Source organism: Burkholderia ubonensis subsp. mesacidophila, from assembly GCF_002097715.1.
In the GTDB taxonomy this organism is placed as follows: Bacteria; Pseudomonadota; Gammaproteobacteria; order Burkholderiales; family Burkholderiaceae; genus Burkholderia; species Burkholderia mesacidophila.
The window spans coordinates 791453-903564 of sequence record NZ_CP020737.1 but is presented as its reverse complement, the minus strand read 5'-3'; the positions used below and the strand labels follow the sequence as shown (position 1 = coordinate 903564).

The 112112-nt window shown below is 68.3% G+C and carries 109 protein-coding genes, 1 tRNA gene and 1 riboswitch (2 of these 111 running past the window's edge); of the genes, 56 read left to right on the top strand and 54 right to left on the bottom strand.

Annotated elements, in window-relative coordinates:
* Together B7P44_RS04335 and B7P44_RS04330 are read left to right on the top strand one after the other, a co-directional pair.
* Nucleotides 1-1540, top strand: partial view of an ABC transporter permease gene (locus tag B7P44_RS04335; RefSeq protein ID WP_084901096.1) — the 3' portion only. 68 nt of this gene lie to the left of the window's left edge; the window shows 1540 of its 1608 coding nt (coding positions 69-1608); the start codon falls outside the window, past its left edge; it ends in the stop codon at nucleotides 1538-1540.
* Nucleotides 1541-1577: 37 nt separating this feature from the next.
* Entirely contained in the window at nucleotides 1578-2627 is a 1050-nt protein-coding gene (locus tag B7P44_RS04330) for an ABC transporter ATP-binding protein (protein WP_084901094.1), read from the top strand.
* 52 nt (nucleotides 2628-2679) lie between these two features.
* Here the strand turns inward: B7P44_RS04330 and flhC are convergent, their stop codons facing one another.
* The 12 genes from flhC to B7P44_RS04270 form a co-directional block, all read right to left on the bottom strand.
* Complete coding sequence (gene flhC / locus B7P44_RS04325) at nucleotides 2680-3207, bottom strand: flagellar transcriptional regulator FlhC (protein ID WP_084901091.1); 528 nt, start codon at nucleotides 3205-3207, stop codon at nucleotides 2680-2682.
* Nucleotides 3208-3218: 11 nt separating this feature from the next.
* Nucleotides 3219-3482 carry a flagellar transcriptional regulator FlhD gene (gene flhD, locus B7P44_RS04320; protein WP_407924010.1) on the bottom strand — a complete coding sequence of 88 codons (264 nt, stop codon included), beginning with the start codon at nucleotides 3480-3482 and terminating at the stop codon, nucleotides 3219-3221.
* 162 nt (nucleotides 3483-3644) lie between these two features.
* On the bottom strand, nucleotides 3645-3785 hold the full coding sequence (locus tag B7P44_RS35885) for a hypothetical protein (protein WP_088511466.1): 141 nt from the start codon (nucleotides 3783-3785) through the stop codon (nucleotides 3645-3647).
* A gap of 355 nt (nucleotides 3786-4140) precedes the next feature.
* Nucleotides 4141-4689 carry an SRPBCC family protein gene (locus B7P44_RS04315; protein WP_084901086.1) on the bottom strand — a complete coding sequence of 183 codons (549 nt, stop codon included), beginning with the start codon at nucleotides 4687-4689 and terminating at the stop codon, nucleotides 4141-4143.
* Between the two features lie 15 nt (nucleotides 4690-4704).
* Entirely contained in the window at nucleotides 4705-5295 is a 591-nt protein-coding gene (locus B7P44_RS04310; RefSeq protein ID WP_407924002.1) for a LolA family protein, read from the bottom strand.
* Nucleotides 5296-5336: 41 nt separating this feature from the next.
* On the bottom strand, nucleotides 5337-5759 hold the full coding sequence (locus B7P44_RS04305) for a cupredoxin domain-containing protein (RefSeq protein WP_084901080.1): 423 nt from the start codon (nucleotides 5757-5759) through the stop codon (nucleotides 5337-5339).
* A 33-nt stretch (nucleotides 5760-5792) separates the two neighbouring features.
* Nucleotides 5793-6572 (bottom strand): anti-sigma factor family protein, encoded by a 780-nt coding sequence (locus B7P44_RS04300; RefSeq protein ID WP_084901078.1) that lies wholly within the window; start codon nucleotides 6570-6572, stop codon nucleotides 5793-5795.
* Nucleotides 6572-7087 (bottom strand): sigma-70 family RNA polymerase sigma factor, encoded by a 516-nt coding sequence (locus B7P44_RS04295; RefSeq protein WP_084901074.1) that lies wholly within the window; start codon nucleotides 7085-7087, stop codon nucleotides 6572-6574. Before B7P44_RS04295 ends, B7P44_RS04300 begins: the two co-directional genes overlap by 1 nt.
* 27 nt (nucleotides 7088-7114) lie before the next feature.
* Nucleotides 7115-7474: a COG4315 family predicted lipoprotein gene (locus tag B7P44_RS04290; protein WP_084901071.1), complete on the bottom strand. Its 360-nt coding sequence runs from the start codon at nucleotides 7472-7474 to the stop codon at nucleotides 7115-7117.
* 332 nt (nucleotides 7475-7806) lie between these two features.
* Nucleotides 7807-10320, bottom strand: a complete 2514-nt coding sequence (locus B7P44_RS04285; RefSeq protein WP_084901070.1) for a beta strand repeat-containing protein — start codon at nucleotides 10318-10320, stop codon at nucleotides 7807-7809.
* A 509-nt stretch (nucleotides 10321-10829) separates the two neighbouring features.
* Entirely contained in the window at nucleotides 10830-12074 is a 1245-nt protein-coding gene (locus B7P44_RS04275; protein ID WP_084901065.1) for an NAD(P)/FAD-dependent oxidoreductase, read from the bottom strand.
* A 66-nt stretch (nucleotides 12075-12140) separates the two neighbouring features.
* Entirely contained in the window at nucleotides 12141-12926 is a 786-nt protein-coding gene (locus B7P44_RS04270) for an ABC transporter substrate-binding protein (RefSeq protein WP_084901062.1), read from the bottom strand.
* A 314-nt stretch (nucleotides 12927-13240) separates the two neighbouring features.
* Here B7P44_RS04270 and B7P44_RS04265 point away from each other — a divergent pair, with 314 nt between their 5' ends.
* The 5 genes from B7P44_RS04265 to B7P44_RS04245 all read left to right on the top strand — a co-directional run bounded on the left by B7P44_RS04265 (nucleotide 13241) and on the right by B7P44_RS04245 (nucleotide 18236).
* Nucleotides 13241-14215 (top strand): ornithine cyclodeaminase family protein, encoded by a 975-nt coding sequence (locus B7P44_RS04265; RefSeq protein WP_084901059.1) that lies wholly within the window; start codon nucleotides 13241-13243, stop codon nucleotides 14213-14215.
* Entirely contained in the window at nucleotides 14212-14958 is a 747-nt protein-coding gene (locus tag B7P44_RS04260) for a helix-turn-helix transcriptional regulator (protein ID WP_084901057.1), read from the top strand. Before B7P44_RS04265 ends, B7P44_RS04260 begins: the two co-directional genes overlap by 4 nt.
* Nucleotides 14959-15014: 56 nt before the next feature.
* Complete coding sequence (locus B7P44_RS04255) at nucleotides 15015-15746, top strand: DsbA family oxidoreductase (protein ID WP_084901054.1); 732 nt, start codon at nucleotides 15015-15017, stop codon at nucleotides 15744-15746.
* A gap of 101 nt (nucleotides 15747-15847) precedes the next feature.
* Nucleotides 15848-17290 (top strand): DHA2 family efflux MFS transporter permease subunit, encoded by a 1443-nt coding sequence (locus B7P44_RS04250; RefSeq protein ID WP_084901052.1) that lies wholly within the window; start codon nucleotides 15848-15850, stop codon nucleotides 17288-17290.
* 157 nt (nucleotides 17291-17447) lie between these two features.
* Complete coding sequence (locus tag B7P44_RS04245; protein WP_084901049.1) at nucleotides 17448-18236, top strand: sulfite exporter TauE/SafE family protein; 789 nt, start codon at nucleotides 17448-17450, stop codon at nucleotides 18234-18236.
* Nucleotides 18237-18342: 106 nt separating this feature from the next.
* On the opposite strand, the gene B7P44_RS04240 is transcribed toward B7P44_RS04245, so the two are convergent.
* Nucleotides 18343-20178, bottom strand: coding sequence for a S10 family peptidase (locus B7P44_RS04240; RefSeq protein ID WP_084901047.1), 1836 nt, complete (start codon nucleotides 20176-20178; stop codon nucleotides 18343-18345).
* A gap of 203 nt (nucleotides 20179-20381) precedes the next feature.
* Complete coding sequence (locus B7P44_RS36155; protein WP_157721045.1) at nucleotides 20382-20882, bottom strand: hypothetical protein; 501 nt, start codon at nucleotides 20880-20882, stop codon at nucleotides 20382-20384.
* 95 nt (nucleotides 20883-20977) lie between these two features.
* On the opposite strand from B7P44_RS36155, the gene B7P44_RS04230 reads away from it, so the two are divergent.
* On the top strand, nucleotides 20978-21940 hold the full coding sequence (locus B7P44_RS04230; protein WP_167389794.1) for an IS110 family transposase: 963 nt from the start codon (nucleotides 20978-20980) through the stop codon (nucleotides 21938-21940).
* A gap of 16 nt (nucleotides 21941-21956) precedes the next feature.
* Here the strand turns inward: B7P44_RS04230 and B7P44_RS04225 are convergent, their stop codons facing one another.
* Nucleotides 21957-24056: a D-(-)-3-hydroxybutyrate oligomer hydrolase gene (locus B7P44_RS04225; protein WP_084901041.1), complete on the bottom strand. Its 2100-nt coding sequence runs from the start codon at nucleotides 24054-24056 to the stop codon at nucleotides 21957-21959.
* 111 nt (nucleotides 24057-24167) lie between these two features.
* Nucleotides 24168-24542, bottom strand: a complete 375-nt coding sequence (locus B7P44_RS04220) for a BON domain-containing protein (RefSeq protein WP_084901039.1) — start codon at nucleotides 24540-24542, stop codon at nucleotides 24168-24170.
* A 419-nt stretch (nucleotides 24543-24961) separates the two neighbouring features.
* On the opposite strand from B7P44_RS04220, the gene B7P44_RS04215 reads away from it, so the two are divergent.
* The 3 genes from B7P44_RS04215 (at nucleotide 24962) to B7P44_RS04205 (ending at nucleotide 28176) form a co-directional block, all read left to right on the top strand.
* Entirely contained in the window at nucleotides 24962-26386 is a 1425-nt protein-coding gene (locus B7P44_RS04215) for a TAXI family TRAP transporter solute-binding subunit (protein WP_084901036.1), read from the top strand.
* A 112-nt stretch (nucleotides 26387-26498) separates the two neighbouring features.
* Nucleotides 26499-27137 carry a DsbA family protein gene (locus tag B7P44_RS04210; protein WP_084901032.1) on the top strand — a complete coding sequence of 213 codons (639 nt, stop codon included), beginning with the start codon at nucleotides 26499-26501 and terminating at the stop codon, nucleotides 27135-27137.
* 88 nt (nucleotides 27138-27225) lie between these two features.
* Entirely contained in the window at nucleotides 27226-28176 is a 951-nt protein-coding gene (locus B7P44_RS04205) for a LysR family transcriptional regulator (RefSeq protein WP_084901029.1), read from the top strand.
* A 22-nt stretch (nucleotides 28177-28198) separates the two neighbouring features.
* Here the strand turns inward: B7P44_RS04205 and B7P44_RS04200 are convergent, their stop codons facing one another.
* The 4 genes from B7P44_RS04200 to xdhA all read right to left on the bottom strand — a co-directional run bounded on the left by B7P44_RS04200 (nucleotide 28199) and on the right by xdhA (nucleotide 33180).
* Entirely contained in the window at nucleotides 28199-28600 is a 402-nt protein-coding gene (locus tag B7P44_RS04200; protein ID WP_084906398.1) for a nuclear transport factor 2 family protein, read from the bottom strand.
* Nucleotides 28601-28687: 87 nt separating this feature from the next.
* Nucleotides 28688-29266, bottom strand: a complete 579-nt coding sequence (xdhC, locus tag B7P44_RS04195; RefSeq protein ID WP_084901025.1) for a xanthine dehydrogenase accessory protein XdhC — start codon at nucleotides 29264-29266, stop codon at nucleotides 28688-28690.
* A 1-nt stretch (nucleotide 29267) separates the two neighbouring features.
* A complete protein-coding gene (gene xdhB, locus B7P44_RS04190) occupies nucleotides 29268-31619 on the bottom strand; it encodes a xanthine dehydrogenase molybdopterin binding subunit (RefSeq protein ID WP_084906396.1) in 2352 nt (783 codons plus the stop codon).
* Nucleotides 31620-31635: 16 nt separating this feature from the next.
* Nucleotides 31636-33180, bottom strand: coding sequence for a xanthine dehydrogenase small subunit (xdhA, locus tag B7P44_RS04185; protein ID WP_084901022.1), 1545 nt, complete (start codon nucleotides 33178-33180; stop codon nucleotides 31636-31638).
* Between the two features lie 549 nt (nucleotides 33181-33729).
* Between xdhA and B7P44_RS04175 the strand changes: the two genes are divergently transcribed.
* A complete protein-coding gene (locus B7P44_RS04175; RefSeq protein ID WP_084901020.1) occupies nucleotides 33730-34944 on the top strand; it encodes an MFS transporter in 1215 nt (404 codons plus the stop codon).
* Between the two features lie 130 nt (nucleotides 34945-35074).
* Here the strand turns inward: B7P44_RS04175 and B7P44_RS04170 are convergent, their stop codons facing one another.
* Nucleotides 35075-35965 carry a DMT family transporter gene (locus tag B7P44_RS04170; RefSeq protein ID WP_084901017.1) on the bottom strand — a complete coding sequence of 297 codons (891 nt, stop codon included), beginning with the start codon at nucleotides 35963-35965 and terminating at the stop codon, nucleotides 35075-35077.
* 138 nt (nucleotides 35966-36103) lie between these two features.
* Between B7P44_RS04170 and B7P44_RS04165 the strand changes: the two genes are divergently transcribed.
* Nucleotides 36104-37051 carry a helix-turn-helix domain-containing protein gene (locus tag B7P44_RS04165; RefSeq protein WP_407924001.1) on the top strand — a complete coding sequence of 316 codons (948 nt, stop codon included), beginning with the start codon at nucleotides 36104-36106 and terminating at the stop codon, nucleotides 37049-37051.
* A 26-nt stretch (nucleotides 37052-37077) separates the two neighbouring features.
* On the opposite strand, the gene B7P44_RS04160 is transcribed toward B7P44_RS04165, so the two are convergent.
* Nucleotides 37078-38289, bottom strand: a complete 1212-nt coding sequence (locus B7P44_RS04160; RefSeq protein WP_084901013.1) for a pyridoxal-phosphate-dependent aminotransferase family protein — start codon at nucleotides 38287-38289, stop codon at nucleotides 37078-37080.
* 774 nt (nucleotides 38290-39063) lie between these two features.
* Here B7P44_RS04160 and B7P44_RS04155 point away from each other — a divergent pair.
* The 5 genes from B7P44_RS04155 (at nucleotide 39064) to B7P44_RS04135 (ending at nucleotide 44657) form a co-directional block, all read left to right on the top strand.
* Entirely contained in the window at nucleotides 39064-40047 is a 984-nt protein-coding gene (locus B7P44_RS04155) for a LysR family transcriptional regulator (protein ID WP_084901010.1), read from the top strand.
* A gap of 35 nt (nucleotides 40048-40082) precedes the next feature.
* Nucleotides 40083-41081, top strand: a complete 999-nt coding sequence (locus B7P44_RS04150) for a 2-hydroxyacid dehydrogenase (RefSeq protein ID WP_084901007.1) — start codon at nucleotides 40083-40085, stop codon at nucleotides 41079-41081.
* 214 nt (nucleotides 41082-41295) lie between these two features.
* Nucleotides 41296-41997, top strand: coding sequence for a 5,6-dimethylbenzimidazole synthase (gene bluB, locus B7P44_RS04145; RefSeq protein ID WP_084901005.1), 702 nt, complete (start codon nucleotides 41296-41298; stop codon nucleotides 41995-41997).
* Between the two features lie 229 nt (nucleotides 41998-42226).
* Nucleotides 42227-43396, top strand: a complete 1170-nt coding sequence (locus B7P44_RS04140; protein WP_084901002.1) for an MFS transporter — start codon at nucleotides 42227-42229, stop codon at nucleotides 43394-43396.
* Nucleotides 43397-43490: 94 nt separating this feature from the next.
* Entirely contained in the window at nucleotides 43491-44657 is a 1167-nt protein-coding gene (locus B7P44_RS04135) for an MFS transporter (RefSeq protein WP_084900999.1), read from the top strand.
* A 65-nt stretch (nucleotides 44658-44722) separates the two neighbouring features.
* Here B7P44_RS04135 and fahA read toward each other — a convergent pair whose 3' ends face one another.
* From fahA to B7P44_RS04110, 5 genes are read right to left on the bottom strand one after another with little or no spacing between them, the layout of a single operon-like run.
* The gene (gene fahA / locus B7P44_RS04130; protein ID WP_084900995.1) at nucleotides 44723-46030 is read right to left on the bottom strand and encodes a fumarylacetoacetase; all 1308 of its coding nucleotides are present in this window, start codon (nucleotides 46028-46030) and stop codon (nucleotides 44723-44725) included.
* Entirely contained in the window at nucleotides 46027-47361 is a 1335-nt protein-coding gene (hmgA, locus tag B7P44_RS04125; RefSeq protein WP_084900992.1) for a homogentisate 1,2-dioxygenase, read from the bottom strand. The genes fahA and hmgA overlap by 4 nt, the downstream gene beginning before the upstream one ends.
* A 23-nt stretch (nucleotides 47362-47384) precedes the next feature.
* Nucleotides 47385-48740, bottom strand: a complete 1356-nt coding sequence (locus tag B7P44_RS04120) for an MFS transporter (protein ID WP_084900989.1) — start codon at nucleotides 48738-48740, stop codon at nucleotides 47385-47387.
* Nucleotides 48737-48970, bottom strand: a complete 234-nt coding sequence (locus B7P44_RS04115) for a DUF2783 domain-containing protein (RefSeq protein WP_084900986.1) — start codon at nucleotides 48968-48970, stop codon at nucleotides 48737-48739. Before B7P44_RS04115 ends, B7P44_RS04120 begins: the two co-directional genes overlap by 4 nt.
* A 29-nt stretch (nucleotides 48971-48999) precedes the next feature.
* Nucleotides 49000-50667: an FAD-dependent oxidoreductase gene (locus B7P44_RS04110; protein WP_193834350.1), complete on the bottom strand. Its 1668-nt coding sequence runs from the start codon at nucleotides 50665-50667 to the stop codon at nucleotides 49000-49002.
* A 396-nt stretch (nucleotides 50668-51063) separates the two neighbouring features.
* Between B7P44_RS04110 and B7P44_RS04105 the strand changes: the two genes are divergently transcribed.
* A complete protein-coding gene (locus tag B7P44_RS04105) occupies nucleotides 51064-51867 on the top strand; it encodes an EAL domain-containing protein (RefSeq protein WP_084900981.1) in 804 nt (267 codons plus the stop codon).
* A gap of 39 nt (nucleotides 51868-51906) precedes the next feature.
* Here the strand turns inward: B7P44_RS04105 and B7P44_RS04100 are convergent, their stop codons facing one another.
* Entirely contained in the window at nucleotides 51907-52317 is a 411-nt protein-coding gene (locus B7P44_RS04100; RefSeq protein ID WP_084900979.1) for a GFA family protein, read from the bottom strand.
* Nucleotides 52318-52420: 103 nt separating this feature from the next.
* Nucleotides 52421-53212, bottom strand: a complete 792-nt coding sequence (locus B7P44_RS04095; protein ID WP_084900977.1) for an IclR family transcriptional regulator — start codon at nucleotides 53210-53212, stop codon at nucleotides 52421-52423.
* 94 nt (nucleotides 53213-53306) lie between these two features.
* Here B7P44_RS04095 and B7P44_RS04090 point away from each other — a divergent pair, with 94 nt between their 5' ends.
* On the top strand, nucleotides 53307-54494 hold the full coding sequence (locus tag B7P44_RS04090) for an acyl-CoA dehydrogenase (protein WP_084900975.1): 1188 nt from the start codon (nucleotides 53307-53309) through the stop codon (nucleotides 54492-54494).
* Between the two features lie 142 nt (nucleotides 54495-54636).
* Here the strand turns inward: B7P44_RS04090 and B7P44_RS04085 are convergent, their stop codons facing one another.
* Nucleotides 54637-55275, bottom strand: coding sequence for a peroxiredoxin (locus tag B7P44_RS04085; protein ID WP_010091503.1), 639 nt, complete (start codon nucleotides 55273-55275; stop codon nucleotides 54637-54639).
* A 304-nt stretch (nucleotides 55276-55579) separates the two neighbouring features.
* Between B7P44_RS04085 and B7P44_RS04080 the strand changes: the two genes are divergently transcribed.
* The 3 genes from B7P44_RS04080 to B7P44_RS04070 all read left to right on the top strand — a co-directional run bounded on the left by B7P44_RS04080 (nucleotide 55580) and on the right by B7P44_RS04070 (nucleotide 56888).
* A complete protein-coding gene (locus tag B7P44_RS04080; RefSeq protein ID WP_010091502.1) occupies nucleotides 55580-55882 on the top strand; it encodes an ElaB/YgaM/YqjD family protein in 303 nt (100 codons plus the stop codon).
* Nucleotides 55883-56008: 126 nt separating this feature from the next.
* Nucleotides 56009-56398, top strand: coding sequence for a phage holin family protein (locus B7P44_RS04075; protein WP_084900972.1), 390 nt, complete (start codon nucleotides 56009-56011; stop codon nucleotides 56396-56398).
* A 43-nt stretch (nucleotides 56399-56441) separates the two neighbouring features.
* On the top strand, nucleotides 56442-56888 hold the full coding sequence (locus B7P44_RS04070; RefSeq protein ID WP_084900969.1) for a DUF3318 domain-containing protein: 447 nt from the start codon (nucleotides 56442-56444) through the stop codon (nucleotides 56886-56888).
* Between the two features lie 62 nt (nucleotides 56889-56950).
* Here B7P44_RS04070 and B7P44_RS04065 read toward each other — a convergent pair whose 3' ends face one another.
* From B7P44_RS04065 to glyA, 7 genes are all read right to left on the bottom strand, one after another.
* Nucleotides 56951-57376 carry a type IV pilin protein gene (locus tag B7P44_RS04065; protein ID WP_084906388.1) on the bottom strand — a complete coding sequence of 142 codons (426 nt, stop codon included), beginning with the start codon at nucleotides 57374-57376 and terminating at the stop codon, nucleotides 56951-56953.
* A gap of 14 nt (nucleotides 57377-57390) precedes the next feature.
* Nucleotides 57391-57894, bottom strand: a complete 504-nt coding sequence (locus B7P44_RS04060; protein WP_084906392.1) for a hypothetical protein — start codon at nucleotides 57892-57894, stop codon at nucleotides 57391-57393.
* 38 nt (nucleotides 57895-57932) lie between these two features.
* On the bottom strand, nucleotides 57933-58763 hold the full coding sequence (locus tag B7P44_RS04055; protein WP_084900966.1) for a PilW family protein: 831 nt from the start codon (nucleotides 58761-58763) through the stop codon (nucleotides 57933-57935).
* Entirely contained in the window at nucleotides 58753-59151 is a 399-nt protein-coding gene (locus B7P44_RS04050; protein ID WP_084906390.1) for a type IV pilus modification PilV family protein, read from the bottom strand. Before B7P44_RS04050 ends, B7P44_RS04055 begins: the two co-directional genes overlap by 11 nt.
* The gene (locus tag B7P44_RS04045) at nucleotides 59151-59711 is read right to left on the bottom strand and encodes a GspH/FimT family pseudopilin (protein ID WP_084900964.1); all 561 of its coding nucleotides are present in this window, start codon (nucleotides 59709-59711) and stop codon (nucleotides 59151-59153) included. The genes B7P44_RS04050 and B7P44_RS04045 overlap by 1 nt, the downstream gene beginning before the upstream one ends.
* Nucleotides 59712-59865: 154 nt before the next feature.
* Nucleotides 59866-60348, bottom strand: coding sequence for a transcriptional regulator NrdR (gene nrdR, locus B7P44_RS04040; protein WP_084900961.1), 483 nt, complete (start codon nucleotides 60346-60348; stop codon nucleotides 59866-59868).
* 6 nt (nucleotides 60349-60354) lie between these two features.
* Nucleotides 60355-61602, bottom strand: a complete 1248-nt coding sequence (glyA, locus tag B7P44_RS04035; RefSeq protein WP_084900960.1) for a serine hydroxymethyltransferase — start codon at nucleotides 61600-61602, stop codon at nucleotides 60355-60357.
* A 138-nt stretch (nucleotides 61603-61740) separates the two neighbouring features.
* Nucleotides 61741-61840, bottom strand: a riboswitch (ZMP/ZTP riboswitch).
* 177 nt (nucleotides 61841-62017) lie between these two features.
* Here glyA and B7P44_RS04025 point away from each other — a divergent pair.
* The 13 genes from B7P44_RS04025 (at nucleotide 62018) to B7P44_RS03965 (ending at nucleotide 73360) form a co-directional block, all read left to right on the top strand.
* Nucleotides 62018-62764, top strand: coding sequence for an SDR family NAD(P)-dependent oxidoreductase (locus B7P44_RS04025; protein WP_084900957.1), 747 nt, complete (start codon nucleotides 62018-62020; stop codon nucleotides 62762-62764).
* Nucleotides 62765-62856: 92 nt separating this feature from the next.
* On the top strand, nucleotides 62857-63342 hold the full coding sequence (gene ybgC, locus B7P44_RS04020; protein WP_084900954.1) for a tol-pal system-associated acyl-CoA thioesterase: 486 nt from the start codon (nucleotides 62857-62859) through the stop codon (nucleotides 63340-63342).
* 164 nt (nucleotides 63343-63506) lie between these two features.
* Nucleotides 63507-64184 (top strand): protein TolQ, encoded by a 678-nt coding sequence (gene tolQ, locus B7P44_RS04015; protein WP_084900951.1) that lies wholly within the window; start codon nucleotides 63507-63509, stop codon nucleotides 64182-64184.
* Nucleotides 64185-64194: 10 nt separating this feature from the next.
* Nucleotides 64195-64644 carry a protein TolR gene (gene tolR / locus B7P44_RS04010; protein ID WP_084900949.1) on the top strand — a complete coding sequence of 150 codons (450 nt, stop codon included), beginning with the start codon at nucleotides 64195-64197 and terminating at the stop codon, nucleotides 64642-64644.
* Nucleotides 64644-65669, top strand: coding sequence for a cell envelope integrity protein TolA (tolA, locus tag B7P44_RS04005; protein ID WP_084900946.1), 1026 nt, complete (start codon nucleotides 64644-64646; stop codon nucleotides 65667-65669). Before tolR ends, tolA begins: the two co-directional genes overlap by 1 nt.
* Nucleotides 65670-65778: 109 nt before the next feature.
* Entirely contained in the window at nucleotides 65779-67074 is a 1296-nt protein-coding gene (tolB, locus tag B7P44_RS04000) for a Tol-Pal system beta propeller repeat protein TolB (protein WP_084900943.1), read from the top strand.
* 17 nt (nucleotides 67075-67091) lie between these two features.
* The gene (gene pal / locus B7P44_RS03995; RefSeq protein ID WP_084900940.1) at nucleotides 67092-67601 is read left to right on the top strand and encodes a peptidoglycan-associated lipoprotein Pal; all 510 of its coding nucleotides are present in this window, start codon (nucleotides 67092-67094) and stop codon (nucleotides 67599-67601) included.
* 19 nt (nucleotides 67602-67620) lie between these two features.
* A complete protein-coding gene (gene ybgF, locus B7P44_RS03990) occupies nucleotides 67621-68370 on the top strand; it encodes a tol-pal system protein YbgF (RefSeq protein ID WP_084900937.1) in 750 nt (249 codons plus the stop codon).
* Between the two features lie 55 nt (nucleotides 68371-68425).
* A tRNA-Lys gene (locus B7P44_RS03985) sits at nucleotides 68426-68501 on the top strand.
* Between the two features lie 504 nt (nucleotides 68502-69005).
* A complete protein-coding gene (locus B7P44_RS03980) occupies nucleotides 69006-70169 on the top strand; it encodes a hypothetical protein (RefSeq protein ID WP_084900935.1) in 1164 nt (387 codons plus the stop codon).
* A complete protein-coding gene (locus B7P44_RS37440) occupies nucleotides 70166-70684 on the top strand; it encodes a hypothetical protein (protein ID WP_231716650.1) in 519 nt (172 codons plus the stop codon). The genes B7P44_RS03980 and B7P44_RS37440 overlap by 4 nt, the downstream gene beginning before the upstream one ends.
* Before the next feature lie 11 nt (nucleotides 70685-70695).
* Nucleotides 70696-72531 (top strand): type VI secretion system baseplate subunit TssF, encoded by a 1836-nt coding sequence (gene tssF / locus B7P44_RS03970; protein ID WP_084900932.1) that lies wholly within the window; start codon nucleotides 70696-70698, stop codon nucleotides 72529-72531.
* 223 nt (nucleotides 72532-72754) lie between these two features.
* Nucleotides 72755-73360 carry a LexA family protein gene (locus B7P44_RS03965; RefSeq protein WP_084900928.1) on the top strand — a complete coding sequence of 202 codons (606 nt, stop codon included), beginning with the start codon at nucleotides 72755-72757 and terminating at the stop codon, nucleotides 73358-73360.
* On the opposite strand, the gene B7P44_RS03960 is transcribed toward B7P44_RS03965, so the two are convergent.
* Both B7P44_RS03960 and queF read right to left on the bottom strand, forming a co-directional pair.
* The gene (locus B7P44_RS03960; protein WP_231716649.1) at nucleotides 73350-74288 is read right to left on the bottom strand and encodes a queuosine precursor transporter; all 939 of its coding nucleotides are present in this window, start codon (nucleotides 74286-74288) and stop codon (nucleotides 73350-73352) included. The genes B7P44_RS03965 and B7P44_RS03960 overlap by 11 nt on opposite strands.
* 20 nt (nucleotides 74289-74308) lie before the next feature.
* Nucleotides 74309-75139: an NADPH-dependent 7-cyano-7-deazaguanine reductase QueF gene (gene queF / locus B7P44_RS03955; protein WP_084900922.1), complete on the bottom strand. Its 831-nt coding sequence runs from the start codon at nucleotides 75137-75139 to the stop codon at nucleotides 74309-74311.
* A 788-nt stretch (nucleotides 75140-75927) separates the two neighbouring features.
* Here queF and B7P44_RS03950 point away from each other — a divergent pair.
* Nucleotides 75928-76233, top strand: coding sequence for an H-NS histone family protein (locus B7P44_RS03950; RefSeq protein ID WP_084900919.1), 306 nt, complete (start codon nucleotides 75928-75930; stop codon nucleotides 76231-76233).
* A gap of 150 nt (nucleotides 76234-76383) precedes the next feature.
* Nucleotides 76384-76893 (top strand): cation:proton antiporter, encoded by a 510-nt coding sequence (locus tag B7P44_RS03945; protein WP_084906384.1) that lies wholly within the window; start codon nucleotides 76384-76386, stop codon nucleotides 76891-76893.
* Between the two features lie 204 nt (nucleotides 76894-77097).
* On the opposite strand, the gene yiaA is transcribed toward B7P44_RS03945, so the two are convergent.
* Nucleotides 77098-77541: an inner membrane protein YiaA gene (gene yiaA / locus B7P44_RS03940; RefSeq protein WP_084900916.1), complete on the bottom strand. Its 444-nt coding sequence runs from the start codon at nucleotides 77539-77541 to the stop codon at nucleotides 77098-77100.
* Between the two features lie 130 nt (nucleotides 77542-77671).
* Nucleotides 77672-78610: an AraC family transcriptional regulator gene (locus B7P44_RS03935; RefSeq protein ID WP_084900913.1), complete on the bottom strand. Its 939-nt coding sequence runs from the start codon at nucleotides 78608-78610 to the stop codon at nucleotides 77672-77674.
* A gap of 129 nt (nucleotides 78611-78739) precedes the next feature.
* On the opposite strand from B7P44_RS03935, the gene B7P44_RS03930 reads away from it, so the two are divergent.
* The 3 genes from B7P44_RS03930 (at nucleotide 78740) to B7P44_RS03920 (ending at nucleotide 81012) form a co-directional block, all read left to right on the top strand.
* On the top strand, nucleotides 78740-79069 hold the full coding sequence (locus B7P44_RS03930) for a carboxymuconolactone decarboxylase family protein (RefSeq protein WP_084900911.1): 330 nt from the start codon (nucleotides 78740-78742) through the stop codon (nucleotides 79067-79069).
* A 151-nt stretch (nucleotides 79070-79220) separates the two neighbouring features.
* The gene (locus tag B7P44_RS03925; RefSeq protein ID WP_084900908.1) at nucleotides 79221-80057 is read left to right on the top strand and encodes a class II glutamine amidotransferase; all 837 of its coding nucleotides are present in this window, start codon (nucleotides 79221-79223) and stop codon (nucleotides 80055-80057) included.
* Between the two features lie 175 nt (nucleotides 80058-80232).
* Entirely contained in the window at nucleotides 80233-81012 is a 780-nt protein-coding gene (locus B7P44_RS03920; protein WP_084900906.1) for a mechanosensitive ion channel family protein, read from the top strand.
* 89 nt (nucleotides 81013-81101) lie between these two features.
* Here B7P44_RS03920 and B7P44_RS03915 read toward each other — a convergent pair whose 3' ends face one another.
* Complete coding sequence (locus tag B7P44_RS03915) at nucleotides 81102-81782, bottom strand: DedA family protein (protein ID WP_084900903.1); 681 nt, start codon at nucleotides 81780-81782, stop codon at nucleotides 81102-81104.
* Between the two features lie 174 nt (nucleotides 81783-81956).
* Between B7P44_RS03915 and mutL the strand changes: the two genes are divergently transcribed.
* Complete coding sequence (mutL, locus tag B7P44_RS03910; protein ID WP_084900900.1) at nucleotides 81957-83948, top strand: DNA mismatch repair endonuclease MutL; 1992 nt, start codon at nucleotides 81957-81959, stop codon at nucleotides 83946-83948.
* Nucleotides 83945-84919, top strand: a complete 975-nt coding sequence (gene miaA, locus B7P44_RS03905; protein ID WP_084900897.1) for a tRNA (adenosine(37)-N6)-dimethylallyltransferase MiaA — start codon at nucleotides 83945-83947, stop codon at nucleotides 84917-84919. The genes mutL and miaA overlap by 4 nt, the downstream gene beginning before the upstream one ends.
* Before the next feature lie 33 nt (nucleotides 84920-84952).
* Here miaA and tetR read toward each other — a convergent pair whose 3' ends face one another.
* Nucleotides 84953-85585, bottom strand: coding sequence for a tetracycline resistance transcriptional repressor TetR (gene tetR, locus B7P44_RS03900; protein ID WP_084900894.1), 633 nt, complete (start codon nucleotides 85583-85585; stop codon nucleotides 84953-84955).
* 61 nt (nucleotides 85586-85646) lie between these two features.
* On the opposite strand from tetR, the gene tet(64) reads away from it, so the two are divergent.
* Complete coding sequence (gene tet(64) / locus B7P44_RS03895) at nucleotides 85647-86837, top strand: tetracycline efflux MFS transporter Tet(64) (RefSeq protein ID WP_133118089.1); 1191 nt, start codon at nucleotides 85647-85649, stop codon at nucleotides 86835-86837.
* Between the two features lie 98 nt (nucleotides 86838-86935).
* Here tet(64) and purM read toward each other — a convergent pair whose 3' ends face one another.
* On the bottom strand, nucleotides 86936-87991 hold the full coding sequence (gene purM / locus B7P44_RS03890; protein WP_084900887.1) for a phosphoribosylformylglycinamidine cyclo-ligase: 1056 nt from the start codon (nucleotides 87989-87991) through the stop codon (nucleotides 86936-86938).
* Between the two features lie 223 nt (nucleotides 87992-88214).
* Between purM and hda the strand changes: the two genes are divergently transcribed.
* From hda to B7P44_RS03850, 8 genes are all read left to right on the top strand, one after another.
* The gene (gene hda, locus B7P44_RS03885; protein ID WP_321970429.1) at nucleotides 88215-88955 is read left to right on the top strand and encodes a DnaA regulatory inactivator Hda; all 741 of its coding nucleotides are present in this window, start codon (nucleotides 88215-88217) and stop codon (nucleotides 88953-88955) included.
* 11 nt (nucleotides 88956-88966) lie between these two features.
* A complete protein-coding gene (locus B7P44_RS03880) occupies nucleotides 88967-89644 on the top strand; it encodes a histidinol-phosphatase (RefSeq protein ID WP_084900881.1) in 678 nt (225 codons plus the stop codon).
* A 5-nt stretch (nucleotides 89645-89649) separates the two neighbouring features.
* On the top strand, nucleotides 89650-91170 hold the full coding sequence (gene pcnB / locus B7P44_RS03875; RefSeq protein WP_084900878.1) for a polynucleotide adenylyltransferase PcnB: 1521 nt from the start codon (nucleotides 89650-89652) through the stop codon (nucleotides 91168-91170).
* A gap of 33 nt (nucleotides 91171-91203) precedes the next feature.
* Complete coding sequence (folK, locus tag B7P44_RS03870) at nucleotides 91204-91749, top strand: 2-amino-4-hydroxy-6-hydroxymethyldihydropteridine diphosphokinase (RefSeq protein WP_084900875.1); 546 nt, start codon at nucleotides 91204-91206, stop codon at nucleotides 91747-91749.
* Nucleotides 91746-92432: a deoxynucleoside kinase gene (locus B7P44_RS03865; protein ID WP_084900872.1), complete on the top strand. Its 687-nt coding sequence runs from the start codon at nucleotides 91746-91748 to the stop codon at nucleotides 92430-92432. The genes folK and B7P44_RS03865 overlap by 4 nt, the downstream gene beginning before the upstream one ends.
* Nucleotides 92433-92473: 41 nt before the next feature.
* Nucleotides 92474-93289, top strand: coding sequence for a 3-methyl-2-oxobutanoate hydroxymethyltransferase (panB, locus tag B7P44_RS03860; protein ID WP_084900870.1), 816 nt, complete (start codon nucleotides 92474-92476; stop codon nucleotides 93287-93289).
* A gap of 159 nt (nucleotides 93290-93448) precedes the next feature.
* A complete protein-coding gene (locus tag B7P44_RS03855; RefSeq protein ID WP_084900867.1) occupies nucleotides 93449-93829 on the top strand; it encodes a BPSL0067 family protein in 381 nt (126 codons plus the stop codon).
* Nucleotides 93830-93831: 2 nt separating this feature from the next.
* Nucleotides 93832-94284 carry an STY0301 family protein gene (locus B7P44_RS03850; protein ID WP_084900865.1) on the top strand — a complete coding sequence of 151 codons (453 nt, stop codon included), beginning with the start codon at nucleotides 93832-93834 and terminating at the stop codon, nucleotides 94282-94284.
* A 7-nt stretch (nucleotides 94285-94291) separates the two neighbouring features.
* Here B7P44_RS03850 and pabB read toward each other — a convergent pair whose 3' ends face one another.
* From pabB to grpE, 5 genes are all read right to left on the bottom strand, one after another.
* A complete protein-coding gene (gene pabB, locus B7P44_RS03845) occupies nucleotides 94292-96172 on the bottom strand; it encodes an aminodeoxychorismate synthase component I (protein WP_084900862.1) in 1881 nt (626 codons plus the stop codon).
* Nucleotides 96173-96176: 4 nt separating this feature from the next.
* Nucleotides 96177-97310 carry a molecular chaperone DnaJ gene (dnaJ, locus tag B7P44_RS03840; protein ID WP_084900858.1) on the bottom strand — a complete coding sequence of 378 codons (1134 nt, stop codon included), beginning with the start codon at nucleotides 97308-97310 and terminating at the stop codon, nucleotides 96177-96179.
* 257 nt (nucleotides 97311-97567) lie between these two features.
* The gene (gene dnaK, locus B7P44_RS03835) at nucleotides 97568-99520 is read right to left on the bottom strand and encodes a molecular chaperone DnaK (protein WP_084900854.1); all 1953 of its coding nucleotides are present in this window, start codon (nucleotides 99518-99520) and stop codon (nucleotides 97568-97570) included.
* Nucleotides 99521-99666: 146 nt separating this feature from the next.
* Nucleotides 99667-100089 (bottom strand): thioredoxin family protein, encoded by a 423-nt coding sequence (locus B7P44_RS03830; protein WP_084900850.1) that lies wholly within the window; start codon nucleotides 100087-100089, stop codon nucleotides 99667-99669.
* Between the two features lie 10 nt (nucleotides 100090-100099).
* Entirely contained in the window at nucleotides 100100-100645 is a 546-nt protein-coding gene (gene grpE, locus B7P44_RS03825; protein ID WP_084900847.1) for a nucleotide exchange factor GrpE, read from the bottom strand.
* A gap of 341 nt (nucleotides 100646-100986) precedes the next feature.
* On the opposite strand from grpE, the gene B7P44_RS37070 reads away from it, so the two are divergent.
* On the top strand, nucleotides 100987-101148 hold the full coding sequence (locus tag B7P44_RS37070; RefSeq protein WP_167389793.1) for a hypothetical protein: 162 nt from the start codon (nucleotides 100987-100989) through the stop codon (nucleotides 101146-101148).
* On the opposite strand, the gene B7P44_RS03820 is transcribed toward B7P44_RS37070, so the two are convergent.
* The 3 genes from B7P44_RS03820 to hrcA form a co-directional block, all read right to left on the bottom strand.
* Nucleotides 101120-101527: an RNA-binding S4 domain-containing protein gene (locus tag B7P44_RS03820; RefSeq protein ID WP_084900845.1), complete on the bottom strand. Its 408-nt coding sequence runs from the start codon at nucleotides 101525-101527 to the stop codon at nucleotides 101120-101122. The two genes, B7P44_RS37070 and B7P44_RS03820, sit on opposite strands and share 29 nt — an antisense overlap.
* 105 nt (nucleotides 101528-101632) lie before the next feature.
* Entirely contained in the window at nucleotides 101633-102697 is a 1065-nt protein-coding gene (gene hemH, locus B7P44_RS03815) for a ferrochelatase (protein ID WP_084900843.1), read from the bottom strand.
* Nucleotides 102698-102822: 125 nt separating this feature from the next.
* The gene (gene hrcA, locus B7P44_RS03810; RefSeq protein WP_042583163.1) at nucleotides 102823-103845 is read right to left on the bottom strand and encodes a heat-inducible transcriptional repressor HrcA; all 1023 of its coding nucleotides are present in this window, start codon (nucleotides 103843-103845) and stop codon (nucleotides 102823-102825) included.
* Between the two features lie 126 nt (nucleotides 103846-103971).
* On the opposite strand from hrcA, the gene B7P44_RS03805 reads away from it, so the two are divergent.
* Together B7P44_RS03805 and recN are read left to right on the top strand one after the other, a co-directional pair.
* On the top strand, nucleotides 103972-104877 hold the full coding sequence (locus B7P44_RS03805; RefSeq protein ID WP_084900840.1) for an NAD kinase: 906 nt from the start codon (nucleotides 103972-103974) through the stop codon (nucleotides 104875-104877).
* Between the two features lie 19 nt (nucleotides 104878-104896).
* Nucleotides 104897-106546 carry a DNA repair protein RecN gene (gene recN, locus B7P44_RS03800; protein WP_084900837.1) on the top strand — a complete coding sequence of 550 codons (1650 nt, stop codon included), beginning with the start codon at nucleotides 104897-104899 and terminating at the stop codon, nucleotides 106544-106546.
* A 154-nt stretch (nucleotides 106547-106700) separates the two neighbouring features.
* Here the strand turns inward: recN and B7P44_RS03795 are convergent, their stop codons facing one another.
* Together B7P44_RS03795 and glnE are read right to left on the bottom strand one after the other, a co-directional pair.
* Entirely contained in the window at nucleotides 106701-108941 is a 2241-nt protein-coding gene (locus B7P44_RS03795) for a carbohydrate-binding protein (protein ID WP_231716647.1), read from the bottom strand.
* 151 nt (nucleotides 108942-109092) lie between these two features.
* Complete coding sequence (glnE, locus tag B7P44_RS03790) at nucleotides 109093-111882, bottom strand: bifunctional [glutamate--ammonia ligase]-adenylyl-L-tyrosine phosphorylase/[glutamate--ammonia-ligase] adenylyltransferase (protein WP_084906382.1); 2790 nt, start codon at nucleotides 111880-111882, stop codon at nucleotides 109093-109095.
* 188 nt (nucleotides 111883-112070) lie between these two features.
* Between glnE and B7P44_RS03785 the strand changes: the two genes are divergently transcribed.
* Nucleotides 112071-112112: the beginning of a YhdP family phospholipid transporter gene (locus tag B7P44_RS03785; RefSeq protein WP_084900831.1), read on the top strand. 4158 nt of this gene lie beyond the right edge of the window; 42 of the gene's 4200 nt are visible here — the first part of the coding sequence; it begins with the start codon at nucleotides 112071-112073; the stop codon falls past the right edge of the window.

The window sequence follows — 112112 nt, the reverse complement described above, 5'->3', positions numbered from 1 at the left end:
ACGGCGGCGCGCGCCGCGCGCGCTCGTCGCGGCCGCGCTGCTCGGGCCGCTCGCGATCCTGCTGCCGATCGGCTTCACGCTGTATCGCGCGGCGACGCTCGGCGCGCAGGATGCGCTCGACCTGCTGTGGCGGCCGCTCGTCGGCGAACTGCTCGTCAATACGCTGCTGATCACGCTCGCGGCAACGCTCGCCTGCGCGGTGCTCGGCACGGCCGTCGCGTGGTGCGTCGAGCGCACGACGCTGCCGCTGCGGCCGCTGTGGGCCGCGCTCGCCGCCGCGCCGCTCGCGGTGCCGCCGTTCGTCACGAGCTATGCGTGGGTGTCGATCAGCCTCGACCTGCAGGACTTCGTCGGCGCGCTGATCGTGCTGAGCTCCGCGTACTTTCCGCTCGTCTACCTGCCGGTCGCCGCCGCGCTGCGCGAACTCGATCCCGCGCTCGAGGAAAGCGCGCGCACGCTCGGCTGCTCGCCGCGGCAGATCTTCGTGCGGGTCGTGCTGCCGCAACTGCGCCCGGCGCTCTACGGCGGCATGCTGCTCGTCGCGCTCGGCGTGCTGTCCGAATTCGGCGCGTTCATGCTGCTGCGCTTTCGCACGTTCACGACCGAGATCTACGCCGAATACCGCACGTCGTTCGACGGCGGCGGCGCATCGCTGTTCGGCTGCGTGCTGATCGCGCTGTGCCTCGTCTGCGTGGTGATCGAAGCGCGCGTGCGCGGCCGCGCGCGCTACGGGCTCACGCATCGCGCGGCGCGCCGCGCCGCGCTGCGCTACGAGCTCGGCGCGTGGCGCGGCGTCGCCGTCGCGGGCTTCGTCGCGCTCACGGCCGCGACGCTCGGCGTGCCGCTCGCGACGATCGGCTACTGGCTCACGCAGCAAGGCGCCGCCGCGGTGACGCCGGCCGACGTGTCGCCCGCGCTGCTGTGGCACGCGTCGCTCGCCTCCGCCGGCTACGGTCTCGCGGGCGCCGCGCTGACGACGCTGCTGGCGCTGCCGATCGCGTTCCTGCTGGCGCGCTTTCCGGGCCGCGTCGCCACGGCGTTCGAACGCATCGCGATGACCGCGCAGGGCGTGCCGGGCATCGTGATCGCGCTCGCGCTGGTCTCGCTGACGGTGCGGCTCGCCGAGCCGCTGTACCAGAGCGCGCCGATGCTGGTCGGCGCGTACGCGATCCTGTTCCTGCCGCTCGCCGTCGTCAGCGTGCGCGCGGCGTTCCTGCACGTGCAGCAGCAGCTCGAGGAAACCGCGCGCGCGCTCGGCCTCGGCTGGCGGCAGACCTTCTCGCGCGTCGTGCTGCCGCTCGTCGCGCCGGGGCTCGGCGCGGCCGCGACGATGGTGTTCATCTCGATCGTCACCGAACTGAACGCGACGCTGCTGCTGTCGCCGACCGGCACGCGCACGCTCGCGACGCAGGTGTGGAGCGACACGTCGCAGCTCGCGTTCGCGGCCGCCGCGCCGTATGCCGCGCTGCTCGTCGCGCTGTCGCTCGGCGCGTCCGTCGTCCTGTTCCTGCTGCTCGGCCGGGCCTCCGTGCGCGCGTGAGCCGCCGCCCGCCCGACTTTCCCTACCCGATCCCGTCATGAGCGAACTCCGAATCCGCGGCCTCTCCAAGTCCTTCGGCACGCACGCGGTGCTGCACGACATCGACCTGACGGTGCGGCGCGGCACACTCGTCGCGCTGCTCGGCCCGTCCGGCAGCGGCAAGACCACGCTGCTGCGCATCCTGTGCGGGTTCGAGCGCGCGGACCGCGGCACGGTCGACATCGACGGCCGCTGCGTCGCGGCGGCCGATACGCACGTCGCGCCCGAGCGGCGGCGCATCGGCTACGTGCCGCAGGAAGGCGCGCTGTTTCCGCACCTGACGGTCGCCGACAACATCGCCTTCGGGCTGCCGCGCGCGGCGCGACGCGCGCAGCGGCGGGTCGGCGAACTGCTCGAGATGGTCGGCCTGCCGGCGTCGTATGCGAGCCGCGCGCCGCAGCAGCTGTCCGGCGGCCAGCAGCAGCGCGTCGCGCTCGCGCGCGCGCTGGCGCCCGAGCCATCGCTCGTGATCCTCGACGAGCCGTTCTCCGCGCTCGACACGTCGCTGCGGCACGAGACGCGCAGCGCGGTTGCCGCAGCGCTCGCCGCGGCCGGCGCGACGTCGGTGCTGGTCACGCACGACCAGCCCGAGGCGATGACGCTCGGCGACGAAGTCGCGGTGCTGTGGCAAGGGCGCCTCGTGCAGACGGCCGCCCCGCAGACGCTCTACCGGCAGCCCGTCACGCGCGACGTCGCGTCGTTCGTCGGCCAGGCCGTGCTGCTGGCGGGACAGGTGCGCGACGGCCGCATCGCATGCGCGCTCGGCGATCTGCCGCTCGTCGCGCCGCTGCCGGACGGCCCGGCCGATGCGATGCTGCGCCCCGAGCAGATCCACGTCGTGCCCGCGGCGCTTGCCGACGCCGCGCGCAGCCATCCGGCGCAGGTCGAATCCGCGCAGTTCGCGGGGCAGGACGCCGACGTGTTCGCGCGCCTCGCGGCCGCGCCCGGCACACTCGTGCGCGCGCGCGTGCCGGGTCATCGCTGTCCGGCCGTCGGCGAGCGCGTCGCGCTTGCGGTCGACGGCGCGGTGATGGCGTACGCGCGCTGAAATTCTCGGCGCCGGGCGCCGCACGTCACATGCACACCCGCGTGCGGATCATTCAGTGCATTGCCTGCTGCGCCTTCTTGCCCGCCCGCGGCGGCGGCTGGCAGATCGCGCACGCCTTGCGTCCGTGCAGCTCGAACTTGTGCCCGATGAACCTGCCGCCGCAGCGCGGGCACGGCGTCATCTGCAGGATCCCGCCGTTGAAGAAGCGCACGAGCGTCCACGCGCGCGTCAGGTCGAGCTGCACGTCCATGCCCGCATGCGTGCAGTGCTCGCGATACAGCCGGTAGCCCTTCGTCAGCGCGTCGAGGTGCGAGCAGCACGCCTCGTCCTTGAGAAACAGGTAGGTGTTGTAGAACAGCGATGCGTGGATGTTCGCCTGCCACGTCATGTACCAGTCGGCCGACGAAGGCAGCATGCCCTTCGGCGGCGACGCCCCTTTCACTTCGCGGTAGAGCCGGATCAGGCGCTCGCGCGACAGCGTGAGCTCGGATTCGAGCAGCTGCATGCGCGCGCCGAGCGCGATCAGGTCGACCGCGCGCGACACTTCGCGCGCGTATTCGATGAGGCTCGCCTTCGACATGACTGCCCCCGTTACACGAACTGCGCGGCCGGCTGGCCCGCCAGCAGGATCGCCGCATGCGTGTGCGCGACGTCGGCATGCATCGGCGAGCCCGCGAGCGCGGACAGCATTGCGTGATCGCCGAACCGGAAGCCGCACAGCAGCTGGTCGCAGGCCGCGAGGCGCGTCGTCTGCGCGAGCGTCAGCGTCGACAGCAGGTCGGCGAGCGGCGCCGACAGGCCGAGCCGGAACATGCCCGCCTCGCGATCGTCGTGCAGCAGGCGTTGCGCGAGCATCAGGTAAGACAGGTTGATGTCCCGAATCGAATTCAGCGTCTCGTTGTTATGGTTCACGTCTCTCTCCGTTGCGGCGGGGCCGCCGCATGTGGCCGGCACACGTCCCCGGCCGGCTGTTTTTTTCTTCGCCTCCATCGGCGCGCCGCCTGGCGCGCCCGGCGTTCAGCATCCGCCGCGCACGTCCGGCACGCCCTCGGCGATGAGGCTCTTCGCCAGTTCGCGTAAAAGGTGCTCGGTCAACGCGCCGGCGCCGCTCTGGGCGAGGCGTTGCAATTCGATCAGGTCCTGGGCTGCGCGGCTCATGATGGTCTCCGTGTGGTTTTGTATACGGAATGTCAAGCTGCTGGTTCGACAAGAAGGAAACCAGCCACTCAAGCCTCATGCAGCGTTCGATCGCTAAACCGGGCACGGAGGCGTCCATCGTGGGGGTATCGGCACCCGCCTCGGAGCGGGTTCGGTCACGTCGGACGAAAAACGGAATGCGTTTGTTGTGAGGAGAGTATCGGCAACGGCAGGCGGGAATCAAATCATCTGATGCTGATCTTCACGTCATATTTTCGCGGGCCTGCACGTCATATTTTTGCCGGCCATCGTGTAGGGATTCGCCGACACGGCCGGCGCGCCGCCGACAGACGCGCGCGCCGCTGCCGGCCCCGCGTCAGCCGCGGCCCGCGGGCCCGCCCTGCAGGTCCGCACAGCACGCGCGGCACGCGTCGGCGACCGGCGCGAACGACCGGCCGTCCGCCTCGACGCAGGCGCCGAGCAGCCGCGCGAGCCCGCGCGCGCCTTCGCGCATCACGACGTCGTGATTCCATCTGAACAGCGGACGGGCCAGCGGCGCGAGCCAGTTCATCCAGCGCACGCGCGTGCGGATATGCCAGTCATAGCGAACGACCGTGCGCTCGGCGTCGCCGACGAACGACCAGCGGCCGTCGCCCTCGACCGCGCCGCTCGCGCGGCCCTCGAGCACGCGCATCGGCTCGACGCGCAGCACGCGCATGTCGAAGCTCAGCCGGTACGGCAGCGCGCCCTTCCACGTGTACCGGTGCAGCGCGCCGACGCCGTGCGGGTCGCCGCGCTCGACCTCGACGGTGCGCTCCGATCCCTTCCACCAGTCCGGCCACATGTCGGCCTGGTAGATCGCGTTCCAGACCGCCGCCAACGGCGCGTCCACCCGCCACGTCGTCGAGAACCGGTACTCAGCCATGCCGCCTCCGGCATATCAGGGTTCGAAGAAGTGATCGGGGAATGCAACGTCGATCTCGACGTCGTCGAGCGTAACGGTCTCGAGCGGGCGGTCGTCGTCGTCCGCGAAGCTGACCACCTTCAGCGGAAAACCGTCCTCGGTGTCGAGCCACAGCTGGTAGCGATGCACGCCCGCCACCGCATGCGCGGGTGCGCCGGTGACGCTGACGCGCAACGCGGTCCGGCCGCCGACCGGCTCTTCGCCCTGCACCACGGTCAGGCCGCCTTCCTGCAGCGCGCGCACGTTGCGCAACAGCTCGCCGACATCGGACTGGTCGACCCGGTGGCCGCTCGGGTCGCGCACGAGCGGATTGGTCGGCGCCAGCGACAGCGCCGGCGGCAGGTGCGCGCCGAACGGCCGCACCCGCACCTTGCGGCTGACCGGATCGTAGACCAGCACCGCGCCATGATGCGGCGCAACGAAATCCATCCGGATGTAGCCGGGCTTCCGGTACGCGTAGTGGATCTCGGTGTGCTCGCCCTGCCGCGGCCACGAACGGATCGTCGCCCGGTACGAGCTCGCCTGCTCGAAGTGCGTCTGCGCGACGGTCACGGGATCTGCGGTCATGCTCGCTCCAAGCAACGCGGCGGCGGCCAGCCATTCGGCAATCACGGCGCCCCCTCGACCTCCAGCACGCCCTCCATGCCGCGGTCGCGATGGCTCTTGAAGAACAGCAGCCGATGCGTGCAATAGTAGGCGAAGCGGCCCGCCTGCGTCGGCGTGAAGCGGAAGGTTCTCGGCGTGGTCGACAACTCGGTGCGCAGCGCGATGCCGGCCTGCGGCGCATCGATCGCGAAGCTGTGCGGCGTCAGCCCGGCCTCCTTCGACACCGTCAGCTCGACCGGGACGCGGGCCTTCACGATCACGTGGCTCGGGCGAAAGAAGTAGCTGCCGCCGACGATCGCGACCCGCTGCACCCCGTCGGCGTCCACCGGCACGCGCACCGGCGCATCGTCAGCGGCGCGCGCGGCGCCCATGCTGGCGGCACCGGCCGCCAGCGCGAACAACAGAATCCGGGCCGTTCGCCACATCGCATCCTCCGTTTCCGCGCGGGTCGCGGCTCGTCAACCCTTCCACGCGTCGGTCGAGCCGCCGAGCGCGCCGCACGCTTCCATCGCGATCTCGCGCAGGCGGCGCTCGTCGCCGCGGCCGGACAGCGCATAGCCCATCCCGCGATCCGACCAGAAGTAGGTGCGGCGGCCGTCTTCGACGAGCGCACGCGGCGCCACGCTGCGCCCGCCGAAGACGGTCGCGTACAGCGTCACGCGCTCGCCGTCCGCGCGCTGGTACATGAACTGCGCGGCCGGCCCCGATACGCCCGGCAGCAGCCGCCCGCCGATCAGCGTGTAACCGTATTCGACGAGCGACGGCGCGCGAACCGGCTGGCCGACGCGTTCCGACAGCCACGCCGCGAGCCGCTCCGGCTCGCTCGCGCCGATTTCGACCGGGTGCTGGAGATCGATCGCGTACACCGCGTACGCGACGTCCGCGCGCGCGGCAAACGCCGGCGTTCCGCCGAACGCCGTCCATCCGGCATGCAGCGCGAGGCCGAGCAGCAGCCCGGCCGCGAGCCCGCCGAGACCGGCCGCGACACCGCGCCGCCACGAGGCGCGGCGCTGCACGAACAGCACCGGCGCGGCGCCGGGCAGCGGGAACAGCGCCTGCAGCGCGGCGCGCTGCGCGCGGTAATGCGCGAATCGTTCGGCATCCTCGTGATTCGCCTGCAGGCGTTCGAGCACCTCGCGCCGCTCCGGCCCGGACAGCTCGCCGTCCAGCAGCGCGGACAGCAGCCGGGCCGACGCATCCGCGTCGCGTTCGTTCGAGGGCTTTTGCGAATCGTCCATCATGCCTTCCTGATCACCCGTAGCGCGGCGGGCTGGCTCGCCGACGCGTCATCCGACAGCAGCGCGCGCATGTGCTCGCGCGCCCGCGCGAGCCGCGACATCACGGTGCCCACCGGCACCGCCAGCACCTGCGCGGCCTCCTGGTAGCTCAACTCCTCGAGCGCCACCAGCAGCAGCACCTCGCGCTGCTCGACGGGCAGCCGGTACAGTGCGCGCTGCACGTCGCGCAGCAAGAGCCCGCTGATCTCGCCCGCGGGCGCGGCCATCGTCTGCCACGGCGCGGTCGCGTCATCGACCGCGATCTCGCGCCGCGCGCGCAGCTGGTCGATGAAGCGGTGACGCAGCAGCGTCAGCAGCCACGCGCACAGGTTGCCGTCGACGCGCGGCGGCTTGTTCAGCGCGCGCTCGAGCGTGTCCTGCACGAGGTCGTCGGCCCAGGCCGGGTCGCCGGTCAGCGCACGCGCGTACCGCGTCAGGCGCGGCAGCCACACCAGCAGGTCCGATTCGTAGCTCATGCGGACGCCTCGCGCAGGGTCGCGCCGTCACGGCCGCGCAACGTGCCACATGCCGCCCATCCCGTCGCCGCCCGCGTCGCCCGGCTTGCCGTCCATCTTCCAGCGATACAGCGGGTGTCCCTTGTACGCCCATTGGCTCTTGCCGTCGTCGCGCTTGACGAGGCTCCATGCGCCCGACGCCTTGTCGTAGGCATCGGCGAGCGCCGGCGGCCAGTTGGCCGTGCATGCGCTGTCGCACCGGCTCTTGCCCGGCGCGTCGTGATCGAACGTGTACAGCGTCATCCGATCCTCGTCGACCAGCTTCCCGCCGCTGACCTGCGGCAGCTCTGCGGCGGCGGGCAACGCCGCCCCGATCGTCAGCGCGGCGACGAGCAGCATCCGTTTCATTCCCGTTCTCCTTCGCATGGCATCGCGACGCACGCGGCGGCGCCGGGCGCGGACGCGGCCGTCTCGAAACGGGAGAATCGACGCCATCGTGAAAATTATCCCGCTATGCGGCCGCGCCGTGAGTCAGTAGATAAACGGACGAGCGCGGGCGGTTATTCCATCCAGAACCGATAAATGCGTGGAAACGGCGACTGACGGGAGGGTTCGCGGGGGGCTCGGACGGGGTCGAATGAAAAAGGCGGCATGACAGCGATGTCATGCCGCCCTGCGCGGTCATCGACGACCGTCGTCGGGCAGCAGCGACGCGCGCCGCTGCCCGGGGTCCGGCCGCGTTACCTCGGCAGCGCGCCCGTCAGCGTCGTCAGCAGCGACGACACCGGTCCGAGCGGGTTGTTCGCCGAGCCGCCGCCCGTGTGCGGCGTGACCGACACGCCCGGCGTCGAGCCGAGCGCCGTGCCCACGGCGGTGCCGACCGAGTTGACGACCGTGGCCGTCGCGGTCGCGCCGGTCGTCAGCGCCGAGCCGGCCGCGCCCGCCGTGCTGCCGGCCGCGCCTGCGCCCGCGCCCATCAGGCTGCCGCCCGCCGCTGCCGTCGAACCCGCCGCGCCCGCGAGCGCGCCGCCCGCCTGCGACAGTGCCGCCGGACCGTTCGCGAGTGCGCCCGTCAGCGTGCCCGCCGCTTGCGACAGCGGTGCGCCCGCGTTGCCCAGCGCGCCCGTTACCGTGCCGAGCCCACCGGTCAGCGCGCCGGCCGGATTGCTGCCGCCGGTCAGGCCGTTCACGAGATTCGTGATCGGCGCGATCGGGCTGCCGCCGGCCGCGCCGGACAGCGTGTTGACGACCTGGGTCACCGCGGCCTGAACCGGGGCCAGCGGGTTCGCGCCGCCGCCGACGTTGCCCAGCGCGCCGGTCAGCGAGTTCGCTGCACCCGTCAGCGCCGCAGCCGGGTTGCCGCCGCCGAACGTGCCCACGACCTGGTTCAGCACGCCCTGCACCGACGCCAGCGGGTTGGCGCCGCCGCCGACGTTGCCCAGCGCGCCGGTCAGCGAATTCACCGCGTTGCCGAGTGCGCCCGTCGCCGTGCTGACGGCGTTGCTCAGCGCGCCGGCCGGGTTGCCGCCGGTCGGCAGCGCGTTCTGCAGCCCGTTGACGAGGTTCGTGATCGGCGCGATCGGGCTGCCGCCGGCCGCGCCGGACAGCGTGTTGACGACCTGCGTCACCGCGCCTTGCACCGGTGCCAGGGGATTGGAGCCGCCGAGGTTGCCGAGCGCGCCGGTCAGCGAGTTCACGGCGTTGCCGAGCGCGGCTGCCGGATCGTTGCCGCCGAGCGTGCCGGCCAGCTGCGTCACCGCACCCTGGACCGGCGCCAGCGGGTTGGCGCCGCCGCCGGCGTTGCCCAGCGCGCCGGTGATCGTGTTCACCGCGTTGCTGAGCGCACCGGCCGGGTTGCCGCTGCCGAGCGTGCCGGCGACCTGGTTCACCGCGCCTTGCACCGGGGCGAGCGGATTCGCGCCGCCACCGGTCTGGCCCGCGATCGCGTTCACCGCGTTGACGAGTGCGTCCGCCGGGTTGCCGTTGCCGAGCGTGCCGACGACCTGATTCACTGCGCCCTGTACCGGCGCCAGCGGGTTCGTGCCGCCGCCCACGTTGCCCAGTGCGCCCGTGATCGTACCGACCGCGTTGCTCAGCGCGCCCGCCGGGTTGTTGCTGCCCAGCGTGCCCACGACCTGATTCACCGCCCCTTGCACCGGCGCCAGCGGGTTCGCGCCTCCGCCTACGTTACCCAGTGCGCCCGTGATCGTGCCGACCGCGTTGCTCAGCGCGCCCGCCGGGTTGTTGCTGCCCAGCATGCTCACGACCTGATTCACTGCGCCTTGCACCGGAGCCAACGGGTTCGCGCCACCGCCTACGTTACCCAGTGCGCCCGTGATCGTGCCGACCGCGTTGCTCAGCGCGCCGGGCGGGTTGTTGCTGCCCAGCATGCTCACGACCTGATTCACTGCGCCTTGCACCGGAGCCAACAGGTTCGCGCCACCGCCTACGTTACCCAGTGCGCCCGTGATCGTGCCGACCGCGTTGCTCAGCGCGCCCGCCGGGTTGTTGCTGCCCAGCGTGCTCACGACCTGATTCACCGTGCCTTGACCCGGCGCCAGCAGGTTCGAACCGCCACCAACGTTGCCCAGCGCGCCCGTGATCGTGTCGACCGCGCCACTCAGCGCGCCAGCCGGGTTGTTGCTGCCCAGCGTACCCACGACCTGATTCACCGCGCCCTGCACCGGAGCCAACGGATTCGAACCACCGCCGACATTACCCAGTGCGCCCGTGATCGTGCCAACCGCGCCGCTCAACGCGCCGGTCGGGTTGTTGCTGCCCAGCGTGCTCACGGCCTGATTCACTGCGCCCTGTACCGGCACCAGCGGGTTCGAACCACCGCCAACGGTGCCCAGCGCACCCGTGACCGTACCAACCGCTCCGCTCAGCGCACCAGCCGGATTGTTGCTCCCCAGCGTGCCCACGACCTGATTCACCGCGCCCTGCACCGGCGCAAGCGGATTCATCGCACCGCCACCACCGAGCGCTCCCGTCACGGTATTCACCGCGCCGGCGGGATCACCGAGCGACGTCTGAATGGCGCCCGACCCGGACGCGGTCACGCTGATCGATCCCAGCGGCGTCGTACCCGCCGCGGTGATGCTCGCCGACACGCCGTTCGACGGCGGATTGACGATCACCTGCGGAATCGACAGCACATCGAGCGACCCGGCTGCCGCGGACCCCGATGCCAGTACCCCGAACGCCGTCGCAACCGACAGCGCCGCACCCGTCAATTTAAAGTTTTTTCCCATCGTAACCTCGTCTCGGTTGGCACTACGTTGATGAAGCACCGGGACGGGTTGCACGAAGCATGCCATCGGGAAAATCAGGTTTTCATTTCTCGCTTACTGCATTTCAATCACGATCCGCCAATTGATTTCATTACGGAAAATTCCATACGCCCGTTTAATAATATGAAGAAACAGACGCCGTGGATTCGGATGTAACGTAACGTTTGCGAGGCTTGGGGTAACGTGTTCCGGTACATGCCGAATGTCTCCGGAACATCGCCGCTCATGGCGTCGGCATGTCAATCGGATTGACTGGCCATCGCCCATTTCGCACATATGAAAATGCCTTGAAAAATCGCCGGTCATGCCGAATCGTTTATTACTATTACGCGGCATCTTTCCGGCGAATTACGCAGACCATTGAAAATCGCGCAAGTATCGATATCGACGACAGCCGAATGAAAAACTGTGTCGGCGCAAGCGCGAGCGCCGACCGCCAAGGCCGGCGGCCGGCCGCGCATCCGGCCCGCTCAGCCGAAGCGCGCCGGGCGATACGGATCGGGATCGATGTAGGTCGGCGCGCCCGTCATCATCTCGGCGAGCAGGCGGCCGGTCGCGGGGCCGAGCGTCAGCCCGTGGTGGCAATGGCCGAACGCGAACCACAGGCCCGGGTGCCGCGGCGCCGGCCCGATCACCGGGCGCATGTCGGGCGTGCAAGGCCGCATCCCGAGCCACGGCGCGGGATCGAGCCGCTCGCCGATGCCGAACGCGTCGCGCGCAAGCGGCTCGGCGCGCGCGAGCTGGATGCCGGTCGGCGGCGCGCCGCGCAGCGCGATCTCGACGCCGGTCGTGAGCCGCAGGCGGCCGCCGTCCATCGGCGCGACGACGAAGCCTTCCTCGGTGTCGCAGACGGGCACGGCGAGCGGCACGCGCGTCGGCCGGTAATGCATGTGATAGCCGCGCTTCGCGCGCAGCGGAATCCGGTAGCCGAGCGGCGCAAACACCTGGTCGGACCACGGGCCGAGCGCGAGCACCACCGAGCGGGCCGCGATCCGCCCATGCGCGGTGTCGACGCTCCAGCCGTCGCGTTCCTGCGCAAGCGTGGTCGCGTCGCCGAGCACGAACGCGCCGCCTTCGCGCTCGAACAGCCGCGCATACGCCTTCGTCAATCCGCCCGGATTCGACACGGTCTTCGGGTCCTGCCAGTGGAACGCGCCGCAAAACGCATCGCCGACACCCGGCTCCCGGTCGCGCAACGCGCGGGCGTCGAGCACGGTCATCCGCAGGCCGTGTTCGTCCGCGATGCGCCGTTGCGCGCGCACCTCCGCGTCGAACAGCGCGGGCGAACGGAACGCCTCGATCCAGCCGCCGTCGTGCACGAGCGGCTGCGCGTCGGTGCGCGCGAGCAGCGCGTCGTGCTCGGCGACGCTCGCGGCGACGAGCGGCAGCATGTCGCGCGCGGCGGCCGCGAGCCGATCGGGCGACGACTCCCGCCAGAAGCGTGCGAGCCAGCCCGCATACGCGGGCAGCGCCTTGTAGTCCCAGTAGAGATCGACCGAGCGGTTGCGCAGGTAGCGCAGCAACGTGCCGAGCTTGCGCGGGAACGCATACGGCACGACCGACGAACGTTCGATCAGCCCCGCGTTGCCGTGGCTCGTTTCCTCGCCCGGCGCGCGCCGGTCGACGAGCGCGACGCGCAGGCCGCGATCCTGCAGGTGCAGCGCCGACGACACGCCGACGATGCCGGCCCCCAGGACGATGACGTCGAAATCCATGCTTCCTCGCACTGCGTCGAGATTCGGTGCGACGCGCGCCGGGTCATGCGCCCGGCACGGCCGTGCTTACTTCGCGATGATGTCGCGCTTGAAGTACTTCTGCGACAGCGCGCTCAGCGTGCCGTCCTTCTTCAGCGCATCGAGCGCGCCGGCGACTTTCGCCTGCAACGCCTTGTCGCCCTTGCGCATCCCGAAGCCCGTGCCTTCGCCGAGCGTCGCCGGGTCCTTCAGCGGCTCGCCGACGATCTGGTAATCATGGCCGGCCGGCTTGTCGAGGAAGCCGTCCTGCGCGGTCTGCGCTTCCTGCACCGCGGCGTCGAGGCGGCCCGCGACGAGATCCGCGTAGATCTGGTCCTGATCCTGGTACGACACGACCGATACGCCCGCGCCGGCCCAGTGCGCCTTCAGGAAATCCTCCTGCGACGAGCCCTGCAGCACGCCGACGCGCTTGCCGCGCAGGCTCGCCGCGTCCGGCTGCAGCGGCGAGCCGCGCTTCGCGACCATCACGATCGGCACGACGTAGATCGCCGGCGTGAAATCGATGCTCTGCCTGCGCTTCGCGGTGATGTTCATCGCCGAGTTGATCGCGTCGAACTTGCGCGCCTGCAACGCGGGAATCAGCCCGTCGAACGCGTTCTCGACCCACACGCACTTCATCTTCAGCTTCGCGCACACGGCGTTGCCGACGTCGACGTCGAAGCCCTGCAACTGCCCGGACGGCGTCTTGCTCTCGAACGGGGGATAAGCGGCTTCGATCCCGAAGCGCAACGTATTGGCGGATGGTTCCGCATGGGCCGTGACGGCCGCGCTCGCGAAGGCCGCGGCGGCGCAAAGGGCAAGCTTCCAGTTCATGACGGGTCCTGTCTGGGTTGACGCAATGAGGATCGGCAGCGCCAATCCGTGCAGGCGAAATATAGACTGAAAGTCTACTATAGACTATAGGGGATACGATAATCGTGCCCCGGTTTCGCTTCGTCCGAATCGACGCCAATCCTTCCAACGCATTGATTCCAGGAGATTTTTTAAAGCCTCCTCAAGCGGCAGACCACCTGAAAAGAAAAGCTCACCCAACATATCGAGTCTATATTAGACTTTTCGTCCATCATGAACATCGCCGGGCGCCGCTTTGCGAGACGGCTCGTCCGGCCCGAACTGGAGACGCATCCATGACGCAAGCCGCCCCGACCCTGCCGCTGACCGTCGACGACGCGACGGTGCGCGCCGCCCTGCCGTCGCTCGACGTGCTCGGCACGCTGCGCCGCATGTTCGCCGCGCTCGGCGAAGCACGCGCGGTGCAGCCGCCGCAAACGCTCACGCTGTTCCCCGACCAGGCCGGCGACTTCATCACCTACCTCGGCGCGTTCGCCGACGCGCAGGTGTTCGGCGCGAAGCTGTCGCCGTACATCGTGACGGGCGGCAAACCCGACGGGAGACCCATCGTCACCGCATGGACCGCGCTGATGTCGATGCGGACCGGCCAGCCGCTGATGTGGTGCGACGCGCAGCGCCTGACGATCGAGCGCACCGCCGGCACGACCGCGCTCGCGGTCGACTGCCTCGCGCCCGGCGATGCGAAGCATCTCGCGGTGATCGGCACGGGCGCGGTCGGCCTCGCGCACCTGCGGCACACGGCGGCGCTGCGCGATTGGGAGACGATCCGCGTCCATTCGCCGGCGCTGGCCGGCAACGCGGCGTTGCAGGCCGAACTCGCGCGGCTGGACCCGCGTGCGCGGCCGGCCGACAGTGTCGACGCGTGCGTGCGCGACGCGGACGTCGTGATGCTGTGCACGTCGTCGGGCGTGCCGGTGCTCGGCGACGGCATGCTCACGCGCCCCGCGCTCGTCACGTCGATCAGCACGAACGTCGCGCAGGCTCACGAGATCCCGCCCGCGTGGCTGCCCGACATGGACGTGTACTGCGACTACCGGCACACGACGCCCGCGAGCGCGGGCGAGATGCAGCGCGCCGTCGCCGAGCACGGCTGGCGCGTCGAACGCATCGCGGGCGACCTGCCGGCGCTCGTGCATGGCACGTGCCCGCCGCCGTCGCGCACGCGCCATGCGTTCTTCCGCTCGATCGGCCTCGGTCTCGAGGACGTCGCGATCGCGCATGCGCTCTACACGCACCTGACGCACGCATGAGCAGCGCGCGCACGCGAGCCCGATACAATGGCGCAACCGCCGCGGCGGCCGCGCCTCGGCGTGCCCAAGGCGGCTCACCCGAGAGTGCGATCCCGATGCGCAAGAAGAAATCCCCCGTCAAAGACCTGCTGCTGTCCCGCTACGCGCCGCTTGCCGACGGCATCGCGACGCTGTTCTTCCCCTACGCGGAAGTCGTGATTCACGACCTGCACGACCAGACCGTGCTGTATCTCGCGAACAACCTGTCGAAGCGCGAGGTCGGCGACGACTCCGCGCTCGAGGAAATCGACCACTCGGCGCGCGAGCGCGTGATCGGCCCATACGAGAAGCTCAACTGGGACGGCCGGCGGATGCGCTGCGTCAGCAACATCCTGTTCGACGACGAAGGGCATCCGGCCGGGATGATGTGCATCAACTTCAACATCGCGGTGTTCGACGAAGTGCGTGCGACGCTCGACCTGTTCATCAAGGGCGCGGGCGTCGTCGCGCAACCGGACGAGCTGTTCCGCGACGACTGGCAGGAGCGCATCAACACGTTCCTGCACGGCTGGCTGCGCGAGCGGCAGGTCGGCCTGAACGGACTCACGCGCGTGCATCGGCGCGAGCTCGTCGAGGCGCTCTACGCGGAAGGCGCGTTCCGCGGCAAGAGCGCGGCGAACTACGTCGCGAACGTGCTCGGGATGGGACGCGCGACGGTCTACAAGCATCTCAAGCACCTGAAGGACACGCAGGGCGACGCCTAGGCGTCGAAGCAAAAGTGATATAGTCGCGGTTACATTTTTTTCCGAACCCCCATCCCATGCCGACCGCCGCCTCCCCCGCGCTCCACCCGACGCTGACCGTCGAAATCTGGTCCGACCTGATCTGCCCGTGGTGCTGGATCGGCAAGCGCCGTTTCGACGAGGCGCTCGCCGCGTTCGCGCACGCGGACCGCGTCGACGTCGCGCTGCGCGCGTACCGCCTGTTCCCCGGCCAGCCGGTCGAGCCGGTCGAGGCGATGCTCGGCAGCAAGTACCGGCTTGCGCCCCCGCAGGTCGACCAGATGCTGCGGCAGGTGACCGACGCGGCCGCAAGCGTCGGGCTCGGCTACGACCTGCCCGGCACGCTCGTCGGCGACACGCTCGACGGCCACCGGCTCGTGAAGCTCGCGGAAACCACCGGCCGCGCGCATGCGCTGACCGAGCGGCTGTATCGCGCGTATTTCAGCGAGCACGGCTCGCTGTTCGATCACGGCTCGCTGACCGATCTCGCGGTCGACGCGGGGCTCGAGCGCGCGGCGGTCGACGCCGTGCTGCGCAGCGACGCGTACCGGAGCGAAGTCGACGCCGACATCGCGCGGGCCGAGCAGATCGGCGGCCGCGGCGTGCCGCTGTTCGTGTTCGGCGGCCGCTACGCGGTGTCCGGCGCGCAGGCGGCCGACGTGTTCGCGCAGGCGCTCGAGCAGGCGTGGCAGGACGGCATCGTCGCCATCGGCGACGACGACGCGGCCGCATGCGGCCCCGACGGCTGCGCGCTGCCGCCGAACGCGTAACAATCCGCCCCGCTGCTGCCAGAAACCGGCAGGAAGCCGCGCCGTGCGGCGCCTACAATGTTGCCTTTCATTCAAATAACTATCAGAGAGGCCACATCCCCATGACCCACGGCATCCACGGCGAGAAGCGCTGGTACACGCTGATCGTCCTCTGCCTCGGCGTGCTGATGATCGTGCTGGACAACACGATCGTGAACGTCGCCCTTCCATCGATCAGCGCCGACCTGCGCTTCAGCGAGACGGCGCTCGTCTGGGTCGTCAACGCATACATGCTGACCTTCGGCGGCTGCCTGCTGCTCGGCGGCCGGCTCGGCGACCTGTACGGACACCGGCGCATGTTCCTCGCCGGACTCACGGTGTTCACGCTCGCGTCGCTCGCCTGCGGCATCGCGCAGTCGCAGGCGATGCTGATCGCCGCGCGCGCGGTGCAGGGGTTCGGCGGCGCGATCGTGTCGGCGGTGGCGCTGTCGCTGATCATGAACCTGTTCACCGAGACCGGCGAACGGGCGCGCGCGATGGGCGTCTACGGCTTCGTCTGCGCGGGCGGCGGCAGCATCGGCGTGCTGCTCGGCGGGCTGCTGACGAGCGCGCTGTCGTGGCACTGGATCTTCCTCGTCAACCTGCCGATCGGCGTCGCCGTCTACGCGCTGTGCACCGCGCTGCTGCCGCGCACGCGCGCGCCGGCCGCCGATGCGCGGCTCGACGTCGCGGGGGCCGTCACCGTGACCGCGTCGCTGATGCTCGCCGTCTACGGGATCGTCAACGGCAACGAGGCCGGCTGGCTGTCGACGCAGACCGTCGCGCTCGTCGGCGCGGCCGCCGCGCTGCTCGTGCTGTTCATCGCGATCGAGGCGCGTGTCGCGCACCCGCTGATGCCGCTCACGCTGTTCGCCAAGCGCAACGTCGCGCTCGCGAACGTGATCGGCGTGTTGTGGGCGGCCGCGATGTTCGCGTGGTTCTTCCTGTCCGCGCTGTACATGCAGCGCGTGCTCGGCTACCGCCCGCTCCAGGTCGGCCTCGCGTTCCTGCCGGCCAACCTGATCATGGCCGCGTTCTCGCTCGGGCTGTCGGCGCGGATCGTGATGCGCTTCGGGATCCGCGGCCCGATCGCCGCCGGCCTGCTGATCGCCGCGTGCGGCCTCGCGCTGTTCGCGCGCGCGCCCGTCGACGGCGGCTTCGTGTGGCACGTGCTGCCCGGCATGACGCTGCTCGGCGTCGGCGCGGGCGTCGCGTTCAATCCGGTGCTGCTCGCCGCGATGGGCGATGTCGATCCCGCGGATTCGGGCCTCGCGTCCGGCATCGTCAACACCGCGTTCATGATGGGCGGCGCGCTCGGGCTCGCCGTGCTCGCGAGCCTCGCGGCCGCGCGCACCGATGCGCTCGCCGCAAGCCAGGCCGCGCCGCTCGACGCGCTGAACGGCGGCTATCACGTCGCGTTCGCGTTCGGCGCGGTGTTCGCGGCCGCGGCCGCGCTGATCGGCCTCGCGCTGCGCATCCGGCGGCCGCACCCGGCAGGCGGCGGGGTCGGCAGCGCGATGCACTGATTTGGGGCATTGACCGCAGGCGGCCGGGTGGCCGATTTTTAACGCAGTCGTACACCGCCTCGCCAGTTTTGCGACAATGACGGACTTTGACGCGCGCGCGCCGCTGCCGCGTGCAGCCGCCGAACACCGCCGAACACCACCCAATCGCCAGATTCCGATGTCGCTCCCTCATATCGATCTGCTGTACTCCCTGTCCGGCCTGTTCGTCGGCATCCTCGTCGGCCTGACCGGCGTCGGCGGCGGCTCGCTGATGACGCCGATCCTCGTGCTGCTGTTCGGCGTCCACCCGGCGACCGCGGTCGGCACCGACCTGCTGTATGCGGCCGCGACCAAGGCGACCGGCACGCTGGTGCACGGCCTCAAGGGCTCGGTCGACTGGCGCATCACGGGCCGGCTCGCCGCGGGCAGCGTCCCGGCGTCGGCCATCACGCTGTGGTTCCTGCACACGTACGGGATGCACACGCCCGGCACCGCGCGGCTGATCCAGCTCGTGCTCGGCGGCGCGCTGCTGCTCACGTCGCTCGCGCTGATCTTCCGCCCGCAGCTCGCGGCGCTCGCCGCGCGCAACCCGCTCGCGCCGAACCCGGCGCGCACGCTGTGGTCGACCGTGCTGACGGGCGTCGTGCTCGGCGTGCTGGTGTCGATGACGTCGGTGGGCGCCGGCGCGATCGGCGTGACCGTGCTCCTGCTGCTGTACCCGGCGCTCGCGACGACCCGCATCGTCGGCTCCGACATCGCGCACGCGGTCCCGCTCACGCTCGTCGCCGGCATGGGCCACTGGCTGCTCGGCTCGGTCGACTGGTCGATGCTGCTGTCGCTGCTGATCGGCTCGCTGCCCGGCATCGTGATCGGCAGCGTGCTGTCGACGCGCGCGCCCGAGCGCCTGCTGCGCAACCTGCTCGCGTCGACGCTCGTCGCGGTCGGCCTGCGGCTCGTGCTCGCGTGACGGCAGGCGCGCCGCGCGCGCGCCGCTCAAAGCAAAACGCCGCCCGGCTTGTGACCGGGCGGCGTTTTTTTTACGTCGCGTCAGGCGGCGCGTGCGCCGCCCGCGCTCAGTGGAGCTGCTGCTGTTGCTCCAGCTTCTGCTGGCGCAGCTGCTGCGCGCGCATCTGCAGCTTCTGCACACGCTGCAACGCCGCGCGGTTCGCGAGGATGCCGTCGTAGAAGTTGCCGAGATCGCCCTTCATCGTGGTCCGCGACGCGTCGTTCAGGTAGATCATGTGGCCCGACGGGTAGTACTTCATCGTCAGGTTCTGCGCCTTCAACGTCGGATCGAGCGCCATCTGCTGCAGCGTCAGCTCGGTCTGGTGGAACGGCGTCACCGCGTCGAAATAGCCGTTCGCGGACAGCACCTTCAGGTCCGGGTTCAGGCTCATCGACGACGCAAGGTCGCCCGCCGTGTACAGCGTGTTGCCGCCGCCGCGGTTCGCACCCGTCGGGTCCGTATGGCTGAAGTCCCAGTTGTTGAACACCTGGTCGTTCAGGTCGACGAACGACGACGTCGACGTGTACTTCAGGTCGGTGTTCAGGTAGCTGTTCCACAGCACGGTGTACGCGCCGCCGACGTTGGAGATCGACGGATCGTTGCTGCCCGAGTTCGGCAGGATGAACGGCGCGATGCCCTGGCCCGTGTAGTTCGCGCGGCCGTCATACTGGCCGATCTGGATGCCCGGCACGAGCGTCAGGAAGAACGTGTACGGCGGGTTGTTGTTCGACGACGGCACGTTGCCGAGCCCGGCCGGGTTGCCGAAGGTCTGGATCAGCGAGACCGGATCGGTGCCGATGTACGCGCCCATCTGCTGCGCGCTCTGCAGGTTCAGGTTCAGCCGCACGTTGACGAAGCCGCCGTCCTGCGGATTCGGCGCCTGCGCGAGCGGCGCGAGCACGTTGTCCGCGTAGTTGCGCGCCTGGACCATGTACGCGTCGAGGTCGGTCGGCGTCGGCGTGAGCGTCGTCTTCTTCCAGTAGAACGCGTCGGCGGCGAGCGTCGGGAAGATGCCGACCGCGGACAGCGCGTTCGAGTAGTCGAGGATCGACGACTGCAGCGTGATCCCGTTCAGCTCGATGCCGTCCTCATGCAGCGCCCACGACACGACCGCGCTGCGCGCGGTGCCGTACGACTCGCCGAACAGGAACTTCGGCGAGTTCCAGCGCGAGTACTTGGTCAGGTAGCGCTGGATGAAGCGGTCGATCGAGCGCGCGTCCTGGTCGACGCCCCAGAAGTCCTTGTTCTTCGCCGGGGCGATCGCGGCCGAGTAGCCGGTGCCGACCGGGTTGATGAACACGAGGTCCGAGCGGTCGAGCAGGCTGTCCGGGTTGTCGAGCAGCTTGTACGGCGCGGGCGGCGTGAAGTTCGGGAACGACGACTGCAGGCGCTTCGGGCCGAACGAGCCGAGCAGCAGGTAGACCGACGACGAGCCCGGGCCGCCGTTGTAGAAGAACGTGACCGGGCGCGGCTTCGACGGGTCGGGATTGTCCTGCGTGTACGCGACATAGAACATCTTCGCGTTCGGCTTCGACGTGACCGGATCGATCGTCGTCAGGTGGCCGGCGGTGGCCGTGTACTTGATGACCTTGCCGCCGATCGACACCTGCCGGTGCACGACCGCCGCGCCTTCGGTGGCGTCGGTCACCGCGTCGGTGGGGCCGGTGCCGTAGACGTCGGTGTCGACGAACGGCTGGTCGGCCTGCGCGGCGCTCGTCGCCGCGCCGGACGCCGGCGCATTCGCGGCCGTGGCTGCAGCGGCGGCCGCGGCGGACGGGTTCGCCCCGTCGTCGCCGCCGCACCCCGTGACGAGCAGCGCAGCGGCCGTCGCCGCGACGAGCGGGCCGCTCAGTGTCGTTCCAAATAGCGCGAAACCGTCTTTCAAGGACTTCAGTGTCGTCATTATTGCCTCTCGAACAGAACGATAAATATCGCCGGACGCAAAGGATGATTTGCTCCGGCGTTCCGCACCGGGAGCGCATTCGTTATGCGACGCACTCCGAGTTTTTTACCGGATCGACGCAAATCGACCGGCATGATTTACCCCACCCGATATTCAGCAACCACCCAATGGAATCAATTCCATTGAAAACGGCAATTCAAAAATCACCCGCGATTCCCGGCCATTGCGAACCGCACGCGGATCGAAGGCAAAGCAACGCCCCACAAAGCCAGGCCGGACAAGGCCGCTTCGCTTCGAAAGGGCGAACAATCCCGTTCGGCGGAGCGCCGATTAATCGCAAAATTGCGTTCAATCGCGGCTTCAGCCGAATTAATAAAATCGAAAGGATTATCTAATCGAAAGGAAAGGAATATGTGTCCCGGATAATTTATTAAATTAAGTGAAAACACCGGCGCATAATAGATTCCGGGTTTTCTGCCGTAAAGTAACAATTTGTTACGGCGCCGTTTTTCGCCGGGAATCGAATCCGGAAGCAATTCCCGCGAACGGCCGAAAAAAGCCGGACGCTGGCGTCCGGCTTCGGGCGGGCGGCGGCGCGCGCTTGTATGTTTAAGCCTGACCAGTACGGTAAAGTCTGAGCGCAGCCAGACATGACCGTGCAGTTTGATCCGCGCTTGGGCGTGAGAGCCCGTTTCTGAGTACAAAACGCACGGTTGCCGTGCTGGTCTTCCTGAAACCCGAACGGTTACCCGCCCCGATTTGATCGAGAGCGCATGCACAAGCAAGGGATCTGAAGATCATGTCTGTTTCCTCAGTGGTGGTCGGCATCGACGTGGCCAAAGAACACGTCGATATTGAAGTCTTGGGCGCTGAACTGGCTTCTCAGCGATGGGCTAACGATGCCGAGGCGCACTCGGCACTGGCAGCGGCTTTGCAACCGCTGAACATTAGCCTGATCGTCATGGAGGCCACTGGCGGCTACGAAGCAGCGCTTGCCTGCGCGCTGCAAGCGGTTGGTCTGCCGGTTGCCGTGGTTAATCCGCGTCAGGCGCGCGACTTTGCTAAATCGATGGGACGTCTGGCCAAGACTGACACGATCGATGCCCATATGCTGGCCGAGTTCGCATCGGTACTGGTTCGCCGCCAGGATCTGGCCAGCTTCATTCGACCGCTGGCGGACGCCCAGCAACAAGCCCTGGCCGCCATGGTCACGCGTCGTCGTCAGTTGCTCGGCATGCTGCTCTCGGAGCGACAGCGTCTGCAACTGGCGATTCCAGTCGTTCGCCCGAGCATCGAGACCATGATCGACGCCATTCGCAAGCAACTCGATGATGTCGATGCCCAAATGGTCGCTCACGTTCGCGAGCACTACAGTGCGCTCGACGTGTTGCTTCGCTCCGCAAGCGGTATCGGTCCGGTAGCCAGCGCCACATTGATCGCGGAATTGCCTGAGCTCGGTCGGCTTAATCGGCGCCAGATTGCAGCCTTGGTCGGTGTCGCCCCGATGGCTTGGGACTCTGGAACCGTCCGCGGACGCAGGCGAATCCAAGGCGGACGCTTTGATATCCGCCGCGTTCTGTACATGGCTGCGCTCACCGCTTCGCGACGCAACCCCGCCATTACCGCCTTCTACCAACGGCTCATTGCTTCCGGCAAACCGCCCAAGGTTGCACTGGTTGCCTGCATGCGCAAGCTCTTGACCGTGCTCAACGCCATGGTCAGAACCAGCACTCCTTGGGACAGTTCGCTTCATTCCGCTTGACTCGCTAGACGGTTACTCAGAACGGCACGTCGAGCGCCCCGGCGCCGACCGTGATCGCATTGCCGCCCGGCGCAGCCGAGATCGGCGGCAGGTTCGCGGTCGTCAGCGCCGGCGCCGCGCCCGGCGTGCCGCCGCGCGGCACGGTGCGGATCACTTGCGACGGCGGCAGCGGCGCGCCGTTCTTCAGGTGCCGCCACATCAGGTTCAGCGCCTGCAGGTCATAGTAATGCACGGGCACGAAGCGCGTATCGAAGCCCGCGACCGGCAGGAATGCATCGAAGTGCTGACCGTTCGTCACCTCGTAGAACGCCAGCTGGCTGCGGCCGCCTTCGCTGAGACTGTTCTGCGCGACGTACGCGCGCGACGCGTGGTTGACCGGCACGAGCGCATCGCTGCGGCCGTGCACGATGATCGCGGGCTTGCCCTGCAGGTTCGCGTTCACGCGCACCGCGTCGACGTTCGCGGGCATGTTCAGCTGCCCGTTCGTCCACAGCTGGCGCAGGCACAGCGCGCCCGCGAAGCTCGCGTCGGGCGTCGCGAGGCGATGGTCGACGCCGCTCGCGGGGCCCGTATTGAACACGAGGTTGATGCCGTTGGTCGGCGGCACGCCGTTGCCCGCGCCGAACACGCTCGGCATCGGCGACGCGGCGGGCGGCGCCACCGCACCGGTGGCCGCGTTCGTGGTCGCGAAGCTGAAATTGCACAGGTTGTCGACGACGCGCGAGCGCGTGTACGCGTTCGCGTAGGTCACCGCGATCGCCGGGGTCGCCTGCGAATCCCACATCGGCGCCTGCAGCATGTCGGAGTCGGCGAGATAGCCGGCCGCGTGCAGCTGCGCGAGCGCATCGGCGGCCTGGCTCTGCAGGTCGGCGCCCGCGACGAGCCCGGCCGCGGCCAGCGTCGCGCAGCGCTGCGCGCGGATCGACTGCGTGACGGCCGACGGCAGCGCGGTGAGATACGGCGCGCCCGCGAGCGCGGACGCCGCCGCCGCGCACGGCTGCATCAGGTTCGCGAAGGTCGCGTAGTCGGCCAGCGGCCGTCCGAACGACGGCACCGGCGCGCCGCCCTGTCGCACCACCGCATTCGGCGCCATCCGCACGTTGATCTGCGGCTCGCCGACCACGACCGCGGTGATCCAGTTGCGCGTGTCCTGCTCGGCCGCCGCGAGCGCCGCGCCGCCGCCGTTGCTGACCGACGCGGCGATCGTCGTGATGTCGCCGGGGCGATAGCGCACGCCGTGGCGCGTGCCGTCGATCAGCGGTCCGAACTGCTCGTTGAGCGCCCAGTACGCGAACTCGACCGCCTGCAGCGTCACGCGCCCCCAGTCCTGCTCCGGATTCTGCTGCGAATGCGCGTGCTTGAACGCATAGCGGTTCGGGAACTGCGCGTTGAACGTCGCCAGCTCGCCGCTCGACACGTTCGCGGTGAAGAGGCTCGCGTTGCCGGCGAGCACCGCGTTCGCGAGCGTGCCGTCGATCAGCGTGACGGTGTCCGAGCCGAGCTCGTGCGCGCCGTTGCCGCCGCCCTTGTCGTTGTAGGCGACCGCGCAGCCGCGCTTCAGGCCCCACTCGCCGGCGGCCGAGATCGCGCCGTACACGCCGCGCGAGCCGGACGACGTCGCGGTGACGATGCACGGCTGCGCCGGGTCGAAGCTGGTCGGCACCTGCACGAGCAGCGTGACGTTCCTGCGGCCGCTGCCGTCGTCGGAGTACGCGAGGTATTCGGTGCCGGCGATCCGGCCTTCGCCGAGCGTGTCGTTGCCGTCGAGATCGACGTTCGGCCCCCAGAAGCGGCCGTAGCCGCCGTTGGCGCTCATGTCGACGATCGCGCGATAGTTCGACCAGATCGCGAGGCGGCGCAGTTCGGCCGCCGTCGGCCGGGCCGGGTTCGCGAACGCGGGCGGCGCGGCGCTCGCGAGGCCGCTCTTGCCGAGGCCGGCCGTCAGCAGATCGTCGCTCGTGCCGTCATAGGCCGTCGTGCGCACGCTGCCCGCGATGAAACCGGGCAACGCGTTGCCGTCGCGCGTGTCGTTGCCGTTGCAGGCCCCGAACAGCGTCACGACGGCGGCCAGCGCCGCTCCGAACCCGACCCGCCTGCCCCACCGTAGCCTCGTCATTGTCGCCCTCTCTCTCTGGTTATGTCGGATGGACTCCAAGCGAAAACGGGCCCCGGATTCCCGAGGCCCGCCTGGATGCGAGCGCGAGCGGCGCGAACGCGCCGCCCCGCGTCATTGCGGCTGGACGTGCAGCTTGTTGCTGACGGACGTGACGCCCGGCACGCCCTTGGCCGCGGCCTCGGCCTTTTCGATCTGTGCGGCGTCGGGCACCGAGCCCTCGAGCGTGACCGCCCCGCCCTTCGAACGCACGACGATGCTCGACACGTCGACGCCGTTCTCCTTCGAAAGCGCCTTGCGCACCGCGTAGCCGAGCTTGCGGTTCGCCTGCTTCGCGGATTTCGCCGCGGCCTTCGATGCGCTCTTCGCGGCGGCGGGCGCTTCGGACGCCGCCGGCTCGCTCGACTGCGCGTAGACGCTGCCGGACAGACTCACGGCCACCGCGGCCACTCCCAACGCCCCCAACGCTCTCGACACGATCGACTTCATGCTATCTCCTTGTGAATCGGAACGGCCGCGCACAGTGCGGCCGACTACCCCCAAAAGCGGCCGGCCTGCACGCGCGAGCGCGGCGGGACAGCCGGTGATTTCCACGGCGATGCGAGAGAGGCGAGACGGACCGGCGGCCGGCGCACGCGAAAGCGGGCCGGCCGGGCCGGGCAGCCGCCGGCCGGGCGCGCCCGGTCTGGTCGGGTGCCGGGTCGCGCAAGTCGGGCGTGGCTGCGTCGCACAATGTAATCCAGCGCCCGCGGAAGCGCAAAGCTTTTGACGCGGCGCCGGCGCCGGCCGGGCCCGCCGGATTCGCGCACGTGCGGCGAAACCGGTTACCATCGCCGCGAATGCATGCGATCCGTGGCCCGTCCGCGTCATCGATCCGTCATGCGTGCGCCATTCGCCGATCGCCTCTCATGAAGCCACTCCTGCGCCCTCGCCGGCCGCCCCGCATCCTCGCCCGCTTCGTCGCGGTATCGTGGCGCGACCTCGCGCTGTCGGTCGGGCCGACCGTGCTGCTCGCGATCGCCGCCGTCTGGCTCGCGATCAAGATGATCCAGCCCGCACCGCCGTCCACGCTCGTGATCTCGGCCGGCCCGCCCGGCAGCACCTACTGGAACGCCGCGCAGAAGTACAAGGCGATCCTCGCGAAGAACGGCGTGACGCTCGACGTGGAGTCGTCCGAAGGATCCGCGCAGAACCTCGAGCGGCTGTCCAACGCGAACGCGTCGGTGGACGTCGGCTTCGTGCAGAGCGGCATCGGCCCGAAGACGCGCGACGAGCACCTCGTCGCGCTCGGCAGCATCGGCTACGTGCCGCTCGCGATCATGTACCGCGGCCCGATCGTCGCGCGGCTGTCGGACTTCAACGGCAAGCGGCTCGCGCTCGGCCCGGAAGGCAGCGGCGCGCGCGAGCTGAGCCTCGCGCTGCTGAAGATGAACGGCATCGCGCCGGGCGGGACGACCGCGCTGCTGCCGATCTCCGGCGAGGACGCCGCCGAGGCGCTGCTCGCCGGCAAGCTCGACGCGGCGTTCCTGTCCGGCGATTCGACGCAGATCCCGGTGATGGCGAAGCTGTTCCGCGCGCCGGGCGTGCACGTGTACTCGTTCACGCAGGCGGAAGCCTATGCGCGCCGCTTCCCGTACCTGACCGCGATCACGCTGCCCGAAGGGGTCTACGATCTCGGTCGGGACCTGCCGCCCGCCGACATCCACACGGTCGCGCCGACGATCGAGCTGGTCGCGCGCGACTCGCTGCACCCTGCGCTGTCCGACCTGCTGATCGAGGCCGCGCGCGAGGTGCACGGCCACGCGACGATCCTGCAGCACGCGGGCGAATTCCCGTCGGCGGTGACGCGCAGCTTCCCGCTGTCGGACGACGCGGCGCGCTACTACAAGTCGGGCAAGACCTTCCTGTACCGGCGGCTGCCGTTCTGGGTCGCGAGCCTCGTCGACCGGCTGCTCGTGATCGTCGTGCCGCTCATCGTCGTGCTGATTCCGGGGGTGCGGGTCGTGCCGGCGCTGTACGGCTGGCGCGTGCGCTCGCGGATCTACCGCTGGTACGGCGCGCTGATCGCGCTCGAGCGCAACGCGCTCGGCGAGCACACCGCCGCCGAGCGCATCGAGTTGCTCGATCGGCTCGACGACATCGAGGAATCGGTGAACCGGATGAAGATGCCGCTCGCGTATGCCGGGCAGTTCTACGTGCTGCGCGAGCACATCGGCTTCGTGCGCGAGCGGCTGACCGCGCACGACCCCGATCCGCACGGCCGCCCGCACGACGCGCCGCTCGCGTCCGGCGGCGACGGCGCGCCCCCCCGGGCGACACCGGGTTCCGCCTGAGCGCGCGATCCGCGATCATTGCCGCATCGGCCGGCCGCCGCGTAACATGGAGGCCGCCGCCAGGCGCCGCGCGCGGGACGGCCGGCCCCGGCCCCATCCTCTGGAGATCGTCATGACAACCGGCCTCGACACCGCCCAGCCCGCCTGGTTCTTCGATTTCGTCTCGCCGTTCTCCTACCTGCTGCTCGAACAGTATGAAAGATGGCCGGACGTGCCGTTCGCGCCGGTCGCGGTGTCGCTCGTCGACCTGCAGCGCCACTGGGGCCAGCGCCCGAGCGCGGACGTGCCGGCCAAGCGCATCTTCACGTATCGGCATGCGCTGTTTCGCGCGGAGCAGCTCGGCATCCACTTCAGGATGCCGCCCGCGCACCCGTTCGACTCCGACAAGGCGCTGCGCCTCGCGATCGCGCTGCGAGCCGACCTCGCGACGGTGCGCGAGATGTTCCGCTTCATCTGGCGCGACGGCAACGACCCGTCGACGCCGGACGGCTTCGCGGCGCTGTGCGAGCGGGTCGGCGTCGGGCATGGCGACCAGCTGATCGAATTCGAGGAAACGGTCGCGCAGCTGCGCCGCCATACCGACGATGCGATCGCGCTCGGCGTGTTCGGCGTGCCGACGTTCTGGATGAGCAAGCAGCTGTTCTGGGGCGAGGACGCGCTGCCGATGGTGCTGTATTGCGCACGCACGCCGACCTGGCTCGAGACGCGCGAAGTGAAGCGCATCAGCGCGCTGCCGAAGGGGCGCGCGTAAGCGCGTAATAGCGGTCATCAACCGGCCACGATGCACGGGGGCGCGCGCCTGCGGTAAGGTTACGCCTCGCCCGCCTCATCCCCCATCCATGCAAGACGACGACCGTACCGCCTCGCTCGACATCTGGCTCGTGCGCGTGCTGCGCACGCTGCTGCTCGAGCGCAGCGTCACGCAGGCCGCGCTGCGGCTCAACCAGACCCAGCCCGCGATCAGCACCGCGCTGCGCAAGCTGCGCGAGACGCTGAACGACCCGATCCTCGTGCGCGGCAAGTCCGGGATGGTGCCGACCGAATACGGCGCGTCGCTGCTCGACGCCGCGCAGCGCGCGCTGCGCGAGGTCGACTTCATCGCGACGCCGCACGGCGAGTTCGCGCCCGAGTCCGCGCGTCGCACGTTCCGCATCGCCGCACCCGACTACCTGAACGACTTCTTCATGCCCACGCTGATCGCGCGCTTTCGCGACGCGGCGCCGCAGGCGCATCTGGAAATCGATTCGCTGAACCCGACGCTCGATCACGCGGGCGCGCTCGAATCCGGCGCGCTCGATCTCGTGATCGGCAACTGGCCGAAGCCGGACCCGCGCTTCGCGCGCGACGACCTGTTCTCCGACACCGTCGTCTGCCTGATGCGGGACTCCCATCCGCTCGCGCAGGCGCCGCTCACGCGCGACGCCTACGCGGGGGCCGCGCATCTCGCGCCGACGCCCTACACCGGCGACAAACGCAACGCGATCGAGATCGGCCTCGCGCGCGCGGGCCTCACGCGGCGGATCGTGACGACGCTGCCGTACTTCGGGCTCGTGCCGCAGGTGCTGCTGCAATCGGACCTGATCTTCACGACGACGCGGCGCTTCGCGACGCACTACGCGCAGCTGCTGCCGCTCGTCGTCGTCGCGCCGCCGGTGCCGTTTCCGCGCATCCGCAGCTATCTGCTCACGCATCCGCAGCCGGATCGCCCGACCGACATCGCGTGGCTGCGCGCGCTGATGCAAAGCGTGTCGGACGAGCTGACCGCCGCGCGCGGCGGGCGCAAGCGCTGACGCGGCACGCCTGCGAGCCGGCTCACGCGGTGCAGAACGTTTCCTGAAGATGGGTCCAGCGCACCGCGCCCGCCGCGTCGCGCTCGAACACCGCGGTCGCGCGCCGCGCGGGCAGCTCGCCCGACGCCGCGTGCTGCGCTTCGAGATAGGTGACCACCGCGTGTGCGTCGTCCGACGCGAGCACGCGAACCTCCGACAACGTGATGCGCAGCCCCGGCCGCGCGCCGGCCAGCTTCGCGAACACTTCGCGCGTGCCGTCGCGGTCGAACGCGCGGCCGTTGGTCGCGATCATCGTGAAAGCGGGCGCAAACGGCGCGATCAGCGCGTCGAGCGCCGCGGGCGTGGTATCGGCGCCGGACAGCCAGCGCTCGATGACGGCGAGGCTCGTGTCGAGCACGTCGAGAAAGACTTGGGAATCGGACATGGTCACCTGAACGGAAAGGCGCGGCCCCATGCCGCGCGATTCGTCAGTGTAGACAAAAACGCACGGCGGCGACGTGACGCCGCGCCGTCACCGCGCGCAGGACAGGTCGTCCGCCACGCGCCCCGACGCCGCGGCCTTCACGTCCGCCACGGGCACGCCCGCGCGCGCTTGCAGCAGCTCCGCGCAGACGGCCACCGCGATCGAGCCGGGCGCCTTGTCGACGATCCCGGCGATCCCGATCGGGCACACCATCTCGCGCATCCGCGCCGGATCGACGCCGCGCGCGACGAGCCGCCGCTCGAACTTCACCCGCTTCGTGCGCGAGCCGATCATCCCGAAGTACGCGAAGTCGCGCCGCCGCATGATCCGCTCCGCCAGCGCGAAATCGAGCGCATGGTTGTGCGTCATCACGAGGAAGTACGCGCCCGGCGGCGCTTCGTCGACGATCGCCTCGGGCGTGTCGGTCGGCTCGGGCTGCACGTTCGGCGGACATTCGTCCGGGAACAGCTCGTCGCGCGTGTCGACCCACTGCACGACGCACGGCAGCGCGCCGAGCAGCGTCGCGAGCGCGTGGCCGACGTGTCCCGCGCCGAACAGCACGACGTGCATCGGCGGGGGCGTGCCCGTTGCGCGGTTGCGCCGGCCGGTGCCCTTGGCGAACGTCATGTCAGCCTCGCGCCGCGCGCACGGCCTGCACCGCGCGCAGGATCGACTCGCCCGTCGCCGGCGCGTCGAGCGGCGGATTCACGCGATAGTCGCCGACCGCCGCGACCGCGTCGCGCACCGCGAAGAACACCGAGAACGGCAGCAGCAGCGGCGGTTCGCCGACCGCCTTCGAGCGGTGGATGCTGTCCTCGACGTTGCGGTTCTCGAACAGGCGCACGTTGAACTCGGGCGGCGTGTCGTTGACGGTCGGGATCTTGTACGTCGACGGCGCGTGCGTCATCAGCTTGCCGCCCGCGTTCCACCACAGCTCCTCGGTCGTCAGCCAGCCCATCCCCTGGATGAACGCGCCCTCGACCTGGCCGATGTCGAGCGCCGGGTTCAGCGACGCGCCGACGTCGTGCAGCGCGTCGACGCGCAGCGTGCGCATCTCGCCCGTCAGCGTGTCGATCACGACTTCCGACACGGCCGCGCCGTACGCGTAGTAGAAGAACGGCCGGCCCTGCAGCTTCGCCTGGTCCCAGTGCAGCTTCGGCGTCGTGTAGAACCCGTCGGACCACAGCTGCACGCGCGCCAGATACGCCTTCGCGATCACCTCGCCGAACGGCACGCCGGTCTCGCCGATCCATACGCGGTCGTTGCCGAACCTGACGGCCGCCGCGTCGACCGCGCCGCCGCCGTAGTGCTTCGCCGCGAACGTCGCGAGCCGCTCGCGCAGCTGCCGCGCGGCATCCTGCGCGGCCTTGCCGTTCAGGTCCGAGCCGGTGGAGGCGGCGGTCGCCGACGTGTTCGCGACCTTGCTCGTGTCGGTCGCCGTCACGCGGATCCGCTCGAAGCGGATGCCGAGCTCGTGCGCGACGACCTGCGCGACCTTCGTGTTGAGCCCCTGCCCCATCTCCGTGCCGCCGTGGTTCACGAGCACCGAGCCGTCGGTGTAGATGTGGACGAGCGCGCCCGCCTGGTTGAAGTGCGTGACGTTGAACGCGATGCCGAACTTCACCGGCGTGAGCGCGATGCCTTTCTTCAGCACCGCGTTGCGCGCGTTGAACTCGCGCACGCCGGCGCGCCGCGCGCGGTAGCCGCTCGTCGCCTCGAGCTCGGCGAGCAGCTCGGGCAGCACGTTGTCCTCGATCGTCTGCCCGTAAGGCGTCACGTTGCACTCGGTCTTGCCGTACAGGTTCGCGTAGCGGACGTCGAGCGGATCGCGGCCGAGCGCGCGCGCGACGTCGTCGAGGATGTATTCGATCGCGAACGCGCCCTGCGGGCCGCCGAAGCCGCGGAACGCAGTGTTCGACTGCGTGTTGGTCTTGCCGCAGTAGCCGGCGATCGACACGTCGGGCAGCCAGTACGCGTTGTCGAAGTGGCACACCGCGCGCGTCATCACCGGCCCGGACAGGTCGGCCGAGAAGCCGCAGCGCGACGTCATGTCGACCGCCACGCCGTCGAGGCGGCCGTGGTCGTCGTAGCCGACGTCGAAGCGGTAGTGGAAGTCGTGCCGCTTGCCGGTGATCAGCATGTCGTCGTCGCGGTCCGGACGCAGCTTCACCGGGCACAGCAGCTTCCACGCGGCGAGCGCCGCGCAGCACGCGAACAGGCCCGACTGCGATTCCTTGCCGCCGAACCCGCCGCCCATCCGGCGGCATTCGACGAGCACGTTGTGCGACGCGACGCCGAGCACGTGCGACACCAGATGCTGCATCTCGCTCGGGTGCTGCGTCGAGCAGTACACATGCATGCCGTCATCGTCCTTCGGCACCGCGTAGGCGATCTGCCCTTCGAGATAGAACTGCTCCTGACCGCCGAGATTCATCCCGCCCGCATGGCGATGCGGCGCGGCGGCGAGGTGCGCGGCCGCGTCGCCGCGCGCGAGCTTCATCGGCGGAATCACGTAGGACTCCGCGTGACGCGCGTCCTGCGCGGTGAGGATCGCGGGCAGCTCCTCGTAGTCGACCTTCGCGCGGCGCGCGGCGAGCCGCGCGGTTTCGTGCGACGTCGCGACGACGATGAACATCGGCTGGCCGACGAACTGCACGACGTCCTTCGCGAGCACCGGGTCGTCGTGGATGATCGGGCCGCAGTCGTTGACGCCGGGAATGTCGTCGGCGGTGAACACGGCGACGACGCCGGGCGTCGCGCGCACCGCGTCGAAGTTCATCGACACGAGCCTCGCGTGCGCTTTCGCGGAGAGGCCGAGCGCCGCGTGCAGCGTGCCGGCGACGATCGGGATGTCGTCGGTGTAGGTCGCGCGCCCGCTCACGTGCAGATGCGCGGATTCGTGCGGACGCGAGATGTGGACCTGCGCGGCGTCGGCCTGCGGATCGAGGGTAGTCAGGAATGCTTCGGCTTGCTGGTTCATCGTATGCCCTCCCTCGTCAGGCGCGCGCCGCTTCAGCGGCCACTTCACGCACGTTCAACGCCTGCGGCGACAGCGGGTCTTGCGCGCGCGTCTCCAGCCAGAAGCGGTACATCAAATTCTTCGCGGTCTCGAGACGATACGCGCTCGTCGCGCGCATGTCGGTGAGCGGCTGATAGTCGCGCTCGAGCGCCTGCATCGCGGCCTGCGCGGTCGCCTCGTGCCACGGCGCGCCGTCGAGCACGCCTTCCGCGTGCGTCGCGCGCTTCGGCGTCGCGGCCATCCCGCCGAACGCGATGCGCGGCTCGCGGATCGTGTCGCCGTCCGCGATGAACGCGAACGCCGCGCACACGGCCGAGATGTCCGAATCGAAGCGCTTCGCCAGCTTGTACGTGCGGAACCGCAGGTTCGCGCGCGCGCCGCTGCGGGTCGGCACCTTCACGCCGACGACGAATTCGTGCGGCGCCATGTCCTTCTGCTGGTAGCCCGTATAGAGCGCCTCGAGCGGCAGCTCGCGCACGACGTCGCCGCCGCGCAGCACGACGCGCGCGCCGAGCGCAATCAGACCCGGCATCGAGTCGCCGATCGGCGAGCCGTTCGCGACGTTGCCGCCGAGCGTGCCCGCGTTGCGGATCGGCAGCGACGCGAAGCGCTTCCACATCTCGGTCAGTTCCGGATAGGTGCCGGCGAGCGCCGCGTAGCCGTCCTCGACGGTGACGCCCGCGCCGATCTCGATCCAGTCTTCGCCGTGCACGATCCGCTGCAGTTCGGCGACCTGGCCGACGTAGATCAGGTCGTCGAGCCGGCGCATCTGCTTCGTGACCCACAGGCCGATGTCGGTGCTGCCCGCGAGAATCCGCGCGTCGGGGCGCTCGACCTTCAGCGCGGCGAGCGCGTCGAGCGTGCGCGGCGCGGCAAAGCGCGCGCCGTCGATCTCGTAGTCGAACGTGCCGTCGCGCTTCAGCGACGCGAGCGTGCGCGCGAGCGCGGCGCTATCGACCGGCGCGGACGGCGGGGCCGCACCTTCGCCGGTTGCATCGAACATTTGCACCGCGGCATCGACGATCGGCCGGTACCCGGTGCAGCGGCACAGGTTGCCGGTCAGCGCGTCGGCGATCTCGGTGCGCGTCGGAATGTCCTTCGCCTTCGCGCAGGCGTTGCCGCAGCCCTCGTGGCCGTGCTTCTCGTACAGCGCCCACATCGACATCACGAAGCCGGGCGTGCAGAAGCCGCATTGCGAGCCGTGACAATCGACCATCGCCTGCTGCACCGGATGCAGCGAGCCGTCCGGCTGGCGCAGGTCCTCGACCGTCAAGAGCGCACGGCCGTCGAGCGTCGGCAGGAACTGGATGCATGCGTTGACGGCCTTGAACGCGACCGTGCCCGCGTCGGTCAGCTCGCCGACGACGACCGTGCACGCGCCGCAGTCGCCTTCCGCGCAGCCTTCCTTCGTACCGGTGCAATGCGCGTCCTCGCGCAGGTATTGCAGCACCGTGCGGGTGACGTCCGCGCCGCCGACTTCGCGGATCGCGTGACGATGATAGAAACGGATCGGCTCACTCATGTCTCGTAACGTTCTTCAAGTTGGGCAAGGCGGCCCGCGCCGATGCGGTGGACCGTCGTCTTCTCTGACAGTTTGAACGCTAACACCGTCAAATTCCGCAACCCATAGCCCATCACGCATGCGGCCCATATAACTGAGGCGATATGCCGCGTGGGGACGGATGAAGGGCCTGTTCACGCTAATAACGGGCTTGCGAACGTGCCTTGCCGGCCGTAGTGCAAGGAGGAAGGAGCGCCGTTTGGCCGAGCCAAACAAGCGACGCCCGACGCCGCAATACGGCCGGCAAGGCACGTTCCCCTGATTTCAAGAAATTCGTTCGTGGGGCTGGCCGCCAGAAGGGCCGAGCGCCGCGTCATGCTCCTTGCGAATACGCTCGGTATTCGCTTCGTCGCATTCCTTCCGCTCGGCCCTTCTGGCGGCCAGCGCAAGCCCGTTATTAGCGTGAACAGGCCCTAAATGGTACCTGCGGGAAAACCGGTTCCATGGGAAAATCCCGATTTCGTTTTCGGCCGACTTCCGCGCCGTTTCGCTCATCAGTTCCGACCCCACATGTCTACCGATTCCGCCTCCACGCCGCGCAGCGGGTTCGCCGTCACGCTGCAAATCGTCTCCGTCGTCTGCTTCACGTTCATCTGCTACCTGACCATCGGCCTGCCGCTCGCGGTGCTGCCGGGCTTCGTCCACGACGACCTGGGCTTCTCGGCGATCGTCGCGGGCGCGGCGATCAGCGTCCAGTATTTCGCGACGCTCGCGTCGCGGCCGCTCGCCGGGCGCTTCGCCGACACGCTCGGCCCGAAGCAGACGGTGCTGCGCGGGCTGATCGGCTGCGGCGTGTCCGGCGTGCTGCTGCTCGTCGCGCTGCTGCTCGCGCACTGGCCCGCCGCGAGCCTCGTGCTGCTGGTCGCGAGCCGGCTCGTGCTGGGCGTCGGCGAGAGCCTGTGCGGCACCGGCGCGATCCTGTGGGGGATCGGCCGCGTCGGCATCGCGCACAACGCGAAGGTGATCTCGTGGAACGGCATCGCGACCTACGGCGCGCTCGCGCTCGGCGCGCCGGTCGGCGTCGCGATCGCGCATGCGCTGAACCCGGCGCTGATCGGCGTGATCGTGATCGCGCTTGCGGCGCTCGGCTACTACCTCGCGCGCCTGATCGACGCGGTGCCGCTCGTGCACGGCGAACGGATGTCGTATGCGAGCGTGTTCACCCGCGTGCTGCCGCACGGCCTCGGCCTCGCGCTCGGCTCGGCCGGCTTCGGCTCGATCGCGACGTTCGTCACGCTGTACTACGCGGCGCGCCACTGGCCGAACGCCGCGCTGTCGCTGACCGTGTTCGGCACGCTGTTCATCGGCGCGCGCCTGCTGTTCGCGAACACGATCAAGACCTACGGCGGCTTCCGCGTCGCGATCGTGTCGTTCGCGTTCGAAGCAGCAGGGCTGCTGCTGCTGTGGCTCGCGCCGGTGCCGCACGTCGCGCTGGTCGGCGCGGCGCTGACCGGCTTCGGCTTCGCGCTGATCTTCCCCGCGCTCGGCGTCGAGGCGGTCGCGCTCGTGCCGCCTGCGAGCCGCGGCGCGGCGCTGTCCGCGTATTCGGTGTTCCTCGACCTGTCGCTCGGCATCACCGGGCCGCTCGCGGGCTACATCGCCGGCGCGTTCGGCTATCCGCAGGTATTTCTGTTCGCCGCGGTGGCATCGGCGGCCGGCGTCGCGCTGTCGGCGCTGCTGTACCAGCGACAGGCGCGCGTCGCGGGGAGCGGCGCGGCGGCCTGACCGCGCCGGCAGCGCGCAGACGGCGCGCATGAATGACAAAACCCCGCGCTCTCCGGAACGCGGGGTTTTTTATGTCGGATGCAAGCGCAAAGCGGGCGACCGAGCCGGCCCGCGCGCCGCACAGCGGCCGTTACGCCATGCGCGGGAACAGCCGCCGTGCCAGGTCGAACGCGACCAGGTTGCCGGCCAGCACCAGCAGCAGGCCCACCACCGCCAGCGGCGACCACTGGTAGCCCTCGAACACCGTCGACACGGCCAGCGCGACGATCGGGAACAGCACCGTGCAATAGGCGGCGCGCTCCGGCCCGATGCGGCCGACGAGGGTCAGGTACGCGGTGAAGCCGATCACCGAGCCGGGTACGGCCAGGTAGACGAGCGCGCCGAGATAGCGCGGGCTCGGGTCGAGCGCGAACGGCAGCCCGGCAGCGGCGCTGCCGACGGTCAGGATCGACGCGCCGATCAGCATCGCCCAGCCGTTGGTCGCGAACGGATGGAGCCCCATCGACTGCATCCGGCTCGACAGCAGGTTGCCCGCCGAGAAGCACAGCGTGCCGGCGAATGCGATCACGAGCCCGATCCAGGTCGCGTGGTCGTCCAGGTGGCCCGCCATCTGCTGCCAGAACAGGCACGCGATGCCGGTCAGGCCGAGCAGCGCGCCGGCCACCGCGGACGGCCGCAGCGCTCGGCCCATGAACAGCCGGCCGTTGATCGAATTCAGGAGCGGCGCGGTCGAGAAGATCACCGCGACGAGCCCGCTCGGCACGACCCGCTCCGCGTAGTAGAAGCACAGGAAGTTCAGGCAGAACAGCGCGAAGCCCTGCGCGGCGAGGTAGCGCCACGCGTCGCGCGGCGGCAGGATCGGCCGGCGCATCGCGCGCAGCAGCATGAACATGACCGCCGCCGCAATCCAGAAGCGCCACGCGATCGACACGGGCGGCGGCACGCTGCCGAGCTGCCACTTGATTGCGATCCAGGTCGTGCCCCAGATCAGGACGGTAAGGAGGTAGAGCGACAGGTTCATGGCGGAAACCGGGACAAAGACGGAGCAAAAACGGGATCTCCGACTATGCCGCCGCGCGGCGCGCGCCGATTGTCCGGAATTGCGGTCTTTTCCGGCATGCGGATCTAGCCGGCGCAGGCGCGCTTATACTCCGTCATCATGCGCGCTCCGCCCTTCGCCCCGCCCCCCGTGCCGTCACCGGCCGCCGCTGCTGCCGCTGCCGGCGGCGAGATGCCGTTCGGCCTGCAGTCGGTGTGCCGCACGCTCGCGGAGGCGAACGCGACGCTCGAGCGCTTCGCGTGGCTCGGCGACCATCTCGCGATCGCCGAATGGACGCGGATCACCGAAGAGGCCGAAACGATCTACGACCAGCCCGGGCATCACACGCTGTCGTGCTATCTCGACGGCGGCTACCGGACCGAGCGGCAGAAGGTGCCGCGCTACGGCGCGCCGAGCCTGCTGTGCGCGCTGCCGGGCGACCATGAATCGCGCTGGTGGGTGCGCGGCGAGATGCACTTCGTCCACCTGTATTTCCTGCCCGAGCACTTCGCGCAGCGGGCGATCCGCGAACTCGACCGCGAGCCGCGCGAGCTGAAGCTCGCCGACCGCACCTACTTCGAGGATGCGCGCGTCGCGGCACTGTGCCGTTCGCTCGCGCTGGAGCGCTGGGACGACGTCGACGGCCGGCTGCGCGCGAACGAAACCGCACACGACGTGCTGAGCCTGCTGCTGCGCGGGCAAAGCGCGATGCGCACCGACGTGCCGTTCAAGGGCGGCCTCGCGCCCGCCGTGCGCCGCCGCGTGCGCGATTACATCGACAGCGGCCTGACGCAGCCGCTGACGCTCGGCGAGCTGGCCGAGGTCGCCGCGCTGTCCGAATACCACTTCTCGCGGATGTTCCGGCTGTCGTTCGGCCGCGCGCCGCATGCGTGGATCGCCGAGCAGCGGCTCGCGCGGGCGCGCCTGCTGCTGCGCACGACATCGCTGCCGCTCGCGCAGGTCGCCGCGGCATGCGGCTACGCGAACGCCGGGCACTTCAGCCACCGCTTCCGCGACGCGCACGGCACGACGCCGAATACGTACCGGCGGGCGATGCGGGGCGGCTGAGGCCGCCCCGGCGCCGCCCCTGTGCGTTACTCGCCGCGCCGCGACAATTCCTGCTCGAGCGCCGCGACGCCGGCCGGCAGATCGACCGGCACCTTCAGATCGACCATCGTGCGGCCGAACGCGTGCAGCGTGCGGAACAGGTTGTGCTCGCGGCACTGCTCGCCCATCTGGCCGATCCGCACGATCGGCAGGCCGAACGAGCCGGAGATCTCGACCTGGTACTGCTTCGAGATGTGCCCGCAGATCATGCCCGGCGTGAGGCCTTCCGGCGTCTCGATCCCGACCACCGAATTGAGCCGGCACGACTTCGGCGCATAGAGCTTGAGCCCCATCGACTCGATGCCCGCCTGCAGCGCGAGCGAGCAGCGCTGGTGACGCGCGAAGCGGCTTTCGAGCGTCTCCGCGCAGACGAGCCGCAGCGCCTCGTGCAGCGCGAGCACGCCCGACACCGGCGCGGTGTAGTGGTAGCCGGCGTTGTGCCAGAAATTCTCCGCAAGCGCCATGTCGAGGCACCAGTGCGCGTTCGGCTCGGGCCGGCTCTTCATCCGGTCCCACGCGGCGTCGGAAAACGCGATCAGCGACACGCCGGGGATCGACGACAGGCCCTTCTGCCCGCCGGTGATCACCGCGTCGATGCCCCACGCGTCCATCTCGAGCGGCATCGTCGACAGCGTGCAGACCGCGTCGACGACGACGAGCGCGCCCGCCGCCTTCGCGAGCGCCGCGATGTCGCGCAGCTCGCGGTTCCACACGGTGTTGGACGTTTCGCCGTGGACGATCGTGACGATCTCCGGGCGCTCGCGCGCGATCGCGTCGGCGATCTCGTCAAGGCTCGCGACGGCCCGGTCGGGCACCTCGAGCACCGCGACGTCGGCGCCGACGCGCGTGGCCATCTCGGCCATCCGCGCGCTGAAGAAACCGTTCCGGATCGACAGCACGCGCGTGCCGCGCCACGCGAGGTTGGACATCGCCATTTCCATCGCGGCCGAGCCCGGGCCGGCGACGCCGAGCACCCACTTCGTGCGGGTCTGGAACACGTAGCGCGCCATCTCCTTCACTTGCTCGATGATCTTCGCCATCGTCGCGCCGAGGTGGTTGATCACGATCGTGTTCGCCTTCGCGACGGCGGCCGGGATCGGAACCGGGCCGGCCCCCATCATCAGCAGCGGTTCTTCGGGGAGGATCGCGTCGAGCGGCACGACGACGGGACAAGGAATCGGCGAGTAATCGATGGACATGACTGGAGCAGGATGAAGGACGAAAAGGCGCGAGGCGTCGCCGCACACCGCGGCGAATCCATCGATCATTCCGCGTTCCGCTGCAATGCGCAAGAGGCGCGTGCGCCAAATAAGCAAAATACGCGCCGCCGACGCCGGATAAGGAAGTCATCCGCACGGCGGGCGCGCAATTCGCCCGCCCCGATTCGCCCAATGACTCGCCCAACGATTCGCGCTCGCCCGAATCCGGCGTGAATCGGTTCCATCCGCCAGTGCCGCGCGCGCGATATTTTTCGCGCGCGCCGATGCGTTTGCCAAACACGCGCCGCCCATGCATGTTCCGCGCCATTCGAAAAAATGCGCTGCATCAAAAATTGCAGCCATCCTTTTTCGGGGCATTTAGACGATCCAGCCCAAAAAACCACTATTTCCGCGCACTTTTGCCTGACATTCTTGCAATGTCGTATTCCGCCCGCGCATGCGAAAAGCAACGCATTGATTATTAAAGAACTTTCAATCAAAGCCGGTTCCCGGGATCAAGAAAAGACCTGCGCATCATGAGCCGAACTTTGTCGCGCCGGCCGCTTTCCAGATACGCCCGATACCGATTTTCTGCAACCCGCCCCTTCTCACAGGTTGACGGATATTGCCGCTGTAATGAACAATCAGTGGCGCAATCGAAAACCGTTCTTTTCGACGCGAAGTCGAAATAGGGGTTGCTCAACGATTTTCAGACTTGCGCAACGCAAAAACACAACCATAATCAATCAACCGGGCCGATAAAATACACAAGCTATGAACCAGATTCAGACCATGCGTGTATTCGTCTGCGTCGCCGAACAGCAAAGCTTCAGGCGCGCAGCACACCAACTGGGCGTATCGAATGCGCTTGTCACACGTTCGATCGCGATGCTCGAAGGTCATCTGAATACGCGGCTGATCCACCGCACCACGCGCAACCTGTCGCTCACCGAGGCCGGCGTACGCTACCTCGACGGGTGCCGGGCACTGCTCGAGGAATTCGATCACCTCGAAGCGTCGGTCGTGCATGCGGTGCGCGAGCCGGTCGGCACGCTGCGCATCGTCGCGTCCGGCATGCTGTCGCCGCTCGCGCTCACGCCGCTCGTCAACGGTTTCCAGCGCCGCTACCCGCAGGTGCGCGTGCAGCTCACCGTCGCCGAAGGCCCGCTCGACGTGCTCGACGCGGGCTACGACGTCGGCATCGTCACCGGCAACCGGTTCGACGGCAATCCGGCACTGATCGGCCACGCACTGTCGCCGAACACGCTCATCGCGTGCGCGGCGCCGGCGTATCTGCAACGGCGCGGCGAACCGCTCGTGCCCGACGACCTGCCGCGCCACGACTGGGCCGCGCTCGCGCTGCACCAGCACGCGCCCGCGTGGCGGTTCGTCGGCCCGGACGATGCGGTCCATCCGGTGACCGTGCGCCCCATCTACACGGTCAACCAGCTGTCGCTCGTGCAGGCGGCGGCCGTCGCGGGCTCGGGCATCGCCGTGCTGCCGGAAAACGTCGTCGCCGACGCGCTCGACAACGGCACGCTCGTGCGGCTCTTGCCCGGCTACCGGATCGACGATCCGGACGCGCAGCTGTCGCTCGTCTACCCGAACCGCCAGTTCGTGCCCGCCCGCACCCGCAGCTTCGTCGAGCACGCGCTCGACCATTTCAGCACGCAGGCGGCGCGCACGCACGCAAGCTATGTGTTCCTGCGCGACCCGCGCGCTCAGGAGCGCCCCGACATCGTCACGGGCCTCCAGTAAAGTAAACTGCGCACCTCAGCCTTCGGAGGTGCAGCGTGCGCGTGATCCTGTTCAGCAGCCGGCAGTACGATGACGATTCGTTTACTGCCGCCAACCGGCAGTTCGGCTACCGGCTGCATTTCCAGTCGTCGCATCTCGACGCCGAGACAGCGATCCTCGCGCACGGCTACGAAGCGGTCTGTCCGTTCGTCAACGACACCGTCGACGCGGCGGTGCTCGAACGGCTCGCGGACGGCGGCACGCGGCTCATCGCGCTACGCTCGGCGGGCTTCAACCATGTCGACCTCGCCGCCGCCGAACGCCTCGGCATCACGGTGGTGCGGGTTCCCGCCTATTCGCCGCATGCGGTCGCCGAACACGCGGTCGCGCTGATCCTCGCGCTCAACCGCCGCCTGCCGCGCGCCGTCGCGCGCACGCGCGAAGGCGACTTCTCGCTGAACGGCCTGCTCGGCTTCGACTTGCACGGCAAGACCGTCGGCGTGATCGGCACCGGCATCATCGGCAGCGTGTTCGCGAAGATCATGATGGGCTTCGGAATGCACGTGCTCGCGCATTCGGTGCCGCCCTACAACGACGAGCTGATCGCGTTCGGCGCCCGCTACGTCGGGCTCGACGAGCTGCTGCGTCACGCCGACATCGTCAGCCTGCACTGCCCGCTGCTGCCGTCGACGCATCACCTGATCAACGCGCGCACGCTCGCGCAGATGAAGCACGGCGCGATGCTGATCAACACCGGCCGCGGCGGACTCGTCGACGCGCAGGCGCTGGTCGACGCGCTCAAGAGCGGCCAGCTCGGGCACCTCGGGCTCGACGTGTACGAAGAGGAAGGCGGGCTGTTCTTCGAGGATCACTCGGACCTGCCGCTGCAGGACGACGTGCTCGCGCGGCTGCTGACGTTCCCGAACGTGATCGTCACGTCGCACCAGGCGTTCTTCACGCGCGAGGCGCTCGCGGAGATCGCGCATACGACGCTGGTCAACATCGAGGCGTGGTACGCGGGGACCCCACGGAACGTGGTGACGTCGAATCGCTGACGGCAGGCGGCCGGATGCGCGAGCCGCTTCGTCGGACAGCGGCCTCGAACCCGGCCGCGTCGTTCAGCCATGGCGTTTCACTGTGCCGATTTCGCCGTTCGCCGCGCATTGTTTCTAAATCGGCACCTATTCATCATTTTGATTCTTTTCTCGTAACGCCGGCCGCACGCAGTCTGCTATCGTTGCGCCGACCTCATCCCTGCCCCCGCCGCCCATGCGTTTCGACGAAACCGCCATCGCCGCTGTCTACCGCGCCATTTTCGAGCGGCGCGACATGCGCCATTTCACGTCGGCGCCCGTCGATCCGGCCGTGCTCGCCCGGCTGCTGCGCGCGGCCCACCACGCGCCGAGCGTCGGTTTCATGCAGCCATGGCGCTTCATCCGCATCACCGATCCTGAGTTGCGCACGCGCATCCATGCGCTCGTCGAAGCCGAGCGCCGCGCGACCGCCGACGCGCTCGGCGAGCGTCAGGACGAATTCATGCGGCTCAAGGTCGAAGGCGTGCGCGAATGCGGGGAACTGCTGGTCGTCGCGCTCGCCGACGGCCGCGAACGTCACGTGTTCGGCCGCCGCACGCTGCCGGAGATGGACCTCGCGTCCGCCGCGTGCGCGATCCAGAACATGTGGCTCGCGGCCCGCGCGGAAGGGCTCGGGATGGGCTGGGTGTCGCTGTTCGACGTCGACGCGCTGCGCGCGCTGCTCGGGATGCCCGACGGCGCGAAACCGATCGCGGTGCTATGTCTCGGGCACGTCGATGCGTTCTATGCGAAGCCGATGCTCGAGGAAGAGCGCTGGGCCGCGCGGATGCCGATCGAAGCGTGCCTGTACGAGAACGGCTGGAACGGAGCGGCAGGTGAAACCGGCGAATCAGGAGAGGCCGGCAAAGCCGCCACGCCGGCGCGAAAGGCCGTCTGAGCGCCGGCCCACAGCGTTGACGCTGCTGTTGCAACCCCGTTATCCACATCCCCGCCGCCCCCGCGCCATCCCACCATGTGGACACGCGCACGGTACGCCGTCGCAAGCCGGCAACAGCCGTTCGGCCCCCAAACATAGGGGTTTTCACTGAAGTAAAATCGCGGCTGACGTCCTCCCTCCGCCTGCCCCGCGCCTCCCGCGCGCGGCGGCTTTTCCCGGGCCCACCGCGATGCCTTTACCTCTCTTCGCCCTCGCCGTTGCCGCTTTTGGAATCGGTACCACCGAATTCGTGATCATGGGGCTCCTGCCCAACGTCGCGCGCGATCTCGGCGTGTCGATCCCGGCCGCCGGGATGCTGGTGTCGGGCTATGCGCTCGGCGTGACGATCGGCGCGCCGATCCTCGCGGTCGTCACCGCGAAGATGCCGCGCAAGCGCGCGCTGATGGGGCTGATCGGCCTGTTCATCGCCGGCAACCTGTTCTGCGCGATCGCGCCCGGCTACGCGGTGCTGATGGCCGCGCGCGTCGTCACCGCGTTCTGCCACGGCGCGTTCTTCGGCATCGGCTCGGTGGTCGCGAGCAACCTCGTCGCGCCGAACCGGCGTGCGCAGGCGATCGCGCTGATGTTCACCGGCCTCACGCTCGCGAACGTGCTCGGCGTGCCGCTCGGCACCGCGCTCGGCCAGGCGTTCGGCTGGCGCGCGACGTTCTGGGCGGTGACCGGCATCGGCCTCGCCGCGGCCGCCGCGCTCGCGGTCTGCCTGCCGAAGAACCTGGCCATGCCCGACACCAGCATCACCCGCGAATTCAGCGTGCTGAAGCACCCGCAGGTGCTGATGGTGCTCGGCATCAGCGTGCTCGCGTCCGCGAGCCTGTTCAGCGTGTTCACCTACATCACGCCGATCCTCGAGGACGTCACCGGCTTCTCGCCGCGCCAGGTCACCTACGTGCTGCTGCTGTTCGGCCTCGGCCTGACGGTCGGCGGCACGCTCGGCGGCAAGCTCGCCGACTGGCGCCGCATGCCGTCGCTGATCGCGTCGCTCGCGCTGATCGGCGTCGTGCTCGCGCTGTTCGCCGGCACGATGCACCTGCCGTTCGCCGCGCTCGCGACGATCTTCGTGTGGGGGATGCTCGCGTTCGCGATCGTGCCGCCGCTGCAGATCCTGATCGTCGATCGCGCGAGCGACGCGCCGAATCTCGCGTCGACGCTCAACCAGGGCGCGTTCAATCTCGGCAACGCGACGGGCGCGTGGCTCGGCGGGATGGCGATCGGCGCCGGCATTCCGCTCGTCAACCTGCCGTGGGTCGGCGTCGCGATGGCGGTCGCGGCGCTCGCGCTCACGCTGTGGTCGGCGTCGCTCGAACGCCGCCCGGTCGCCGCGCCGACCGAATACGTGTAACGCAAAGGTGGTTTCGCCGCGCGGGAACCGAACACCCCGCGCGCATGACGGCCTTCATGGACCGTTGCGAACCGCCGGTGTAGCATCTCGGCCGATGAAAGCCATTCTTAATCGAGATTTCCTGGCGCTCATTCTGAGCGTCGCGGTCGTCGGCCTGGGCACCGGCGCCACCCTACCCCTCACCGCACTCGCGCTGACCGAAGCCGGACACGGCACCAACGTCGTCGGCATGCTGACGGCCGCGCAGGCCGGCGGCGGCCTCGCGATCGTGCCGTTCGTCACCGCGCTCGCGCGCCGCTTCGGCGCACGCCGCGCGATCGTCGCATCAGTGCTGCTGCTCGCCGCGGCGACCGCCTTGATGCAGTTCACGTCGAACCTCGTCGTCTGGGGCGTGCTGCGCGTGCTGTGCGGCGCGGCGCTGATGCTGCTGTTCACGATCGGCGAGGCCTGGGTCAACCAGCTCGCCAACGATTCGACGCGCGGCCGCGTCGTCGCGATCTACGCGACCAACTTCACGCTGTTCCAGATGGCGGGCCCGGTGCTCGTCAGCCAGATCTCGGGCTTCACCGGCATCCGCTTCGCGCTGTGCGGCGCGCTGTTCCTGCTCGCGCTGCCGTCGCTCGCGTCGATCCGCCGCGCGCCGCTCGCCGGCGACGACGCGCATCACGCGGACCACGCTCACTGGCGCAGCGTGCTGCCGCGCATGCCCGCGCTCATCATCGGCACCGGCTTCTTCGCGCTGTTCGACACGCTCGCGCTGTCGCTGCTGCCGCTCTATGCGATGGATCGCGGCGTCGCGAGCGGGACCGCGGTGCTGCTCGCGTCGATCATGCTGTTCGGCGATACCGCGATGCAGTTCCCGATCGGCTGGCTCGCGGACAAGCTCGGCCGCGAACGCGTGCATCTCGGCGCCGGCTGGATCGTGCTCGCCGGCCTGCCGCTGCTGCCGTTCGTCATCACGAATCCGTGGCTGTGCTGGCCGCTGCTGTTCGTGCTCGGCGCGGCGGCGGGCAGCATCTATACGCTGTCGCTCGTCGCCTGCGGCGAGCGCTTCCGGGGCGCCGCGCTCGTCACCGCGAGCTCGCTCGTGTCCGCGTCATGGAGCGCGGCGAGCTTCGGCGGCCCGCTCGTGGCCGGCGCGCTGATGGAGCAGCTCGGCGGCCACGCACTGGTCGGCGTGCTGGTCGCGAGCGTGCTCGCGTTCGTCGTCGCGGCGCTGTGGGAGCGGCGCGCGCTGGCGCGCGTCGCGCCGTCCGCGTAGCGCGCGGCAGTCCATCCGATCACGCGGCGCGCGAACCACCGGTCCGGCGCGCCGCCGTGTGCGCTTCAGCGCGCGAGCGCCGGCAGGATCTTCCCGACGCACGTGCCGAAGCCGACGCGATAGCCGTCGCCCTGGCACCAGCCCGCGAGCGCGAGCTCGTCGCCGTCCTCGATGAACGTGCGGCTGCCGCCGCCCGTCAGCGCGACCGGCTCCTTGCCGTTCCACGTCAGTTCGAGCAGGCTGCCGAACGAATCCTTCGTCGGCCCGCTGATCGTGCCGGAACCCATCAGGTCGCCGACGCGCGTATTGCAGCCCGCGACCGTGTGATGCGCGAGCTGCTGCGCCATCGTCCAGTACATGTACCTGAAGTTGGTGCGGCAGATCGTCGTGGCTTCGGCCGCGCCCTCGGCGCGCAACGTCACCGCGAGCTCGACATCGAATGCATGATCGCCGCGATGCCGCAGGTACTCGAGCGGCTCGGGCGCCTGCGCCGGCTGCACGGTGCGGAACGGCTCGAGCGCGTCGAGCGTGACGATCCACGGCGAGATCGTCGTCGCGAAGCCCTTCGAATTGAACGGTCCGAGCGGCACGTATTCCCACTGCTGGATGTCGCGCGCGCTCCAGTCGTTCAGCAGCACCATCCCGAAGATGTGCGCTTCGGCGTCCTCGCACGCGATCGGCTCGCCGAGCGGATTGCCCTTGCCGACGATGAAGCCGGTCTCCAGCTCGATGTCGAGCTTGCGGCATGCGCCGAACACCGGACGCTCCTGGTCGGGCAGCTTCAGTTGCCCGTTCGGGCGCCGCACCGGCGTGCCGCTGACGATCACCGACGACGCGCGGCCGTTGTAGCCGATCGGCATCTCCGACCAGTTCGGCAGCAGCGCATTCTTCGGATCGCGGAACATCGAGCCGACGTTGGTTGCATGCTCCTTCGACGAGTAGAAATCGGTGTAGCCCGGGATGTCGACCGGCAGATGCAGCGTCGCGTCGCGCTGCGGCACGAGCGCCTGCGCGCGCAGCGATGCGTCGTCGCGCAGCCGCGCGGCGCCGCGCGCGAACAGGTCGCTCAACTGCACGCGCACGCTGCGCCATGCGTCGCGGCCGAGCGCGATGAATGCGTTCAGCGTCGGCTGCGCGAACACGTCGCCGGCGCCGGCCGGCAGCGTCACGAGGCCCGCGCGCGCGAGCGCCGCGAGATCGACGACCTGGTCGCCGAGCGCGACGCCCGCGCGCCGCGCCGTTTGCTTCGCATCGCTGAAGATGCCGAACGGCAGGTTCTGGATCGGGAAGTCGCACGCGGGATCGTTCGCCGCGTCGATCCAGCTCTTGCGCGCCGGGTCGAGCGTCGCGCGCAGTTCAGGGGACATGCTCATCGTTGCTCCGGATTGAAGTGTTTCTGGATGCCTTGCCAGCATTCGAAGTAGTTCGCCTGCAGCTGCGCGGTGTCGAGCGCGAAGCGCGTCGGCCGGATCAGCGTGCGGGTCTCGAACATGAACGCCATCGTGTCGTCGACCTTGTGCGGCTTCGACGTGTCGCTCGCGGACGCCTTCTCGAACGTCTCCGCGTCCGGGCCGTGGCCCGACATGCAGTTGTGCAGGCTCGCGCCGCCCGGCACGAAGCCTTCTGCCTTCGCGTCGTAAGCGCCGTGCACGAGGCCCATGAACTCGCTCGCGACGTTGCGGTGGAACCAGGGCGGGCGGAACGTGTCCTCGGCCGCGAGCCAGCGCGGCGGGAAGATCACGAAGTCGATCGTGTCGACGCCCGGCGTGTCGCTCGGCGATTGCAGCACGAGGAAGATCGACGGATCGGGATGGTCGTAGCTGATCGAGCCGATCGTGTTGAACAGGCGCAGGTCGTATTTGTACGGCGCGTAGTTGCCGTGCCACGCGACGACGTCGAGCGGCGAATGGCCGATGTCCGCGCGCCAGAGGCGCCCGTTCAGCTTCGTGATCAGCTCGAACGCGCCTTCGCGATCCTCGTACGCAGCCTGCGGCGTGACGAAGTCGCGCGGGTTCGCGAGACCGTTCGAGCCGATCGGCCCGAGGTCCGGCAGGCGCAGCTGCGCGCCGAAGTTCTCGCAGATGTAGCCGCGCGCGTCGCCGTCCGGCAGCGCGACCGTGAAGCGCACGCCGCGCGGGATCACCGCGATCTCGAACGGCTCGACGTCGAGCCGGCCGAACTCGGTCGCGATGAACAGGCGCCCCTGCTGCGGGACGATCAGCAACTCGCCGTCGGTGTTGTAGAAGAAGCGGTCCTGCATCGAGCGGTTCGCCGCGTACAGGTGGATCGCGCAGCCGTTCATCGCGGCGGCCGAGCCGTTGCCGGCCATCGTCACCCAGCCTTCGATGAAATCGACCGGCTCGGCCGGCATCGGCAGCGGGTCCCAGCGCAGCTGGTTCGGCGGCGTCGGCGGCACGTCGGGCGAATCGCCGAATTCCGCGACGAGCCGCTGCGGGCCCGCGAACGGCTCGAACGGCCGGTGCACGGCCGCCGGCCGGATCCGGTACAGCCACGAGCGGCGGTTGTGGCTGCGCGGCGCGGTGAACGCGGTGCCGGACAGCTGCTCCGCGTACAGCCCGTACGGTGCGCGCTGCGGCGAATTGCGGCCGTGCGGCAACGCGCCCGGCAGCGCTTCGGTCGCGAATTCGTTCGCGAATCCGCTCAGGTAGCCGGCGGTCGCCGGTTTCGACAGGTCAAGCGTCATCGTTCGATTTCTCCATCATTCGTTCAGGCGGCGCGCGGTGCTTGCGCACCGCGCCGCCGCGTCACATTGGCAAGGCCGAGCACAAACAGCGCCGAGCACAGCACCGGCACCGCCGCGGCATGAAACAGCGCGCCGTTCGACCAGTTGAGCGCAATCAGGTGTCCGCCGACGAGCGGCCCGAGCACCGAGCCGATCCGGCCGATGCCGAGGCTCCAGCCGATGCCCGTCGAGCGCAGCGACGTCGGGTAGTACTGGCCCGCGAGCGCATTCACGGCCGGCTGGCCGCCGACCACGCAGAAGCCGCCCGCGAACACGACGAGCAGCAGCCACGGCAGCGCATGCGCGACCGAGCCGATCAGCCCGACCGACACCGCCGCGCACGCGAAGCACGCGAACAGCACGCGCACGAAGCCGTAGCGCTCGATGAACCAGCCGAGCGACAGCGTGCCGACCACGCCGCCCGTCTGCAGCACGGTGCCGACGATCACCGCGGTGCCGGGCGTGTAGCCGGCGTCGCGCATCACGGTCGGCAGCCAGTTCGACAGGAAATACAGGTCGATCAGGTTCATGAAGCTGATCGACCACAACAGCAGCGTGACCGGCAGCCGGCCGTCGCGGAACAGCTCGGCGACGGGCGCGCCGCTCGCCGCCTGCTCGCGCACGACGAGACGCGTGCCGGCGTCGATGCCGGCCGCGGGCGCGAAGCGCGCGAGCCAGTCGCGCGCCTGCGCATCGCGGCCCTTCAGCACGAGGAATTGCAGCGACTCCGGCAGCCGCGCGGCCATCGCGACCGCGAGCGCGAGCGGCACCGCGCCGCCGACGAAGAACACCGCGCGCCAGCCGAGCGCCGGGATCAGCGCGGTGCTGATGAAGCCGCCGAGCGCCGCGCCGAGCGTGAAGCCGCACGACACGATCATCATCCGCTTCACGCGATGCGCGGCCGGGCTGAACTCGCCGACGAGCGCCATCGCGTTCGGCATGATGCAGCCGAGGCCGAGGCCCGTGACGAAACGCAGCGCCATCAGCACCGGAATCGAACCCGCGAACGGCGTCGCGAGCATCGTCAGCGCGAAGAACAGCGTCGCGCCGATCAGCACCGGCCGCCGCCCGATCCGGTCGGCCAGCACCGACAGGCCGAGCGCGCCGAGCAGCATCCCGAACAGGCTCGCGCTGAACACCGGCCCGAGCGCCTGCTTCGGCACGCCCCACTCGGCGATCACGCTCGGCGCGACGTAGCCCATCGCCTGCGCGTCGAAGCCGTCGATCACGAGGCACAGCCCGCACAGCGCGAGCAGCATCCAGTGAAACGCCGGACGGTGGGTGTCGTCGATCAGGCACTCGACTTCGAGCGTGCGTGCCGCGCCCGGCGCGGCGCTCATTGCGCGGCCTCCGCGGCCGGATGCGCGGGCGGCGTCACGCCCTGGCGCGCGAGCGCCATCGCTTCGCGCAGCAGGCCGAGATCGCCGATCTGGTTCGCGAGCAGCAGGATCAGCTTCGCATTGACGAGCTGGCTGTCGCTGTCGCTCAGGTCGCGATGCATGTCGATCAGCGCTTCGTAGAACGCGTCCGGATCGGCCAGGCGCAGACGGGTGTCGAGATGGTGATGCATGACGGGTGTCTCCGAGGTCTTGTTGTCGGTCAGGCCGCGCAGGTCGCGCGCGCGAGCGCGTCGCCCACCGCCTGCCGGTCGAGCGCGCGCAGCCGCGCGCACACGTGCTGGTCGGGCCGCAGCAGGTAGAACGTGCCGGGCTGCGCGTCGTAGCGCTCGGCGGCCAGCCCGTCGACGTCCTCCACCACGTCGACGCCCTGCACGTCGCGCGCCTGGCCCTTCGGCACGACGAGCACCGGCTTCACCGGCAGCGCATGGCCGGCGAGCGCCTGCGCGAGCGCGGCGGCGTCGCCGGGCAGGCCGAACAGCACGCCCGTGAAGCCGTCGCACAGATGCCGCAGCAGCCAGCCGGCCGCGCCGTGCGCATGCACCGGCGCGTCGGCCGCCGCCGCGCCCGGGCGCATCGCGCACGCGAACGCGTCGCCCTTGCGGTCGGGCGTGTTCAGCGGCGAATCGGCAAGCACCGCGGGCACCGACAGGCGCCCGCTGTTGACGAGCTTGCGCGCGAATTCGCAGTCGCGCGCGAGCTTCAACGTTGCGTCGCGGAACACGCGGGACACGGGGCTCTTCGGCGTGATGAAGTCGGTCGAGCGCGTCGAGTTGCGGATGTTCTCGTCGGCCGCGAACTCGCGTTCGCTCGCATACGTGTCGAGCAGGCGCTCGGGTGCGTGACCGTCGAGCACGAGCTTCAGCTTCCACGCGAGGTTGTCGGCGTCCTGCACGCCGCTGTTCGCGCCGCGCGCGCCGAACGGCGACACGCCATGCGCCGCGTCGCCGGCGAACAGCACGCGGTCGTGGCGGAACGCATCCATCCGCTGGCAGCGGAACGTGTACACGCTCACCCACTCCAGCTCGAATTCGACGTCAGCGCCGAGCAGCGCGCGCACGCGCGGGATCACGCGCTCCGGTTGCTTCTCCGCGACCGGATCGGCGTCCCAGCCGAGCTGGAAGTCGATGCGCCACACGTTGTCCGGCTGGCGGTGCAGCAGCACCGACTGGTTGCGATGGAACGGCGGATCGAACCAGAACCAGCGCTCGGTCGGAAACTCCGCCTTCATCTTCACGTCGGCGATCAGGAAGCGGTCCTTGAACGTGCGGCCGTGGCTCTCGAGCCCCATCATCGTGCGCACCGGGCTGCGCGAGCCGTCCGCCGCGATCACGTACCGCGCGCGCAGCGTCTCGACGCCTTCCGGCGTCTCGACCGTCAGTTCCGCGCACGCGTCCGACTGCGCGAGGCCCGTCACCTTGTGCTTCCAGCGGATGTCGAGATTCGGCAGCGCGAACGCGCGCTCGGCCAGATAGCCTTCCACGTAGTACTGCTGCAGATTGATGAACGCCGGACGCGCATGCCCCGCCTCGGGCAGCAGGTCGAACGCATAGAGCTGCTCGTCCTGCAGGAACACCTTGCCGACGTGCCAGCTCACGCCCTTGTCGACGAAGCGCTCGCCGCAGCCGAGCCGGTCGAAGATCTCGAGCGTGCGCTTCGCGAAACAGATCGCGCGCGAGCCGGTGGACAGCGTGTCGTCGTCGTCGAGCAGCACGACGGGCACGCCCTGCTGCGCGAGGTCGATCGCGGCGGACAAGCCGACCGGGCCCGCGCCGACGACGATCACCGGATGGATCGCAGCGTCGCTGTCGGCGCCGCGCTCCGCGCGCGGCCGGTACGCAAACTTCAGGGTCTGGTAATCGATGCTCATGGTCGCCATCCGTCCGTTCAACCCTGTCCCTGTCGCGCGCGCGACGCCGCGCTCGCCTGCCCGTCCCACCGCCCGCCGACGGCGCGCCGGCATACCGGCCCCGCCTGCGACGTCCATTTCGTCTCACCCGCCACGTCTCGCTCCTTGCTTCCTGTTGAATCGGGGACAGGGCATCGTCCGGCGACGCCCGAATGCTGTCTTTCTTGATCGACGACAAACTCAGGATTTACGAATAGTAAAACCAATTACGGATAGTGAAATCAACGTAAACCCTAAGCATCGGCTGCCGGCGGGATAACCATATGAGCGAATCGCCAAGCCGAGCGCGGCGCGCACTGCTACTATCGAGTGCAGAAGCGGCCGGTTCGGCCGCCGTTTTTCCATGCCGACTTCCCCATGATTCCGCCTACCATTCCCGAGCTGGTCACCCGCGCCGGGCAGTTGCCGTTCCTGCGGGATCACGTTGCGCTCGCCGAGGGCGGCACCGCGTGCGCGCACCTGCCCGAGCTGACGCTGAACAGCGCCTACGAGCCGATCTACGACGTGACGATGCCGGGCGCGCCGCAATCGACGTCGTTCGCCGACACGATCGAGCGCTACGGCGACGAACTGGGCTTCCAGGCGGTGACGCTGGCGACGGGCACCGCGCCCGATCCGTTCGATTCGGCCACCGACGACCAGGCGCTGGTCGCGGTCGACCGCCTGTCGCGCGCGCTGCACGCGATCAACTTCTTCGGCGCGCAGCGCCACGGGCTGCTGTTCCTGCGCGTGCACGAGCGGCTGCTGAAGAGCGTGAAGTACGACCACGGCAAGCACTTCTCGTCGGTGCTGCAGCGCTTCGGGCTGCCGCCCGAGCGGGTCGTGATCGAGCTGCCGGCCGCCGCGGTCGCGCACAAGACGTTCCTCGGCTACCTGACGCGCAGCTACCAGCATCACGGCTTCCGGGTCGCGGACAAGCTGCCCGACCCGGGCCGCATCCTCGCGGTCGAATCGGACATGGCGCGGCCGGACTACATCAAGATGGATGCGGGCATCGCGTTGCGCGACGGGATGGTCAAGGCGCTCGTCGGGTATGCGCAGCGCGTGCGGATTCCGCTGATCTTCGACGGCGTCGTCGATGAAACGCAGTGCGAACTGCTGCGCCAGCATGACGTGCGGTTCATGCAGGGTCCGGTGTTTGCGAAGATGGTGTCGGCCTGAGGCGACGAATGGCGGGTTGCGGCCGGCAGCCGGCGCGCGTCAGTCCTCGCCGCTGTCGTCGTGCTTCGGCAAGTCGTCGCCGATCTCGATGCCAGGAAACCGGTTGGCGTACCAGATATGCCACGCAGGGCGAATCCGCGACGGATCGTCGAGCGTCGCGTAGTTGAGCTCGACCGTCTGCGGCGCGTGGCGCAACCGGTATTCGAGCTGCGCGCCGCACCGCCCGCAAAAGCGCCGCTCGCCCCACGCGCTCGACGCATAGACGACCGGCTCGCCGCTCAGGTAGTCGAACGCGTCGAGCGGCAGCGACGCGGACGCGACCACCGCCGCTCCGGTCGTCTTCTGGCATAGCCGACAATGGCAGAAGCCGGCGTCGGTCGGGACGTGCCTGATCCGGTAGCGGATCGCGCCGCAGGCGCAGCCGCCTTCGAGCGTTTCCGGGTGCGACATGGCGAACCTCGTCGTATTCGGGTGTCAGGCGACCGATGATGAGCGCCGAGCGCCGGATTCGCAACCGGAGTCTGCCGGCGACGCACGACTCGATACCGCGCGATCAGGCAAGCTGCCCCAGCCGCTGCGCCAGCGCCTTCAGGCGCGGCCCCACCTGCGACCGGAACACCTCCTCCCCCATCGACGACGCGGGCCCGCTGCAGCTCAGGATCAGCCAGCGCCCCTCGCGCGGCTCCCGAAACGGCACGGCCGCCGCGTTGACGTCCGCGTGCCACGCGCGGAACGAATAGCAGCAGCCGCCCGACGCGAACTCGGCCACCGCCTGCTGCGCGGCGCCGACGAGCGCATCGGCGTCCGGCCCGGCGCCGGCCGCCCGATGCAGCTCCGCGACCAGCGCGCGCCGCACGTCGTCGGGCTGCACCGCCAGGTACGCGCGCCCCATCGAGCTCGTCAGCATCGACAGCCGCGAACCGGGCGCGAGCCCGAGCGTCAGCGCGGTCTCGCTGCGGATCGTCTCCAGATAGATCATGTCGAGCCCGTCGCGGCAGCCGAGCGACACCGCCGCGCCGATCTCGCGCGCGAGCGCCTGCATGTGCGGCCGCGCGAGGTCGAGCGTGCCCGCGCCGGACAGCAGCGCGAAGCCGAGCGACAGCACGCCCGCGTCGAGCGCATATTTGCCGAGCGTGTCGTCGTAGCGCAGGTAGCCGAGCACCGTCAGCGTGTACGCGAGCCGGTTCACCGTCGCCTTCGGCAGGCCGGTGCGCTCCGCGAAATCGCGGTTGCCGAGCATCGTCTCGCCGGGGCGGAATGCGCGCAGCAGGTCCAGGCCGCGCGCGAGCGCGACGACGAACTTGCGCTCGTCGATCGGTTGGTCGTCGATGGTTGAAAGCGTCATCCGGTGCTACACTGGGATCGAATTGCAAAACATTGTTCCGCACAGCGGAACGCAAGTCAAGTGAACCATAGGCATGGGATCAGGAGATGACACGATGAGCGCTGCAACATTCCATTGGGACGATCCGCTGCTGCTCGACCAGCAGCTCACCGAGGACGAGCGGATGGTGCGCGACGCCGCGCACGCGTATGCGCAGGACAAGCTCGCGCCGCGCGTGACCGAGGCGTTCCGCCACGAACGCACGGACGTCGGAATCTTCCGTGAAATGGGCGAGCTCGGCCTGCTCGGGCCGACGATCCCCGAGCAGTACGGCGGCCCCGGCCTCAATTACGTCAGCTACGGCCTCATCGCGCGCGAGGTCGAGCGCGTCGATTCCGGCTACCGGTCGATGATGTCGGTGCAATCGTCGCTCGTGATGGTGCCGATTTTCGAGTTCGGCTCCGATGCGCAGAAGGAGAAGTACCTGCCGAAGCTCGCGACCGGCGAATGGATCGGCTGCTTCGGCCTCACCGAGCCGAACCACGGCTCCGATCCGGGCGGCATGATCACGCGCGCGAAGAAGGTGTCCGGCGGCTATTCGCTGTCCGGCTCGAAGATGTGGATCACGAACTCGCCGATCGCCGACGTGTTCGTCGTCTGGGCGAAGCTCGAGGAAGACGGCCACGACACGATCCGCGGCTTCATCCTCGAGAAGGGCTGGAAGGGCCTGTCCGCGCCGGTGATCCACGGCAAGGTCGGGCTGCGCGCGTCGATCACCGGCGAAATCGTCCTCGACGACGTGTTCGTCCCCGAGGAAAACCGGCTGCCGCACGTCGGCGGCCTGCGCGGCCCGTTCACGTGCCTGAACTCGGCGCGCTACGGGATCGCCTGGGGCGCGCTCGGCGCCGCCGAGGCCTGCTGGCACACCGCGCGCCAGTACGTGCTCGACCGCAAGCAGTTCGGCCGGCCGCTCGCCGCGAACCAGCTGATCCAGAAGAAGCTCGCCGATATGCAGACCGAAATCACGCTCGGCCTGCAAGGCGTGCTGCGGCTCGGCCGCATGAAGGACGAAGGCACCGCGGCCGTCGAGATCACGTCGATCATGAAGCGCAACTCGTGCGGCAAGGCGCTCGACATCGCGCGGCTCGCGCGCGACATGCTCGGCGGCAACGGCATCTCGGACGAGTTCTGCGTCGCGCGCCATCTCATGAACCTCGAAGTGGTCAACACGTACGAAGGCACGCACGACATCCACGCGCTGATCCTCGGCCGCGCGCAGACGGGCATCCAGGCGTTCTTCTGAACCCGCCCGCCTGACGCATGGCCGGCGCGCGCATCACGGCGCGCCGCAAACGAAACGGCCCGCCCGGCATCGATGCCGGGCGGGCCGTTTGTCCGTCTGCCTGCAGCCGCGAGCACGCGCCGCGCGAGGCGGCGCGCCGTGCTCACTTGTTCGGTTGCGGCGTGAGACGCAGATACGGACGCACCGCGTTGAAGCCCTTCGGGAAGCGCTGCTTCAGCTCTTCCGGATCCTGCAGCGACGGGACGATCACCACGTCGTCGCCGTCCTTCCAGTTGCCGGGCGTCGCGACCTTGTAGTTGTCGGTCAGCTGCAGCGAGTCGATCACGCGCAGCACTTCGTCGAAGTTGCGCCCGGTGCTCGCCGGATAGGTGATGATGAGCCGCACCTTCTTGTTCGGATCGATCACGAACAGCGAGCGCACGGTGAGCGTCTCGTTCGCGTTCGGGTGAATCATGTCGTACAGCTCGGAGACCTTGCGATCCGCGTCCGCGATGATCGGGAAGCCGACGACCGTCGCCTGCGTGTCGTTGATGTCGTTGATCCAGCCCTGGTGCGACTCGACGCTGTCGACCGACAGCGCGATCACCTTCACGTTGCGCTTCTCGAATTCACCCTTCAGCTTCGAGGTCAGCCCGAGTTCCGTCGTGCACACCGGCGTGTAATCCGCCGGATGGGAAAACAGCACGCCCCAGCCGTTACCCAGCCACTCGTGGAACTTGATGCGGCCGAGGCTCGAATCCTGTTCGAAATCCGGCGCGATGTCGCCAAGACGCAGACCCATGTTGTTCTCTCCTTGAACGATGCGTGGTGAACCCCGCGCACCCGCGCGGGACAGTCGGGTAGCTTACGGGAAGCGGACAGCCATGCGAACGATTATTCCGTTCGATATTCATACATTTTTGTCATTTTTGTCCGGCGCGCGCCCGTGTCGGGAAACTTTTCCGCCCGTTTGCCGCTCTCTCCATAAATTACAAGTCGTTTACCATGCAGTCTTGCGCCACCGCGCCGCATCATCCCGGCTCGCCAGCGGGCAGGCGTTTCGCTACGATGTGAACCTGCAGCATGACAGCATGAAGGGAGTTGCAATGTCGGAAATCAACAAGGAGAAACTGATGTCGGATATCAAAACCGTTCTCGCGGACGCCGAAGACCTGCTCAAGCAAGCCGCGAGCAGCACGGGCGACCGTGCGGCCGAGCTGCGCGAGAAAGCAATGTCGCGCCTGAAGCAGGCCAAGGAAAAGGCAACCGACGTCCAGGTCGTCGTGGTCGAGAAAGGCAAGAAAGCCGCGCGCGCGACCGACGACTATGTGCATGAGCACCCGTGGACGTCGATCGGCATCGCGGCCGGCGTCGGCGTGCTGATCGGCCTGCTGGTCAACCGCAAGTAACGCGCGGCCAGCGCCACACCGCCCAGCGGGCCGCCTGACGCGGCTCGCGGGCGCCAAAGCCGAGACTGGCGACACGCCGGTCGGCTTTGCCTTAGCCGCTTTCTGCACGCGCCAAGCACATCATTCATGACGACAGACACCACCTCGCAGTCATCCGGCCAGGGCCCGTTGCGCCGCCTCATCGGCTCCGTGATCGGACTGCTGCAAACGCGCCTCGAACTCGCGGGCATCGAGCTCGCCGAGGAGAAGGAGCGCCTGATGGGCGTGCTGTTCCTCGGGCTCGCCGCGATGATGCTGGCGACGATGGCCCTCATCAGCCTGACCGTGCTCGTCGCGATCGCGTTCTGGGATACCTATCGCTGGCAATCGCTCGCGGTGATCACCGCGCTGTACGCGATCGCGGGCGCCGCCTGCGCGCTGAAGGCGCGCGCGAGCCTGCGCGACGCGCCGATCGTGTTCGAAGCCACGCTGGCCGAACTCGAGAAAGACCGCGAACTGTTCCGCGGCAAGTCGTGAGCGCGCACGCGTTCGTTTCTTTCATCCACTTCGCCGACGCGCCATGAGCTATCCCGCCACAGGCAACCGACACCGCCCTGCTTCGTCGCAATCGCGCCTGAATGCCGCCCAGAACCGCGCGATCCGCAAGGAGTTGCTGATCCTGCGCTCCGAAGTCGAGCGCTTGGAGCTCGCGGAGGCCGGCGCGGAAATACGGCAGGCCGTCACCCGCTTCCGCTGGCTCAAGCTGCTGGTCCCCGGACTCACGGGTGGCTCGCTCGGGCAGTCCGCAAAGAACCTCAACACGAGCATCGGCAACCTCGTCAACCAGTATCCGATGCTGAGTTCGCTGGCGTCGCTGGTGCTCGCGAAACCCGTGCGCTCGCTGCTGCGCGCAAGCGCGAGCCCGGTGCTGAAGTGGGGTTCGCTCGGCTTTGCCGCCTGGGAAATCTACCGGTTCTTCAAACAATCGCGCAGCGAGAACAACGGCGAGACGGCCGACAACGATTGACGCACGGCTTGCAGCATCGCGAGCCGATGCATGGCGTCATGCGTAACGACATGCGTGTTACGTCATCGCACGCCCCAGCACACCGGCTCCCATTCGTGCGCGCCGTCCGGCAGCACATTGCCTTTCGTCCCGTCCGAGCGCAACGTGAACGACCCGCAGCGGTCGTCACGCATCGGCCCCTCGTCGAGCGGACGCGCGTCGAGTTCATAGGACACGAATGCGCCATCGTCCGGGCGCCGGATCGCCAGCCGATAGACGGCCCGCCCGTCCGGCGGCGCATGCGCGAGTGCGTCCGGCAATGTGGGCGGCGGGGCGCCGTCGAGCGTCTCGAGATACTGCGCCGCGCGGTAAAGCGCGGTCACCGCCGACGTGCGATGCGCTTGCGCAGACTGTCGACGGTATGACGGAACCGCCACGCCCGCCAGCACCGCGATGATCGCCAGCACAATCATCAATTCGAGCAACGTGAATCCGGCCGAACGGCGCATGTGTGCCTCCATGCTCATCGAGGCTGCGCCGCGACGCGACGCCAACGCTGCGCAACGATCCGTCCGTCGCGCATCACGACCTGCATCTGCAGCCAGACGGCGCTGGACGCATGCGTCCCGACGCCACGCGCGGTGACGAGGTACGCAAGACCGTCGGCGGGCCGCGCGATGTGCCACGCCTCGATCAGGCATCGCGGCGGCTGCACGGCCACCGGCCATCCAGCGAACGGCGCGAACGCTTCGGGGATGTCCAGCGCGGGCATTCGCTGCCATGCGTCAGGCTCGGCATGCGACAAGCCCGCGCTCAGGTACGGCGCCGAGCCCTGCCGCAAACGCTCGACACACGCGGCAAGCGCGGCATCGGCCGCGTGAAACGCGATCAGGCGGTCCGACAGCGTGCGCGTGCGGCGGGCCTCCGTCAATGCGGATTCGAACCACGTGCCCGTCAGCGCCGCAATGGCCGCACCGACCGCGACCACCGCCGGCAGTGCGATCCCTGCCTCGCGGCGAACGCGCACGGGGGACGTGTGCGCCGTCGCTTCTTGCCCGGCCCGGCTCAACGCGATGTTCCGGATGCGCGCCTCGTGCCGCGCTGGCCCTCGTCGCGCTCGGCCGCCGCATTCCTCAACGCCACGACGCGATGCAGCGTCAGCCGCGCGCGGCGATCCGGCGCGAAGGCGGCATGGCCGTCGCAATCGACATGACTGACGCGCTCCCGCATCGGTTCGCCCCGCGCCCGCACGCAGACATGCACGGCAATCACGTCGCGCCAGTCGTCCGCGCGCATCGCGCGGGCATCGACGAACCGCGTCTCGCCACGTCGCAGGTAACGCAGGCGCAACTGGTCGATTTCCGATACGACCGGCTGCGCGGTCCCCAGGCGTCCATTCCCTTCGCAATACAGTTCGGACTCGCCCGTCGTCGGGCTGACGTGGGCGTCGAAGCGGTTCGACACGAGCGGACGGTCCGCCGGCACGCCGACGCCCTGCCCCAGGCAATCCGATACCTGGCCATTCGCCGTCGGCCATGTCGACACTGCGTCGCCGACATATCGAACCAGCACCGCATCGGACGACGCGGGGGTCGGGTCGCAGCGCACCTGTGCATCATCGCCGCGCACGCGCGCCGATGCGCACCCGAACAGCGGCGGCAGCGGCGACGTCGAGAGGTCGAGCGGCTGAAAGCCCGCCATCTGGATCTGCTGGCCGATCAGCGTCAATGCGGTGCTTGCGGCGTCGCGCATGCGAAACGCGTCTTCAGCCCGGCGTTGCCCGACACGCTGCGCGTGATACAGCACGCCGACTGCCGCGAGCACAAGCATGCCGACCGACATCGCAATGAGCAATTCGAGGAGCGTATGCGCACGAGCGCGGCGATCAATGCGCATCGGCCGGCACCTCTCGGAACGGGATCCGCACGCATGACGGCGGACGCGCCGATCGGCCGACCGCTTCGCATCCCGCAGCATCGCCGTCGCGCCAGCCGGCGGTCGCGAGCCGCGCGCCACCCGGCCCGCCATCGATCGTCATCGCGCCATCCGGCAACGACGCGACGGCCAGCGCCGCGAGGCCCGCGTCCGCGCCGGGTGCCGCGCGCGCGCTTTCGATGCGTGCATCGGCCAGCCACAGTGCGCGTTCGCGCCAGATCGTCGTGCGCTGCGCATGCGCCATCGCGAATTGGCCGCCGGCCACCGCGAGCATCATGACGGCGAGCAGCGCAACCGCCACCGTCGCCTCGATCAGCGACGCGCCGCGCATCGTGCGCCGCGGGCTCATCAGGCCGCCTCGCAACGACCGGCGACGACGCGCGCCCGGCCGCCTGCCGCGATCCGCACGCAACGCGACGCGCGTGACGCATCGACCTCGGGCGCGTCCCGGCGCGGGCGCAGCTCGAACCGCCGGATGCCGCCGATCGCCTGACCGGCCGGCGGCGCAAAGGCCAGCTCGTGCGCGACGCCCGCGACGATCACGTCAGGATCGCGCGGATACCGCCGCAGCACCTGCGAGCGCTCGTCGAAATGTCCGCTCACGAGCCAGCCGCATGACCATTCGCCGCCATCGCAGCGCTCGCCGGGACGCACGCAGGCGCCGTCATTCCCGGCCCGGCACAGCGTGACGCGCACGCCGAGGCGCGCCGCTTCGGCCCGCGCGAACGACAGCGCGCCGAGCAACGCACGCGAGCGGGCGTCGACCCGCTCGCGCATCCGCCACTGCTCGAACGAAGGCGCCGCAAACAGGCCGAGCCCGGCCAGCACCGCGACCACGACCATCAGTTCGACGAGCGTGAATCCTCCCGCCCGCCGGTTCATCCTCCACACTGCTCCGCTGCGCCACATCGCCGTCCTCCGCCAACGTCATGCGACGACTGTAGCGGCGCGCACGCATGCGCACCATCTGCCGAACGGCCAGCTGGCGGCGCGCGGCCACGCCGCGCCACAATCGGCGCAGCATGAACGACCCGGAGGAAATGCGATGAAACGGAGCAGCGCGTCAGCGCTTACGCGGGGGCTTGGCAGCCGGAGAGGCGCGACGGAACTCTTCGATCACGTCGGCAAATTCAGACACGTCTTCGAACCGGCGATACACCGATGCGAAACGTACATAGGCAATCGTATCGAGGCCACGCAACTCGTTCATCACGAGTTCGCCGAGCTTCTCGCTACGCACTTCGCGCTCGCCTGTCGCGAGCAGCTGATATTCGATGCGGGCGACCGCCGCGTCGATCGCGTCAGCCGCAACCGGCCGCTTGCGCAGCGCGAGTTGCATGCTGGCGACGATCTTGCGACGGTCGAATTCCGTGCGGCTGCCGTCCTTCTTCACGACGGACGGCAGGGCCAGCTCGACCCGCTCGTATGTCGTGAAGCGCTTGTCGCAGGCCGAGCAGCGGCGGCGCCGGCGAATCGCGGCGCCGTCTTCGGACACGCGCGAATCTACCACCTGCGTGTCGTCGCTCCGGCAGAACGGGCAGCGCATGAGCGATCAGCGATAGACCGGGAAACGCTTGGTCAGCTCGGCCACTTGCGCGCGCACGCGCTCGATCGTCGCTGCATCTTCCGGGGTGTCGAGCACGTCGGCGATCAGGTTGCCGACCAGCTCAGCTTCGGCCGTGCCGAAACCGCGCGTCGTCATCGCCGGCGAGCCGAGACGCACGCCGCTCGTCACGAACGGCTTTTCCGGATCGTTCGGGATGGCGTTCTTGTTGACCGTGATGTGCGCGGCGCCGAGCGCGGCTTCCGCTGCCTTGCCGGTGATGTTCTTCGCACGCAGGTCGACCAGCATCACGTGGCTTTCGGTGCGGCCCGACACGATGCGCAGGCCGCGCTTGACCAGCGTCTCGGCCAGCACGCGCGCGTTCTCGACCACCTTCTGCTGGTATGCCTTGAAGTCCGGCGACAGCGCTTCCTTGAACGCGACCGCCTTCGCGGCGATCACGTGCATCAGCGGGCCACCCTGGATGCCCGGGAAGATCGCCGAGTTGATCTGCTTCTCGTACTCGGCCTTCATCAGGATCACGCCGCCGCGCGGGCCGCGCAGGCTCTTGTGGGTCGTGGTCGTGACGAAATCGGCGTGCGGCACCGGGTTCGGGTAGACGCCCGCGGCAATCAGGCCCGCGTAGTGCGCCATGTCGACCATCAGGTACGCGCCGACCGACTTCGCGATCTTCGCGAGACGCTCGAAGTCGATTTTCAGCGCGAACGCCGACGCGCCCGCGACGATCAGCTTCGGCTTGTGCTCCTGCGCAAGCTGCTCGGCCGCTTCGTAGTCGATGTCTTCGCTTTCGTTCAGGCCGTAGCTGACGACGTTGAACCACTTGCCCGACATGTTCACGGGCGAGCCGTGCGTCAGGTGGCCGCCGTGCGCGAGGCTCATGCCCATGATCGTGTCGCCCGGCTTGAGCATCGCGAAGAACACGCCCTGGTTCGCCTGCGAACCCGAGTTCGGCTGCACGTTCGCGGCTTCGGCGCCGAACAGTTCCTTCACGCGGTCGATCGCGAGCTGCTCGACGATGTCGACGTATTCGCAGCCGCCGTAGTAGCGCTTGCCCGGATACCCTTCGGCGTACTTGTTCGTGAGTTGCGAGCCCTGCGCGGCCATCACGGCCGGGCTCGTGTAGTTTTCCGACGCGATCAGCTCGATGTGATCTTCCTGGCGGCGGTTTTCCTGCTCGATCGCTGCAAAGACTTCGGGATCGACGTTCGCAATGGTGCTTTGGGCTCTGTCAAACATACGGTTTCCGTTAAGTGTGTACAGGTTGACCGGGGTGGCCGAGTACATTGCGCTGCTGGCGGCACCAGCTCGACGTGGCGGAAGAATCCGTATGACGCGAGGCAGGGACAGCCACCGGCGATGCACGCGACGGCGCACAACGGCTGCCCAGGCGAACGGCAAAAACGGCGCCCTGCGCTTCACGGTGGGATGCTCCACCTTGAACCCGAGGGTTCTATCGCCAGTCACGCAGGGGTGATGAGCGCGTTAGTTTATTGGATGCGTCATGAATAGGCAACCGCGCGGCGACCGCCGCAAACAAACGGGGACAGAGTTCCGCCGCCCGCGCCGACTGAGCTTTGCGCCTTGCCGCGGTGCGGCAATCTCAGTACGCTTGCAGGTTCCCCACCCGCTACCCTACCGACCAGGAGCAGCAATGATCGTGTTCGTCACAGGCGCGTCCGCCGGCTTCGGCGCCGCCATCGCCCGTGCCTTCGTCACGGGCGGCCACCGCGTCGTCGCGACCGCGCGCCGCAAGGATCGTCTCGACGCGCTCGCGGCCGAGCTCGGCGACGCACTGCTGCCGCTCGAGCTCGACGTGCGCGACCGCGCCGCCGTCGAAGCCGTGCCGGCATCGCTTCCCGCCGAGTTCGCCGCGCTCGACGTGCTCGTCAACAACGCCGGCCTCGCACTCGGCGTCGAGCCTGCCCACAAGGCGAGCCTCGACGAGTGGCAGACGATGATCGACACCAACTGCTCGGGCCTCGTGACGGTCACGCACGCGCTGCTGCCGGGCATGATCGCGCGCGGCCGCGGCCATATCTTCAACCTCGGCTCGGTGGCCGGCACCTACCCGTACCCGGGCGGCAACGTGTACGGCGCCACCAAGGCGTTCGTCAGACAATTCAGCCTGAACCTGCGCGCCGACCTGATCGGCACGCCGCTGCGCGTCACCGACATCGAGCCGGGGCTGTGCGGCGGCACCGAATTCTCGAACGTCCGCTTCCGCGGCGACGACGCGAAGGCGGCCGGCGTGTACGCGAACGTCCAGCCGCTCACGGCGGAGGACATCGCCGACACGATCTACTGGATCGCGACGCGTCCCGCGCACGTGAACATCAACACGATCGAGATGATGCCGGTCGCCCAGGCGCCGGCCGGCCTGACCGTCCATCGCGGCTGACGGCCCGCCGCGAGCCGCCCCGGCGGCCGGCTCGCGGCCCGGAACATTCCGTTACGAATCGGTTGCGAAGCGGCCTCCCCGCTTCCGGTAAAATGCGCGCCATGACTCAGCCTACCCGCCCCCCGGAAGCGCCTTCCGGCTTCACCTGGCCGGTTCGCGTGTATTACGAGGATACCGACGCAGGCGGCATCGTCTTCTATGCCAACTACCTGAAATTCTTCGAGCGCGCGCGCACCGAGTGGCTGCGCGCCTGCGGCATAGACCAGCGGCGCCTCGCCGACGAAACCGGCGCGATCTTCATCGTCCGCAGCACGGCGCTCGACTATCGCGCGCCGGCGCGGCTCGACGATATGCTCGCGATCACGAGCCGGCCCGGACGGATCGGCCGCGCGTCGGTGGAATTCATGCAGGAAGCGTGGCGTGGCGACACGCTGCTGGTCGCCGGGCAGATCCGCATCGGTTGCGTCGACCGCACCGGCATCCGCCCCGCGGCAATCCCGCCGGCGGTGCTCGACACGCTGCAACGCGGGCCCGTCATCGACGCCGGGCACACTGTGTTGTCAACGCGGCTCGCGTGAGCCCCGTTTAGACAAAGCCTATGAACTTGCCTTCCTGAATCGATACTAAGCAAGGTTCGGCATCCCGGCGCGCTGCGCCGCGCCCACGCCGGGCAATCTCGGCCGGGCACGCCTAGCCGGGCTCCTTAGCCGGGCGCCCCCGAAGGGACGTTACTCAAACCTCTATGAACACTTCTCAAGACCTGTCGATCATTTCCCTCGTCCTCAATGCGAGCGTGCTGGCCCAGGCCGTGATGGGGCTGCTGCTGCTGCTGTCGCTGATGTCGTGGACCTTCATCTTCCGCAAGTGGTTCGCGATCCGCCGCGCACGCGCGCAGACTGAGCGTTTCGAACGGGATTTCTGGTCGGGCGGCGACCTGCAGGCCTTGTATCAGAGCGCGGCGAACAACCGCCACACGATCGGCGCGCTCGAGCGGATCTTCGAATCGGGGATGCGCGAGTTCCTGAAGGCAAAGGAAAAGCGCATCAGCGACCCGGGTCTCGTCCTCGACGGCGCGCGGCGCGCGATGCGCGCGTCGTTCCAGCGCGAGATGGACGTGCTCGAAGCGAACCTGGCGTTCCTCGCGTCGGTCGGCTCGGTCAGCCCGTACATCGGTCTGTTCGGCACGGTCTGGGGGATCATGAACTCGTTCCGCGGCCTCGCGAACGTCCAGCAGGCGACGCTCGCGAACGTCGCACCGGGCATCGCCGAAGCGCTCGTCGCCACCGCGATCGGCCTGTTCGCCGCGATTCCGGCCGTCGTCGCCTACAACCGCTACGCGCACGACATCGACCGCATCGCGATCCGCTTCGAGACCTTCATCGAAGAGTTCTCGAACATCCTGCAGCGTCAGGCCCAGTAAGGAGCGCGACATGGCCGGAACTCCCATCCGATCCAGCATGCGCGGCGGCCGCTCGCGCCGCGCGATGGCCGACATCAACGTCGTGCCGTACATCGACGTGATGCTCGTGCTGCTCGTGATCTTCATGGTCACCGCGCCGCTCGTCGCGCCGTCGATCATCAACCTGCCGACCGTCGGCAACGCCGCCCCGCAGGAGCAGACGCCCCCGGTCGTTGTCAACATCAAGGCCGACCGCACGATGAGCGTCAAGTACAAGGGCGCATCCGGCGCGACGCAGGAAGACACGATGACGAAGGCCGAGCTCGACAGCTTCATCGCCGCCCGTCAGGCGGATCATCCTGACCAGCCGGTCGTGATCGCGGCCGACAAGACCGTGCAGTACGATGCAGTGATGACCGTGATGTCGGATCTGAAGGCGCGCGGCGTCAAGCGCGTCGGCCTCCTCGTCAAATCGCAATAATGAAACGGCACCCCCCGCGCAGCACCGCCTACCCGCCGATGCCGCCGCGCGAGCGCGGCACGTGGCGCGCATTCGCGCTCGCGGCGTTGATGCACGTGCTGCTCGCGCTGTTCCTGTATCACGGCGTGCAATGGCAGAACAGCACGCCGGCCGGCGCCGAGGCCGAGCTGTGGACAACGGTGCCCGACATGCAGGCGCCGCAGCCGGTCCCGACGCCGCCCGTCCGCCTCGCGCCGCCCCCTCCCCCGGTGAAGAACGAGGAAGCGGACATCGCGCTGCAGCACAAAAAGCGTCAGCAGGAAGCCGCCGCACGCGAAGCGCTGCTCGAACAGCAGCGCCGCGCGCAGCAGCTCAAGGCGGAACAGGAAGAGCAGGCCAAACGCGCGCAGCTTGCGGCCCGGCAGGCCGCCGCGCTCGCCGAGCAGAAGGCCGCCGAGCAGGAAAAGCAGAAGCAGGCTGAAAAGCTCAAGCAGAAGCAGCTCGCCGAGCAGCAGAAACTGGAACAGCAGAAGCTCGAGCAGCAGAAGCAGGCGAAGCTCGAAGCGCAGCAGCAGGCCGCGAAGGCGAAAGCCGAAGCCGCGGCCAAGGCGAAGGCTGAAGCGTCGGCCCGCGCGAAAGCCGACGCGGCGTCGAAGGCGAAGCTCGACCAGGAGCGGCGTGTGCGCCTCGCGCAGATGCAAGGGCTGGCGGGCGGCGGCGAAGGCGGTGGCGAAGGTCTCGCGAAGAGCGGCACCGGCACGGGCTCCGGCGGCAACGCCGCCACCCCGGGCTATCCGGACAAGGTGCGGCGCCGCGTCAAGCCGCACATCGTCTGGGGCGGCGAGCGCGACAGCCTGACGACCGTCGTCGCGATCCGTTGCACGCCGTCGGGCGACGTATTGAGCGTATCGATCCGCCGTTCGAGCGGAAATTCGGGGTGGGATCAGGCCGTGGTCAGTGCGATCCAGGCGTCGGTCCCGTTGCCGCCCGATTCTAACGGTCGTACTCCATCGGACATTACGATTACCTTCAAGGCGGCGGAGTGAACGGAAATGCGCTTACACTCCCGCCGTCGCTGTAAGACGGGAACGAATCGGGTATTTTTACAGTCTGTGCGGTTGCGCAGCGATACAAGTCATACGGGAAGCAAGAAGCATGAGTTTGATGACGAACCTAGGTTTCAGGGCACTCGTGGCCTCGTGTCTGATTGCGGCGGGCAGCGCCGCTAACGCGCAGGTCAACGTGCTGATCACCGGCGTCGGTTCGACCCAGTTCCCCATCGCCACCGCGAATTTCGCGAATGAGGCGGGCCTGCCGCAGCAGGTCACGTCGATCGTCCGCGCGGACCTCGCCCGCAGCGGCAAATTCACCAATATCGACGCCGGCAGCACGCCGGTGCCCGAGACCGCCTCGGTCGACCTCGGCGCATGGAAGGCCAAGGGCGCGAATGCGTTCGTCGCCGGCAGCGTGAACCGCGAGGCGAACGGTCAGTACAAGGTCAACTTCGTCCTGTACGACACCGTCAAGCAGCAAAGCCTCGGCGGCCTGTCGCTGACGGCGAACGACGGCACGCTGCGCACGGCCGGCCACAAGATCGCCGACTACATCTACCAGAAGCTGCTCGGCACGCGCGGCGTGTTCGCGACGCGCCTGTCGTACGTGATCAAGTCCGGCAACCGCTACCAGCTGCAGATCTCCGACTCGGACGGCCAGAACCCGCGCATCGCACTGTCGAGCACCGAGCCGATCATCTCGCCGTCGTGGTCCCCGAGCGGCACCAAGGTCGCGTACGTGTCGTTCGAGCGCAAGAAGCCGATCGTCTACATCCACGACCTGCCGACCGGCCGCCGCTACATCGTTTCCGACCAGAAGGGCAACAACAGCGCGCCGGCGTGGTCGCCGGACAGCCAGACGCTGTCGGTCGCGCTGTCGCTGACGGGCAACACGCAGATTTACTCGGTCAACGCGAACGGCGGCGGCCTGCGCCGGCTGACCCAGAGCAACTCGATCGACACCGAGCCGTTCTACTCTCCGGACGGCCGCTGGATCTATTTCACGAGCGACCGCGGCGGCGCGCCGCAAATCTACCGGATGCCCGCCCAGGGCGAAAGCGCCGGTGCGGCCCAGCGCGTGACCTTCACCGGCAGCTACAACACGAGTCCGCGCATCAGCCCGGACGGCAAGCTGCTTGCTTACATCTCCCGCACGGGCGGGGGCTTCAAGCTGTACGTTCAGGATCTGCAGACGGGCGCGGCGAACGCGATCACGAATACCAGTCATGACGAGTCGCCGAGCTTCGCGGCGAACGGCCAGTACCTCCTGTACGCCACCCAGTCGGGTGGCCGCAATGTGCTGGCCGCTGTCCCATCCGACGGCAGTGCGCCGCCGCAGATTCTGTCCGTCCAGGGCGGCTCCGTACGCGAGCCGTCGTGGGGACCCTTCATGCAATGACCCAAAGGAGAGTAACCATGATGTCGAAAAAAGTTCGTCTGGCCCTGGCCGTGATGATGGTCGGCGCGCTGGCAGCATGTAAGTCGGGCGTGAAGCTCGACGACAAGGCCAACGCCGGTGCGATAAGCACCCAGCCGAACCCCGAGAACGTCGCGCAAGTGACGGTCGATCCGCTGAACGACCCGAACAGCCCGCTCGCGAAGCGCAGCATCTACTTCGATTTCGACAGCTACTCGGTGAAGGATGAGTATCAGCCGCTGATGCAGCAGCACGCGCAGTACCTGAAGAGCCATCCGCAGCGTCACGTGCTGATCCAGGGCAATACCGACGAACGCGGCACGAGCGAGTACAACCTCGCGCTGGGCCAGAAGCGTGCGGAAGCCGTCCGCCGCGCGATGGCCCTGCTCGGCGTCGCCGATTCGCAAATGGAAGCCGTGAGCCTTGGCAAGGAAAAGCCGCAGGCGACGGGTCACGACGAGGCATCGTGGGCGCAGAACCGCCGCTCGGACCTCGTCTACCAACAGTAAGTAACGGAAGGTTCGCTGTATGACGCACCGTGAATCCTGGCTGCGCGTGGCCGCAGCCCTCTGCGTCGTCGGCGCGGCGTGGTCGGCCGCGCCGGCGCACGCCGGCATGTTCGACGACAACGAGGCGCGTCGCGCCGTGCTCGATCTGCGCAGCAAGAGCGACAATCTTGCGAGCCAGCTCGCGGCCGCGCAACGCACGATCCTCGATCAGACCGCCCGCCTCGACCAGCTGAACCAGCAGGTCGCGACGCTGCGCGGCGAGAACGAGGATCTGACGAACCGCCTCACGACGCTGGAACGTCAGCAGAAGGAGTACTACACCGATCTCGATACGCGGCTCAAGAAGTTCGAGCCCGAGCAAAAGACGGTCGACGGCGTCGAAGGCACCGTGCAGCCGGGCGAGACGGATGCGTTCAATGCGGCGCAGCAGCAGTTCCGCGACGGCAACTTCAAGGCTGCCTCCGCGTCGTTCCGCAGCTTCATCGCGAAGTATCCGCAGAGCCCCTACCAGCCGAGCGCGCAGTACTGGCTCGGCAATGCGCAGTACGCGCTGCGCGACTATCGCGGCTCGACGGCGACGTGGCAGGGCATCGTGAGCAAGTTCCCGCAGCATCCGCGTGCGGCCGACGCGCTCGTCGCGATCGGCACGAACCAGCTCGAGCAAGGCCAGAAGGCGGCGGCGAAGAAAACCTTCGAACAGGTCGTTTCGCAGTACAACGGGACGAGCGCGGCGCAGACGGCACAAGGCAAGCTGCAGACCATCAAATAATGATGCCCGGGGGTTGTTGACAGGTTCGCAACCCACAGCTATAATTTTCTTCTTTGGGTCGTTAGCTCAGTTGGTAGAGCAGCGGACTTTTAATCCGTTGGTCGCGTGTTCGAGTCACGCACGGCCTACCAAGATGTACGGAAAGGGCTTAGCAGCAATGCTAAGCCCTTTTTCTTTTCAGCATCCCCCTCCTACGCAGCGTTTGCTCGTGCCCCTCCGTCAGCGGGTTGAGCCAGCGCGCCATCTTCGTTGACGGCTGCTTTGCAGGTTCAGAAACCCCGCAATCTCCGACAGTTGCATTTTTGCCTGCTCGGAACACCTTGCTCGCTCATTTTTCACGGCGTTCGGATGGAAAATAATAGCCAATCGACACCGTCGACAAGGGAATCCATCATATATTCGACTGCTTTAAATTCGATCCGAAACCGCAACGCAATCAATACTGGAATTCTTCCTGCCGGCTGACAAGAAAATAACGATTCCCTTCCCTTCCAGCATGCCGTTTCGTCATCCTGCATTCGACATGTCTAGCCATTGCCATGCAGGCGGATTATATTGACGTCGACCAATGAATTACGTCAAAAGATCGGGCCCGATTTTCCAGATTATCCATTCAGGATTATCAATTCGCCGCCATGTCGAAATCCGTCGCGTTATGGGAGCCGTACTGCCACCGGTCCGACGCCGAGTTTCATCTATCGAAATTCGCCGACCGGGTACTCGGCCCCAAGGCCGGCGTGATTTTCTTCGACGGCCTGGCCGCGATCCGATTGAAACCGTCCGTTCCGGATGCCGACGGCGACGCGATCAACCTCATCGTTTCCTCGTCGCGCCTGCCTGTCGCCGCCGCCGATCCGCTCAGCAACGCCAGTCCACAGACGATCAACCAGTTGGCGCAGGCATGGACACAGCGACTCGATGCGCCATCGAACCGGAGCGCAGCGCTCGGCCAGGGATTGGCAAAGGCCCGTGCAAGAGCCGGTGACTTCATCAGCGCCCACCAGACCGCATTTGACGCGGCAGCCGTGGTGGGCGACACCTTCGGCGTGCTCGCCGGCGTGGTCTCGGTGGCCGCCATCATGGCGGGCGGTGTCGCACTCGCCCCCGTACTGGGCATCGTGGCGGGTGCGGCCGCGGTTCTCCTGCTGATCGAAGACGGCAGGATGCTGCGGTACGACCTCCGGGGCGACGAGGTGCGCAAGAAACAACTCAAGGAAACGTGGCACTACAAACTGGTGGAGACGGTCGGCCCGATCATGGCCCTGCCGGATTTCGCGGTCAGCGGAGCACGCACCCTTGCCTCCTTGCCCAAGGCTTCGCGCGAAGTTGGCGAGGCCGCCGAAGAAGTGATGCAAGCGACCAACCGCCTTGTCGACAAGCGCAACGCGATCGACAAGCTCAGTCGCGCCAGTGCCGACAATCCCGATCGGCTGCTGACGCGCCAGCAAGCCAACCAGATGCGAGAACAAGCGCGTGGCCTCGCCGGCAACGTCCGTACGGCGCAACAGAAGCTCGCCGCGGCCAGCCGCGAATTGATGCTGCTGCGAACCATCGAGGCGCCCGCCTATTTGGCGACGATATACGGCACCAGCGTGTACGGCATCTCCCCGCCGGATCCGTTCACGCACGGCGTCGAATGGCTGACCGACCGGATGACCGAATCGACGCAGCGCAATTCCGACCACCCGGCGCACGCGCTTGCCCCTCAACACGTTGGCCGTTCGAATCAGGTCGGCAATCCGTCGACCGTGCTGCAATTTCAAGTCGGCGTCAGCCATCACCCGGAGTACGCGCAATGACGCCCCCCGATCACAACGCCGCTACATCGGTCGACGGGCAGTCCGCACCGGCGGAGCGCCCCGGTAACCGCCCGCCCGGCGCACCGCGACTCGCGGTAATCGCGGGGGGCGCCTTCTTTCTCGGCGTCGGCCTGACCTTTGCGGAACTCGTCGAAGGCACCGCGTCGTTGAAGGGCATCCATTACGACGACATGATCGTGCCGGCGTGGGCCGTGTTGACGATCATCATGCTGACCGTCAGCATCGGCATCGGTAGCGGCAAACTCTGGGCCGTACGCCTGTTTCGCCGGCTGTCCTTTGCCGCCATGGCGCTTTACCTGCCGCTGCTGGCTCTGGCGTTCTACCTGAACGCCGGGCGGACGCCCATCGACCAGGACCTGGCCTTCGTGATGTTCGTGTTTGCGGTCGTCAAGGTGCCGTGCCTGATCATCATCTACCGGGCGATCCGGCAACTGCGCTGGCTCGATCCGGACTCGTTGCCCCATGAATGGGAGCCGCCGCTCCGCCAGCGTTGACCTGATAGCGGATGGACGAGCTGCTACCCCATTACGAACGCGAGCTGGCACTGTTACGCCGCTCCGCGCACGATTTTGCCGCGCGTTTTCCGAAGATTGCCGCTCGCCTGGGCCTCACGGACGGCGAGATCGACGATCCTCACCTGGGACGGCTGCTGCAGTCCTTCGCATTGCTCGGCGCCCGGATCGGCAAGAGACTCGGCGACGACTATCCCGAGCTCGCCGAGGCGCTGATCGACACCCTCTTTCCGGAACAGCTTCGCGTCATTCCATCCTGTTCGATCGCGCAATTCGACGCCGCCGCCACCGCCGGTCAAATGACCGTGCCGGTCACGGTGCCGCACGGCACCGAACTCGAGGACCGGGCCGGCACCTGCCGATTTCGAACCAGCTATGACGTCACGCTCGCGCCGATCATCGTCGAAGCGGTCGACGTTACGCCTGCGGCAGCGACCTCGCCGCAGGCGACGCTGCCGCGAAACACCTCGGCGCTGGTGTCGATCACGTTTGCGTCGCTGACGGACGAAGCAGACTTTCGCACCATCGTGCCCGATCGGCTCCGAATCCATCTCCACGGCGCGCCGGCGATGGTCGCGGCCGTGACGGATGCGCTCCTGTTGCATGCGCCCAAGGCTTTCGTCCAAGGCGAGCACAGCCGACGCTGGAAGGCGCTCGCGCGAATCCCGCTGACGGCTGCCGGTTACGACACACACGAGGCGCTCGTGCCAGGCTTCGACAACCTGGCCAACCCGTCCTGGCGTCTGCTGCGCGAATATTTCGCATTCCCGGATAAATTTTCCTTCGTCGATCTCGACATGGCGGCCCTGGTTCGCGCGGCGGAACCTGGCCGGCGCCTGACGTTGCACCTGCCCGTCGTCGACATGCCGGACGGCTCGCTGGCTCGCCAACAACTCGATACCCTCGGCGTCGATCACCTGCGGCTCGGCTGCACCCCGGTCGTGAACCTGTTCAGTCGTGACGCGACGCCCATCGCCCTCAAGCCAGAGGCAACGACCTACACCGTCATGCCGCAGGTGCTGAACATGCGGGATGTCACCGCGCGGTCCATCGAGTCGGTACGGCTAACGAACGATGTCTCGCCGGAGGCGACCAGCGGCAAGCCGGTTCCCCGCTACCGGGGTTTCGTGCACGGCCAGGGAATAACGGCAGCCCCCCTCTTCTGGCTGGCGGCTCGACGCGAATTCGTGGAAGGAAGCGAAGCATGGCAGTCCGCAGGCATCACGCTCGTCGATCTCGACGGACAACCGGTCCCGCAAGCCGCAGGCCAGCTTCTGGTCAGGCTGACCTGTACCAACGGCAACTATCCGACGATGCTGCGAATCGGCGCCGTCGACGGCGACCTGTGTAACGAGACGGAGAATTTGCCCGGCCGGGTCTCGCTGTTGCGCCCACCGACGCCCGCGCGCGCCGGATCGATGCCCCAAGGCTCGCTGTGGCGGCTGGTCACCGGTCTGTCGCCACACATCCTGACGTTGCAATCGCCAAACGCCGACGCACTGAAAGACCTGCTGCGCCTGCTGCTTCCCGAAGCCACGGGATCGCTCACGCTGGTCGATGCGATCGTGGACGTCTCGCACAAGTCCGTCATGCAATGGATGTCCGTTCCGCCGATGCCGACGTTCGTGCGCGGTATCGAGGTCAGCGTAACGATCGAGACAGCGGTGCTCGACACCGTCAGCCTGTACGCCTGCAGTCGCTTGCTCGATCCGTTTTTCGCCCACTTCGCGCCGGCCAACGGATATGCCCAGTGCGTGATTCGGGCCGCTGGCCCGGACCGCGTCCTGATGCGTTGCCCGCCGCGCGTCGGCAACCTTCCGGTCGCCTGACCCATCGACAAGATTGCCCCTGTCTTCCGGCGAGCTCGGCACTTGCATTGGCCGACCTCCCCGGTTTTTGGGCCTTTTCAATCTTGAAGGGCGGCCTTGGCGATCGCCCTCGCACATTACAAATTTGTTAGGGTAGGATCACTCCTTTTGAGCCCCGTCCCACGCGGCGCCCCGGTCCGTCTCTAAAATGACTCAAGCGCGCCGGGAGAGGCAGGAACGCACTATGGAAATGAGCCAGCGGCTGGTCCTGATGGTCGCGAGAATACGAGCGCTGATGCAGCAGCAAGGCCTCAGCGACGCCGACCTGGCCCGCAAGACCGGCGTCTCGCCCGCGACGCTGAGCCGCGTGCTGTCGATGGCGACCGAAGACCCGCGCATCAGCACCGTCATGGCGATCGCCGATGCGCTCGGATCGACCGTCGGGTATCTGCTCCAGAGCGAGCGGGTCTATCCGATTCCGATTCTCGGATGGGACGAGATGCTCGGCTATTCGCGCGGCGTCTACGACGTCGCGCGCAACACGCGCTGGCTGACCGTCGACACGCCGCGCAGGCCGGGCACGTTCGCCGCGCGCACGAAGCCGTCGATGGCGCCGCGGTTCCGCGAAGGCTCGATCGTGATCGTGGAGCCTGGCGTCGCGTTTCGCGACGCACAGGTCGTCGTCGCCGCGATCGACGGCGGCGAGCCGACGCTGCGCCGCGTTACCAAGGACGGCGAAGCGGTCTGGCTCAAAGGCCTCGCCCCTTCGCCGGCAGACATGATCAACGCGTTCCGGGCGGGCATCGTGGTGCTCGGCGTCGTCACCGAGTCGCGCCTGGTCAATCCTTGAACGAGAACGGATTGAAGCTCGTGTGATAGTCGTAGTAGTCGATCTGGTCCATTTCCTTGAGCCGCCTGGAAGCCGTCGTGACGACCGGCAGCAGCACGAGCTCGTAGGTCACCTTGACCGCGATCTGAACGCCGATCATCGTCAGCACGACATCGTTCGGCAGCCGGCCCCAGAACAGGATCAGGCAGAACAGCGTGCTGTCGATCACGATCGCGACGCCGGTGCTCGAAACGATGCGCGCCCACAGATGGCGGCCCGCGCTCGCGATCTTGAGCTTGGCGAGAAAGGTCGTGTTGATGAACTCGCCGCAGAAGTAGGCCACGGTCGACGCGACGAACGTCCGCGCGAACTCCAGCGCGAGCGCCGGATAGGCCGCGGCGAGCGTCGGGTTCTGCGCCTCCCAGCTGGGCAAGCCCGGCGGCAGCGACAGGAGCCAGGTCCCGATGATGAACATCAGGTTCACGGCGAGGCCGCCCCAGATCACCATCCGGCTGACCCGATATCCGTACACCTCCGTGATGATCGTGCTGAACGCATAGGTCATCGGAAACGCGATCAGCGCGGCCGGAATGCCGAAGGTGACGCCGTCGAGCGTGACCGCGATGACGCGCGCGCCCGTCACGTTCGACAGCATCAGGAAGCCGGCGTAAAGAAGCGCAAGCAGCAGGACGGCGGGCGTCAGCTGATGCTTGCGCGTCGGGAAGTACGCGAGCGGGATGGGCTGGTCCGAATACGTGGCTGCGTTGAGAAAGCCGATGTGCGCCACGTCCTCGCGCGAGAACTTGTCGAGCCACGCCTTCGTGTTCAGCTCGCGCGGCGACATCTTGAACGTGGTGCCCGAATCGCGCACCCGCACCAGGACCTGCAGCGCATCGCTCTCGAGCGACGGCTCGATGACGGCTTCGATTTCGTGAGATGCGAATTCCATGATCGGCTCGCGGTGCGAAGTCATTGTCGGATCAGGCGCGTATTCGGGACGTCCTGAACGGGCGCGCTGCTGCGCACCGGATTGATGTCGAGGCCACCCCGGCGCGTATAGCGGGCCGACACGGTCAGGCGGGCCGGCGCGCATTGATCCTGGATGTCCTTGAAGATCCGCTCGACGCATTGCTCGTGGAATTCCTCGTGATTGCGGAACGACACGACATACCGGAGCAGCGCGTCGCGGTCGATGCGGCGCCCTTCGTATTCGATCGACACGGTCCCCCAGTCGGGCTGGCCGGTCACGAGACAGTTCGATTTCAACAGGTTCGAATAGAGCGTTTCGCTGACGTGCTCGTCATGCGTCGCGAGCAGTTGCCGGTCGACGCTGAACTGCGCGATGTCGATGTCCTGCTCGTCGATCGAGGCGCCGACCGGCGCGCCGATCTGCAGGGCGGCGGCGTACTCGAGCGATTCGAGCGTGACCGACACGGGCGCGCCGGCGCAGCGCGACAGATCGTTCGCAGCGATGCGCTCGACTTCCTCGCGGCTCTCGAACGACGTGTTGTTGAACGTGTTGAAGTACAGCTTCATCGATTTCGATTCGATCACGTTCGGCGACGTGCACGGCACGACGATCGTCGCAATCGCGACGCGCGGCACGCCGCGGGGCGTGAGCCACGACACCTCGTAGTGATTCCATACGTCGACGCCGAAAAACGGCAGCGTATCCGTGATGCCGATCTCCTCGCGCTTGATCGTGCGCGGAATCGCATAAAGCTTTTCCGGGTTGTAAATCGACTCGTACTTGGATTGCTTGCCGAGCTCCAGGGTGCCTTGATTGGATAGCGAGTTCATGTCTTTGAATTTTCGATTTCAGCGTTTTATTTTTCGATAAATTTAGTGCGATTGTTTAAATGCGCGAAGGCTTAATTGCCAGTTACGTCGCCAACTTCACCATGATACCGTAGCCGTTTCCATTCAGCCCCTGACAACCGGCTCGAAGCGGCGCTCGCCAATACTTGCGAGCGCGCAATGTCGCATCCTAAAAGTAAATAAAGCCGGCTTTCCGACTACTGCATGCCAATCCGGCGCAAGGGGTCGGCGGCGCTGTCGACAGGCGACGTCAACGCGCGCCAAACCGAAAAGCAACAACTTCCCTGTCATATTTGCCAGTTTTAAATGGTCATCGCTTCATCCATATTAACCCTGTTAAGACAGGCATTGCATTCTTGCAACACCGGCCCGCAATCGGGCAGATTGATTTCCGCATTCCGACATGGGAGCGAAATTCGGCATTGGTCCATCGATTTGTCGATTGGCCGCCATGCCGGCCGTATTGCCAACGGTTCCTGCAATCGAAACACCCGCCCCGTGCGAAGAGCGGCTCGACCCTCGCACGACAGGGGCGCCCGGCCGGCCAGGGTCGCCCGGACAGGGGCGCCCGCTGCAATCCTGTTGAAGCGCCGCAATCCGGATGAAGCCGGCGGCCAAGCAACGATGCGACGCGGCATCCGTCGCGCATCCGGTTTCGACGATGTTCCGGATGCTGCGTCCGACATGTTTTGCATTCCAGATTCGACAGCGCCCCGGCAGCGATCCGATCGGGAGCGCTGCCGGGTCGATGACACCGTAATGAGAATATCGTGACGACCTATCGAGAGCTCCAGGCACAAATAGAAATGCTTCAAGCACAAGCCGAGTCAGTCCGGCTGGAAGAAAAAAGCGCCGCCGTGTCGAGGATCAGGGACGCGATCGCGCTGTACGACCTGACGCCCAGGGACCTGTTCGGCGATCGGCCACGCAGGCCGCGCCGGCGCGCAAAGCGCGGCCCGGTTCCGCCGAAGTACCGCGACCCGCAGACCGGGGCGACGTGGAGCGGCCGAGGTCGCGAACCCCTGTGGATCAACGGGCAAAGTCGGGAACAGTTCCTGATCGACGCGTCCGCGTGATCGTGTCCGGGCGTGTCGCGGATCAACAGCGCGACGCGCACCGGAAAATTCGGCTCAGGCGGGAACGCGCGATCGGACCGGCTTGCGTCACCTAGATCGCCTGTCGATTGCGCCCGCCCCCACTTCACTCGCCGCAAGCACGCAATGTCGATGACCATTCTGATCAGCGTCGCCGGTACGGTAATCCTGCTCGCCATCGCATCGCCCCGCCTGATGCGGGCTTGGTATAAGGGACCGGCGTCGGCGCGCGGCGATCGTCCGCTTCGTCGTCCGCACGATGCGGTGCGCAAAACCGCGCAGGAGGCGGTCCGGTTCGCCACGCTGAACGCGCGTGCCGCGGATGCCTGCGCCACCGAGCTCGAACGAATGGCCTCGACCGGATCAGCGCATGCGGCCGGCGAGCGCGCGGTTGACCTTCCGAGCACGCTGTCCAGAAAGCAGCTGGTTCGGGAGCGCGCCACGAAAGCGCGCGAACATGCGACGCGTGCCCGCGCTCATGCCAGCGCAGCCCAGTCCGCGCTTCAGCGCGACGCGCGCGACAACCACGATTCGCAACTGGATGAAGTACGGCGGCACGCCGGCCTTGCCAATCAGGCGCATTTGAACGCGCAGGACCTGCTCCAATTCACGCTTGCGTCGGAAAAGCGCAGCGATCTCTGAGCGCGACGTCGCACCGGGGACCATGCAGTCGATGCCGATCCGGCCGGCGGTGGGGCCGGTCGCGCAGCGCGACGCATCGTCACGGCCCGCCCGTCGGGTATTGCGCGCTATCCGGCACATCCCGCTCTGCCGATGTCAGGCAATAGCGAGGATTCCGATGTAATTGAAACGGTCGACGACAGGCGGGCAGTGCCCGCCCTGCGTTCATTCCTGCGTCGGCTGCGCCGGATCGATGTCGCCGAGCCGCGGCTTCGCGCCTTGCAGGTCGCGCGTGTTCTTCTGCACGGTGACCGCGCCGAACAGCGCGAGCACGAACGACATCGCGTAAAAGCCCTTCTCGCTGAGCTGCAGCGTCGCGTTGAACAGGCCGACGATCAGAAGCGCGATCGAGAGCAGCAGTGCGAACCAGCTCAGCCCATAGTAGATGCCGGTGACCGGAATGCCTTCGGCGCGATCGCGCACGCTCTTCTGCAGCGAGATTGCCGCATACAGGCCGAACACCAGCACGGTGAAGTAGTAGCCCTTTTCGTTGAGCTGCATGCCCGCGTTCCAGAGCCCGACGAGAAACGCGGCGAAGCCCGCGAGCAATGCCGCCCACGAGGCCGCGACGAACGCGAACGACGGCTGCTGGATAGTGGTCTGGTTCATGGTGTTGCCCTCTCTTTCTTGTTGAAATGAATCGCGAGCATGGTAGCAGTTTTGTCACATGAAATGACCGGATCGACAGCCCGCGACGAACCGGCCGTCTGTCGTCCGAATCGATACGCCGCCGGCGCGTTCACTCGCCGCGATGCGCGCGCCGCCAGCGCCCCGGCGTCGTGCCGAACACCTCGCGAAACGCCTTGCCGAACGCTGCTTCCGACTGGTAGCCGACCGCCTGGCCGATCTCCGCCTGCCCGCGGCGCGTGTCCCGCAGCAGCGCGCACGCGTGCATCATCCGGATCTGCGTGACGAACGCGCCGACGCTCATCCCCGCCTTCTCTCGGAAATGTCGCGCGTAGGTCGCGCGCGACATCGCCGACACGTCGCCGAGCGACGCGACCGTCCACGGCTGCGCGGGCGCCTGCATCACCGCCTGGATCGACGGCCCGAGCCGCGCATCGGCGGCGAGCGCGAGCCAGCCGGAAGGCACCTGCGTATCACGGCCGTACGCGCGCAGCGCATACGCGAGCAACGCCTGGCCAAGCGCGTTGACGATCGCACGGGCGCCCGGCTGCAGATTCGACGCCTCGGCGCGCAGCACCCCCGTGAGCATCTGCAGCGATGCGAGCCCGGACGGCTCGCCCAGCCCGACGTGCAGCAGGCCCGGCAGCGCGCGCATCAGCAACTCGCCCGCGCCGCGCTCGTACACGAAGCGCCCGCACAGCAGATCCACGCTCGCGCCGTCCGGCGTGTCGGTATTGCATTTGACCGGCAGCACCGCGCCGCCGGCCGCGGCAAGCTCGCGCATCGGCATGGCGACAGCCGGCGCGGCCGTCGCATCGTGGATCTCGTGCGCGTCGCCCGCGGGCAGCAGCACGAAATCGCCTTCGACGAGCCGCAGCGCGCGACCGTCCGCCGTGCGCAGACGGCATTGCCCGGCCAGCAGCAGGTGGAACGCGGCCTCGCCGGCCGGCAGCACGTCGTGCGTCATCGCGAACGGGCCGTCGAGCAGGCAGCGCACGTCCAGCTCGACATGGCTGCGGCCCAGCAGCAGCAGTTGACTCAGCGCATCCATGAGACGCTCGCGCTAAAAATTGACACTTTAGCGTATCGAAACCATCACCGCTGGCGCTCAGAATAGCCGTGCATCTCCGCAGCACGCGGCACCCGCCGCGGTCACCTACCCGTGAAAAAAGGACGAGCCATGTTGAACTGGAACGAATATCGCAAGGAACTCTCGACGCGCATCGGCGATCTGGCGAAGTTGTCGCCCGATACGCTCGCCGGCTACAAGGCGCTGTCCGGCGCCGGCGCGAAGACCGGCCATCTCGACGCGAAGACGCGCGAGCTGATCGCGCTCGCCGTCGCGGTCACGACGCGCTGCGACGGCTGTATCGCCGTCCATACGGCCGAGGCCGCCAAACACGGCGCGACGAAGGAGGAAGTGGCGGAAGCGCTCGGCGTGGCGGTCGCGCTGAACGCGGGCGCCGCACTCGTCTATTCGGCGCGCGTGATGGACGCGATGGGCGACTGAGCCCGCAACCGCGCTTGCACCTCGACGCCCCGGCGCCCGGCCTCGTCCGGCGCGCCGGGGCATGTGCGGGCGGCCACCCGCCGCCGCGGTGAACCCGGCTGCGGCGAACTCGGCTACCATGCTCGGACGACCCGCCGAGAAGGAGCGCCCCATGTGCCGCTGGCTCGCCTATACGGGCAACCCGATCCACCTCGAGACCGTCCTGTTCCGCGCGAAGCATTCGCTGATCGACCAGAGCCTGCATTCGGAACTGGGCGCGACGACCACCAACGGCGACGGTTTCGGTATCGGCTGGTACGGCCACCCGGACGAACTTCCATTCCGTTACCGCTCGGTGCATCCCGCGTGGAACGATCGCAACCTGCGCGAGGCCGCGCGTGCGATCCGCTCGCGGATGTTCATCGCGCACATCCGTGCGGCGACCGACACGCCGGTGCAGGAAACCAACTGTCATCCATTCCGGCACGGCCGGTGGCTGTTCGCGCACAACGGCCTGATCCGCGATCTGCCGAAGCTGCGCCGCGACCTCGCGATGAAGATCGATCCGGGGCTGTTCCCGACGATCGAAGGGTCGACCGATTCGGAGCTGATGTTCCGCCTCGCGCTGACGTTCGGCCTCGAACAGACGCCGCTGCCGGCGCTCGAGCGGATGGCCGGCGTCGTCGAGGACATCGCCGCGCGGCACCGCGTGGACCTGCCGCTCAACATGACGGTCTGCGTGACCGACGGCGAGCAGATCATCGCGGTCCGCTACTCGAGCGAGCGGCAATCGCGTTCGCTGTACCACAGCACGTCGTTCCGGCACCTGCACGAACTGTATCCGCACAACCCGCGCATCGCCGAAGCGGGCGACGACGCGTTCATGGTGCTGTCCGAGCCGCTCGTCGACCTGCGCGGCGCGTGGGAGGAGATTCCGGAAAGCACGGCGATCGTTGCGCGCGGCGGCGACATCGAGCAGCGGCCGTTCGAGCCGCGGCGGCACGCTTGAGGCATGGCGCCCGCCCGCCGGCGCGCGGCGACCGGTTGCCTTGCCGCCGCGCGTCGGCTATAAAAGTCCGAAGATTGTCGGCATGCCGCCCTTCCGGGCATGACCGGCCACCCGTTCAACGTCTTATGGAGAACCGATCTTGACCCTGGACCTCGCCACCGCCCAGCAATTCCTTATGACCCGCGGCCTGGACTTCGGCCTCAATCTCGTCGCCGCGATCGCCCTGTGGTTCGTCGGCCGCTGGGCGATCCGCATCGGCACGCGGCTGCTCGGCAAGATCGTGCAGCGCAGCGGCAAGGTCGACCCGACGCTCTCCGACTACCTGACCTCGGTCGTCGGCGTGCTGCTGACGATCCTGTTGATCCTCGCGATCCTGCAGATCTTCGGCGTGCAGACCACGTCGTTCGCCGCACTGCTCGCCGGCCTCGGCCTCGCGATCGGCACGGCCTGGGGCGGGCTGCTCGCGCATTTCGCGGCGGGCGTGTTCATGCAGGTGCTGCGCCCGTTCAAGATCGGCGACGTGATCAACGCGGGCGGCGTCACCGGCACCGTGAAGGAGCTGGGCCTGTTCGGCACGACGATCATCACGCCGGACAACATCGTCACGATCGTCGGCAACAACAAGATCTTTTCGGACAACATCGCAAACTACAGCGCGACGCCGTACCGCCGCGTCGACCTGTCCGCGAAGATCGCGAACGGCGTCGATGCGGTCGACGCGATCAACCGCCTGAAGTCGGCGATCCAGACGATCCCGAACGTGCTGACGACCCCGGCGCCGGATGTCGGCGTGCTGCAGTTCACGCCGGAAGGCCCGCTGCTGTTCGTGCGACCGTTCACGCAGCCGTCGAACTACTGGCAGGTGTACTGCGACACCAACCGCGTGATCCTCGAGACGTTCCACGACGCGCAGTACCCGACGCCCGAAACGCCGATCTCGCACCGCACCGCGTAACGGCGCGTCGGCGGACATGAAAAAAGCGTGGCTCGCAAACTGCAGCCACGCTTTTTTGTTGCCGCGACGAACCGCGCGGCCCGCGCAGGTCAGCGCCCGCTGGTCTTGCCCGCGCCGCCCGAACGGCCGCGCACGAGCTTCCACAGCGCGCCGAGCGCGACCGGCACGACCGCTGCGCCGATCCCGGCCAGCACGATCACGTTCAGGTACTGGCGAATGAACGGAATGTTGCCGAAGAAATAGCCGAGCAGCACGAGCAGCAGCACCCAGACCAGCGCGCCGAGCACGTTGAAGAACTGGAAGCGCGCGACGCTCATCGACGACGCGCCCGCGACGAACGGCGCGAAGGTCCGCACCACCGGGATGAAGCGCGCGAGCACGATCGTCTTGCCGCCGTGCTTGTCGTAGAAGCTGTGGGTCTTCTGCAGCGCTGCGCGGTCGAGGAAGCGCTCGAGCACCGGAATGTGCGTATTGAAGACCTTCGGCCCGATCCAGCGGCCGATCAGGTAATTGACAGTGTTGCCGGTGATCGCCGCGACGAGCAGCAGCACGATCAGCGCGCCGACGTTCATTTCGCCGGTCGCCGCGAACGCGCCGCCGATGAACAGCAGCGAATCGCCCGGCAGGAACGGAAACACGACGAGGCCCGTTTCGCAGAACACGATCAGGAACAGCACCAGATACACCCAGGCGCCGTACTGCCGGATGAAGTCGCCGAGGAATGCGTCGATGTGCAGGACGAGATTGACGAAATGAAGCAGCGTATCCAAATGCGGTTCCTTCAGGGCAAGCAGGCCGGTGTCGGCATAAAGGGCGGAATCGCCCGCCCGGCAAGGGCGGCGCGTGAAACGCAGTCATCATACCGAAACTACCTTAAGGCTCCGTGAAAAAACGTAACGGATCGCCGGCCCGGCGCGCGCCGGCGGCCTCGCTATAATTCGGCCATGTCCGAATTCACCGAAACGGCCGCGGGCGCCGCGCCCGCCCCTGATCCACACTCGCCGCGCCCGCTGCGCGCGATCCAGCCCCTGCCCGACCAGCTGATCAGCCAGATCGCCGCGGGCGAGGTCGTCGAGCGTCCGGCGTCGGTCGTCAAGGAGCTGCTGGAGAACGCGCTCGACGCCGGCGCGAACACGCTGCGCATCGTGCTCGAGGAAGGCGGCGTCAAGCGCATCGCGATCACCGACGACGGCTGCGGGATTCCGCCCGGCGAGCTGCCGCTCGCACTGATGCGCCACGCGACGAGCAAGATCCGTTCGCTCGAGGAGCTCGAAGCGGTCGCGACGCTCGGGTTCCGCGGCGAAGCGCTCGCCTCGATCGCGTCGGTTGCCGAAATGTTCATCACGAGCCGCACCGCCGATGCGGCGCACGCGACGCGCATCGACGCGCAGACCGGCGTGCTCGCCCCTGCCGCCGGCGCGGTCGGCACGACGATCGAGGTGCGCGAGCTGTACTTCAACACGCCCGCGCGGCGCAAGTTCCTGAAGAGCGAGCAGACCGAGTTCGGCCATTGCGTCGAAATGATCCGCCGCGCGGCGCTCGCGCGGCCGGACGTCGCGATCTCGGTGCTGCACAACGGCAAGGCCGTCGAGCACTGGAACGCGACCGAGCCCACGCAGCGGGTCGCGAAGATCCTCGGCGAAAGCTTCGCGACCGCGTACCTGCCGCTCGACGAGCGCGCCGGGCCGCTGGCCGTCTACGGCTGCGCCGGGCTGCCGACCGCGAGCCGCGGCCGCGCCGACCAGCAGTATTTCTTCGTGAACGGCCGCTTCGTGCGCGACAAGCTGCTGACGCACGCGGTGCGCGCCGCGTACGAGGACGTGCTGCACGGCGACCGCTACCCGTCCTACGTGCTGTTCCTCGACCTGCCGCCCGAGGCCGTCGACGTGAACGTGCATCCGTCGAAGATCGAGGTGCGGTTCCGCGATTCGCGCTCGATCCACCAGTACGTGTTCCATGCGGTGCAGCGCGCGCTGGCCCGCCATGCGGGCGCGTCGCCCGAAACCACCGCCGGCGGCCACGCCGCGCATATCGCGGCGGCGCCGACGCCGGGCCCCGCTTCGTTCCAGTCCACGCCGCTCGGCCAGGCCGCGAGCGGCGGCAGCGGCTCCGCGCCCACGCCGTCGCAAGGCAGCACATGGCTGCGCCAGGAGCGCATGACGCAAGGCACGCTGCCTGTCGCGCAGCCGCTCGCGCTCTACGACGCGCTGTTCGGCCGCAAGGACAGCGGCGCGGGGACGCCGGCCGGCACGACGGCGGTCGCACACGACGCACACGACGCCGGCGACGCGCCGGTCGCACCGCTGGCGGGATTCGCCGCGGCGCCGTCGCTCGCCCACACCGCGCACGACGACCAGCCGCTCGGCTTCGCGCTCGGCCAGATCCACGGCATCTACGTGCTCGCGCAGAACGCGCACGGGCTCGTGATCGTCGACATGCACGCAGCGCACGAGCGGATCCTGTACGAACAGTTCAAGGGCGCGCTCGCCGATCGCTCGGTCGCGGTGCAGGCGCTGCTGCTGCCGGTATCGATGAATGCGACGCCGGTCGAGATCGGCACCGTCGAAGAGGAGCGCGAGACGCTCGAATCGCTCGGCTTCGACCTCGCGGTGCTGTCGCCGACGACGCTCGCGATCCGCGCGGTGCCCGCGCTGCTGAAGGACGCGGATCTGCAGGCGCTCGCGCGCGCGGTGCTCGCCGACCTGCATGCGTTCGGCGGCTCGCGCGTGCTCACCGAACGCCAGCACGAGCTGCTCGGCACGCTCGCATGCCACCACGCGGTGCGCGCGAACCGCCGCCTCACGCTCGACGAGATGAACGCGCTGCTGCGCCAGATGGAAGCGACCGAACGCGCGGACCAGTGCAACCACGGCCGGCCGACCTGGTACCAGCTCACGCTCGGCGACCTCGACCGCCTGTTCATGCGCGGCCAATGAGCGTGTCGCAGTCTTCCGCTCAAACGACGATCGCCTGCCTGCTCGGGCCCACCGCGTCCGGCAAGACGGCCGCGGCGCTGGCGCTCGCGGCACGCCGGCCGATCGAGATCGTCAGCGTCGATTCGGCGCTCGTTTACCGCGACATGGACATCGGCACCGCGAAGCCGAGCCGTGACGAACGCGCGGCCGCGCCGCATCACCTGATCGACATCATCGACCCGGCCGACGCCTACTCGGCCGCCGAATTCCGCGCCGACGCGCTGCGCCTGATCGGCGAGATCACCGCGCGCGGCCGCACGCCGCTGCTCGCGGGCGGCACGATGCTGTACTACAAGGCGCTGACGCAGGGGCTGAACGACCTGCCGACCGCGGATCCGGCCGTGCGCGCGGAACTCGACGCGGATGCCGCGCGCGACGGCTGGCCGGCGCTGCACGCGCGGCTCGCGCAGATGGACCCCGAAACGGCCGCGCGCCTTGCACCGAACGATTCGCAGCGGATCCAGCGCGCGCTCGAAATCTTCATGCTGAGCGGCCAGCCGATGTCGGCGCTGCTCGCCGCGCCGCCGCGCGCGGACGATACAGCGGCCCGCTACCGGTTCGTGCCGGTTGCGCTCGAGCCGTCCGACCGCGCGGTGCTGCACGCGCGGATCGCGCAGCGCTTCGACGCGATGCTCGATGCGGGTTTCATCGACGAGGTCGAGCGGCTGCGCCGCCGCGACGACCTGCATCCCGGGCTGCCGTCGATACGCTGCGTCGGCTACCGGCAAGCGTGGGAATTCCTCGACGGCGTGACCGACTATCGGACGATGCGCGACAAGGGCATCTTCGCGACGCGCCAGCTCTGCAAGCGGCAGCTCACGTGGCTGCGCGCGATGCCGGAGCGGATCGTCGTCGACTGCGTCGCGGCCGATGCGGCCGCGCAAGCGGTGGACGCGCTCGAACGCGTGCTCGACGGCCGCGCGCCGGCCTGACGCGCTCGCGCTGGCGCGCGGCTGCGCGCGTCGTCACCCGGCACGTCGCGCGGCGAGTTGCGCACGCGCACCGTCGACGATCAGCGCGATGCCGCGCTCGAACGCGTCGTCCGGGCTGCGCGCGCGCAGCGCGGCCCACCCTTGCGCGACAAGCGGATACGCGGCCGGGTCCGGCGCGTCCGCGTCGGGCGCGCGCTCCGGCTCCGCTTGCTCCTCCAGCACCCAGCCGACCACGAAACGGCCGATCGCGAACATCAGGTCGATCGCCTGCTCCGGCGTGAAACCCGCGTCGCACAACAACGCCAGCTTGCACTCGATCCCGTCGAAATGCGCGCCGCGCGGCCGCGTGCCGGCATGCAGGCGCGCGCCGTCCCGATAGGCCAGCAGCGCGTGGCGGAAATTGCACGCATTCGCGACGAGCCACGCGTCCCACGCATCGCCCGGCTGCGGCAGCGTCGCGCTGCGCCGTTCGACCATGATCGCTTCCGCCATCGCGTCGAGCAGTTCCCCCTTGTTCTTGAAATGCCAGTAGAGCGTCGGCGACTGCACGCCCAGCCGTTCGGCGAGCCGGCGCGTCGACAGCGCATCGATGCCGACCTCGTCGAGCAGTTCGAGCGCCGCGCGCAGGACCGCGTCGCGCGTCAATCGCGCGCCCGTGTCTTTCATCTCTATCACCGATAGGGAAGGTGTGGAATAATCGTCACTCTATCACCGATAGAGAAAAATCTTGAATCCTTCCATGATTGCCGTCCTGACGACCGTCGTGCTCGACGCGATCGGCGTCGGGCTCGTGATGCCGATCCTGCCCGGGCTGCTGCGCACGCTCTCCGGCGCGGGCGGCGCCGACACGCACTACGGCATGCTGCTCGCGCTGTACGCGCTGGCGCAGTTCGTGTGCGCGCCGGTCCTCGGCGCGCTGAGCGACCGCTTCGGCCGCCGGCCCGTGCTGCTCGCGTCGCTCGCGGGCGCCGCGCTCGACTATCTGCTGATGGCGTATGCGCCGACGCTCGCGTGGCTCTATGCCGGGCGGCTGATCGCGGGCATCACCGGCGCGAACGTCGCGGTCGCGACCGCGTACGTCACCGACGTGACCGCGGAATCCGATCGCGCACGCCGTTTCGGCCAGCTGGGCGCCGCGATGGGGATCGGCTTCATCGCCGGCCCGGTGCTCGGCGGCCTGCTCGGCGCGTGGCATCTGCGCGCACCGTTCGCCGCCGCAGCGCTGCTCAACGCGCTCAATCTCGCGCTCGTCTGGCGCAACCTGCCGGAATCGCGGCCGCCGGCCGCGCGCAACGGCGGCGCCAAGGTCAGCCTCAACGCGCTCGCGAGCCTGCGGCGGCTGCGCGGCGGCCCGGCGCTCGTTCCGCTGATCGGGGTCTATGTGATCGTGGCGCTGGTGTCGCAGGCGCCCGCGACGCTGTGGATCCTGTACGGACAGGCGCATTTCGGCTGGTCGACGCTGGTCGCGGGCCTGTCGCTTGCCGGTTACGGCGCGTGCCACGCGCTCGCGCAGGCGTTCGCGATCGGGCCGCTGATCGCGCGGCTTGGCGAGCGCCGCGCGCTTGCGCTGGGACTCGCCGGCGACGCGCTCGGCCTCGTGGTCATCGCGTTCGCCAACGCGCCCTGGGTGCCGTTCGCGCTGCTGCCGCTGTTCGCGGCGGGCGGCATGACGCTGCCGGCGCTGCAGGCGATGCTCGCGCGCCAGGTCGACGACGCCCGGCAGGGCGAGCTGCAAGGCACGCTCGCGAGTGTCGCGAGCCTGATCGGCGTCGCCGGGCCGCTCGTCGTCACCGCGGCCTATGCGGCAACCCGCGACGCATGGCCCGGGCTCGTCTGGGCCGCGGCCGCGTTGCTCTACCTGCTGGTGCCGCCGCTGCTGGCCAACGCGCGGCCGGCGCGCGCGAGCCCGTCCGCGTGAGCCGGCCCGGCCGCCGCCGCGCCCGGCACACGGCGAAAAAAAAGCCGCCCGGATCGACTCCGGGCGGCTTCCTGTGACATTGCGCGTCGGGCGGCGCGTCAGACCACGACCGTCTGCGCCTCGCCTTCGCGGCTCGCGCGCACAGCGCCGATCTTCCACACCTGCTCGCCGGCCGCCGTCAGCTGGCTGACCGCTTCGTCGGCATCCGCCGCCGACACGATCACGGCCATGCCGATCCCGCAGTTGAACACGCGGTGCATTTCCGCGTCGGCGACGCCGCCATGCTCCTGCAGCCACTGGAACAGCGGCGGCAGCGGCCATGCCTTCTGGTCCAGCTCGGCCGTCAGGCCTTCGCGCAGCACGCGCGGAATGTTCTCGACGAGGCCGCCGCCGGTGATGTGCGCCATCCCCTTCACGGCGATCTTTTCCATCAGCGCGAGCAGCGGCTTCACGTAGATGCGGGTCGGCGCCATCAGCGTGTCGGCGAGCGAGCGGCCGTGGAAATCGGCCGACAGATCCGGGTTCGCGCGCTCGATGATCTTGCGCACAAGCGAGAAGCCGTTCGAGTGGATGCCGCTCGACGCCAGGCCCAGCACCACGTCGCCCTCGGCGATCGTGCTGCCGTCGATGATCTTGCTCTTCTCGACCGCGCCGACCGCGAAGCCCGCGAGGTCGTATTCGCCGTCCGGGTACATGCCCGGCATTTCGGCGGTTTCGCCGCCGATCAGCGCGCAGCCCGACAGCTCGCAGCCGTGCGCGATGCCCTTGACGACGGTCGCGGCCGTGTCGACGTCGAGCTTGCCGCATGCGAAGTAGTCGAGGAAGAACAGCGGCTCGGCGCCCTGCACGAGGATGTCGTTCACGCTCATCGCGACGAGATCCTGGCCGACCGTGTCGTGTTTGTTCAGATGAAACGCAAGCTTGAGCTTCGTGCCGACGCCGTCGGTGCCCGACACGAGCACCGGTTCGCGATACTTCTTCGGCACTTCGAACAGCGCGCCGAACCCGCCGATGCCGCCGAGCACGCCGTCACGCAGGGTTTTCTTCGCAAAGGGCTTGATCTTGTCGATGAGGGCGTCGCCCGCGTCGATGTCGACGCCCGCGTCACGATAGGACAGACCTTGAGCGTCAGGAGCGGATTTCGGAGGATTCATGGGGGAATGCGAGAAGGTCGGTAAAATGCGATTTTACCCGAAGCCGGCCCGCTGGCCGGAATTCCCCGCATCGAATCGTCAGGGATCGCATCTTGGCCAACACGTCCCCGTTTTCATCGCTGAGCGAGCCGCGCCGGAACCCGCGCGCCGCCGTGCGTGCGGCCGCGCGTGCAGCCATCGACGCCGCGCTCCCCGGCACGCGTTTTTCCAACCGACCCGCATTGTGACTGTGTCCCGTCAACTGACGCTCGATCTCGGCACGCCGCCCCCCGCCACGTTCGACAACTTCATCACGGGCGAGGAAAACGGCGAGCTCATCACGCGGCTGCAGAAGCTCGACCTCGCGCTGGCAGCGGGCCCCGTGCCGGACCGGTCGTTCTACATCTGGGGCGAGCCCGGCAGCGGCCGCAGCCACCTGCTGCAGGCGCTCGTGAGCGACGCGTCGTACGGCTACGCGCGCTACCTGACGCCGCAAAGCCCGCTCGGCGCGTTCACGTTCGACCCGCGCATCGGCATCTACGCGATCGACGACTGCGACCGCATGAGCGACACGCAGCAGGTCGCGCTGTTCAACCTGTTCAACGAGGTCCGCGCGCATCCGTCGAGCGCGTTCGTCGCGGCGGGCCCCGCGGCGCCGCTCGCGCTCGACGTCCGCGAGGATCTGCGCACGCGCCTCGGCTGGGGGCTCGTGTTCCATCTGTCGCCGCCGTCCGACGCCGGCAAGATCGCCGTGCTGAAGCTCGCGGCGAAGGAGCGCGGGATCGCGCTCACCGACGACATCGCGGCTTACCTGCTGACCCATTTCCGCCGTGACATGCCCAGCCTGATGGCGCTGCTCGACGCGCTCGACCGTTTCTCGCTCGAGCAGAAACGCGCCGTCACGCTGCCGCTGCTGCGCCGGATGCTGGCCCGCCCCGGCGACGACATCGCGCCGCCGGGCGCGGGTTCAAACCGCTTCGAGTAAAATGCGCATCCATGACTAATCTGGCACTCTTTGACCTCGATCACACGCTGATCTCGACCGATAGCGACCACGAATGGGGCCGCTTCATGGTGAAGCTCGGCATCGTCGACGCGGAAAGCTTTTCGCGTCAGAACGATCAGTTCTTCGCCGACTACAAGGCCGGCAAGCTCGACATCCACGCGTACCTGACCGCGATGCTCACGCCGCTCGCGAAGTATTCGCGCGCGCAGCTCGCCGAGTGGCACGCGCAGTACATGCACGAGGTGATCCGCCCCGCGATGCTGCCCGCCGCGCTCGAACTCGTGCGCGAGCACCTCGACGCGGGCGACCTGTGCTGCGTCGTCACCGCGACCAACGAATTCATCACCCGGCCGATCGCGACCGCATTCGGCGTCGACACGCTGATCGCCTGCGAGGTCGAGACGACCGACGGCCACCCCGATTCCCCGTACACGGGCCGGCCGACCGGCACGCCGAGCTATCGCGAAGGCAAGATCGTGCGCACCGAAGCGTGGCTCGCGTCGCTCGGCAAGCACTGGGACGACTTCGCGCACAGCTACTTCTACAGCGATTCGCACAACGACATCCCGTTGCTCGAGAAAGTCACCGACCCGATCGCGACCAACCCTGACGACACGCTGCGCGCGCATGCAAGCAACCGCGGCTGGCGCATCCTCGATCTTTCCTGAACGTCGTGATCAAAAAATTCATCCGCAAGCTGCTCGGCCAGGACGACGCCGTGCAAACGCCCTCCTCCGCCCCCCCTGAAGCGGCGCCCGCTCCGCGCGCCACGAAGGGCGCCCGCGGCGCCGCCGCGAAGCGTCCCCGCAGCAATCACGAGCCAACCGTCGTGCCCGTGAGCGTGCACGGCATCGATCCCGCGCTGATCTCGAAGAACGCGGTGCGCGTGACCGATACGCTGCAACAGGCGGGCTTCCGCGCGTTCATCGTCGGCGGCGCGGTTCGCGACCTGCTGCTCGGCATCGCGCCGAAGGACTTCGACGTCGCGACCGACGCGACGCCGACCGAGGTCCAGCGCCTGTTCCGCCGCGCGCGCCTGATCGGCCGCCGCTTCCAGATCGTCCACGTGCAGTTCGGCCAGGAGCTGATCGAGGTGTCGACGTTCCGCGCGCTCGTCGATCAGCCCCCTGCCGAGGCCGAGCCGCCGAAGCGCCTGAAGCGCGACGAACTCGACCGCCGCACGCACGCGGTCGACGCGAGCGGCCGCGTGCTGCGCGACAACGTGTGGGGCGAACAGCACGAGGACGCCGCGCGCCGCGACTTCACGATCAACGCGATGTACTACGACCCGTCGACGCAGACGGTGCTCGACTACCACGACGGGATGGCCGACGTGCGCGCCCGCCTTCTGCGGATGATCGGCGACCCGGCCACACGCTATCGCGAGGACCCGGTGCGGATGCTGCGCGTGGTGCGCTTCGCGGCGAAGCTCGGCTTCGACATCGAGCCGCATACGCGCGAGCCGATCAACGCGCTCGCCGACCTGATCAACAACGTGCCGGCCGCGCGCCTGTTCGACGAGATGCTGAAGCTGCTGCTGTCCGGCCACGCGCTCGCGTGCCTGAAGCAACTGCGCAAGGAAGGCCTGCACCACGGGCTGCTGCCGCTCCTCGACGTCGTGCTCGAACAGCCGCAGGGCGAGAAGTTCATCACGCTCGCGCTGAACAACACCGACGCGCGCGTGCGCGCCGGCAAGCCGGTGTCGCCGGGCTTCCTGTTCGCAACGCTGCTGTGGCACGACATGCGCCAGCGCTTCGAGCAGTACACGGCCGACGGCGAATTCCCGGTGCCCGCGCTGCATCGCGCGATGGACGACGTGCTCGACATGCAGACCGAGAAGCTTGCGATCCACAAGCGCTACTCGGCCGACATGCGCGAGATCTGGGGCCTGCAGCTGCGCCTCGAGAAGCGCTCCGGCCGCAGCGCGCTGCGCCTGCTGGAACACCAAAGATTCAGAGCGGGGTATGATTTCCTCCTGTTACGCTGCGAATCCGGCGAGCTGGATCAGGACGTCGGGCAGTGGTGGACGGATTTCATCGACGGCGACGCGGCCGCGCGCGAGGCATTGCTCACGCAGGGCGGCAGCAAGGAGAAGTCGCCCCGCAAGCGGCGCCGCCGCGGCGGCGCAAAGAACCGCAAGGGCACCGAAGGCGCGGAACAGGCATCGGACGGCCCGGCCGGTTCCGACGACTGACGCGCGCCGGCGAACGACGTAGGAAGTGATGCCATGACGGTTGCATATCTCGGACTGGGGGCGAATCTCGGCGATGCACGCCAGACCTTGAAGGACGCGGTGGTATGCCTCGCCCAGCAGCGCACGGTCGCCGTGCTCGACAAGTCGAGCCTGTATCGCACGGCCCCGGTCGACGCCGGGGGCGACGACTACTACAACTGCGCGGTCAAGATCGACACGACGCTCGCCGCGCGCGAGCTGCTCGCCCTCTGCCAGAAGATCGAACATCACTTCGGGCGCGAGCGTCCGTACCGCAACGCGCCCCGCACGCTCGACATCGACATCCTGCTGTACGGCGTCGACTCGATCGACGAACCCGACCTGATCGTGCCGCACCCGCGCCTGACCGACCGCGCATTCGCGCTCGTGCCGCTCGTCGAACTCGACCCGGCGCTCCACATCCCGGCGCGCGGCCGCGCCGAGGCATTCCTCGCCGCGGTCGCGAGCCAGCGCATCGAGAAGGTCCAGACCTGCAAGTGCCTGATGCAGAGAGCGCTCGCCGCTGCCGACGACGGCGCCGACAAGAACCCCTGCCGATGAACCCGACACCGCTGACCGTCACCGCGCCGGACCTGCGCGCGCCGCACCGCCATCTCGTGATCGAAGGCCCGATCGGCGTCGGCAAGACGACGCTGGCCCGCCTGCTCGCCGAACGCTGGTCGATGCAGACGCTGCTCGAGCGCCCGCAGGACAATCCGTTTCTCGAGCGCTTCTATCGCGACACCGCGCGCTATGCGCTGCCGACGCAGCTGGCGTTCGCGCTGCAGCGCGCGCAGCAGGCGCGCGAACTGAGCGCGGTGCTCGACACAGGCCGGCCGGTCGTCGCCGATTTCATGCCGCAGAAGAACGAGATCTTCGCGCGGCTGAACCTGCCGGACGACGAGTGGCAGCTCTATCGCGCGCTAGCCGCGCACGTCGACGCGCCCCGGGCGAGCGCGCCCGATCTCGTCGTCTACCTGCAGGCGAGCCCCGAGGTGCTGTTCGCGCGGATCCAGAAGCGCGGCCTGCCGATGGAGTTGCAGATCAGCGATGCGTACCTGCGCGCGCTGGTCGACGCGTACAACGAATTCTTCTACCACTACGACCGCACCCCGGTGCTGACGGTCGCCGCGGAACACCTGAATCCGCTGGACTCCCCCGAAGACCTCGCCTTGCTGGTCGAGCACATCGCGACGATGCGCGGCCGCAAGGAATTCTTCGTCAAGGGCGAGACGACGCGCTGACGCGTCTCGCTGCTGTATTCACCCATCGAACCGGATTTCCCATGACCTATCTCCAGGAATCGAGCCGGCCTGCCGTGACCGTGCCGAAGCTGCAGGCGATGCGCGACGCCGGCGAGAAGATCGCGATGCTGACCTGCTACGACGCGAGCTTCGCCGCGCTGCTCGACCGCGCAGGCGTCGACGTCCTCCTGATCGGCGATTCGCTCGGCAATGTGCTGCAAGGCCACACCACCACCCTGCCCGTCACGCTCGACGACATCGCGTATCACACCGCCTGCGTCGCACGCGCGCAGCCGCGCACGCTGATCGTCGCGGACCTGCCGTTCGGCACGTACGGCACGCCCGCCGACGCGTTCGCAAGCTCGGTCAAGCTGATGCGCGCCGGCGCGCAGATGGTCAAGCTCGAAGGCGGCGAATGGCTCGCCGACACCGTGCGCTTCCTCGTCGAGCGCTCGGTGCCCGTGTGCGCGCACCTCGGCCTGACGCCGCAATCGGTGCATGCGTTCGGCGGCTTCAAGGTGCAGGGCAAGACCGAAGCCGGCGCCGCGCAGCTGCTGCGCGACGCGCGCGCGATCGAAGACGCGGGTGCGCAGCTCGTGGTGCTCGAGGCCGTGCCGACGCTCGTCGCGTCCGAAGTCACGCACATGCTGCGCATTCCGACGATCGGCATCGGCGCGGGCGCCGACTGCTCGGGCCAGGTGCTGGTGCTGCACGACATGCTCGGCATCTTCCCCGGCAAGCGGCCGCGCTTCGTCAAGGACTTCATGCAGGGCCAGCCGAATATTCAGGCGGCGGTCGACGCGTACGTGCGCGCGGTGAAGGACGGTTCGTTCCCGGGGGCGGAGCATACGTTCTGATTCGCGGATGAGGCTGCGGCGGGGTGCGAAGGCAATGGTCGCCGCCCTGTCGACAAAACCTGTCATGTCATTGGACAGCGCTTAATTTCAAACAAGTCCCATATCCGCGCGCCTTCGTTACTGAGACCATTGCACCCTCCGCATTCGAAGGAGGTGAAAATGGCACATGTATACGAAGACGCAGCCAAACTACCGGGCGACCCACTGCAAGGCGATGGTGAATGCGTCGCGCTTGTGAAGGCCCATACCAGAGTGGGTCCAACCTCGGCTTGGCGACCGGAAAAAACCGTCAAAGGCGATTTGAGCATTAGTCCGGGCACGGTCATTGCAACCTTCGAGAACGAACGTTATCCGAACAAATCGCATGGCAACCATGCGGCGTTCTATCTGAGTCAAGATTCGACAGGCATCTATGTCGCTGAACAATGGCGCAGTCTCTCGAAAATCCAGAAACGGCACATCCGGTTCAAGGGCAAGGATAGGAACGGTCGCTACATCGACCCGAGCAACAACGCCGATGCCTTCTCAGTGGTGAGATAACGATGGCACGCCCGTTTGTTCCACCCGATGCGGCGCTCGCCACGCTGCTGACAGCCGCTTGCCTGTCGTCGGCGCACGCCATCTCGACGCCGCTCCAATGTCCGGCTCGCCTGCCGGTTTCACAGACGATCGACAGTCCCGCACCCAACGGCTGGCGATCCTACGATTCGCAGCAAGCGCATCCGCTGATCAGCGTGTCGTTTTGGTCCGGCCCTCCCGATCAACTGACCATGCTCGCTCCATCGAGCGGCGTCAAACAACGCGACACGCTCATCAACACCTGGGCACTCGCCGCAGCCGAAACCGATTACTGGATCAGTTGCAACTACTTCGACACGGCCGCCATCATCGCGCGTCCGCTCGGCACTGCCGCGCGAACCTGCACGGTCCGTTACGACGCGAAGCGAACGCCGCCGAAGATGATCAACTGGTACTGCACGCCGCCGGCGCGTTAGCTCGACGTCACTCGTGCGCCGATGCGCGAACGAGTGATGCTCGAACCGCGCCTCTCAACGCATTGCAGATCATCAACTCATCCGCGTTCAACACGTCTTCGAGCGTCAGCACGCGCTCTTCCACATCGAATGCCGGATCGTCGATCAGCACCGCACGCATCACACCCGGCAGCACGCCGCACGCGAGCGGCGGCGTCGCCCACTTCCCTGCACGCTTCACGAACACGTTCGAGCGTCCGCCTTCCGTCAGCTCGCCGCGCTCGTTGAAAAACAGCATGTCGAAACAGCCGAGCGCGTCGGCCGCCTGCCATGCACGATCGTATTCGGCGCGGCGCGTCGTCTTGTGCAATAGCAGTGCGTCGTCCGAACGCATCGGCGCAAAGCCGTGCTCCGATGCGAGCAGCACGCCGACCGGCCCTGCCGGCAGCGGTTTCAACGACGCGGCGACAATCTCGAATGTCCCATCCTTCGCAAGCGACAGCTTCATCCGGTATGGACCGTCGCCTTCGAGCGACGCGCAATCTGCGGCGATCCGTTCGCGGCACGCGGCTTCGTCGAAACGAAAGCCGAACGCGTCCGCGCTGCGCTGCAGCCGCGCAAGATGCAGGTCGAGATGGCGGATGCCGCCCGCACGCGTCGCGCAGGTCGTTTCGAACAGCTGGAAGCCGGGATCGGCATGGGTCAGGAATTGCGCTTTCAATTCGCACTCCGCATATTCGTCGGCGGCGACGCTGTCGAGCACGATCCCCGCGCCGACACCCATCGTGCCGGTACGCCAGCCGCCTACGCCGGCCGCGCCTACGTCGGCCACCCCGAGCGTCAACGTGCGGATCGCCACCGACAGGCAGAAATCGCCGCAGCCCGCCGCGGGTTCGTGCGGCGCGTCGAGCCAGCCGATCGCCCCCGTATAGAGGCCGCGCGGCGTCGACTCGATCGCGTCGATCAGCTGCATCGTCTTGTGTTTCGGCGCACCGGTGATCGAGCCGCACGGAAACAGCGCGCGCAGCACGTCGGCGAACGTCGTGCCGTCGCGCCATCCGGCGTCGACGGTCGACGTCATCTGCCACACCGACGCATACGGCTCGACCGAGAACAACGCCGGCACCTTGACCGTCCCCGTGCGCGCGATCCGCGACAGATCGTTGCGCAGCAGGTCGACGATCATCACGTTCTCGGCGCGGTTCTTCGGGTCGTTCGCGAGGAATGCCGCGGCTTGCGCGTCGCGCTGCGGATCGTCCGAACGCGGCGCGGTGCCCTTCATCGGCCGCGCGCGCAGCGCCTCGCCGTGCCGCTCGACGAACAGCTCCGGCGAGCAGGACACGACCCACGCGCCGTCCGGCAGCGCGATCAGCGCGCCATAACGCACCGGCTGGCGCGCGCGCAGGCGCCGGTACAGAGCGAGCGGCGCGCCGAACGCATCGAAATGCAGCCGGTACGTGTAATTGACCTGATACGAGTCGCCCGCGAGCAGCGCGTCATGCACCGCGGCGATCGCCGCATCGAACGCGTCGCGCGTCACGCTCTTCGTCACGTGCGCGACGCCCGCGATCGACGGCGACGCCGCGCCGCCGTCGCGTTGCGCGAGCCACGCATCGACCTCGTCGCGCGACAGGCGCTCGCAGCGCGCAAACAGCAAAAAGCGCAGCGGGGCCTCGCCCGGCTGCGCCCATTGCAGGTTGCGTCCGAATTCGTAATCGCCGACCACGACCGCGTGCAGCCCGTCGCGCAGATCCTGCGCAAGCGCCGCATCGATCGCGTCGAGCTGCGCGGGATCGGCGCACACCCGCTCGCGCACGAAACCCGTATACAAGCGACTCGACCGCGCGGTCGCGGTCGAGTCGCAATCGTCCAAGAGCGCGAACGACGCGCTCTCGCTGCCTTCAGTCATGCCGTTACTCGAAGAAGCTCTTCACCCGGTCGAACCAGCTCTTGCTCTGCGGGCTGTGACGCGCGCCGCCTTCGGCCAGCGATTTCTCGAACTGCTTGAGCAGATCGCGCTGCTGGTCGGTCAGCTTCACCGGCGTCTCGACCTGCACGTGCACGTACAGATCGCCCGCGATGCTCGCGCGCAGCCCCTTGATGCCCTTGCCGCGCAGGCGGAACGTCTTCCCCGACTGCGTGCCTTCCGGCACCGGGAACGTCGCGCGGCCGGCCAGCGTCGGCACCTCGATCTCGCCGCCGAGCGCAGCGGTCGTGAACGGGATCGGCATCTGGCAATGCAGGTCGTCGCCGTCGCGCTCGAACACCGAGTGCGGCTTGATGTGGATCTCGACGTACAGGTCGCCCGGCGGCCCGCCGTTGATGCCCGGCTCGCCGTTGCCGGCCGAGCGGATCCGCATGCCGTCGTCGATCCCCGCCGGGATCTTCACTTCGAGCGTCTTGGTTTCCTTCACCTTGCCCGACCCGTGGCAATGCGCGCACGGCTCGGGAATGTAGGTGCCGCTGCCGTGGCACTTCGGGCAGGTCTGCTGGATGCTGAAGAAACCCTGCGACATCCGCACCGTGCCCTGGCCGTGACAGGTCGGGCAGGTTTCGGGCTTGGTGCCCGGCTTCGCGCCCGAACCATGGCAGATCTCGCACGACACCCAGCTCGGCACGCGGATCTGCGTGTCGTAGCCGTGCGCGGCCTGCTCGAGCGTGATTTCCATGCTGTAGCGCAGGTCCGCGCCGCGATACACCTGCGGACCGCCCCGACCGCCGCGGCCACCCGCCGCCGCCTGGCCGAAGATGTCGCCGAAGATGTCGCCGAACGCGTCGGCAAAGCCGCCGAAGCCCTGTGCGCCCGCACCGCCCATGTTCGGATCGACGCCCGCGTGGCCGTACTGGTCGTACGCGGCCCGCTTCTGGCTGTCCGACAGCATTTCGTAGGCTTCCTTCGCCTCCTTGAAATGCTCTTCCGCATCCTTGCTGTCCGGATTGCGGTCAGGGTGATACTTCATCGCAAGCTTGCGATATGCCTTCTTGATTTCGTCGTCGCTCGCATTCTTCGCGACGCCCAGAACCTCGTAGTAATCCCGTTTCGCCATATCGATTCACTGCCGCTACGCCTGATGCACGCAACGGCTCCTTTCGCCTGCAGTAAAGTCTCGCGACTCGTCTGGCGTTGCGGCGCGCCGTCCGGGGACGGCGTCGCGCAGCGCCCGCCAAAAAACAAATGTGCCCGGAGGGCCGCGAAGCCCGCCAGGCGTAGAGTCGATCCGGCCATCCGGAAGGAAAGACAGACCGCTTGTCAGCCGCGCCGCGCGCGATTCGCGCGCGGCTTGCGGTGCTGTTGCAACCCGGCTCAGTCCTTCTTCACTTCCTTGAACTCGGCGTCGACGACGTCGTCCGCAGCCTGCTGCGCGCCGCCCGCGTGGGCCGCACCTTCCGCTGCGCCCGCCGCACCGGCCGCGCCTGCCTGCTGGGCCTGCATGTCGGCATACATCTTCTCGCCGAGCTTCTGCGAGGCCGTCGCCACGACTTCGACCTTCGCATCGATCGCGGCCTTGTCGCTCGCGGTGTTCTTCAGAACTTCCTCGAGTTCCTTCAGCGCGGCCTCGATCTTCTCCTTCTCGCCCGCGTCCAGCTTGTCGCCGTACTCGGTCAGCGCCTTCTTCGTGCTGTGGACGAGCGCGTCGCCCTGGTTGCGCGAATCGGCCAGCTCACGCAGCTTGTGATCTTCCGCCGCGTTCGCTTCCGCGTCCTTGATCATCTGGTCGATCTCGGCTTCGGACAGGCCCGAGTTCGCCTTGATCGTGATCTTGTTTTCCTTGCCGGTCGCCTTGTCCTTCGCGCCGACGTGCAGGATGCCGTTCGCGTCGATGTCGAAGGTCACTTCGATCTGCGGCACGCCGCGCGGTGCGGGCGGGATGCCTTCCAGGTTGAACTCGCCCAGCAGCTTGTTGCCGGCCGCCATTTCGCGCTCGCCCTGGAACACCTTGATCGTCACGGCGCCCTGGTTGTCGTCCGCCGTCGAATACACCTGCGCGTGCTTCGTCGGGATCGTCGTGTTCTTGTTGATCATCTTCGTCATCACGCCGCCGAGCGTCTCGATGCCGAGCGACAGCGGGGTCACGTCGAGCAGCAGCACGTCCTTGCGGTCGCCCGACAGGACCTGGCCCTGGATCGCCGCGCCGACCGCGACGGCTTCGTCCGGGTTCACGTCACGGCGCGGATCCTTGCCGAAGAACTCCTTCACCTTCTCCAGCACCTTCGGCATGCGGGTCTGGCCGCCGACCAGGATCACGTCGTCGATGTCCGACACCTTGACGCCCGCGTCCTTGATCGCGATGCGGCACGGCTCGATCGTGCGCTCGACCAGATCCTCGACCAGCGCTTCCAGCTTCGCGCGGGTGATCTTCAGGTTCAAGTGCTTCGGACCCGAGGCGTCGGCCGTGATGTACGGCAGGTTGATTTCGGTCTGCTGGCTCGACGACAGCTCGATCTTCGCCTTTTCAGCGGCTTCCTTCAGGCGTTGCAGCGCGAGCACGTCCTTCGACAGGTCGACGCCCTGCTCCTTCTTGAACTCGCCGATGATGTAGTCGATGATGCGCTGGTCGAAGTCCTCGCCGCCGAGGAACGTGTCGCCGTTGGTCGACAGCACTTCGAACTGCATTTCACCGTCGACGTCCGCGATCTCGATGATCGACACGTCGAACGTGCCGCCGCCGAGGTCATACACGGCGATCTTGCGGTCGCCCTTCTCGACCTTGTCGAGGCCGAATGCGAGCGCGGCTGCCGTCGGCTCGTTGATGATCCGCTTGACTTCGAGGCCCGCGATGCGGCCCGCGTCCTTGGTCGCCTGGCGCTGGCTGTCGTTGAAGTACGCCGGCACCGTGATCACGGCTTCCGTGACCGGCTCGCCGAGGTAGTCTTCAGCCGTCTTCTTCATCTTGCGCAGCACTTCAGCCGACACTTGCGGCGGCGCCAGCTTCTCGCCGTGCGCTTCGACCCATGCGTCGCCGTTGTCCGCCTTGACGATCGCGTACGGCATCAGGCCGATGTCCTTCTGGACTTCCTTCTCTTCGAAGCGGCGGCCGATCAGGCGCTTGACCGCGAACAGCGTGTTCTTCGGGTTCGTCACCGACTGACGCTTGGCCGGCGCGCCGACGAGCACTTCGTTGTCGTCCATGTAGGCGATGATCGACGGCGTGGTGCGCGCGCCTTCCGAGTTCTCGATGACCTTGACCTGGTTGCCTTCCATGATGGCGACGCACGAGTTCGTGGTGCCGAGGTCAATACCGATGATCTTTCCCATTTTTCCTAATCTCCAGAAATCCTTGATTGCTGCGCGAAAACCTGCTCTTTCTGGCCGTTTCGCGCGCCGAATTCAACTCTGCTCCCGAAATAAGTCCGCTCGCGCCGTTTTCAAGACCCGACAAGCGATGCGGCTATTAAATTTTTTCAATCGCCGGACCGTGCCGGGTTGCCGGCTACCGGAGCGCCCGCCGCCACGATCTTCGCCCGCGCTGCCGCCACCGCGGCCTGGAACTGCGCGAGACCGTGCCAGCCGGTCGCGCGGCCGAGCCGCCTGCCGCGGTGAAAGAAAAACCACGTCGGCACGCCGTGCAGCCCGAAGCGCCGACCGAGGTCGCGGTGTTCGTAGACGTTGCTGTGGAACCACTTCAGGCCCAGCGCGCGGATGGCGTCCGGCTGCGCGAGCATCGCCTTCTTCGCGATTTCGCAGTTGAAGCAGTCGACGCCCCAGAAGAACACCACGGCGAGCGTGTCGCCCGCGCCCGCGAGACCGGCGTCGAACGTGTCGGCAGACAACGCCTGCATGTCGAACGCGGCGAACGCGGCCGGATCGACGCCGGCGGGCACCATCGCCGCAGCCTTACTTCGGTTGCGCGACCGTGACGAGCGCCGGGCGCAGCACGCGGTCGGCGATCGTATAGCCCTTCTGCAGCACGGCGACGACGGTGTTCGGCTCCTGCTCGGCCGGCACCATCGAGATCGCCTGGTGCTGGTGCGGATCGAACTTCTCGCCGACCGGGTTGATCGCAACGACGCGGCCCTTCTCGAGCGCGTTCGTCAGCTGGCGCAGCGTCAGTTCGACACCCTCGCGCACCTTCGCGAGGTCGCCCGACGTGTCGCCGACCGCCGCCTCGAGGCTGTCCAGCACCGGCAGCAGGTGCTCCGCAAAGCTCTCGATCGCGAACTTGTGCGCCTTCGCGACGTCGTCCTGTGCGCGGCGGCGCACGTTCTCGGTCTCGGCCTTCGCCCGCAGGAAGCTCTCCTGCAGCTCGGCGACCTTGGCTTGAGCCTCGGCGAGCGCCGCTTCGGCGGCGTCGGCTGCCGGCGCGGCGCCTTGCGCCGCCTGCGCCTCGCTGCCGATGTCTTCGGCCGATTGGGTAGCCGGGTTCTCTTGCGTGTTTTCCATGTCGCTGAAAGTCGATTAGAGGTTGAAGCCAAATCGGCAACCGTCAGACGAATCGTCGACGGCACCGCACATTACTGGTGCAGATAAGGGCGAAAACACCAACTTCAAGAGGGTTATTCGCGCGCATTCGCCAACGTCGCGAATCAACCGCGCCGTCCGCGGCAACCGCCGCCCGAGCGGTCGAAACGACCTGTAACAACGCTTACCCGGCAAGTACTAGCTCGCCTCCGGACGCTGCACTACACTGCACTTCAGGCTTCGGAGAGGCGCGTTTACCCTGCCCGACCGTTGCCCGAACTCCACCAGGCGCCATTTTCACCCGTCTTCTCGAGGGGAGTACCGTGAAACTGACCTTTGCCATATCGGTGGTCGCGCTGGTACTCATTGCTGGCACCACCACCATCTGTCTGTCCGGGGCGGTCACCGACCGCACGACCGAATACGGCAGCGTACAGGCGACGCTGGACCAGATGTTCAGCGCCCACCCGAAAATCTGTCGATGATGCGACGGTCGCGCTTCGTCGGCCGGCCGTGCAGTTCAGCCGCCGGTTCGTGGAACGTGCGGCGCCGCTCCTGTTCGGCGAGCCGCGCGGCGCGCCCGGATTCCGTCTCCGCGTAAAGCGTCTGTGCGACGCTCGCCGGCCCGCGCAGGTCGCACACGCCCAGCACGGCAATGTGCCAGACGATGCCGTCGATCGCAATCTCGACCTCGTCGCCGACGCGCACCTCCTTGGCCGGCTTGACCGGCGCGCCGCCGATCCGCACCCGCCCCTTGTCGACCGCGTCGGCCGCGAGCGAGCGCGTCTTGAAGAACCGGGCGGCCCACAGCCACTTGTCGATGCGCAGCCGCGCGCCCGGCTCGGTGGAGATCTTGTAGTTCATGTCAGCCTCCGCCGGGCCACCCCACGCGTAGATGGACTGGCTTTCGGGGGATGGGGGGGCTGCGCCCCCCCAAGCGAACGAAGTAAGCGTGGGGGTCGTTTCATTTCAGCCTATGGTTTCCGGCTGCGCCGCCTTGACCGGCCAGCCCTGCAGATTCTCGGCGACGATCTCGCCGAGCGCGCCGATCCACGCGTGCGCGCCGTTCAGGCACGGAATGCGGTGGAACGCCTTGCCGCCGCCCGCGATGAATTCGTCGCGCACTTCCATCCCGATCTCCTCGATCGTCTCGAGACAGTCGGCCGTGAAGCCCGGACAGAACACGTCCGCGCGCCGCACGCCTGCTTCGCCGAGCTCGCGCAGCGTCGGCGCGGTGTACGGCTGCAGCCATTCCGCCTTGCCGAAACGCGACTGGAAGGTCACGCGGCATTCGATCGTCGACAGCCCGAGCGTCGTCATCAGCAGCGCGGCCGTCTGCTGGCACTGGTCGTGATAGGGATCGCCGAGGTCGAGCGTGCGCTTCGGCACGCCATGGAAGCTCAGCACCAGCTTGTCGCCCGCCGCGAAATCGGGCCGCCCGTGCTGCGCCCAATACTGCCGCACCTGCTCGGCGAGCGCGTGGATATATGCCGGATGATCGGCGTAATGGCGCACGGTGCGGACTTCCGGCTGGTTGCGCATGCGCGCGAGCGCGTTGAACGCCGCGTCGAAGGCGGTCGCCGTCGTCGACGCCGAGTATTGCGGGTACATCGGCATCAGCAGCACGCGCTCGACGCCCGCGCGCTTGAGCTGCGCGAGCACCTGCGGAATGCTCGGGCTGCCGTAGCGCATCGCGTAGTCGACCAGCACCTGATAGTCGTTCGACGCGAGCAGGTGGCGCACGCCGTCGACCTGGCGCTCGGTATGCACGCGCAGCGGCGAGCCTTCGGGCATCCACACGGCCGCGTATTTCTTCGCGGACGCGCGGCCGCGCAACGGCAGGATCAGCGTGCGCAGCAAGACCTGCCAGACCGCCTGCGGAATTTCGACCACGCGGGGATCGGACAGGAATTCGGCGAGGTAGCGACGAACCGCGCGCGGCGTCGGGGCGTCGGGTGTGCCGAGGTTGATCAGCAGCACCGCGATGCGATGGGCGGCCGCGACGCTCGATGGCGGCTCAAGATCGAAGCGCATAAAAAGTACGTGCTCAGGGCACGAAACCGGACGGCATTCAATTATAGCGGGCCGTCCCGGACGGGGTGACTGGCCGTTCGGCCGATTGCGGCGCGCAGCGCGCCACGGCACGATGGCGGGACCGGTTATTGCTGGCTGAGCGTGAGCGACAGCAGGCGCGCGGTGATGTCCACAATCGGGATCACCCGGTTGTACGCCATGCGGGTCGGGCCGATCACGCCGAGCGTGCCGACGATCTGGCCGTTCACCTCGTAGGGCGCGGTGACGACGCTCATCTCCTCGATCGGCACGAGCGTCGATTCGCCGCCGATGAAGATCTGCACGCCCTGCGCATGGCTCGACACGTCGAGCAACTGCAGCAGGCCGGTCTTCTGGTCGAACACGTCGAACAGCTTGCGCAGCCGCGCCATGTCGGACGACAGGTCGGCAACCTCGAGCAGGTTGCGCTCGCCGGAAATGAGCACGGTGTCTTCCGTATCCGGCACCTCGGTGCTGGCGGTCACGGCCGCGTGCATCAGTGCGGTCATGTCGCCGCGCAGCTGGTCGATCTCGTCGCGCAGGCGGCGGCGCACTTCGTCGAACGACAGGCCGGCGAAATGTGCGTTGATGTAGTTGGACGCCTCGGTCAGCTGCGACGGCGAGTAGTCGCGCGGCGTCGCGAGCATCCGGTTCTGCACGTCGCCTTCGGGGGTGACGATGATGAGCAGGATGCGCTTGTCGGACAGCCGCATGAACTCGATCTGCTTGAACACGTGGCTGCGGCGCGGCGTCAGCACGACGCCCGCGAATTGCGACAGGTTCGACAGCACGCTCGCCGCGGCCGCGACCACCTTCTGCTGCGGCTCGCCGGCCTGCAGCGTGGTCTGGACCTGGCGGGCGACCGCCTCGGCGTCGATCGGCGCCTCGACCGTCAGCATCGTGTCGACGAACAGGCGGTAGCCGCGCGGGGTCGGCACCCGGCCGGCCGACGTGTGCGGGCTCGAGACGAGGCCGAGCTCCTCCAGGTCGGACATCACGTTGCGGATCGTCGCCGGGCTCAGCTCCAGCCCGGAATAACGAGACAACGTGCGCGATCCGACCGGCTGACCGTCGGCGATATACCGTTCGATCAGGGTTTTCAAGAGGGTTCGTGCGCGAGGATCTAGCATGGTAGAAAATTTTAGCGCAACCGCGCGACTGCGGCGAGTGGCCGCGCCCTGCACCAAACAGGCCGGGCGCGGCGCCCGGGGCCGCAAACGGTTCTTTTCGTCAACGAGCTATGGTGTAATGCCGCCATGAAAACCGGTAATCAGTTCCATACTGTCGCGCTCGTCGGCCGGAGCAACACGCCCAGCATCGCCGAGCCGCTTGCCACGCTGGCCGACTGCCTCGCGAAGCAGGGTTTCGAGGTCGTCTTCGAAGCCGACACTGCGCGCGAGTTCGGCATCGCCGGCTACTCGGCGCTCACGCCGGCCGAAATCGGGGCGCGCGCCGACGTGGCGGTCGTGCTCGGCGGCGACGGCACGATGCTCGGCATCGGCCGGCAGCTCGCGCCGTACAAGACGCCGCTGATCGGGATCAACCACGGGCGGCTCGGCTTCGTCACGGACATCGCGGCGGCCGACATGCAGGCGCGCGTCCCTGTGATGCTGTCCGGCAAGTTCGAGCGCGAGGAACGGTCGCTGCTCGAGGCGCGGATCATGCGCAACGGCGAACCGATCTACCACGCGCTCGCGTTCAACGACGTCGTCGTGAACCGCAGCGGCTTCTCCGGGATGGTCGAGCTGCGCGCGTCGGTCGACGGCCGGTACATGTACAACCAGCGCTCGGACGGCCTGATCGTCGCGACGCCGACCGGCTCGACCGCGTACGCGCTGTCGTCGGCCGGGCCGATCCTCCATCCGCAGCTGCAGGGCATCGTGCTCGTGCCGATCGCACCGCATGCGCTGTCGAACCGGCCGATCGTGCTGCCCGACGACACCAAGATCGCGATCCAGATCGTCGGCGGGCGCGACGTCAACGTGAATTTCGACATGCAGTCGTTTACCGCGCTCGAACTGAACGACACGATCGAGGTGCGCCGCTCGAAGCACACCGTGCCGTTCCTGCACCCGATCGGCTACAGCTATTACGCGACGCTGCGCAAGAAGCTGCACTGGAACGAGCACGCATCGAACGAAGACGACGACACGGCGCCCTGACGCCCAACCGCCCGACACCATGCTCCGCCACCTCTCGATCCGCGACTTCGTCATCGTCGCCGCGCTCGATCTCGAATTCGACAGCGGCTTTACCGTTTTCTCCGGCGAAACCGGCGCCGGCAAATCGATCCTGATCGACGCGCTCGCACTGGCGCTCGGCGAACGCGCCGACGCGAGCGTCGTGCGCACCGGCTGCGGCCGCGCCGACATAACCGCCGAATTCACCCAGCACGACCGCGTCGCGCGCTGGCTCGACGAGCACGCGTTCGACGCCGAGGACACTGTGATGCTCCGCCGCGTAATCGACGCGAACGGTCGCTCGCGCGCGTTCATCAACGGCACCAGCGCGACGCTCGCGCAATTGCGCGAAGTCGGCGAAATGCTCGTCGACATCCACGGCCAGCACGCGCACCAGCTGCTGATGCGGCCGGATGCGCAGCGTGAGCTGTTCGACACCCATGCCGGGCTCGTCGCCGACGCCGCGACCGTCGCGCGCGCGTGGCGCGTCTGGCGCGATGCGACCCAGGCGATCGACGCGGCGAAGGCGCACGAGCGCGAACTGCAGCTCGAACGCGAAAAGCTCGCGTGGCAGCTCGCCGAGCTCGACAAGCTCGCGCCGCAGCCCGGCGAATGGGACGAGGTCAGCAACGAACACAAGCGCCTGTCGCATTCGGCGAACCTGATCGACGGCGTGCAGGGCGCGCTCAATGCGCTGTCCGAGGCCGACGACGCGATGCTCGCGCAGCTCGGCGCGATCGTGTCGAAGCTGCGCAGCCTCGCCGACTACGATCCGGCGCTCGGCGATGCGCTCGCGTCGCTCGAGCCGGCCGAAATCCAGCTGCAGGAGGCCGTCTACTCGCTGTCGCACTACGCGCAGCGCCTCGACCTCGACCCGAACCGGCTCGCGCAGGTCGAAACGCGTCTCGACGCTTTGCATTCGGCCGCCCGCAAGTTCCGCCTGCCGCCCGACACGCTGCACGAGGAGCACGCGGCGCGGCGCGCGCAGCTGGCCGCGCTCGACGCCGCCGCCGACCTCGGCGCGCTGCACGCCGCGCAGGCCAAGGCGTGGGACGCTTACCTCGCCGACGCGAAGCGCCTGTCGAAGGCGCGCGCGCAGGCGGCCAAGGCGCTCGGCACGGCCGTGACCGCCGGCATGCAGGAGCTGTCGATGGCAGGCGGCAGCTTCGAGGTGGCGCTCGTGCCGCTCGCCGACGGCGGCCCGCACGGCCTCGAGCAGGTCGAGTTCCGCGTCGCCGGGCACCCGGGCGTGCCGCTGCGGCCGCTCGCGAAGGTCGCGTCGGGCGGTGAGCTCGCGCGGGTCAGCCTCGCGCTCGCAGTCATTGCGAGCGCCGCGAGCCCGACGCCGACGCTGATCTTCGACGAAGTCGATACGGGGATCGGCGGCGGCGTCGCCGAAGTGGTCGGCCGGCTGCTGCACCAGTTGGGCCGCGACCGGCAGGTATTGTGCGTGACCCACCTGCCGCAGGTCGCGGCGCGCGGCGACCAGCACTTCCAGGTCGCCAAGGGCGCCGACGACAACGGCGGCACCGTGTCGACGGTCGTCCCGCTCGACAAGGCGAGCCGCGTCGAGGAAGTCGCGCGGATGCTCGGCGGGCTCGAGATCACGGCAACGACGCGCAAGCACGCGAAGGAAATGCTGGCGGCGTGAACGGTAAAGGGCCCACACACGGGGCCGAACCGGAACGCGGCGCCCACGCGCCATGAAATGACGCCGGACGCCGCGCGTTTCACCGCGAAGCGAAGCGACGCGACGCGCCGGCGCGGTCCGCCCGCGCAGACGCATCGCATCACGGCCGCGGCTGTTAGCCCTTGCACACCGCATGCATGTTCGCGACACCCTTCTCGCGCCATGCCGCCCACTCGCCGCCCGTACCCGGCACGTCGCCGAGCACCCACCAACCGTTGAGCCAGGTCTTGCCGGCATGGCTGACCTCGTGGCACGGCGTTGCGTACGTCTTCTTCGGATCCCATGCGACCGCGCCCTCGCCCGCGGATGCGCGCACGGTCACGCCGTGGGTCGCCTCAGCCTTGCGGCCCAGTGCGTCGGTCACCACCAGCTTGAACGCAAGGCGGCGCTCGTCGCTCGCCTTCGGCGCGGCGAACCTCGCGGCCGCGCCGTTCTGGACGATCGATACGCCGGCCGGCCCGGTCCACGCATACGTCAGCCCCTTGCCCGTCGACGATGCGCCGGACAGCGTGACGGCCGCGCCGCCGTCGACCGACGCCGGCCCGCTGATCGCGGCGCGCGGCGGGGCGACGATCTCCTGCGCCTTCACCTTGACGACGTGGGTCGCCTGCGACGTATAGCCCTTGTCGTTGATCACGGTCAGCGCGAACGCGTAATCGCGGTCCTGCTCGAGCGACGGCGCGACAAAGCGCAATTCCGCGCCGTTCGGCTTCGCGTCGATGCCGGCCGGCGGCGCCCACGCGTAGCGCAATTGCTCGCCGGCCGACGATGCGCCCGACAGCACGACCGCCGCGCCCGCGGCCGCCTGCTGCGGCCCGGTGACCACGGCCTGCGGCAGCAGCAGGCCGTCGTTCTTCACCTCGACCACGGCACCGTCCGGCCCGACCGACTTGACGGTGACGATCTTGCCCGCCAGCGTGTCGTGCAGCGCGTTGCCGGGCATCAGCGGCGCGTCCTTCATGCCCGTCGCGCTGCCGGGTGTCGAATCGACCAGCGTGTTCGTCAGCACATTGCCACCGTATGCGACGGTTCGCACGATCACGCCGTTGACGAACGGATCGTCCGACTTCCAGTCGTCGAAGCCGCGCTGCGGCTGACGGAACTCGAGCCACAGCGTCGAACCGTCGGCGCGCGCGATGCGGTAAGCCTTCGCGCCCGGCGCATCGCCCCATAGCGGCGCGAGCCGGTAGGGGCCGTCGCCCTTGATCTCGGGCACGTCGGCCTCGCCCAGCCAGCCGGCGAACAACTGATAGCTCGCCGGATACAGGCGCCGGCCGCCGCCGCCCATCGTGTCGGACGGATCATCGATCTTGCCGGCGCGGCACGCGCCGCCGACCTCGACCGTGCCGCCCGGCGTCGGGCAGTCGACGAGCGAGCCCGGATGCTTCGCACCGAGGTTGTGACCGAACTCGTGCGACCACATCCAGTAGCCGTGGCCGCTCGCGTTCGACAGGATCCAGTTGCCTGGCGTCGCGGCGAGACCGCCCCAGTTGCAGTTGCTCATTTTCGGCAGGTCGACGAACAGGTAGTTGAACTTGTCCGGGTTCACGCCACGGGCGAGCGCCGCGTTGCGCGCGGCCGCGCGGATCGTGCCCGAATCGCAGGTGGCGGGCCGGTCCCCGAGATTGACGCTGTCGAGCGTCTGTCCGTGCAGTGTCAGCTTGCCGCGCGACGCAACCTCGAGATAGCGCCGCAGCGACGAATAGTCGTCGCCGTCGCCGAACACCGCCTTGCGCACGACCTCGCTGTCGGCCGGCTTCGAGTCGTTGAAGTGCGTCACCATCACCAGCACGGACTTGTCGCCGAGCAGCGGGCGCTGCGACGGCGCAATCGACGCGGCCGAGTTCCAGACCGACGACGGCTGGCCGCGCACGTTCTGCGTCGCGACGCCGGCTCCGCCGTCGCGCGGGGCCAGCACCTCGGCGGGCCGGCCAGTGTTGGTCCGGTACCGGTTGCCGAACACCACCTGGCCGTCGAGGCCGCGGTCCGCCCGCCAGTCGCGCATCGTCTGGTCGCCTTCGCTGCACACGCCGACCGCCACGCGCCCCATGCCGGTATCGCCCGCGGCCGCGTGCAGGCACATCTTCGTGCCGTGCACGGCGCTCGCGCCGGTGTTGACGATGCGCTGGAAGCCGTCGCGCGGCTCGAAGGTCCAGTCCTGCGCGGCACTGCCGTCGCACGCGGCAAACACCGCCGCGTTGTCGGCCGGCTGCCAGGCCAGGCACTGGCCATCGCCCCGCGACAGGTTCTTGAGTGACGTGGAAGCCGGCTCGGCAGCGCCGGCGGAAGCGGAAAACAATCCAGCGGCGGCCGCAGACAGCGCCGTCGTGGCAAAGGCAAGACGAATCGGATTCAAGATGGTACGGGCTCGTTGAGGGCGCACGGCGCCGGTTGAACGGAAAGCCCGCATTCTTTCGATGCCGGCGATTCCGCTCAAACAATCTCAAACGATTCTCAACACAGCGGGACCGGCCGCCCCCGGCAGTCGCCCCCGCACGCGCCGCCCGTCACGCGCCGCCGAACACCCGCTCCCACAGCGCCGTCACCGCCGCCCGCTCGTCGGCGACCATCGCCGGATCGACCCGCGCCTTCTCCATCCCGTCGAGCCGCAGCTTGTGCTGCAGCTTCCGGTATGTCCGATAGGCCGCGCCGACGCGCTCGGCTTCCGCCTCGCTCATCAGCCCGAAGCGCGCGACCTCGCGCAGCAGCGCGATGTTGCCGGTATTGCGAATCAGCTCCGGATCGCGCGACGCATGCAGCAGCACCCAGTACTGGACGATGAACTCGATGTCCACCATCCCGCCGCGGTCGTGCTTCAGGTCGAACAGCTCGCCGTGGTTCGGATGGCCGGCGAACACCTTGTCGCGCATGTCGACGATTTCCTTCGCGAGCACGGTCGCGTCGCGCGGCATCGTCAGCACCTGCTGGCGGATCGCCTCGAACGCCGCGCCGATCTGCGCATCGCCCGCGCTGTAGCGCGCCCGCGTCAGCGCCTGGTGCTCCCAGACCCACGCGGTGTTCGCCGCATCGCCCTCGCGCAGCTGGTAGCGGCGGAACGCGTCGAGATCGGTGACGAGCAGCCCGGCCTCGCCGTTCGGCCGCAGCCGCAGGTCGATGTCGAACAGCGCGCCCGCGCCGGTCGCCGTCGTCAGCCATGTGATCAGCCGACGCGTGAAGGTCGTGTAGACGTCCGCCGCGCGCTCGTCCGGGTCGTCGTACAGGAAAATCAGGTCGAGATCCGACGCGTAGCCGAGCTCCTTGCCGCCCAGCTTGCCGTACGCGATCACCGCAAACTGCGGCACGTCGCGGTGGCGCTTCGCGAGCTGCGACCAGACGATCTCGATCGTCACGTCGAGCACCGCGTCGGCCAGCTCGGACAGGCGGTCGCTGATGTGCTCGACCGACAGTTGCCCCGCGAGATCGATCAGCAGGATGCGGAACACCTCCGCGTGCTGCGCGTGGCGCAGCAGGTCCATCTGCTGCTCGGGGCCGTCGGCCGCCGCGAGCCGCGCGCGCAGCGCGTTCTTGAACGCGGGCCAGTCGAACGGGCTCGCGATCGCCTCGTCGTCGAGCAGCTCGTCGAGCAGTTGCGGGTGCCGGATCAGGTAGCCGCCGCCCCAGCGCGTCGCGCCAAGCACCGACAGCACGCGATCGAGCGCCGCCGGGTACTCGGTCAGCAGCGCGAGGTAGACGCCGCGCCGGCTGACCGTCTCGAGCAGGTCGAACAGCCGCACGATCGTGTCGTCGCGGTGCGCGGCGTCGATCCGCGGCGCCGCCTCGAGCGCGCGCTGCGCGACGCTGTCGAAGCGCTGGCGGCTCTTTTCCCCCAGGCCCGTGTAGCGCGACGACTGCCAGACCGCGCGCAGGCGCGTCAGCACCGCCTGCGGATCACCGAAGCCGAGGCTTTCCAGACGGGCCGCCAGCGTATCGTCCGCGCCGTCGTCGGCGAGCGCGCCGCTCCAGATCCAGGCCGCCGCGCTGTCGTCGGCGGCCCCGCACGGCCCGCCGTTGACCTTGTCCGCGAAGATCTGGTCGAACTGCGCCTCGACGAACGTCCGGTGGCCGTCCAGCACCGTCATCAGCGCCGCATAGTCGGCCAGGCCGAGCGACGCCGCCAGCGCCGCGCGCTCGTCGGCGTCGACCGGCATCGCGTGGGTCTGCGCGTCGTTGCGGTATTGCAGCCGGTGCTCGAGCGTACGCAGGAACTGGTAAGCGTCGGCGAGCCGCGCCTCGACGTCGTCGCCGATCAGCCCGCGCGCCTGCGCATGGCGCAGCACGGCGAGCGTCGGCCGCACGCGGAACCCCGCGTCCTGGCCCCCGCGGATCAGCTGGAACACCTGCGCGCTGAATTCGATCTCGCGGATCCCGCCGCGCCCGAGCTTGATGTCGTCGGCCTTGTCCGGCCGCATCGACGCGCGGCGCGCTGCCTCCTGGCGGATCTGCTGGTGCAGCGAGCGGATCGCGCCGATCACGCCGAAATCGAGGTAGCGCCGGTAGACGAACGGCTTGACGATCGCGTCGAGCTGCGTGGCGAGCCGCCGGGCCGCATCGCTCTCCCCTTCCGACACGAGCCGGCCCTTGATCCATGCGTAGCGCTCCCACTCGCGCCCCTGCACGTAGAAGTACTCCTCGAGCATCCCGAGGCTGCAGACGAGCGGCCCGGAATCGCCGTTCGGGCGCAGCCGCATGTCGACGCGGAACACGTAGCCGTCGGCCGTTACTTCGGACAGCACGCCGATCAGGCGGCGGCCGAGCCGCGTGAAATATTCCTGCGTCGACAGCGCCGCGCGAGCGCCGCCCGCCGTCTCGCCGTCGTCCTCGTAGACGAAGATCAGGTCGATGTCGGACGACACGTTCAGTTCGCGCCCGCCCAGCTTGCCCATCCCGACCACGCCGAGCACGACGCGCTGGCCGTCCGCGCCGCGCGGCTCGCCGTACAGCGCGTCGAGCTCGGCCGACAGCAGCGCGAGCGCGCGCTGCACGGCCACCTCGGCGAGATCGGTCATCGCGCCCGTGACCTCGGCCACGTCGGCCAGCCCGCGCAGGTCGCGCTCGGCGACCGCGCCGAACACCTCGGCGCGCAGCTGGCGGAGCGCCTTCTTGAACTGGTCCTCGGTGGGCGCGGCCGCCCCGGCGGGCGCCGCGAGCAGCTCGTCGAGCCGCGTTTCGAGCTGCGCGCGGGACACGGGCGCGGCCGCCCACGCGGCGATCCGGCCGGCGAGCGCGGGGCGCGCCGCGACCGCGCGCGCCAGATAGTGGGAATAGGACGTGCTGATCAGGGCTGAAGCGTCGGTCATCGAGATGCGGGCCTTGCGCAAGGATCGGGCGATAAAAAGGAACGTGCACGCGCTGCCGCGCGCGCGGCAGGCGCACGATCGCGCGCCGGGAAGCCCGTGCCGCGCCGCCGCAACGGCCGCCGGCACGGACCCGTGTGATACATTTCAACGTCAGTTCGCAAACTACCACACCGCCGCCCGTCCGCCGCATGTCCGACAGTCAGGAATCCGCCGTAGCAGTGCCCGAAGCG

Bases quoted from the DNA above. Each gene is read 5' to 3' on its own strand.
- B7P44_RS04330 (WP_084901094.1), top strand. From the start codon at position 1,578: ATGAGCGAACTCCGAATCCGCGGCCTCTCCAAGTCCTTCGGCACGCAC.
- flhC (WP_084901091.1), bottom strand. From the start codon at position 3,207: ATGTCGAAGGCGAGCCTCATCGAATACGCGCGCGAAGTGTCGCGCGCG.
- flhD (WP_407924010.1), bottom strand. From the start codon at position 3,482: ATGCTCGCGCAACGCCTGCTGCACGACGATCGCGAGGCGGGCATGTTC.
- B7P44_RS35885 (WP_088511466.1), bottom strand. From the start codon at position 3,785: ATGAGCCGCGCAGCCCAGGACCTGATCGAATTGCAACGCCTCGCCCAG.
- B7P44_RS04315 (WP_084901086.1), bottom strand. From the start codon at position 4,689: ATGGCTGAGTACCGGTTCTCGACGACGTGGCGGGTGGACGCGCCGTTG.
- B7P44_RS04310 (WP_407924002.1), bottom strand. From the start codon at position 5,295: ATGACCGCAGATCCCGTGACCGTCGCGCAGACGCACTTCGAGCAGGCG.
- B7P44_RS04305 (WP_084901080.1), bottom strand. From the start codon at position 5,759: ATGTGGCGAACGGCCCGGATTCTGTTGTTCGCGCTGGCGGCCGGTGCC.
- B7P44_RS04300 (WP_084901078.1), bottom strand. From the start codon at position 6,572: ATGGACGATTCGCAAAAGCCCTCGAACGAACGCGACGCGGATGCGTCG.
- B7P44_RS04295 (WP_084901074.1), bottom strand. From the start codon at position 7,087: ATGAGCTACGAATCGGACCTGCTGGTGTGGCTGCCGCGCCTGACGCGG.
- B7P44_RS04290 (WP_084901071.1), bottom strand. From the start codon at position 7,474: ATGAAACGGATGCTGCTCGTCGCCGCGCTGACGATCGGGGCGGCGTTG.
- B7P44_RS04285 (WP_084901070.1), bottom strand. From the start codon at position 10,320: ATGGGAAAAAACTTTAAATTGACGGGTGCGGCGCTGTCGGTTGCGACG.
- B7P44_RS04275 (WP_084901065.1), bottom strand. From the start codon at position 12,074: ATGGATTTCGACGTCATCGTCCTGGGGGCCGGCATCGTCGGCGTGTCG.
- B7P44_RS04270 (WP_084901062.1), bottom strand. From the start codon at position 12,926: ATGAACTGGAAGCTTGCCCTTTGCGCCGCCGCGGCCTTCGCGAGCGCG.
- B7P44_RS04265 (WP_084901059.1), top strand. From the start codon at position 13,241: ATGACGCAAGCCGCCCCGACCCTGCCGCTGACCGTCGACGACGCGACG.
- B7P44_RS04260 (WP_084901057.1), top strand. From the start codon at position 14,212: ATGAGCAGCGCGCGCACGCGAGCCCGATACAATGGCGCAACCGCCGCG.
- B7P44_RS04255 (WP_084901054.1), top strand. From the start codon at position 15,015: ATGCCGACCGCCGCCTCCCCCGCGCTCCACCCGACGCTGACCGTCGAA.
- B7P44_RS04250 (WP_084901052.1), top strand. From the start codon at position 15,848: ATGACCCACGGCATCCACGGCGAGAAGCGCTGGTACACGCTGATCGTC.
- B7P44_RS04245 (WP_084901049.1), top strand. From the start codon at position 17,448: ATGTCGCTCCCTCATATCGATCTGCTGTACTCCCTGTCCGGCCTGTTC.
- B7P44_RS04240 (WP_084901047.1), bottom strand. From the start codon at position 20,178: ATGACGACACTGAAGTCCTTGAAAGACGGTTTCGCGCTATTTGGAACG.
- B7P44_RS04230 (WP_167389794.1), top strand. From the start codon at position 20,978: ATGTCTGTTTCCTCAGTGGTGGTCGGCATCGACGTGGCCAAAGAACAC.
- B7P44_RS04225 (WP_084901041.1), bottom strand. From the start codon at position 24,056: ATGACGAGGCTACGGTGGGGCAGGCGGGTCGGGTTCGGAGCGGCGCTG.
- B7P44_RS04220 (WP_084901039.1), bottom strand. From the start codon at position 24,542: ATGAAGTCGATCGTGTCGAGAGCGTTGGGGGCGTTGGGAGTGGCCGCG.
- B7P44_RS04215 (WP_084901036.1), top strand. From the start codon at position 24,962: ATGAAGCCACTCCTGCGCCCTCGCCGGCCGCCCCGCATCCTCGCCCGC.
- B7P44_RS04210 (WP_084901032.1), top strand. From the start codon at position 26,499: ATGACAACCGGCCTCGACACCGCCCAGCCCGCCTGGTTCTTCGATTTC.
- B7P44_RS04205 (WP_084901029.1), top strand. From the start codon at position 27,226: ATGCAAGACGACGACCGTACCGCCTCGCTCGACATCTGGCTCGTGCGC.
- B7P44_RS04200 (WP_084906398.1), bottom strand. From the start codon at position 28,600: ATGTCCGATTCCCAAGTCTTTCTCGACGTGCTCGACACGAGCCTCGCC.
- xdhC (WP_084901025.1), bottom strand. From the start codon at position 29,266: ATGACGTTCGCCAAGGGCACCGGCCGGCGCAACCGCGCAACGGGCACG.
- xdhB (WP_084906396.1), bottom strand. From the start codon at position 31,619: ATGAACCAGCAAGCCGAAGCATTCCTGACTACCCTCGATCCGCAGGCC.
- xdhA (WP_084901022.1), bottom strand. From the start codon at position 33,180: ATGAGTGAGCCGATCCGTTTCTATCATCGTCACGCGATCCGCGAAGTC.
- B7P44_RS04175 (WP_084901020.1), top strand. From the start codon at position 33,730: ATGTCTACCGATTCCGCCTCCACGCCGCGCAGCGGGTTCGCCGTCACG.
- B7P44_RS04170 (WP_084901017.1), bottom strand. From the start codon at position 35,965: ATGAACCTGTCGCTCTACCTCCTTACCGTCCTGATCTGGGGCACGACC.
- B7P44_RS04165 (WP_407924001.1), top strand. From the start codon at position 36,104: ATGCGCGCTCCGCCCTTCGCCCCGCCCCCCGTGCCGTCACCGGCCGCC.
- B7P44_RS04160 (WP_084901013.1), bottom strand. From the start codon at position 38,289: ATGTCCATCGATTACTCGCCGATTCCTTGTCCCGTCGTCGTGCCGCTC.
- B7P44_RS04155 (WP_084901010.1), top strand. From the start codon at position 39,064: ATGAACCAGATTCAGACCATGCGTGTATTCGTCTGCGTCGCCGAACAG.
- bluB (WP_084901005.1), top strand. From the start codon at position 41,296: ATGCGTTTCGACGAAACCGCCATCGCCGCTGTCTACCGCGCCATTTTC.
- B7P44_RS04140 (WP_084901002.1), top strand. From the start codon at position 42,227: ATGCCTTTACCTCTCTTCGCCCTCGCCGTTGCCGCTTTTGGAATCGGT.
- B7P44_RS04135 (WP_084900999.1), top strand. From the start codon at position 43,491: ATGAAAGCCATTCTTAATCGAGATTTCCTGGCGCTCATTCTGAGCGTC.
- fahA (WP_084900995.1), bottom strand. From the start codon at position 46,030: ATGAGCATGTCCCCTGAACTGCGCGCGACGCTCGACCCGGCGCGCAAG.
- hmgA (WP_084900992.1), bottom strand. From the start codon at position 47,361: ATGACGCTTGACCTGTCGAAACCGGCGACCGCCGGCTACCTGAGCGGA.
- B7P44_RS04120 (WP_084900989.1), bottom strand. From the start codon at position 48,740: ATGAGCGCCGCGCCGGGCGCGGCACGCACGCTCGAAGTCGAGTGCCTG.
- B7P44_RS04115 (WP_084900986.1), bottom strand. From the start codon at position 48,970: ATGCATCACCATCTCGACACCCGTCTGCGCCTGGCCGATCCGGACGCG.
- B7P44_RS04110 (WP_193834350.1), bottom strand. From the start codon at position 50,667: ATGAGCATCGATTACCAGACCCTGAAGTTTGCGTACCGGCCGCGCGCG.
- B7P44_RS04105 (WP_084900981.1), top strand. From the start codon at position 51,064: ATGATTCCGCCTACCATTCCCGAGCTGGTCACCCGCGCCGGGCAGTTG.
- B7P44_RS04100 (WP_084900979.1), bottom strand. From the start codon at position 52,317: ATGTCGCACCCGGAAACGCTCGAAGGCGGCTGCGCCTGCGGCGCGATC.
- B7P44_RS04095 (WP_084900977.1), bottom strand. From the start codon at position 53,212: ATGACGCTTTCAACCATCGACGACCAACCGATCGACGAGCGCAAGTTC.
- B7P44_RS04090 (WP_084900975.1), top strand. From the start codon at position 53,307: ATGAGCGCTGCAACATTCCATTGGGACGATCCGCTGCTGCTCGACCAG.
- B7P44_RS04085 (WP_010091503.1), bottom strand. From the start codon at position 55,275: ATGGGTCTGCGTCTTGGCGACATCGCGCCGGATTTCGAACAGGATTCG.
- B7P44_RS04080 (WP_010091502.1), top strand. From the start codon at position 55,580: ATGTCGGAAATCAACAAGGAGAAACTGATGTCGGATATCAAAACCGTT.
- B7P44_RS04075 (WP_084900972.1), top strand. From the start codon at position 56,009: ATGACGACAGACACCACCTCGCAGTCATCCGGCCAGGGCCCGTTGCGC.
- B7P44_RS04070 (WP_084900969.1), top strand. From the start codon at position 56,442: ATGAGCTATCCCGCCACAGGCAACCGACACCGCCCTGCTTCGTCGCAA.
- B7P44_RS04065 (WP_084906388.1), bottom strand. From the start codon at position 57,376: ATGCGCCGTTCGGCCGGATTCACGTTGCTCGAATTGATGATTGTGCTG.
- B7P44_RS04055 (WP_084900966.1), bottom strand. From the start codon at position 58,763: ATGCGCATTGATCGCCGCGCTCGTGCGCATACGCTCCTCGAATTGCTC.
- B7P44_RS04050 (WP_084906390.1), bottom strand. From the start codon at position 59,151: ATGAGCCCGCGGCGCACGATGCGCGGCGCGTCGCTGATCGAGGCGACG.
- B7P44_RS04045 (WP_084900964.1), bottom strand. From the start codon at position 59,711: ATGTGGCGCAGCGGAGCAGTGTGGAGGATGAACCGGCGGGCGGGAGGA.
- nrdR (WP_084900961.1), bottom strand. From the start codon at position 60,348: ATGCGCTGCCCGTTCTGCCGGAGCGACGACACGCAGGTGGTAGATTCG.
- glyA (WP_084900960.1), bottom strand. From the start codon at position 61,602: ATGTTTGACAGAGCCCAAAGCACCATTGCGAACGTCGATCCCGAAGTC.
- B7P44_RS04025 (WP_084900957.1), top strand. From the start codon at position 62,018: ATGATCGTGTTCGTCACAGGCGCGTCCGCCGGCTTCGGCGCCGCCATC.
- ybgC (WP_084900954.1), top strand. From the start codon at position 62,857: ATGCGCGCCATGACTCAGCCTACCCGCCCCCCGGAAGCGCCTTCCGGC.
- tolQ (WP_084900951.1), top strand. From the start codon at position 63,507: ATGAACACTTCTCAAGACCTGTCGATCATTTCCCTCGTCCTCAATGCG.
- tolR (WP_084900949.1), top strand. From the start codon at position 64,195: ATGGCCGGAACTCCCATCCGATCCAGCATGCGCGGCGGCCGCTCGCGC.
- tolA (WP_084900946.1), top strand. From the start codon at position 64,644: ATGAAACGGCACCCCCCGCGCAGCACCGCCTACCCGCCGATGCCGCCG.
- tolB (WP_084900943.1), top strand. From the start codon at position 65,779: ATGAGTTTGATGACGAACCTAGGTTTCAGGGCACTCGTGGCCTCGTGT.
- pal (WP_084900940.1), top strand. From the start codon at position 67,092: ATGATGTCGAAAAAAGTTCGTCTGGCCCTGGCCGTGATGATGGTCGGC.
- ybgF (WP_084900937.1), top strand. From the start codon at position 67,621: ATGACGCACCGTGAATCCTGGCTGCGCGTGGCCGCAGCCCTCTGCGTC.
- B7P44_RS03980 (WP_084900935.1), top strand. From the start codon at position 69,006: ATGTCGAAATCCGTCGCGTTATGGGAGCCGTACTGCCACCGGTCCGAC.
- B7P44_RS37440 (WP_231716650.1), top strand. From the start codon at position 70,166: ATGACGCCCCCCGATCACAACGCCGCTACATCGGTCGACGGGCAGTCC.
- tssF (WP_084900932.1), top strand. From the start codon at position 70,696: ATGGACGAGCTGCTACCCCATTACGAACGCGAGCTGGCACTGTTACGC.
- B7P44_RS03965 (WP_084900928.1), top strand. From the start codon at position 72,755: ATGGAAATGAGCCAGCGGCTGGTCCTGATGGTCGCGAGAATACGAGCG.
- B7P44_RS03960 (WP_231716649.1), bottom strand. From the start codon at position 74,288: ATGGAATTCGCATCTCACGAAATCGAAGCCGTCATCGAGCCGTCGCTC.
- queF (WP_084900922.1), bottom strand. From the start codon at position 75,139: ATGAACTCGCTATCCAATCAAGGCACCCTGGAGCTCGGCAAGCAATCC.
- B7P44_RS03945 (WP_084906384.1), top strand. From the start codon at position 76,384: ATGACCATTCTGATCAGCGTCGCCGGTACGGTAATCCTGCTCGCCATC.
- yiaA (WP_084900916.1), bottom strand. From the start codon at position 77,541: ATGAACCAGACCACTATCCAGCAGCCGTCGTTCGCGTTCGTCGCGGCC.
- B7P44_RS03935 (WP_084900913.1), bottom strand. From the start codon at position 78,610: ATGGATGCGCTGAGTCAACTGCTGCTGCTGGGCCGCAGCCATGTCGAG.
- B7P44_RS03930 (WP_084900911.1), top strand. From the start codon at position 78,740: ATGTTGAACTGGAACGAATATCGCAAGGAACTCTCGACGCGCATCGGC.
- B7P44_RS03925 (WP_084900908.1), top strand. From the start codon at position 79,221: ATGTGCCGCTGGCTCGCCTATACGGGCAACCCGATCCACCTCGAGACC.
- B7P44_RS03920 (WP_084900906.1), top strand. From the start codon at position 80,233: ATGACCCGCGGCCTGGACTTCGGCCTCAATCTCGTCGCCGCGATCGCC.
- mutL (WP_084900900.1), top strand. From the start codon at position 81,957: ATGTCCGAATTCACCGAAACGGCCGCGGGCGCCGCGCCCGCCCCTGAT.
- miaA (WP_084900897.1), top strand. From the start codon at position 83,945: ATGAGCGTGTCGCAGTCTTCCGCTCAAACGACGATCGCCTGCCTGCTC.
- tetR (WP_084900894.1), bottom strand. From the start codon at position 85,585: ATGAAAGACACGGGCGCGCGATTGACGCGCGACGCGGTCCTGCGCGCG.
- purM (WP_084900887.1), bottom strand. From the start codon at position 87,991: ATGAATCCTCCGAAATCCGCTCCTGACGCTCAAGGTCTGTCCTATCGT.
- B7P44_RS03880 (WP_084900881.1), top strand. From the start codon at position 88,967: ATGACTAATCTGGCACTCTTTGACCTCGATCACACGCTGATCTCGACC.
- folK (WP_084900875.1), top strand. From the start codon at position 91,204: ATGACGGTTGCATATCTCGGACTGGGGGCGAATCTCGGCGATGCACGC.
- B7P44_RS03865 (WP_084900872.1), top strand. From the start codon at position 91,746: ATGAACCCGACACCGCTGACCGTCACCGCGCCGGACCTGCGCGCGCCG.
- panB (WP_084900870.1), top strand. From the start codon at position 92,474: ATGACCTATCTCCAGGAATCGAGCCGGCCTGCCGTGACCGTGCCGAAG.
- B7P44_RS03855 (WP_084900867.1), top strand. From the start codon at position 93,449: ATGGCACATGTATACGAAGACGCAGCCAAACTACCGGGCGACCCACTG.
- B7P44_RS03850 (WP_084900865.1), top strand. From the start codon at position 93,832: ATGGCACGCCCGTTTGTTCCACCCGATGCGGCGCTCGCCACGCTGCTG.
- pabB (WP_084900862.1), bottom strand. From the start codon at position 96,172: ATGACTGAAGGCAGCGAGAGCGCGTCGTTCGCGCTCTTGGACGATTGC.
- dnaJ (WP_084900858.1), bottom strand. From the start codon at position 97,310: ATGGCGAAACGGGATTACTACGAGGTTCTGGGCGTCGCGAAGAATGCG.
- dnaK (WP_084900854.1), bottom strand. From the start codon at position 99,520: ATGGGAAAGATCATCGGTATTGACCTCGGCACCACGAACTCGTGCGTC.
- B7P44_RS03830 (WP_084900850.1), bottom strand. From the start codon at position 100,089: ATGGTGCCCGCCGGCGTCGATCCGGCCGCGTTCGCCGCGTTCGACATG.
- grpE (WP_084900847.1), bottom strand. From the start codon at position 100,645: ATGGAAAACACGCAAGAGAACCCGGCTACCCAATCGGCCGAAGACATC.
- B7P44_RS03820 (WP_084900845.1), bottom strand. From the start codon at position 101,527: ATGAACTACAAGATCTCCACCGAGCCGGGCGCGCGGCTGCGCATCGAC.
- hemH (WP_084900843.1), bottom strand. From the start codon at position 102,697: ATGCGCTTCGATCTTGAGCCGCCATCGAGCGTCGCGGCCGCCCATCGC.
- hrcA (WP_042583163.1), bottom strand. From the start codon at position 103,845: ATGCTAGATCCTCGCGCACGAACCCTCTTGAAAACCCTGATCGAACGG.
- B7P44_RS03805 (WP_084900840.1), top strand. From the start codon at position 103,972: ATGAAAACCGGTAATCAGTTCCATACTGTCGCGCTCGTCGGCCGGAGC.
- recN (WP_084900837.1), top strand. From the start codon at position 104,897: ATGCTCCGCCACCTCTCGATCCGCGACTTCGTCATCGTCGCCGCGCTC.
- glnE (WP_084906382.1), bottom strand. From the start codon at position 111,882: ATGACCGACGCTTCAGCCCTGATCAGCACGTCCTATTCCCACTATCTG.